General features: G+C 40.1%; 107 protein-coding genes, 2 tRNA genes, 1 pseudogene and 1 riboswitch (2 of these 111 running past the window's edge). Of the genes and pseudogenes, 41 read left to right on the top strand and 69 right to left on the bottom strand.

Annotated features, from left to right (window positions below; genetic code table 11):
- Positions 1-1967: the 5' portion of an aconitate hydratase AcnA gene (gene acnA / locus LV83_RS06810; RefSeq protein ID WP_111610792.1), read on the bottom strand. Its footprint begins 811 nt before the window's first position; the window shows 1967 of its 2778 coding nt (coding positions 1-1967); its start codon is at positions 1965-1967; its stop codon lies beyond the left edge, outside the window.
- 154 nt (positions 1968-2121) lie between these two features.
- Here acnA and LV83_RS06805 point away from each other — a divergent pair, with 154 nt between their 5' ends.
- Positions 2122-3177 carry an endonuclease/exonuclease/phosphatase family protein gene (locus LV83_RS06805; RefSeq protein ID WP_111610791.1) on the top strand — a complete coding sequence of 352 codons (1056 nt, stop codon included), beginning with the start codon at positions 2122-2124 and terminating at the stop codon, positions 3175-3177.
- 20 nt (positions 3178-3197) lie between these two features.
- Here the strand turns inward: LV83_RS06805 and LV83_RS06800 are convergent, their stop codons facing one another.
- From LV83_RS06800 to LV83_RS06785, 4 genes are read right to left on the bottom strand one after another with little or no spacing between them, the layout of a single operon-like run.
- Positions 3198-4175, bottom strand: a complete 978-nt coding sequence (locus LV83_RS06800; RefSeq protein ID WP_111610790.1) for an MlaD family protein — start codon at positions 4173-4175, stop codon at positions 3198-3200.
- Positions 4172-4924: an ABC transporter ATP-binding protein gene (locus tag LV83_RS06795; protein ID WP_111610789.1), complete on the bottom strand. Its 753-nt coding sequence runs from the start codon at positions 4922-4924 to the stop codon at positions 4172-4174. Before LV83_RS06795 ends, LV83_RS06800 begins: the two co-directional genes overlap by 4 nt.
- 3 nt (positions 4925-4927) lie before the next feature.
- Positions 4928-5725: an MlaE family ABC transporter permease gene (locus LV83_RS06790; protein ID WP_111610788.1), complete on the bottom strand. Its 798-nt coding sequence runs from the start codon at positions 5723-5725 to the stop codon at positions 4928-4930.
- A 60-nt stretch (positions 5726-5785) separates the two neighbouring features.
- A complete protein-coding gene (locus tag LV83_RS06785; protein ID WP_111610787.1) occupies positions 5786-6157 on the bottom strand; it encodes a response regulator in 372 nt (123 codons plus the stop codon).
- Between the two features lie 883 nt (positions 6158-7040).
- Here LV83_RS06785 and LV83_RS06780 point away from each other — a divergent pair.
- Positions 7041-7496, top strand: coding sequence for a YciI family protein (locus tag LV83_RS06780; protein WP_111610786.1), 456 nt, complete (start codon positions 7041-7043; stop codon positions 7494-7496).
- Here LV83_RS06780 and LV83_RS06775 read toward each other — a convergent pair.
- Positions 7493-8407, bottom strand: a complete 915-nt coding sequence (locus tag LV83_RS06775) for a glutaminase (protein ID WP_111610785.1) — start codon at positions 8405-8407, stop codon at positions 7493-7495. The two genes, LV83_RS06780 and LV83_RS06775, sit on opposite strands and share 4 nt — an antisense overlap.
- 244 nt (positions 8408-8651) lie before the next feature.
- On the opposite strand from LV83_RS06775, the gene LV83_RS06770 reads away from it, so the two are divergent.
- The 5 genes from LV83_RS06770 to typA all read left to right on the top strand — a co-directional run bounded on the left by LV83_RS06770 (position 8652) and on the right by typA (position 12955).
- Complete coding sequence (locus LV83_RS06770; protein ID WP_111610784.1) at positions 8652-8999, top strand: PadR family transcriptional regulator; 348 nt, start codon at positions 8652-8654, stop codon at positions 8997-8999.
- 13 nt (positions 9000-9012) lie between these two features.
- Entirely contained in the window at positions 9013-9699 is a 687-nt protein-coding gene (locus LV83_RS06765) for a hypothetical protein (protein ID WP_111610783.1), read from the top strand.
- Complete coding sequence (locus LV83_RS06760) at positions 9696-10313, top strand: hypothetical protein (protein WP_111610782.1); 618 nt, start codon at positions 9696-9698, stop codon at positions 10311-10313. Before LV83_RS06765 ends, LV83_RS06760 begins: the two co-directional genes overlap by 4 nt.
- Positions 10310-11008, top strand: a complete 699-nt coding sequence (locus LV83_RS06755; protein WP_111610781.1) for a hypothetical protein — start codon at positions 10310-10312, stop codon at positions 11006-11008. Before LV83_RS06760 ends, LV83_RS06755 begins: the two co-directional genes overlap by 4 nt.
- Positions 11009-11149: 141 nt before the next feature.
- Positions 11150-12955 (top strand): translational GTPase TypA, encoded by a 1806-nt coding sequence (gene typA / locus LV83_RS06750; RefSeq protein ID WP_111610780.1) that lies wholly within the window; start codon positions 11150-11152, stop codon positions 12953-12955.
- Between the two features lie 69 nt (positions 12956-13024).
- On the opposite strand, the gene LV83_RS06745 is transcribed toward typA, so the two are convergent.
- The 3 genes from LV83_RS06745 to LV83_RS06735 are packed head-to-tail and all read right to left on the bottom strand — an operon-like array spanning position 13025 to position 15511.
- A complete protein-coding gene (locus LV83_RS06745) occupies positions 13025-14098 on the bottom strand; it encodes a hypothetical protein (protein ID WP_111610779.1) in 1074 nt (357 codons plus the stop codon).
- On the bottom strand, positions 14043-15212 hold the full coding sequence (locus LV83_RS06740) for a DUF4221 family protein (RefSeq protein WP_111610778.1): 1170 nt from the start codon (positions 15210-15212) through the stop codon (positions 14043-14045). Before LV83_RS06740 ends, LV83_RS06745 begins: the two co-directional genes overlap by 56 nt.
- Before the next feature lie 38 nt (positions 15213-15250).
- Positions 15251-15511: a hypothetical protein gene (locus LV83_RS06735; protein ID WP_111610777.1), complete on the bottom strand. Its 261-nt coding sequence runs from the start codon at positions 15509-15511 to the stop codon at positions 15251-15253.
- Between the two features lie 165 nt (positions 15512-15676).
- On the opposite strand from LV83_RS06735, the pseudogene LV83_RS21780 reads away from it, so the two are divergent.
- Positions 15677-15784, top strand: a pseudogene (locus LV83_RS21780) (hypothetical protein); the annotation flags it as partial.
- A 164-nt stretch (positions 15785-15948) separates the two neighbouring features.
- Here LV83_RS21780 and LV83_RS06730 read toward each other — a convergent pair.
- Entirely contained in the window at positions 15949-16656 is a 708-nt protein-coding gene (locus LV83_RS06730) for an SIMPL domain-containing protein (protein ID WP_158530528.1), read from the bottom strand.
- A gap of 20 nt (positions 16657-16676) precedes the next feature.
- The gene (locus tag LV83_RS06725; protein WP_111610775.1) at positions 16677-17663 is read right to left on the bottom strand and encodes an aldo/keto reductase; all 987 of its coding nucleotides are present in this window, start codon (positions 17661-17663) and stop codon (positions 16677-16679) included.
- 164 nt (positions 17664-17827) lie between these two features.
- On the opposite strand from LV83_RS06725, the gene LV83_RS06720 reads away from it, so the two are divergent.
- A complete protein-coding gene (locus LV83_RS06720; RefSeq protein WP_111610774.1) occupies positions 17828-18220 on the top strand; it encodes a Dabb family protein in 393 nt (130 codons plus the stop codon).
- Between the two features lie 60 nt (positions 18221-18280).
- Positions 18281-19600, top strand: a complete 1320-nt coding sequence (locus LV83_RS06715) for a S41 family peptidase (RefSeq protein WP_111610773.1) — start codon at positions 18281-18283, stop codon at positions 19598-19600.
- 3 nt (positions 19601-19603) lie between these two features.
- Here LV83_RS06715 and hisIE read toward each other — a convergent pair whose 3' ends face one another.
- The 5 genes from hisIE to LV83_RS06690 form a co-directional block, all read right to left on the bottom strand.
- Positions 19604-20203: a bifunctional phosphoribosyl-AMP cyclohydrolase/phosphoribosyl-ATP diphosphatase HisIE gene (gene hisIE, locus LV83_RS06710; RefSeq protein ID WP_111610772.1), complete on the bottom strand. Its 600-nt coding sequence runs from the start codon at positions 20201-20203 to the stop codon at positions 19604-19606.
- 144 nt (positions 20204-20347) lie between these two features.
- Entirely contained in the window at positions 20348-21103 is a 756-nt protein-coding gene (gene hisF, locus LV83_RS06705; protein WP_111610771.1) for an imidazole glycerol phosphate synthase subunit HisF, read from the bottom strand.
- Positions 21104-21298: 195 nt separating this feature from the next.
- On the bottom strand, positions 21299-22015 hold the full coding sequence (gene hisA / locus LV83_RS06700; RefSeq protein WP_111610770.1) for a 1-(5-phosphoribosyl)-5-[(5-phosphoribosylamino)methylideneamino]imidazole-4-carboxamide isomerase: 717 nt from the start codon (positions 22013-22015) through the stop codon (positions 21299-21301).
- 125 nt (positions 22016-22140) lie between these two features.
- The gene (gene hisH, locus LV83_RS06695; RefSeq protein WP_111610769.1) at positions 22141-22737 is read right to left on the bottom strand and encodes an imidazole glycerol phosphate synthase subunit HisH; all 597 of its coding nucleotides are present in this window, start codon (positions 22735-22737) and stop codon (positions 22141-22143) included.
- Between the two features lie 70 nt (positions 22738-22807).
- The gene (locus LV83_RS06690; protein WP_111610927.1) at positions 22808-23587 is read right to left on the bottom strand and encodes a phenylalanine 4-monooxygenase; all 780 of its coding nucleotides are present in this window, start codon (positions 23585-23587) and stop codon (positions 22808-22810) included.
- Positions 23588-24026: 439 nt separating this feature from the next.
- Between LV83_RS06690 and LV83_RS06685 the strand changes: the two genes are divergently transcribed.
- Positions 24027-24755: a lysophospholipid acyltransferase family protein gene (locus LV83_RS06685; RefSeq protein ID WP_317046655.1), complete on the top strand. Its 729-nt coding sequence runs from the start codon at positions 24027-24029 to the stop codon at positions 24753-24755.
- Here the strand turns inward: LV83_RS06685 and LV83_RS06680 are convergent.
- From LV83_RS06680 to LV83_RS06645, 8 genes are all read right to left on the bottom strand, one after another.
- The gene (locus LV83_RS06680; protein ID WP_111610768.1) at positions 24742-25398 is read right to left on the bottom strand and encodes a hypothetical protein; all 657 of its coding nucleotides are present in this window, start codon (positions 25396-25398) and stop codon (positions 24742-24744) included. The genes LV83_RS06685 and LV83_RS06680 overlap by 14 nt on opposite strands.
- Before the next feature lie 191 nt (positions 25399-25589).
- A complete protein-coding gene (locus tag LV83_RS06675) occupies positions 25590-26957 on the bottom strand; it encodes a pyridoxal-phosphate dependent enzyme (RefSeq protein WP_111610767.1) in 1368 nt (455 codons plus the stop codon).
- 161 nt (positions 26958-27118) lie between these two features.
- Complete coding sequence (locus LV83_RS06670; protein ID WP_111610766.1) at positions 27119-28759, bottom strand: putative ABC exporter domain-containing protein; 1641 nt, start codon at positions 28757-28759, stop codon at positions 27119-27121.
- On the bottom strand, positions 28752-29468 hold the full coding sequence (locus LV83_RS06665; RefSeq protein WP_111610765.1) for an ABC transporter ATP-binding protein: 717 nt from the start codon (positions 29466-29468) through the stop codon (positions 28752-28754). Before LV83_RS06665 ends, LV83_RS06670 begins: the two co-directional genes overlap by 8 nt.
- Before the next feature lie 63 nt (positions 29469-29531).
- The gene (locus tag LV83_RS06660; protein WP_111610764.1) at positions 29532-30458 is read right to left on the bottom strand and encodes an aspartate carbamoyltransferase catalytic subunit; all 927 of its coding nucleotides are present in this window, start codon (positions 30456-30458) and stop codon (positions 29532-29534) included.
- A 2-nt stretch (positions 30459-30460) separates the two neighbouring features.
- Positions 30461-31009: a bifunctional pyr operon transcriptional regulator/uracil phosphoribosyltransferase PyrR gene (pyrR, locus tag LV83_RS06655; RefSeq protein WP_111610763.1), complete on the bottom strand. Its 549-nt coding sequence runs from the start codon at positions 31007-31009 to the stop codon at positions 30461-30463.
- 34 nt (positions 31010-31043) lie between these two features.
- Complete coding sequence (locus LV83_RS06650; RefSeq protein WP_111610762.1) at positions 31044-32666, bottom strand: transcriptional regulator; 1623 nt, start codon at positions 32664-32666, stop codon at positions 31044-31046.
- A 98-nt stretch (positions 32667-32764) separates the two neighbouring features.
- Positions 32765-33163 (bottom strand): EVE domain-containing protein, encoded by a 399-nt coding sequence (locus LV83_RS06645; protein WP_111610761.1) that lies wholly within the window; start codon positions 33161-33163, stop codon positions 32765-32767.
- Between the two features lie 227 nt (positions 33164-33390).
- Between LV83_RS06645 and LV83_RS06640 the strand changes: the two genes are divergently transcribed.
- The 3 genes from LV83_RS06640 to LV83_RS06630 all read left to right on the top strand — a co-directional run bounded on the left by LV83_RS06640 (position 33391) and on the right by LV83_RS06630 (position 36071).
- A complete protein-coding gene (locus LV83_RS06640) occupies positions 33391-35103 on the top strand; it encodes a helix-hairpin-helix domain-containing protein (protein WP_317046654.1) in 1713 nt (570 codons plus the stop codon).
- A gap of 151 nt (positions 35104-35254) precedes the next feature.
- The gene (locus LV83_RS06635) at positions 35255-35542 is read left to right on the top strand and encodes a hypothetical protein (protein WP_111610760.1); all 288 of its coding nucleotides are present in this window, start codon (positions 35255-35257) and stop codon (positions 35540-35542) included.
- Between the two features lie 229 nt (positions 35543-35771).
- Positions 35772-36071 (top strand): hypothetical protein, encoded by a 300-nt coding sequence (locus LV83_RS06630; RefSeq protein ID WP_111610759.1) that lies wholly within the window; start codon positions 35772-35774, stop codon positions 36069-36071.
- A 36-nt stretch (positions 36072-36107) separates the two neighbouring features.
- On the opposite strand, the gene LV83_RS06625 is transcribed toward LV83_RS06630, so the two are convergent.
- From LV83_RS06625 to LV83_RS06600, 6 genes are all read right to left on the bottom strand, one after another.
- Positions 36108-36761: a hypothetical protein gene (locus LV83_RS06625; RefSeq protein WP_111610758.1), complete on the bottom strand. Its 654-nt coding sequence runs from the start codon at positions 36759-36761 to the stop codon at positions 36108-36110.
- Between the two features lie 8 nt (positions 36762-36769).
- The gene (locus tag LV83_RS06620) at positions 36770-37261 is read right to left on the bottom strand and encodes an RNA polymerase sigma factor (protein WP_111610757.1); all 492 of its coding nucleotides are present in this window, start codon (positions 37259-37261) and stop codon (positions 36770-36772) included.
- 331 nt (positions 37262-37592) lie between these two features.
- The gene (locus tag LV83_RS06615; protein WP_111610756.1) at positions 37593-40118 is read right to left on the bottom strand and encodes an ATP-dependent Clp protease ATP-binding subunit; all 2526 of its coding nucleotides are present in this window, start codon (positions 40116-40118) and stop codon (positions 37593-37595) included.
- Between the two features lie 81 nt (positions 40119-40199).
- On the bottom strand, positions 40200-40826 hold the full coding sequence (locus LV83_RS06610) for a WbqC family protein (RefSeq protein ID WP_111610755.1): 627 nt from the start codon (positions 40824-40826) through the stop codon (positions 40200-40202).
- Position 40827: 1 nt separating this feature from the next.
- The gene (locus LV83_RS06605; protein ID WP_111610754.1) at positions 40828-41457 is read right to left on the bottom strand and encodes an L-threonylcarbamoyladenylate synthase; all 630 of its coding nucleotides are present in this window, start codon (positions 41455-41457) and stop codon (positions 40828-40830) included.
- A gap of 3 nt (positions 41458-41460) precedes the next feature.
- Positions 41461-41895: a (deoxy)nucleoside triphosphate pyrophosphohydrolase gene (locus LV83_RS06600; RefSeq protein WP_111610753.1), complete on the bottom strand. Its 435-nt coding sequence runs from the start codon at positions 41893-41895 to the stop codon at positions 41461-41463.
- Between the two features lie 86 nt (positions 41896-41981).
- On the opposite strand from LV83_RS06600, the gene mltG reads away from it, so the two are divergent.
- The 4 genes from mltG (at position 41982) to LV83_RS06580 (ending at position 44789) form a co-directional block, all read left to right on the top strand.
- Positions 41982-43025: an endolytic transglycosylase MltG gene (mltG, locus tag LV83_RS06595; RefSeq protein WP_111610752.1), complete on the top strand. Its 1044-nt coding sequence runs from the start codon at positions 41982-41984 to the stop codon at positions 43023-43025.
- Positions 43026-43027: 2 nt separating this feature from the next.
- Positions 43028-43444 (top strand): acyl-CoA thioesterase, encoded by a 417-nt coding sequence (locus tag LV83_RS06590; RefSeq protein WP_111610751.1) that lies wholly within the window; start codon positions 43028-43030, stop codon positions 43442-43444.
- 4 nt (positions 43445-43448) lie between these two features.
- Positions 43449-44432, top strand: coding sequence for a YihY/virulence factor BrkB family protein (locus LV83_RS06585; RefSeq protein ID WP_245947017.1), 984 nt, complete (start codon positions 43449-43451; stop codon positions 44430-44432).
- Positions 44433-44704: 272 nt separating this feature from the next.
- A tRNA-Ser gene (locus LV83_RS06580) sits at positions 44705-44789 on the top strand.
- 412 nt (positions 44790-45201) lie between these two features.
- Here LV83_RS06580 and LV83_RS06575 read toward each other — a convergent pair.
- On the bottom strand, positions 45202-48747 hold the full coding sequence (locus LV83_RS06575; protein WP_111610750.1) for a M1 family aminopeptidase: 3546 nt from the start codon (positions 48745-48747) through the stop codon (positions 45202-45204).
- Positions 48744-49631 (bottom strand): ABC transporter ATP-binding protein, encoded by an 888-nt coding sequence (locus LV83_RS06570; RefSeq protein WP_111610749.1) that lies wholly within the window; start codon positions 49629-49631, stop codon positions 48744-48746. The genes LV83_RS06575 and LV83_RS06570 overlap by 4 nt, the downstream gene beginning before the upstream one ends.
- A 105-nt stretch (positions 49632-49736) precedes the next feature.
- On the opposite strand from LV83_RS06570, the gene LV83_RS06565 reads away from it, so the two are divergent.
- Together LV83_RS06565 and LV83_RS06560 are read left to right on the top strand one after the other, a co-directional pair.
- Positions 49737-50948 carry a sensor histidine kinase gene (locus tag LV83_RS06565; RefSeq protein WP_146613696.1) on the top strand — a complete coding sequence of 404 codons (1212 nt, stop codon included), beginning with the start codon at positions 49737-49739 and terminating at the stop codon, positions 50946-50948.
- Positions 50939-51634, top strand: a complete 696-nt coding sequence (locus LV83_RS06560; protein WP_111610747.1) for a LytR/AlgR family response regulator transcription factor — start codon at positions 50939-50941, stop codon at positions 51632-51634. The genes LV83_RS06565 and LV83_RS06560 overlap by 10 nt, the downstream gene beginning before the upstream one ends.
- 78 nt (positions 51635-51712) lie before the next feature.
- On the opposite strand, the gene LV83_RS06555 is transcribed toward LV83_RS06560, so the two are convergent.
- The 4 genes from LV83_RS06555 to LV83_RS06540 form a co-directional block, all read right to left on the bottom strand.
- A complete protein-coding gene (locus tag LV83_RS06555; RefSeq protein ID WP_111610746.1) occupies positions 51713-52582 on the bottom strand; it encodes an SDR family oxidoreductase in 870 nt (289 codons plus the stop codon).
- A complete protein-coding gene (locus LV83_RS06550; RefSeq protein WP_146613695.1) occupies positions 52567-52857 on the bottom strand; it encodes a hypothetical protein in 291 nt (96 codons plus the stop codon). The genes LV83_RS06555 and LV83_RS06550 overlap by 16 nt, the downstream gene beginning before the upstream one ends.
- 97 nt (positions 52858-52954) lie before the next feature.
- Positions 52955-53515 carry a hypothetical protein gene (locus LV83_RS06545; protein ID WP_111610744.1) on the bottom strand — a complete coding sequence of 187 codons (561 nt, stop codon included), beginning with the start codon at positions 53513-53515 and terminating at the stop codon, positions 52955-52957.
- A gap of 142 nt (positions 53516-53657) precedes the next feature.
- Entirely contained in the window at positions 53658-53873 is a 216-nt protein-coding gene (locus LV83_RS06540; protein ID WP_111610743.1) for a hypothetical protein, read from the bottom strand.
- A 75-nt stretch (positions 53874-53948) separates the two neighbouring features.
- Here LV83_RS06540 and LV83_RS21380 point away from each other — a divergent pair, with 75 nt between their 5' ends.
- Positions 53949-54095 (top strand): hypothetical protein, encoded by a 147-nt coding sequence (locus LV83_RS21380; RefSeq protein WP_158530526.1) that lies wholly within the window; start codon positions 53949-53951, stop codon positions 54093-54095.
- A 19-nt stretch (positions 54096-54114) separates the two neighbouring features.
- Here the strand turns inward: LV83_RS21380 and LV83_RS06535 are convergent, their stop codons facing one another.
- From LV83_RS06535 to LV83_RS21375, 7 genes are all read right to left on the bottom strand, one after another.
- Entirely contained in the window at positions 54115-54735 is a 621-nt protein-coding gene (locus LV83_RS06535) for a CatB-related O-acetyltransferase (RefSeq protein ID WP_111610742.1), read from the bottom strand.
- 281 nt (positions 54736-55016) lie between these two features.
- A complete protein-coding gene (locus LV83_RS06530) occupies positions 55017-56798 on the bottom strand; it encodes a helix-turn-helix domain-containing protein (protein ID WP_111610741.1) in 1782 nt (593 codons plus the stop codon).
- Between the two features lie 220 nt (positions 56799-57018).
- Positions 57019-58242: an alpha/beta hydrolase-fold protein gene (locus LV83_RS06525; RefSeq protein ID WP_111610740.1), complete on the bottom strand. Its 1224-nt coding sequence runs from the start codon at positions 58240-58242 to the stop codon at positions 57019-57021.
- Positions 58243-58279: 37 nt separating this feature from the next.
- Positions 58280-59236: an NAD(P)-dependent alcohol dehydrogenase gene (locus LV83_RS06520; protein ID WP_111610739.1), complete on the bottom strand. Its 957-nt coding sequence runs from the start codon at positions 59234-59236 to the stop codon at positions 58280-58282.
- Entirely contained in the window at positions 59233-59946 is a 714-nt protein-coding gene (locus LV83_RS06515) for a DUF4386 domain-containing protein (protein ID WP_111610738.1), read from the bottom strand. The genes LV83_RS06520 and LV83_RS06515 overlap by 4 nt, the downstream gene beginning before the upstream one ends.
- Positions 59947-60163: 217 nt before the next feature.
- A complete protein-coding gene (locus LV83_RS06510; protein ID WP_111610737.1) occupies positions 60164-61141 on the bottom strand; it encodes a helix-turn-helix domain-containing protein in 978 nt (325 codons plus the stop codon).
- A gap of 604 nt (positions 61142-61745) precedes the next feature.
- Positions 61746-61895 (bottom strand): hypothetical protein, encoded by a 150-nt coding sequence (locus LV83_RS21375; protein ID WP_158530524.1) that lies wholly within the window; start codon positions 61893-61895, stop codon positions 61746-61748.
- A gap of 562 nt (positions 61896-62457) precedes the next feature.
- Here LV83_RS21375 and LV83_RS06505 point away from each other — a divergent pair.
- Positions 62458-66330 (top strand): glycosyl hydrolase, encoded by a 3873-nt coding sequence (locus LV83_RS06505; protein ID WP_111610736.1) that lies wholly within the window; start codon positions 62458-62460, stop codon positions 66328-66330.
- A gap of 476 nt (positions 66331-66806) precedes the next feature.
- Here the strand turns inward: LV83_RS06505 and LV83_RS06500 are convergent, their stop codons facing one another.
- The 6 genes from LV83_RS06500 to LV83_RS06475 all read right to left on the bottom strand — a co-directional run bounded on the left by LV83_RS06500 (position 66807) and on the right by LV83_RS06475 (position 80438).
- The gene (locus LV83_RS06500; RefSeq protein ID WP_111610735.1) at positions 66807-68378 is read right to left on the bottom strand and encodes a sulfatase family protein; all 1572 of its coding nucleotides are present in this window, start codon (positions 68376-68378) and stop codon (positions 66807-66809) included.
- A gap of 64 nt (positions 68379-68442) precedes the next feature.
- Complete coding sequence (locus LV83_RS06495) at positions 68443-70137, bottom strand: right-handed parallel beta-helix repeat-containing protein (protein WP_111610734.1); 1695 nt, start codon at positions 70135-70137, stop codon at positions 68443-68445.
- A gap of 6 nt (positions 70138-70143) precedes the next feature.
- The gene (locus tag LV83_RS06490) at positions 70144-71532 is read right to left on the bottom strand and encodes a sulfatase-like hydrolase/transferase (protein WP_111610733.1); all 1389 of its coding nucleotides are present in this window, start codon (positions 71530-71532) and stop codon (positions 70144-70146) included.
- Positions 71533-71611: 79 nt separating this feature from the next.
- Positions 71612-73147, bottom strand: a complete 1536-nt coding sequence (locus LV83_RS06485; RefSeq protein WP_111610732.1) for a RagB/SusD family nutrient uptake outer membrane protein — start codon at positions 73145-73147, stop codon at positions 71612-71614.
- A 5-nt stretch (positions 73148-73152) separates the two neighbouring features.
- Positions 73153-76230: a SusC/RagA family TonB-linked outer membrane protein gene (locus LV83_RS06480; protein WP_158530522.1), complete on the bottom strand. Its 3078-nt coding sequence runs from the start codon at positions 76228-76230 to the stop codon at positions 73153-73155.
- Between the two features lie 236 nt (positions 76231-76466).
- On the bottom strand, positions 76467-80438 hold the full coding sequence (locus LV83_RS06475; RefSeq protein WP_111610730.1) for a hybrid sensor histidine kinase/response regulator transcription factor: 3972 nt from the start codon (positions 80436-80438) through the stop codon (positions 76467-76469).
- Positions 80439-80881: 443 nt separating this feature from the next.
- On the opposite strand from LV83_RS06475, the gene LV83_RS06470 reads away from it, so the two are divergent.
- The gene (locus LV83_RS06470; protein WP_111610729.1) at positions 80882-81850 is read left to right on the top strand and encodes a hypothetical protein; all 969 of its coding nucleotides are present in this window, start codon (positions 80882-80884) and stop codon (positions 81848-81850) included.
- 120 nt (positions 81851-81970) lie between these two features.
- Here LV83_RS06470 and LV83_RS06465 read toward each other — a convergent pair whose 3' ends face one another.
- The 4 genes from LV83_RS06465 to LV83_RS06450 all read right to left on the bottom strand — a co-directional run bounded on the left by LV83_RS06465 (position 81971) and on the right by LV83_RS06450 (position 85832).
- Entirely contained in the window at positions 81971-82930 is a 960-nt protein-coding gene (locus LV83_RS06465) for a TerC family protein (RefSeq protein ID WP_111610728.1), read from the bottom strand.
- Positions 82931-83047: 117 nt separating this feature from the next.
- Positions 83048-83680 (bottom strand): DedA family protein, encoded by a 633-nt coding sequence (locus LV83_RS06460; RefSeq protein WP_111610727.1) that lies wholly within the window; start codon positions 83678-83680, stop codon positions 83048-83050.
- A gap of 56 nt (positions 83681-83736) precedes the next feature.
- Positions 83737-85167, bottom strand: coding sequence for a dicarboxylate/amino acid:cation symporter (locus LV83_RS06455; RefSeq protein WP_111610726.1), 1431 nt, complete (start codon positions 85165-85167; stop codon positions 83737-83739).
- 296 nt (positions 85168-85463) lie between these two features.
- Positions 85464-85832, bottom strand: a complete 369-nt coding sequence (locus LV83_RS06450; protein WP_111610725.1) for a hypothetical protein — start codon at positions 85830-85832, stop codon at positions 85464-85466.
- Between the two features lie 483 nt (positions 85833-86315).
- On the opposite strand from LV83_RS06450, the gene LV83_RS06445 reads away from it, so the two are divergent.
- The 5 genes from LV83_RS06445 to lepB all read left to right on the top strand — a co-directional run bounded on the left by LV83_RS06445 (position 86316) and on the right by lepB (position 90437).
- The gene (locus tag LV83_RS06445; protein WP_111610724.1) at positions 86316-87098 is read left to right on the top strand and encodes a ParA family protein; all 783 of its coding nucleotides are present in this window, start codon (positions 86316-86318) and stop codon (positions 87096-87098) included.
- A gap of 2 nt (positions 87099-87100) precedes the next feature.
- Positions 87101-88012, top strand: a complete 912-nt coding sequence (locus LV83_RS06440) for a ParB/RepB/Spo0J family partition protein (protein WP_111610723.1) — start codon at positions 87101-87103, stop codon at positions 88010-88012.
- A 107-nt stretch (positions 88013-88119) separates the two neighbouring features.
- Positions 88120-88623, top strand: a complete 504-nt coding sequence (locus LV83_RS06435; protein WP_245947011.1) for a DUF5683 domain-containing protein — start codon at positions 88120-88122, stop codon at positions 88621-88623.
- 2 nt (positions 88624-88625) lie between these two features.
- Entirely contained in the window at positions 88626-89348 is a 723-nt protein-coding gene (gene dapB / locus LV83_RS06430) for a 4-hydroxy-tetrahydrodipicolinate reductase (protein WP_111610721.1), read from the top strand.
- 15 nt (positions 89349-89363) lie between these two features.
- Entirely contained in the window at positions 89364-90437 is a 1074-nt protein-coding gene (gene lepB / locus LV83_RS06425) for a signal peptidase I (RefSeq protein WP_111610720.1), read from the top strand.
- A gap of 35 nt (positions 90438-90472) precedes the next feature.
- Here lepB and ung read toward each other — a convergent pair whose 3' ends face one another.
- On the bottom strand, positions 90473-91135 hold the full coding sequence (gene ung / locus LV83_RS06420; RefSeq protein WP_111610719.1) for a uracil-DNA glycosylase: 663 nt from the start codon (positions 91133-91135) through the stop codon (positions 90473-90475).
- Positions 91136-91197: 62 nt separating this feature from the next.
- Between ung and apaG the strand changes: the two genes are divergently transcribed.
- Positions 91198-91584, top strand: a complete 387-nt coding sequence (gene apaG, locus LV83_RS06415) for a Co2+/Mg2+ efflux protein ApaG (protein ID WP_111610718.1) — start codon at positions 91198-91200, stop codon at positions 91582-91584.
- A gap of 1 nt (position 91585) precedes the next feature.
- Entirely contained in the window at positions 91586-92365 is a 780-nt protein-coding gene (locus tag LV83_RS06410; protein ID WP_111610717.1) for a class I SAM-dependent methyltransferase, read from the top strand.
- Here LV83_RS06410 and LV83_RS06405 read toward each other — a convergent pair.
- Positions 92342-92944: a methyltransferase domain-containing protein gene (locus LV83_RS06405; protein ID WP_111610716.1), complete on the bottom strand. Its 603-nt coding sequence runs from the start codon at positions 92942-92944 to the stop codon at positions 92342-92344. The genes LV83_RS06410 and LV83_RS06405 overlap by 24 nt on opposite strands.
- A gap of 17 nt (positions 92945-92961) precedes the next feature.
- Between LV83_RS06405 and LV83_RS06400 the strand changes: the two genes are divergently transcribed.
- From LV83_RS06400 to rplI, 4 genes are all read left to right on the top strand, one after another.
- Positions 92962-93891 carry a hypothetical protein gene (locus LV83_RS06400; RefSeq protein ID WP_111610715.1) on the top strand — a complete coding sequence of 310 codons (930 nt, stop codon included), beginning with the start codon at positions 92962-92964 and terminating at the stop codon, positions 93889-93891.
- A 128-nt stretch (positions 93892-94019) separates the two neighbouring features.
- Entirely contained in the window at positions 94020-94391 is a 372-nt protein-coding gene (gene rpsF, locus LV83_RS06395) for a 30S ribosomal protein S6 (protein WP_091695017.1), read from the top strand.
- Positions 94388-94639 (top strand): 30S ribosomal protein S18, encoded by a 252-nt coding sequence (rpsR, locus tag LV83_RS06390; protein WP_057937597.1) that lies wholly within the window; start codon positions 94388-94390, stop codon positions 94637-94639. Before rpsF ends, rpsR begins: the two co-directional genes overlap by 4 nt.
- A 27-nt stretch (positions 94640-94666) precedes the next feature.
- Entirely contained in the window at positions 94667-95110 is a 444-nt protein-coding gene (gene rplI / locus LV83_RS06385) for a 50S ribosomal protein L9 (protein ID WP_111610714.1), read from the top strand.
- A gap of 56 nt (positions 95111-95166) precedes the next feature.
- Here rplI and LV83_RS06380 read toward each other — a convergent pair whose 3' ends face one another.
- Positions 95167-95409, bottom strand: coding sequence for a hypothetical protein (locus LV83_RS06380; RefSeq protein ID WP_111610713.1), 243 nt, complete (start codon positions 95407-95409; stop codon positions 95167-95169).
- Positions 95410-95727: 318 nt separating this feature from the next.
- Here LV83_RS06380 and LV83_RS06375 point away from each other — a divergent pair.
- A tRNA-Gln gene (locus LV83_RS06375) sits at positions 95728-95800 on the top strand.
- A gap of 61 nt (positions 95801-95861) precedes the next feature.
- Here LV83_RS06375 and LV83_RS06370 read toward each other — a convergent pair.
- From LV83_RS06370 to LV83_RS06345, 6 genes are all read right to left on the bottom strand, one after another.
- Entirely contained in the window at positions 95862-97019 is a 1158-nt protein-coding gene (locus LV83_RS06370) for an aminotransferase class V-fold PLP-dependent enzyme (RefSeq protein WP_111610712.1), read from the bottom strand.
- 38 nt (positions 97020-97057) lie between these two features.
- On the bottom strand, positions 97058-97774 hold the full coding sequence (locus tag LV83_RS06365) for an EcsC family protein (RefSeq protein WP_111610711.1): 717 nt from the start codon (positions 97772-97774) through the stop codon (positions 97058-97060).
- Positions 97775-97863: 89 nt separating this feature from the next.
- Positions 97864-98889 carry a hypothetical protein gene (locus tag LV83_RS06360; RefSeq protein ID WP_111610710.1) on the bottom strand — a complete coding sequence of 342 codons (1026 nt, stop codon included), beginning with the start codon at positions 98887-98889 and terminating at the stop codon, positions 97864-97866.
- Complete coding sequence (locus LV83_RS06355; protein WP_245947010.1) at positions 98861-99925, bottom strand: DUF4221 family protein; 1065 nt, start codon at positions 99923-99925, stop codon at positions 98861-98863. The genes LV83_RS06360 and LV83_RS06355 overlap by 29 nt, the downstream gene beginning before the upstream one ends.
- 115 nt (positions 99926-100040) lie before the next feature.
- Positions 100041-100301 (bottom strand): hypothetical protein, encoded by a 261-nt coding sequence (locus LV83_RS06350; protein WP_111610708.1) that lies wholly within the window; start codon positions 100299-100301, stop codon positions 100041-100043.
- A 144-nt stretch (positions 100302-100445) separates the two neighbouring features.
- On the bottom strand, positions 100446-103142 hold the full coding sequence (locus LV83_RS06345; RefSeq protein WP_111610707.1) for a M14 family metallopeptidase: 2697 nt from the start codon (positions 103140-103142) through the stop codon (positions 100446-100448).
- A gap of 389 nt (positions 103143-103531) precedes the next feature.
- On the opposite strand from LV83_RS06345, the gene LV83_RS06340 reads away from it, so the two are divergent.
- The 4 genes from LV83_RS06340 to LV83_RS06325 all read left to right on the top strand — a co-directional run bounded on the left by LV83_RS06340 (position 103532) and on the right by LV83_RS06325 (position 107248).
- Entirely contained in the window at positions 103532-104458 is a 927-nt protein-coding gene (locus LV83_RS06340) for a ribose-phosphate pyrophosphokinase (RefSeq protein WP_111610706.1), read from the top strand.
- Positions 104459-104482: 24 nt separating this feature from the next.
- Entirely contained in the window at positions 104483-105061 is a 579-nt protein-coding gene (locus LV83_RS06335; RefSeq protein ID WP_111610705.1) for a 50S ribosomal protein L25/general stress protein Ctc, read from the top strand.
- A gap of 79 nt (positions 105062-105140) precedes the next feature.
- Positions 105141-105701, top strand: a complete 561-nt coding sequence (pth, locus tag LV83_RS06330; RefSeq protein WP_111610704.1) for an aminoacyl-tRNA hydrolase — start codon at positions 105141-105143, stop codon at positions 105699-105701.
- 169 nt (positions 105702-105870) lie between these two features.
- Positions 105871-105973, top strand: a riboswitch (SAM riboswitch).
- Between the two features lie 102 nt (positions 105974-106075).
- Positions 106076-107248 (top strand): trans-sulfuration enzyme family protein, encoded by a 1173-nt coding sequence (locus LV83_RS06325; RefSeq protein ID WP_111610703.1) that lies wholly within the window; start codon positions 106076-106078, stop codon positions 107246-107248.
- 331 nt (positions 107249-107579) lie between these two features.
- Here LV83_RS06325 and LV83_RS06320 read toward each other — a convergent pair whose 3' ends face one another.
- From LV83_RS06320 to LV83_RS06310, 3 genes are all read right to left on the bottom strand, one after another.
- Complete coding sequence (locus LV83_RS06320) at positions 107580-108041, bottom strand: CBS domain-containing protein (protein ID WP_111610702.1); 462 nt, start codon at positions 108039-108041, stop codon at positions 107580-107582.
- A gap of 202 nt (positions 108042-108243) precedes the next feature.
- Complete coding sequence (locus LV83_RS06315) at positions 108244-108987, bottom strand: copper homeostasis protein CutC (protein WP_111610701.1); 744 nt, start codon at positions 108985-108987, stop codon at positions 108244-108246.
- Positions 108984-109973 carry an isoaspartyl peptidase/L-asparaginase family protein gene (locus tag LV83_RS06310; RefSeq protein WP_111610700.1) on the bottom strand — a complete coding sequence of 330 codons (990 nt, stop codon included), beginning with the start codon at positions 109971-109973 and terminating at the stop codon, positions 108984-108986. Before LV83_RS06310 ends, LV83_RS06315 begins: the two co-directional genes overlap by 4 nt.
- An 85-nt stretch (positions 109974-110058) precedes the next feature.
- Here LV83_RS06310 and LV83_RS06305 point away from each other — a divergent pair, with 85 nt between their 5' ends.
- Positions 110059-110820 carry a creatininase family protein gene (locus tag LV83_RS06305; RefSeq protein WP_111610699.1) on the top strand — a complete coding sequence of 254 codons (762 nt, stop codon included), beginning with the start codon at positions 110059-110061 and terminating at the stop codon, positions 110818-110820.
- A 14-nt stretch (positions 110821-110834) separates the two neighbouring features.
- On the opposite strand, the gene LV83_RS06300 is transcribed toward LV83_RS06305, so the two are convergent.
- Entirely contained in the window at positions 110835-112541 is a 1707-nt protein-coding gene (locus tag LV83_RS06300) for a hypothetical protein (protein ID WP_158530520.1), read from the bottom strand.
- A gap of 157 nt (positions 112542-112698) precedes the next feature.
- On the opposite strand from LV83_RS06300, the gene LV83_RS06295 reads away from it, so the two are divergent.
- Positions 112699-112917: a PspC domain-containing protein gene (locus tag LV83_RS06295; protein ID WP_091695064.1), complete on the top strand. Its 219-nt coding sequence runs from the start codon at positions 112699-112701 to the stop codon at positions 112915-112917.
- Here the strand turns inward: LV83_RS06295 and LV83_RS06290 are convergent.
- The 3 genes in view from LV83_RS06290 to hisS are tightly spaced (at most 38 nt apart) and all read right to left on the bottom strand, a layout consistent with a single transcriptional unit that may run on beyond the window.
- The gene (locus LV83_RS06290; protein ID WP_111610697.1) at positions 112914-113921 is read right to left on the bottom strand and encodes a glycosyltransferase family 2 protein; all 1008 of its coding nucleotides are present in this window, start codon (positions 113919-113921) and stop codon (positions 112914-112916) included. The two genes, LV83_RS06295 and LV83_RS06290, sit on opposite strands and share 4 nt — an antisense overlap.
- Entirely contained in the window at positions 113918-114253 is a 336-nt protein-coding gene (locus tag LV83_RS06285; RefSeq protein WP_111610696.1) for a YbaB/EbfC family nucleoid-associated protein, read from the bottom strand. Before LV83_RS06285 ends, LV83_RS06290 begins: the two co-directional genes overlap by 4 nt.
- Before the next feature lie 38 nt (positions 114254-114291).
- Positions 114292-115343, bottom strand: the 3' portion of a protein-coding gene (hisS, locus tag LV83_RS06280; RefSeq protein WP_111610695.1) for a histidine--tRNA ligase. Its footprint extends 313 nt past the window's final position; the window shows 1052 of its 1365 coding nt (coding positions 314-1365); the start codon falls outside the window, past its right edge — the gene reads right to left on this strand; it ends in the stop codon at positions 114292-114294.

The following is a 115343-nucleotide window of genomic DNA, read 5'->3' as shown; positions in this document are numbered from 1 at the left end:
TCCTTCCAGATTTCATTTCCTTCGAAGATCTCTCCGTAGCTTTTCTCATAATCATCCGGAGTAAGGACTTTTCTAGCTACCTCGGCTATTTCCTCATTTGTAGGCCAGATATCCTTCATGTAAACCGGTTCCAAATTTGGATCGTAGCCAATTGGTTCGTTATATAAATCCACGTCCACTCGTCCAGCGATGGCATAGACCACCACCAGCATAGGTGACATGAGGTAATTCATTTTCACTTGCGGGTGTACTCTCGCCTCAAAGTTTCTATTCCCAGAAAGCACAGAAGCTACCACCATGTCATTATCTTCTACTGCTTGCGCAATATGTCTAGGAAGTGGACCTGAATTCCCAATACACGAAGTACAGCCGTAACCTACCGTATGGAATTTCAATGCTTCCAAATCTTCCAGTAGTTCAGCTTTTTCTAAGTAATCTGTCACCACTTTTGAACCTGGAGCCAAGGAGGTTTTCACCCATGGCTTCACGTCCACGCCCAATTCCCTAGCTTTTCTGGCAACCAAACCTGCTCCTAGCATCACAGAAGGATTCGAGGTATTGGTACAGGAAGTAATCGCCGCGATCACGATGGAGCCATCATAAAGTTCGAACTTATCATTGTGAAGCTTTACAGAAACTGATTTCAAGCCGTTCTTGATTTTCGTTTTAATCTCTGTTTCAGCCGGTGCTTTGGCATCTGACTGATCTTCTGTCTGCCCTCCTCCTTCTTCTACGAAACGGGCAACTTCTTCTCTTTTATCAATTGGGATATAGGTTCTACCATGTACGGAATGTAGCAATTCTTCAAATTTTGGCTTGAAGTCCCTTACCAAAATCTTGTCCTGAGGACGTTTTGGACCAGAAACTGTAGACTCCACTGTTCCCAAATCCAACTCTACCACAGAACTATATTGGATCAAATCCTCGTCTTTTCTCCAAAGTAAATTTGACTTGCAATACTCTTCTACCAGTTTGATCTGATCTTTTGAACGGTTGGTTTTTCCCATATAATCCAATGTGCGATCATCAATAGGGAAATACGAAACTGTACAGCCAAACTCAGGAGACATATTGGAGATCGTGGCGCGATCCGGGACCGAAAGGTGATCCAAACCTGGACCAAAGACCTCTACAAATTTGCCCACTACCCCATGTTTTCTCAGCAATTCGGTTATGGTCAGCACCATATCTGTAGCGGTTGTACCTGCTGGTAATTTGCCTGTGAGCTTCAACCCTACCACTTCCGGCATAATAAAATAAATCGGCTGACCAAGGATCGCCGCTTCCGCTTCTATTCCTCCTACTCCCCAACCGACTACGCCAATACCATTCACCATAGGAGTATGAGAATCTGTACCAACTAGCGTATCTGGAAAAACCATCCCATCCCGCTCAATTACTCCCTGAGCCAGATATTCAAGATTGACCTGATGGCAAATCCCCATCCCTGGAGGAACTACTGAAAAATTATTAAAAGTCTTTTGGGCCCATTTCAGGAATTTGTAGCGCTCCGAATTTCGCTCGTACTCCTTTTCTACATTTTTCTGATAACTATAATTTGTACCAAAGTAATCCACCTGCACGGAGTGATCAATCACCAGATCCACTGGAATCAAAGGATTAATTGTGCTAGCGTCCTTGCCTTTTCGCTGCGCCTCAGATCTTAATGAAGCGATATCTACTACAGCAGGTACTCCTGTAAAATCCTGCATCAGCACTCTGGCTGGTTTGTAGGGAATATCCTTATCCGAGGGTTTTGGTGACCAATTGATCAGCGTATCCAGATGCTCCTTTGTAATCGCGAAGTCATCAAAATTCCGTAATGCATTTTCCAAGAGTATTCGAATAGAAAAAGGCAAGTGCTTTACAGGGTGCCCACTTGCTTCAAGTTTCTCCAAACTCCAATAAGTATGTTCACCAGTTGAAGTTTTTAGTGTAGTTTTAATTTGGTACGGGTCTTGGCTCATGGTAAAAAAGGATTTAAGTGAAAAAAGGATCCAATGTAATAACTCAAATTAGCGTGTTTGGATTCCATTGAGGCTAACTTTAAGTCCCAAATTCCTGCCAAAACAACACTTAATTTTACCATATTGAATTTAACTTAAGATAATTAAACTGTTCATGGGGCTATTCATACTTCGATTATTCACCGCATTTTTTATTCTAGCTACATTTTTTCCTTTGGTCAAATTAGACTTTTGGTGGATAAGAGTATTTGATTACCCTAGACTTCAAAAATTTGTTTTCACCTTGATTTTAATTGTTTGTTGGACCTTCACTTTGACCGTAGAATCAACTCCAGAGCCCTTCTATTGGATTTTCGCACTAACGGTTACTTCAGCCTACCTTCTGAGTAAAGTATGGCCATTCACTCCATTGGGCAAGAAAATGATAGAAACCGTCCCTTATTCAGAAGAGGCAGGAATAAATATACTTGTGGGTAATGTCTATCAATACAATAAGGAATATAGCAAAGCTGTAAGTTTGGTTAGTGATGTAAATCCGGATTTGATATTCTTTGTAGAAACAGATAAAGCCTGGGAAAAGGGTCTTTCAGAAATAGAAAAAAACTATCCCGCTCAAGTCAAAATCCCCTTAGACAATACTTATGGGTTACTACTCTATACCCGAATGGAAATCGTACGGCAGGAAATAAATTACCTGATTGATGAAGAAATCCCTTCGTTGGAATTGGATATCAAGCTCCGAAATGGGGAAATAATTACCATATATGCGATTCATCCCACACCTCCCGTACCAGGAGAAAATGAAAAAAGTACCGAGAGAGATGCTGAAATATTGATGGTAGGAAAAAAATCCAAAGAAAACCCGAAGCCTTCTTTAGTCATCGGAGATTTGAATGATGTGGCATGGAGCTATACTACGGAGCTATTTTTGAAAAACTCTGAGATGGCTGATCCTCGCCGAGGAAGAGGCTTATTCAATACCTTTCATGCAAAAGTACCTTTGTTCCGTTGGCCTTTGGACCATATCTTTTTAAGCAAACACTTCGGTTTGGCTAGCTTGAAAGTTCAAAAAGGAATCGGCTCAGACCATTTTCCAATAAGCTTAAAAGCTGTTTTAACTCCGTCAAATGATACAGAAACGATGAAAGCAAATGGATCCGAAAAAGAAGAAGCCCGCGAAAAAATTTCCCGCGGGCTTGAAGAGGATTAACTACAACTTTTCTTTTTCTCTTAGTTGTTCTCTTTTTCTTCAGCTTTTTGCTTACGTTTAAAGCCTTTATTAAATGGCCAGGTATACTCCAGTGCTTCCATTCCACGATTCAGATTGTAAGTGGCAGAATCAGTATTCTCCAGCGTGCTTTTCAAGGTTTCGGCAAATTCTGGATCGTTCAATAACATTCCAAAAGAATTATTAGGATCATTAAACTTATCAGTGATTGCACTCAGTTTCTGAGTCATTTCCTCTGAATTAGCAGCAGTTTGTTTGAAACTTTCCATAGTTTGCTTCAGCTCACTAGCCATGGTCGTATCCGTAACTAGATCGTTGAAAAGATTGCCTTCTTGATTCAATTTTTTAGTGAAGTTCTGAAGCTCAGCAATCATGCGATTACTGTTTATTGAAGCTTGATCAAGGTTTTTGACTATTGCTCTAAAGCTTTCTGCCAATAGAGAGTCTGTCAACGCTGCTCCTACCATTCCTTCTCCTTCAGCCAATTTGCTTGTAAGATTCTTAAGGTTTCCTGTAATTTCTACCAGATTCTCATTATTCACCTGAAGTGTTTCCATCATCTGATCGGTATCCAGCGGCATTACTGACTCCAGTCTGTCTCCGTCTTCTACCGGCGGCGCCATAGTGGTACCCCCATAGATCATAATGATTTTGTTGCCGATCAACCCATCGGAACTGATTGTAGCTTTGGAATCTTTCCTGATAAATTCCACTACCTCTTGCTCCACGTTCATTTCTATTTCTACCTGGGAGTCTCCGTAAAAGTTGATTTTACGCACTGTTCCGATTTTCACTCCAGAAAACCAGATATTATTGCCCGCCTGTAAACCCCCGATGTCATCAAATACAGCTTTAAGCTGTATCGATTTGACAAATTTTTTCTGCTGACCTCCAAGTGTCAGAATTCCTGCCACAAGTATCGCTATGCCTATAAAGACAAAAATCCCTACAATGACTGATCTCTTATTTTCGCCTCTCATGAGTTGATAAAATTATAATCGTAAAATGATTTTATACGTTTGTCCTCTGCGTGAGGAAATACTTCTTCAAATGTCCCGACAGCATCAAATTGTCCATCCAACAATACTGCTTGACGATCCCCAGTCACTTTGGCACAGGTCAAATCGTGCGTAATCACAATGGACGACGTGTTGTACTCTTCACGTACCTGCACGATCAGATTATTGATATCCATGCAAGTGATGGGATCAAGACCAGCGGTAGGTTCATCGTAAAGCATTATTTCCGGTTCCAGAATTAACGTCCGAGCTACACCGATTCTTTTCTTCTGACCGCCGGAAAGTTCGGATGGCATTTGATTGATTGATTGCGGTAAGCCCACACTATCGAGAAGCCCTTCGATTTTCTTATCTTTTTCCTTTCTTGACAGGTTTTTGATATTTCTGACTAAAGGAAACTCCAAGTTTTCCTTCACCGTCATACTGTCGTAGAGTGCTGAATTCTGAAAAGAAAAGCCGATTTTCAATCTTAACTTGTTCAATTCTTTCACTCCTAGGTTTGCCACATCCTTTCCCAGAACTCTCATAGCTCCTGAATCCTGCTTCAAAAGACCTACCATAATTTTAATCAAGACAGATTTACCTGAACCTGATTTTCCCAAAACTACAAGGTTTTCCCCTTTTAACAGATCCAAATCTACTCCCTTCAGTACATCCAGGTCACCGAATGACTTCATCAAATTGCGCGCTTCTATTACTTTCTCTTCCATGGCTTACATCATTCGAATTGCATTCACAATCTGAAGAACCAGTAGCTCTTCAATAAATATCAGGAACATCGCCATGACCACCGCAGCATTTGCTGCACGGCCAACGCCCTCTGTTCCTTTGGAAGAATTATATCCTTTATAACATCCTACTATTCCTATAGTGAAGCCAAAGAGCAATGCCTTCAACACGGATGAAATGATATCCAGAAAACTGATTGCATCAAAAACCTGAATGAAAAAGGTGAGCATACTCACATTTTCGTTAGCATTCACACTTAGAAAAGACCCCATCAAGGCTACAAAATCTGTAAACATTACCAGCACAGGAATCATAAAGGTGGTAGCTAATACGCGAGTTACCACCAAAAACTTGAAAGGGTTGGTAGCCGAAACTTCCATCGCGTCAATCTGCTCGGTTACCTTCATGGAACCGATCTCTGCGCCGATGCTTGAACCGACTTTACCCGCAGCGATTAATGCCGTCACCAATGGACCCATCGCACGAACTACTGCAATTGAAATCAAAGAAGGCAGCCAAGAGGTTGCACCAAATTCTGATAAGGAAGGTCGGGATTGATTTGTAAACACAATACCTACGATGAATCCAGTCAACGCAATCAAAGGCAATGATTCTACACCAATACGATAGCACTGGTGCACCACCTCTTTAAATTCATAAGGAGGTATAAAAACTTCCTTGAAAAACCTTCGCACAAAGTTCCAAGCGTCCGCCAGTCCGGTAAAAAACTTATCTATTTTCTTTGAAAGCAGGGGCTTTCTATCTTCTGCTTTTTCAGTCATACATTCTTTCTGATGGCTCGAAATTAATTAAATTATTGATAAGGATAGTTCTAAAATAGTTCAAAGTCCAAGGATTGCTCTCAAGTCAGATTCGCTTAAGGGCTTTTCGAAAATTTCACTAATTCGTATATCCGAAGTCGCCCGCTGATATTGCTCCGAGTCCACTGAGCCTGATTGTAAAATCACACGCGAATCAGGACTAAATTTAGAAGCCTCTTCCACGAATTCCCATCCACTCATTTCAGGTAAATTCAAATCCGACAAAATTAAATCCACAGATTCAGACTTCAGATATTCTAAGGCTTTATCAGGCATATCAAAATAAACAATTTCAATTCCTGGATTAATTTTGATCAGTCTTTTCTCAAGTAAAATTTTCTGAATCCTATCGTCATCAAGCAAAAGTATTTTATAGATCGCTGTTGATTGCATACAAAATTGAAATGGTTAGGGAGATGGATTAATAAAGCGAAAATTAAAAAAATCTGAATTAAAACTCATTAGTTGACTCAACACGAATAAAACAAATACAGTTCGGAGTAATGCTCACAACAACATTACTAATGGTAATTATTAAAATTAGGTAGTTTTTAATTTCTCCAACACCTCTTAGTTCTGCAAACCATTGATGCGGGATTTTTAGCCTAATCTAATCTTTTTAGCCCAAGCAAATTACGTTAACCCTAAACCACCTTTAATACACATATAATCAATCACTTAAGGCATTTAATACTAAGTAAAGATTACTAAGCAAGTAGACGTTTTTTTGGAACTAGAAAGTTGCTGTAAGAAAACGAGCTTATGCCTGACAGTATAATATTCTGTATTTGGGACATCGCTTTTCTACTTCAAAGTAGGCTTAAATCCTAGCTAGTTGGTTAAGGTTTGAGACCCAGTTATTGTGAAATCTGTGATAATAAAAAGACGAAATACCCTGAGCTTCCCCTTCTAGTTATCTGTCAAATTGCTTCTATTTTCAACTATTCAAAAGTCAAAAAGAAAAGCTTTAGACCTCATTGAAAAACTGAAAATGGGTGAAGAACTCTGTGCCAAACCATTAGCTTTTGCTTGTTAAAGATTTATTTTCCCCTTCTGATTCTAGAGAAAATTAAGCTGAATCAACAGTAAGAACCATACTCAATCCGCCCCTATCTAATCCCAATTTGGGCAAAGTGGAGCGAGAAATATTTACAACTTTGACTTGCCAAACCACTCTACCAGATCCTATTCAATTAGGAATAAATTACTACATTCGATCAAATTCTTGGCTTCACTTTCCTCCAGAAAAGCAACGCATTTAAAAACTTAATTCTCTATGAAAAAGCTTCTATTTATATTAATTATTTCACTTTACGGATCCTCCTATTCACATGCTCAAACCGCCAAATATGACGAAGCTCTTGCTTCCGAAGTTGGTGCCGATGAATACGGAATGAAGAAATATGTCATCGCTTTTCTTTACCGAGGAGATAGAGTTCAGGATTATACCGAAGAGCAAAGAACAGAGATTCAAGCTGGGCACATGGCAAATATCAACCGCTTGGCAAAAGAAGGAAAAATGGTAATGGCTGGTCCTTTCTTTGGAAATGAGGAATTGAGAGGGCTGTTCTTCTTTGCAGTTGAAAGTCTGGAAGAGGCTGAAGAACTTACCGCATCTGACCCTGCCATCAAAGCTGGCGTACTGAAAATGGATCTGAAAGAATGGTATGGTTCTGCTGCTTTGATGATGATGGGTGACTTACACAGCAAGGTCGCGAAGGTAGAAATCTAGAATAAGGAGAAGGCTAATTTATCCGTCAAAAGCTCTAAAGCCCGAATCGATTTGACAGAATTCCCCTTTTCATTTAACTCCGGACTCCACACGGCGATGCTAAACTTATGCGGCATAACGGCCGCTACGCCACCTCCCACCCCACTTTTACCCGGCATCCCTACTCTAAAAGCAAATTCACCTGCTTCATCGTAAAAGCCACAAGTTAGCATCACGGCGTTCACGCGTCTTGCATGGCTCTCTGATAGAATCTGACGGTTGGCAAAAATGGAGTACCCATCATTTGCAAGAAAGGAAAAGGATTTTGCGAGATCTACGCAACTCATCTCCATGGCGCAATGGGAAAAATATACTTCCAGCACTTCATCGATTGGATTGTCAAAGTTCTTGAATGATTTCAGAAAATAAGCCAAAGCTGTGTTTCGCTCCCCGTGCGCCATCTCTGAATTCTTGACATCTGCATTGATTTTAACGCAGCTTTCCCCTGTCAGCTCATTGATGAAGTCTGTGATTTGATCTATTGGGTTTTCGAACTTGCTACACAGTGCATCAGTGATCACCAAAGCTCCTGCGTTGATAAATGGGTTTCTCGGGATTCCCTTCTCATATTCCAGCTGTGCAATGGAATTGAAGGGATCTCCACTTGGCTCCACATTCACCCGAGTCCATAGCTTGGAATTAAAGCGATGAAAAACCATCGTAAGCGTATGAACCTTGCTAATACTCTGAATAGAAAAGGGGACCTGATGATCTCCGACACCATATACATTCCCTTTCAGATCCACCAGCGCTATCCCAAACTGATTTGGATCTACATTGGCGATTTCAGGAATGTAGTCAGCCACTTTACCTTTTAGGTTCTCTGATTGCACCTCTTGGTACACTTCTTCTATTAGCTGCTGGTAGTCCATTCTTGAAAAGTGTGGAAATTTAGGAAAGAAAGAAAGAGTTTGTTTAGATAATTAGTCCGATGTCCGATGTCGGGTGACCGATGATCGCCGCACCAGACATCAAACATCGGGCATCGAACATCAAACGCCCATTAAAATCCTACAAAATTCCTTTCTAACAAATGCCTGTAAAAATGATGCCTCAGATTCTTATGTATATAATTTTTCTATATATTTGAAGAAGCTAGGTAAAAACAGCTATCCCATGTCCAATAACAATCTAATCAAAGGCTCGCTCCAAACCATCATTCTCAAGCTTCTGGAGGAGAATGAACGCATGTATGGCTACGAGATCACACAACGAGTAAAAGAACTGACTGAAGGTGAGATCAAGATCACCGAAGGTGCGCTCTACCCTGCACTACACAAATTGGAGGCTGAAGGGTTGCTGAGTACTGAGATCCAACAGGTGGATAACCGCGTGAGAAAATATTATAGCCTAACCAAAGACGGTCAAAAGGAAGTCACCAGTAAAATGTCTGAATTGCAGGGCTTCGTAGAAAACCTTCAGCGAATTCTGACTCCAGGTCTTAAACCAGGTTTTAACATTTGATTTTTTTTAAACTATGAGACGGCTATCAGAACAGGAACTTGATCAGGTGAAAAGAGCTATTGCAGCCAAAGATTTGACTTCGGCAGAAATTCTAATGGAGATCTATGATCATTATATAAGTCATCTGGAGGGGTTTGAAAGTTCAGATTTCGAAAGGCAACTAACCGAACTCGAAGAGCAATGGATTTCTTCCTATTGCAAAAAACTTCAATATGACCTGGAAAAATCAATCAGTAGCTCCCTTCGCTCAACACAATGGCAGGTAATCAAATCATATTTTACTTGGCCAAGGTTTATCTTCACCATTTCAATTGTGGTTATTCTAAGCCTATTAGTCAATTTGCTAACTTTCAAAGCTCAGATATTGCTTCTTTTCGGATTACCGATTGTCTACTTAGCTGGATTCGCGCTTTTCGTGAATTACCAAAACCGTGAGAGAATGTCTCCAATTAGGAATCTTCTAGATAAACATGTGAAAAAAATCACCTCCATTTTTAATTCAAAACTGACGGTTTCAATTGTCTTCCCACTTCACTTTTATAACCTCTTTCTTAATGTTCCTAGACTATTTGGATGGACAGAAATGATACCTGATTCAATCCTGAACCTATTAAGCATAGTTTTTTGCTTTTTGATGGTTTTACATTCATTGAGCATTTATGAAGCCTGGAAGATCAAATCTAAAACTGCACTGATATGAAACTCTCCCTTTCGCAAATCGCTCAAATACAGTCATCCCTCTCTGGAGGAAATATCTATTATGATGATATCAGAGCAGAATTAGTCGATCATATGGCGTCAAAAGTAGAAGACGCAATGGAAGCAGGAATGTCTTTCGAAAGGTCTTTGTCAGAAGTTAGAAAAGAGATTAAACCCTCGACTTTTCAAAGGATGATTTTGATATCCTCTCACCTAGGCTTTCTTAAAACTATAGCTTCAAATATGCTGAAAGGATCGATTCTATTGAAAAGCATTCCGCTTTTCGCAGTTTCCTTATTTTTCATCTATCTTTTTGATTGGAGCCCTGAAGTAGCGGAAAAGCATATTAAAACAATCTTCATTAGCACTACAGTAGGTTTTGCACTATTGGGGTTTTGGGGCGGGTTATTAAAAAACTCTCAAGTACTATCCGCAGGAAATACACTTTGGCTTATGATCTGTATTTCCCAGTTTGTGCTCAATCTTGATTTCATGGTTTGGCTTGGCTTATCACCTCTTGCTGCAATTTATCTGATCACTTTTATACTTTCACTTCTATTTATCGCTGGACTTTCAGAGGTTGTTTCGCAAACCAAAAAACTTAGGACAACTTGAAACTATCCCCTTCTCAAATCACCACCCTCAAAAAACTGATTTCCTACAAAGGCTATCCTGAGATCGATTTGCAATACGAGATCTTGGATCATGTGGCTTGCAAAGTGGAAGTGCTTTTGGAGAAAAATCCCGAGATGGCACTGGACGATGCTTTTCGAAAAGTGCATGGGGAGTTTGGAATTTTTGGGTTTTCTGATCTGGCTGAGTCTTATACCAAAAGCATCGAGAGGCGTTATCGAAGATTTTTCTGGGAGGAATTTGTACAGTTTTTTACGAGCTTCAGAATTATCTACCCAGCTGCTGTAGGATTTATTTTGTATTGGTTGAGTGTGAACACGAGACCATTTGGTTATGAATTGAGTTTGCCGGTTTTGGGAATGGTTTTCTTTTTAGCCGGTCTTGTGGGGATGTTTATTCACTATAGAAAAATCAGTAAAAAGCTGAAGAATTATGTCGCCTTTAAAAGCTCATTGAATGCATTTGTAATTCTAAATACACTGCTCCAATTCAATATCTATGGAATGGGTTTTCTTGAGAATCCCAATTATTCTCTTGAGTTTACTTTCCAAAGTATCAGCACCTACCTCACGCTCATAGTTGTCTTTCTGAGTTTTATCTCAGTCTTTTTAATACCTAAAGTTCTCAACAGATCCATCGCCGAAACCAGAAAGCTTCAGGCTATTTATGAGGGATAAACTAATTCTCTCATTACATTTTACAAGACTCGAATCACTTTTCAATTCACGGTATTTCAGACTTTTAACCTTAGATTTTACAATTCTATAACCTTACTCCAAAATATTATTCGTACTTTTGCGCCTTCAATCAGGCAAACCATGCAGAATATTCGGAATATCGCGATCATCGCACACGTTGACCACGGCAAAACTACACTCGTGGATAAAATCATCCACGCTTCCAAGATCTTTAGAGAGAATCAGCAATTCGACGACTTGATTCTAGACAACAATGATCTAGAGCGAGAAAGAGGAATTACCATCCTATCCAAAAACGTATCTGTACGCTACAGAGACACTAAAATCAACATTATTGACACTCCTGGTCACGCCGATTTCGGTGGTGAAGTAGAGCGGGTATTGAAGATGGCTGATGGGGTGATCCTTTTGGTGGATGCATTCGAAGGACCTATGCCACAGACCCGATTTGTATTGGGTAAGGCGCTAGACCTAGGCTTGACTCCTATCGTAGTGGTAAACAAAGTAGACAAGGAAAACTGTCGCCCTGACGAGGTTCATGAGTCAGTATGGGAATTGATGTTCAACCTAGACGCTACTGAAGAGCAATTGGAGTTCCAGACGCTTTATGGTTCGGCTAAGCAAAATTGGATGGGTCCTGATTGGAAAAACCCAACCGATTCTATTATTCCTTTGTTGGATGCAATCGTTGATCACATTCCTGCTCCAAAAATTGAAGAAGGTACTCTTCAGATGCAGATCACTTCCTTGGATTACTCCAGCTTCGTAGGTCGTATTGCGATCGGTCGAATCAAAAGAGGAACAATCAAAATAAATCAGCAAATCGCTTTGATGAAAGCTGATGGCTCAGTGAAGAAAATGAAAGTGAAAGAACTTCACACATTTGAAGGCTTGGGCAAAAATAGTGTAGAAGAAGCATTTGCAGGTGATATTTGTGCGGTGACAGGAATCGATGATTTCGAAATCGGTGATACTATCTCTGATGTGGAAAATCAAGAAGCTCTTCCTAGAATCTCTATCGATGAGCCTACGATGAATATGCTTTTCACGATCAACAACTCTCCTTTCTTCGGTAAAGAAGGAAAATTCGTGACTTCCCGTCACTTGAGAGATCGTTTGATGAAAGAAACTGAGAAAAACTTGGCACTTCGTGTAGAGCCTACCGATTCTGAGGATAAATTCCTGGTTTACGGACGTGGTATTCTTCACTTGTCAGTTTTGATCGAAACGATGAGAAGAGAAGGTTACGAGCTACAAGTAGGACAGCCTCAGGTGATCTTCAAAGAAATCGATGGTGTGAAATGCGAGCCTATCGAGACTTTGGTAGTAGATGTACCTCAGGAGACTGCAGGTAAGGTGATTGAATTGGCAACTCAGCGTAAAGGTGAATTGCTGATCATGGAGCCAAAAGGCGATCTTCAGCACTTGGAATTCAACATTCCTTCCAGAGGTTTGATCGGATTGAGAAACAACATGCTTACTGCTACGCAGGGTGAAGCAATCATGAACCACAGATTCACTGCTTATGAGCCTTTCAAAGGAACTATGCCAGGCAGAACTAACGGATCATTGATCTCTATGGAAGGCGGACAGTGTACTGCTTATGCGATCGACAAACTTCAGGACAGAGGTACTTTCTTCGTAGATCCAGGAGATGAGCTTTACACAGGTCAGGTGATCGGAGAAAATTCCCGTGACAATGACATCGTGGTAAACGTGCAGAAAGGCAAGAAATTGACCAACATGCGTGCTTCTGGTTCTGATGACAACGTGAGAATCGTACCAGCTAAGAAGTTTTCTCTGGAAGAATCTATGGAATATATCCAAAAAGATGAGTACCTAGAGATCACTCCTAAGTCTATCCGGATGAGAAAAATCTATTTGGACGAAGGAGAAAGAACTAGAATGGCAAAGAAAGACGCTTAATAGATTTTAGAACCAAGATTCTAGAGTCAAGATATCCAAATCCCTCAGGCGAAAGTTTGAGGGATTTTTTTATTGCCAACCGACGAGATCTAAAACTGGCGTTGTAATTATATAAGTAAGATCATTCACCTCTTTGAGAAAATGGACATTGCCGTTCTGATCTAAATTGAGAACACCAGCAGGAACAATTTTTTCAACAATCTTTCCATTTTTATAGACAATCAATAAATTCTTTTCAAACTCATTACTTCCGCTATCTCTATAAATTTTCAGGATTTGTATAATGAATCCATCAATGAATTGAAAGTCAATGTTGCTATCACCAACATATTTTATTCTATCCCGCATCGAAAGCGAAAAATAATCTCTAGGTTTTTCTTCCTTTAGTGAGAAATCTCTAACCCTCTGTCCCTCTATTTTAAATGTATCTAAAGAATTATTATCTAAACTCAGCCTATAAAATTCGGGTAAATTTTTAGGAAGCAAATACATATCCTGACCATTCATGTCAAAATGAGTAATATCACTCATATCCATTACAATGAGTGGCTCAAGCTTTTTATCCTCTAATGATAACTTACAGACGCACCATTCATCGGTTGATGAGTTTCTAGAAATGGAATAAAATGAGTTTTCATCTTGCTGGAAAACTTTACTATGAGATGAAAATCCATTGTTTTGGAAAAATACACTTTCAGACTTCACATCCTCCCAGGATAATTTCACAAACTCGTTTGGACTTCGCAGGTAATACAATCCTGCATTAGTAAAGTCAGGACGTGAGTAGAAATTTCTCCTGATTACAGAACCTCCCAAAGTGTCTGGCTTCATCATTGACAATATGTCAAAGTTGCCTTTCCCCTTGCTGAAGATCAATTCTCCCCTACCCAGAATATGAAAAAAGTCAACATCTTGAACAGACTGGTAATTCACCCATTCAGAAAAATCATCAGCAAAATAAAATACTGAATCTATAATTTGGTCAACTACCAATGAATCTGATTTAGCAAGAATTTGCTTTTCTTCTACACCTATCTTCTGCTGATTCTGGCAAGAAAGACAAAGTAGAAAAGCAAAAACCCAACTTCTACTTTTCAAAAAGGAATACATCAAATTTGACTTGGTCTTCATTAATTCCTTCATAATAAAAATTAGTTCTAGGTAAATACAACCCTTTTTTAGAAACAAATGCCATGTATTGATTATATACTTCAGCAGGAAATTTTTGCTCTCCAATCTTATTAAAATCACGATCGTAAATCATTACCGAAAATTCATTTTTCAGAACCGAATTTGAACCTACTAACATTTCTGGGTTATAATCTCCCCCTATATTTACAAATCTATAGTATACATTTCTCCATGAATCAAAGAATAGTAAGGGGTAATGTGAATTTGTCAAAACAGCACGAGATACGTCTTCTTGAGATAAAGCAACCGTCGAATTGAACGTATTATTCTTGTAGGCACTTTTACTGAGAACACTTTTCTTCAAGTTTAAATCAGCATCATATACAAAAAGGGAATCTATTGCTGGCCAAGACACCACAACCTCCCCCTCATCATTCACTGCCTTGGAGTGAAAAACAAAAGACTCTGGCCAAGTATGGGAAAAATACTCTGAAGGATAATTAATTTGTTTGGTAAATCTCAAAGAATCAGAATCCAAATCGATTTCAAAATTGGGATAAACTTCCTCAAAATATGCCGAGGGACTTCTAGGGCTTCTCATAGACAAATTATTAAATAAGAGGCTATTACCAAGCTTAAGCGTGGGCATTGAATTGGTAGACGCATGGTTTAGTATCTGATCAAAAATAGACTCCTCTATGATTTTAGGCTTAAAAACCTTGACCATTTCTCCAGACTCGCTTACTATCCCCGAGTTAGACAACATCATGTATGAAAAGACGAAAATACTGTCCACTGAATGAAAGGAAATCCCTTGATTTTTACTTAAAGCAATAGGTCCCTCTCTAGGCAAATCAATTCGTTTGGCGAGCTTTCCCTCAGCAAGGTTATAGACATCCAAAGAAAAATACCGATCATTCAAGATGATCAGCCCTTCACCAAAATCGAAATTTCCTATGTCAAAAAAGCGGTAATCGTAAGAGGATAAGCTATCTAGCTTTAAAACCAAACTATCAATTTTAACAAAAGCCGAATCATCAACTTCCTCCTGTACCTTAGATTCGTTGGTACAAGAAATAGATGCTAATAGGATAATAGCAATAATTAATTCTTTAGGAATTTTCATAGAAAAAAACCTTGTCCTTAAGGACAAGGGATTTAAGTTTAAATTACACTTCCACAGTCATCCGCAGGACCAGCACATGCTCCGCTAGGATCAGGGTTTGAGGAGCAGACATAAAAAGTAAATGTTCCATTTCTACCCTCACAAGCTACAGCTGTAGCTTGGCTTCCTTCCGCAGGAGCCAATGTTTGGCAATTAGGCGTAGTCGGGGGATTACACCCATCTGAAGCTCTTAATTCTGACGTCAATCCAAAGCTCATAAACAGCAGAATAAAACTGATACCTGAAATTAATTTTTTCATAATCATAAAATTTATAGAGTTGATAATAACTTTAACTCCTCCTATATATATATATATATATCAGTAAAAACAAATTAGTTTGAAGATATCAAAAACATATTCTTTGGAAAAATAGATAGTTTGTGAAGAGATTAAGATCAAAAAGCTAGACCCTGATTGTTTTTCTACCTCCAAAAGGATGAGTACCTAGAGATCACTCCTAAGTCTATCCGGATGAGAAAAATCTATTTGGACGAAGGAGAAAGAACTAGAATGGCGAAGAAAGACGCTTAAACAGATTTTAGAATCAAGATTCTAAAGTCAAGATATAGAAATCCCTCAGATGAAAGTTTGAGGGATTTTTTTGTAGGTTTTTAACGCAGAGACGAATTAGAATCACGAAGTACAAACCCTGCTGAACACCAATTTTCATAGTAACCTGAAAGAGCCGCTAACGCTTACTTCACCTTCCACTTGATCAGGATAGTATCTGTTAGATCAATACTCTTGATTTCAAAGCCTGCTGATTGCCCTTGGCTCGAACCATAACCTACAGAGTTCCCTCTTAGCATTATCCCTGGCAAACGATCAGCCTTAGAGTAAGTGATCTCTTCTATTTCTCCGAGAATTTTCCCTGTGTTTTGGGCAATTAGCTCAGCTTTAGACGTCGCATCCTGAATAGCTTCTTTAATTAGTTCTTTTTTAAGTTGCTTCAATTTCTCATCCGAGATACCAAAGCTAAAATTAAACTGCATACTTGTTCCTCCATCGGCAAAGCGATTGATTATGGCACCTAATTGTTCTTTGGAAAAAAGAAATTCAGCTTCAATCCGTTGAACACCAATAAACCCATCCTTGAAACGTGCATTGTCTGAAAACACAAAATTTTCCCGAACATTGAAGTCTGAGGTTTTGATTTTTTCTTTTTCAAACCCCAACTCTGAAAGTATAGCATACAAACTGTCGGTCTTCGTATTGAGCTGGGTGATGGCACCTCCAAACTTCGGATCTTTCGTCTCCACAGTAATATTCAAAAATCCTACATCCGGTTTTTCACTGATTTCACCGGTACCTTCTACTGAAATTGTAGTGTTTTGCGCGCTGACAACTGAAGTACTGATGAATAATACTATCAAAAAGAGGCGTGCTTTTTTTATCCCAGTCATATAGTGTAGTTTGTTTTGGTTTACCATTGCCCATGAACCTCCTCACGGATGTATTTATCATAGATAGTCTTCACCGCCACCATTTGTTCATTGGTAAAAGGAGGCAGTTGACCAGCCGCTACATTTGATTCCAATTGAGCCGACTTGGAAGCTCCGGGAATCACCACACTCACTTCATTGTACATTAGAATCCAGCGCAATGCTATTGCCGCTACGGCTTCCTCTCCTTTGAAAAGCTCTTTTAGCTCCTCTAAAGCTGGAAATGCTTTTTCTAAAGGAACTCCCGAAAATGTCTCCCCTTTGTCAAAAGCTTTTCCTTCTCGGTTAAAATGCCGATGATCATCTTTGGAGAAAGTTGTTTCAGGGGTGATTTTTCCCGAGAGCAGTCCACTGGCCAACGGAACCCGAACAATCAATCCTATATTTTTGGCAGAAGCAAGCGCAAAAAGCTCTTCAGCCGGTTTCTGCCGAAACATATTGAATATTACCTGAACTGTTGATACAATATCATATTCCATGGCAATTTTAGCTTCCTCCACTTTCTCCACACTGACGCCCATTGCAGCTATTTTTCCCTCAGCTCGCAATTTCTCAAATAGGCCAAAAACCTCATCTCGCTTGTATACCGAAGTGGGTGGGCAATGCAGCTGAATTAAATCCAGACGATTCAAGCCAGTATTCCTCAGACTATCCTCCACATGACGACGTAGTTTTTCGACAGAATACGTTTCATTGATATGAGGCTGAATCCGTCTTCCACATTTGGTAGCCACATAGACCTTCTCTGATCTTTGCCTCACAGCCTCTCCTACCGCTGCCTCGCTGAGTCCCGCATCATACACATCCGCCGTATCGATAAAATTAATCCCCTTATCAAATGCAGCATGTAGAATATCTTCGGCAATCTTTGGATTAAAAGGGCTTCCCCAGCCACCACCTACTTGCCATGTTCCCAGGCCGATTTCTGATACTTGCCATCCGGTATTTCCTAAGATTCTATAATTCATAGTAAGTGTTTTATTGAAAAAAGGGAGTTAAAATTCAAAAGGAAGGCAAAAAATCGCCTGATTATCTAAAAGTAATTTAAATTTTTATCTTTAGAATCACGGTTAATCCTGATTTTTGTCCGTTAGAAAAACCTGCAATTCCTTCAAACCATAAACCTTTGCAAATGAAAACAAGAAGACAATTTATAAAAACCGTAGGCGTAGCAAGTGCTACCGCTATCTTACCTATTACTACAATCGCTAAAGAAATGGCAAAACAAAAAATGATTCATCAAGTTTATTTTTGGCTTCACGACACTGCCAATACACAAGAATTTCTTACTGAAGCTGTACCTATGCTTGGTCGCTGCAAAACTGTTGGCAAATTCATCGCAGGCACACCTGCAGCCACAGAGGATAGAGGCGTAGTTGACCATAGCTTTCAAGTCGCTTGCACTGCTTATTTTGACAGTTTGGAAGATCAGTTAGTGTACCAAACAGATCCTACACATTTGGAGTTTATAGAGAAGTATTCACACATGTGGAAAAAAGTCCAAGTTTACGATATCGCTATCTAATCTAAATCTAAAAGCACCTCTCACTCGTAGTTAATAAAGTTAACAGCTAAGCTTGACCTTATGAAAAACTCAAAATGGATTTTCGGACTATTAATCATTCTCTTTTGGTCATGCCGTGATAAAGAGGAGATCGTTCCAGACCCTCAATCCGATTTAGTGAGAGGTGCTATTTTTGAAGCTATGCAAGAATGGTATTTCTGGAATCAGGAACTTCCAGCTGTAGTCAACACAGCTGATTATGCTTCCAATGAGGAATTACTGAATGCAATTATTTTCAAGCCACTAGATAGATTCTCCTATCTCACTACACAGGAAGCGTTTAATAATGCCTTTGTAGGAAGAAATGCAGGCCATGGCTTTGGCTTTGCTTTCGATGCCACGGAGAGATTATATTTAACTTTTGTATATGATCAAGCTCCCGCAGGCCTTGATGGCTGGCAGCGTGGCTGGGAAATTTTAGAAATTAATGGAAAGCCCCTATCAGCCTACAAAACAGCCTCGGGAGGGTATGATTTTCAGCTAGGGCCTACCGATCCAGGGATTACCAATTCCTTCACCTTCAAATTACCGGATGGTTCTACTACCACTAGATCAAATGTAAAGGCAGAGTACCAATCCAACTCGGTATTGCATCAAGAAGTCATAGATGTCAAGGGTAAAAAAGTTGGTTACTGGGTGTACCAAAGTTTTAAAGCTACAGCAGGTCAGTCTCCTACCAAAAGTCTAGAGGTAGATGAATCAATGGCATTTTTCACAGATGCAGGAATTGATGAGTTGATCATTGACTTGAGATACAATGGCGGAGGTTCGGTGGCAGTCGCAGAGCAAATCAATAATTACCTGATTCAGGCTTCCAATTCGAATAAATTAATGTACACGAATAAGCTGAATTCCTTGAAAACTAATCTTGAGAAATCTGTGAATTTCAAGAAAATCGGAAGTTTGAATTTGGACAACTTGATCTTCATTACTTCTAGAGGCTCTGCCTCAGCGTCCGAATTGGTCATTAATTCATTGAACCCGTACGTTGATATCACCTTAGTCGGAGATAACACTTTTGGTAAGCCGGTGGGTTCTTTCCCACTTTCGAGCTACTACAATACGCTCAAGGACAACAATGTAGAGCTAGTCCCTATTACATTTGCTACTGCAAATGCTGAGGGCAAAGCTGATTATTTTGATGGATTTCCTGCTGATTTTTTGGTGGGCGATTCTCCTCAATTCAACTGGGGAGATCAAAGTGATCTTCGCTTAGCTGCTGCACTGAATGTTATTGAAAATGGTGCCGTTGGAGGAAGACTTCTGAATACTTATTACAGACCAAAATGGGAAATGATTGATCAGTTTAAGGGGTTGAGGCAGGAATTCCCAGCTTATTGATCGCTATTTCTTCTGATGCCGATCAATGAGGACATCCATCACTTCGTCTAATTCATAGCCTTTCGCTTCCAGCAAAACCAGGTAATGGTAAAGCAAATCCGCCGCCTCTCCCATAAATAATTCCTTGTTGTCATCCTTGGCTTCGATCACGATCTCTACAGCTTCCTCTCCTACTTTCTGAGCGACTTTATTGATGCCTTTGGCAAAAAGGGAAGCGGTATATGAAGTATCAGTAGGATTGTTTTTTCGGTCTTTGATGATAGCTCTTAGCTGATCGATAAAACCAGTTTTGGAGGAATTCACCTCATCAAAACAAGTATCTGCTCCAGTGTGACAAACCGGTCCTCGGGGATTGGCTTTCAGCAAAATTGAGTCACCATCACAATCCACAGCAATAGAAACCAACTCCATGAAATTCCCGGAAGTTTCTCCCTTTGTCCATAGGCGATTTTTACTGCGGCTGAAAAAAGTAACCATCCCAGATTCTTGGGTTTTCTCAACAGCCTCCTCATTCATGTAGCCTTGCATCAGCACTTTCCCGCTGATCGCATCCTGAACTATGGCCGGGATTAGGCCATCCATTTTCTTAAAATCTATATTCATATCCTTTCTAACCTTTGAGGTTTTCAAAACCAAGAAGGTTTTGTTTTTATCGTTTATAAATCGACTTCGACTTCGCTCAGTCTGACGCTACCAGCAACCTACTACTAATATCTTGATACTAGCGTCTTAATACTTATGTCTCTTTTACTTCCTTATACTGATATCAGAATCGGAGAGAAAACCCTTCAACTTCGGAATCCCGATTTCTTTAAAGTGAAAAATACTTGCTGCCAAAGCCGCGTCTGCTTTGCCAAAGGTAAACACATCCTTGAAATGTGCCATGGTTCCAGCGCCTCCAGACGCAATCACTGGAATGGAAAGCGCTGATGATATCTCTGCAAGCAGTTCATTGGAAAAGCCTGCCTTCGTGCCGTCATGATCCATGGAGGTCAACAAAATCTCACCTGCGCCTCGATCACAAACTTCCTGCGCCCATTCTTGAGTCTTTAGCAAAGTTGCTTGTCTGCCACCATGCGTATGTACAAAGTCAATCCCATCCACATTTCTAGTGTCGATTGCCACCACGATGCATTGGGAACCGAACTCAGCCGCCATTTCATTGATAATTTGTGGATTGTGAACTGCTGCCGAATTGATGGAAATCTTATCTGCTCCAGCATTCAATAGGAACTTAACGTCTTCGACAGTAGAAATCCCTCCTCCCACTGTAAAAGGAATATTGATGGCTTTGGCCACCTTTGTTACCAGTTCGGCTAGTGTCTTTCGCTTATCCACCGTCGCCGTAATATCCAAAAACACCAGTTCATCAGCGCCCTCGTCAGAGTAGATTTTCGCCAACTCCACCGGATCTCCCGCATCACGAAGTTCGACAAAGTTCACTCCTTTGACTGTGCGCCCTTCTTTGATGTCTAGGCAAGGGATTATTCTCTTTGTTAACATTTTATAGTATTCAACTTTATATACTTCATTATTCGATATTGGGCATTTGAAATTTACGAGTTACGATATTGGATTTACGACGTTGAGTTGAACCTCAATCGAGATTCTTCATTTTTTACCTTTTTGATGATTAAGGTTGAAAAATGAGCAGAACACTGGCGAAGATCTCGTAAATCGTAATTCTTAATTCGTAAATCATACAAACGCCGCCAATTCCTCCAACGTCACTCTCCCCTCATAATACGCTTTCCCAACTATCGTCCCATACACGCCGATTTTTTCCAGGTCTTCGAGGTCTATCACGGAAGAAACTCCCCCACTAGCAATCAATTTTATGTGAGGGATTTCCTGCAGAATCTCTTTGTATAAATCCGTAGAAGGACCTTGAAGTAAGCCGTCTTTGGCTACGTCGGTACAGATCACATAGCTGATCCCCTTTGCTACATAGTCCTTGATAAAAGGAATCAAATCCACCGAAGTAGTCTCCTCCCAACCTCCAACTGCTATTTTCTTGTTCTTGGCATCTGCTCCGAGGATGATTTTCTCCGAACCGTACTTCGATATCCATGCTTCAAACAATTCAGCATTTTTCACTGCAATACTTCCACCGGTCACTTGCTTGGCCCCTAATTCAAAAGCTTTTTCTATTTCCGCATCAGCTTGGATACCTCCACCAAAGTCAACCTGCAAACTCGTACCCGAGCTGATTCGCTGAAGTATATCTGCATTTACAATTTTCTTCGCCTTCGCGCCATCCAAATCTACCAGATGCAGCCTCTGAATTCCAACCCCCTCAAATCGCTTAGCCATTTCCAAGGGATCGTCATGGTATTCTTTTTTGCTGCTGTAGTCGCCTTGGCTGAGACGGACACACTTACCGCCAATAAGGTCGATTGCTGGGATGATTTGCATTAGGATTGGAAGATTTGAAAATTGAAAGATTTGAAAATTATCTTTTTAAGAAGGGCTTCGACTTCGCTCAGCCTGACAAATCCGCATGTCACACTGAGCGAAGTCGAAGTGTAATTACTATACTTTTAAAGAGAAAGGAAATTCTCCAACAATTTCTCTCCCACCAAACCACTTTTCTCCGGGTGGGCCTGAATAGCGTAGTAATTATCACGATGGAGAATGCCTGAGAAATCATGGATGTAATGTGTTTGAGCAATGGTAAACTCACTCAACTCAGCATAAAAGCTATGCACGTAATACACGAATGGATTAGCAGGTAAGTCCTTCAGCAGAGGATTGATAACCAGATTCTCCAGTTCATTCCAGCCCACATGTGGCACCTTGAATTCCTGTGAATTTTCTGGAACAAAGCGTTTCACTTTCACCGGAAAAATCCCCAAACATTCGGTGTCATTTTCCTCAGAATGCTCGCAAAGCAACTGCAATCCCAGACAAACCCCCAAAAACGGCTGTTTCAACTCTTTGATCAATGTATCAAGTTTCCGCTCTTTCAGGTATCTCATCGCAGTACTTGCTTCCCCTTGTCCTGGAAAAATCACTTTGTCTGCCGCTCGGATTACTTCCGGGTCATCCGTTAACTCAGCATTTGCGCCTAGCCTTTCCAAAGCGTAAAGTACAGACTGCACATTGCCGGAATTGTATTTGATTACTGCTATTTTCATATTATTGTCGGGTGTTTGATGCCCGATGTCCGATGCAAACACCCGGCATCGGACATCCGTCATCCCACATTTATTTCATTGCCAACATCTCCTCCAGCACTTCTTCGATTTCCGGAAGCGACTCGTAAAGCTGCTCGTAACTCTCGATCACAAAGTATTTATCCTGAAAGTGATCTTTCCAGTATTCTTGATTCATAATCTTCCGCACATCATATTCCAGATGCGCTGGTTCACTTGAAAGGCTGAATTTAGTCTCTCCAGCCGAACTTAGGATACCTGCGCCGTATATTTTTAACTCACCATCCTCACGAATCAACCCAAACTCTATCGTAAACCAATAAATCCTGCTTAGCAATTGGATCGCCCAAGGATTGTCGATATGCTTTAAAGCAATGCCTGATAGCTTCTCTAGGAAGTCCACATAAGGCTGATTTGTAAGCAAGGGCATGTGGGCAAAGGCATCGTGGAACATATCTGGCTCTTCCAAATAATCAAGTTGCTCCATCGTACGAAGCCATGTCGAGGAAGGGAATCGTCTATTGTTGAGCAAGCCAAAAAACAAATCATCATCTATCAAACCAGGAACTACCTGAACAGCCCAGCCAGTAGTTTTAGCCAACACCTCATTCAGCTCCTGAAAATTGGTAATTCTTTCTGACGAAAAATTAACCAGTTCTACCCCTTCCAGATAAGCTCTGGACGCAGCCTTTGGCAGATTCGGCATTTGTCTCTCGAAAAGAATTTTCCATACTTTAAAGTCCTCAGGCGTGTAGGCTTCGTATTCCTGCTTAAGGTTTTGAAGTCTAGGATCACTGAAGACCCAGTTTTTTTGTTTCGTGTTTGTGTTCATGGTATTTGGGTATATTCTGTATTTATTTATTCGGTTGTCTTGCTTCTCCAGAAGCAGGACGATAATCATATATTCAGATGCGGCTTCTGGAGAAGCAGCATAACGACGATCTGATAACAAAAAAGGCCCATTCCACTAGGAATAGGCCTCTATTTATTTTCACCAAAAATCCATAGTCATCCTATTCCTTCATTGAAGATGGTAGTGAGAATGATGAATGAAAGTTCTTGGGGTTGGATTCACTTGAAATTATGGTAATGAAATACTTCTTTAAATTTCACACTGCTAAGATAGGCAATGTATGATCAAAAACAATTTCCTGTAAAATCTATCTATCTTTTGCGAAGCTTCTAAAAAAACAGAGCCCCCGAACGCTCGGAGGCTCCTGCAAGCAAAGAGTGACGATTAAATTTATACCCAAAATTACCAATTCTGACGAATGATGAAAGTCATCCAAGTAATATTTACCATTTACTCCATCCTGCTGTTCTTCACGCTGCTGCTGATTCTAGGGCTTTTTATTGTAATCCCCCTCAGCATCAGCCCAGCCGGAGGACAAATCTCTTTTCTGTTTATTCGTATATGGGCGAGAATTTGGTCGTTCGGTTCTGGAATTCGCTTCGAGTTTCACGACAGGGACCTGATAGATCGCAATCGCCCTTACATCTATATTTTCAACCATACTTCCTTTTTAGATGCTGCCATCATTCCTCTGGCTATACCACAGCAAGTTCGGGCTTTGGGTAAAAAAGAATTATCCAAAATTCCATTTTTCGGATGGGTAGTGGGCAAAGTAGCCATTTGGGTAGATAGAACAGATTCTGAATCAAGAAGAAAGAGTGTTGATCAGTTGGTGACTTTTCTTAAGCGAGGAATTTCCGCGGTGGTTGCTCCTGAGGGAACAAGAAACGCCAGTGATGCCGTACTTTTGCCTTTCAAATCGGGGGCTTTTCGGCTTTCAGAAGAAACTGGGATTCCTATCCTGCCCATTGCGGTAATCGGAGCAAATAAGGTCATGAAAAAGGGATCACTTTTAATCAGCCCCGGCAAAGTGAAAATCTACTTTTCTAAGCCAATTTATCCGATGGAGATTTCTGAAACTTCAGTAAACGAGCTTTCGGAAAAGTGCCGCGCCAGGTTAGAAGCAATGATTCTCACAAATGAATAATCGGGTCCTTCGGCTCCTCCTCAATAGCATCAATAGTCAATTCTTCGAAAAGAATATAAACTGACAAATAGCTCATAGGAATGGTAACAAATAGCCCAACGATAAAAAAAAGAAATCCAGCAATATTGAGGGCCAGAAGAACTAAAAGGAAAAGGAAAAATTTAAGCCAATTTGTTTGAATCAGTTTACGACTGAGCTCCATTGAGGTCCAAAAATCAAAACCGCCGAAAATCACAAACAAGAGACAGAATAAATAACCTACGAGAAGGTAAACCCCTGGAACTATAAGGAGTATTATACCCCCAACGATTAAAATAGAACTGATCAAATTGGTAATAACCAGATCCCACCAATACTTAAACCCATCGAAAAAATTCTGGAAATCAATATATTCCTTTTGGCTTTGTCGATTAGCAACCAAGTAAAAGCCACAGACTAGCGGCGGAGCCAAGAAGATGCTGTAGAGGAAGGTATAATCTTTTAGGTATAACGCAAATCCAGCCTGAATAGCACCTACCAAAAACATAAAGCCAATATGGAATAAAGCCCGGTATTTGAACATCTCCCAGGCCTTTTCAATTATGTCTCCAATATTAAAATCTACTCCCGAATCTATGATCCGCTGAATTTTAGCTTGATTCATTTTTTAATTTTATAATATTCCTCAAAGATACCATTCAACTTTTCCTCTTGGATTTAGCGGCTGAAAGACAGAAGACGGGAAACCGAAGTAGCTTCAATGCTAGAGTTAAAGCCTCTTCGGACTCCCGTCTTCCCGCCAATAAAGCAAGGAATTTAAGGCAACGGGCATCTGGGCAAATAACTACGGAAAGACTACTTCGTGAACGCCTCTAAGATATCGTGCTTGGTAATGATGTGAATCTGATTTTGATTATCCCTTACCAACACTGCCTTTTCTTTCTCCACCATGGACGATAATACATCTAGGGTACTATCTAGCGCCACAAATTTCATGGAATCTTCCATTACATCTGCAACGTTAGCATCTTTCAAGGCAGGATTATCGATGATTCTTGCAAGCAATTTATTATCTGTCAAGCTCCCAACTACTTCGTTATTTTCCATCACTGGAATCTGCGAAACACTGGTTTTATTCATCAGGCCTATCGCACTTTTCACTGAATCAGTTTTTAGCGTAGAAACCAACGAATAGGCTCCATTTCGCTGGGAAATAATATCCCGGGCAGTTGAGAACGTCTTATCTTCCAAAAAGCCATGGTTTCTCATCCATTCGTCATTATAGACTTTTCCTAGATAGCGAGTTCCGTGATCTGGCAAAATAATCACCATCTGATCACCTTCTTTCAAGTTATCTTTTGCCCACTCCAATGCTCCATGAACAGCCGAACCACAGGACCAACCTACAAATAACCCTTCTTCTCTAGCTAATCGGCGCGTCATCACTGCGGAATCTTTATCCGTTACTTTGATGAAGTGGTCGATCATATCGAAGTTCACATTCTTTGGAAGTATGTCTTCACCAATTCCTTCAGTCAGGTAAGGATAAACTTCCTTCTCGTCAAATATGCCTGTCTCCTTGTACTTTTTGAAAACTGAACCGTACGTATCAATTCCAACAGTCACCACATTTGGGTTTTGCTCTTTTAGATATTGAGCTGTCCCGCACATAGAACCGCCAGTTCCAACTCCAGCAGCATAATGAGTGATTTTTCCGTCAGTGTCATTCCAGATTTCAGGTCCAGTAGTCTCATAGTGAGCTGCTGTATTGGATAGGTTGTCGTATTGATTTGGGTAAAAGGAATTCGGAATATCTTGATTCAATTTCCTAGCGATAGAGTAATAGGATCGCGGATCTTCTGGGGAAACGTTAGTAGGACAAACGATCACTTCTGCGCCAACGGCTTTAAGAATATCGATTTTCTCCTTTGACTGTTTATCTGCCATGGTGAAAATACATTTGTAGCCTTTAGCGACAGCGGCCAGTGCCAATCCCATTCCTGTGTTTCCAGAAGTACCTTCGATAATAGTCCCTCCAGGCTTCAGCAAACCGGCTTTTTCGGCATCTTCCACCATTTTGATCGCCATACGATCCTTCATGGAGTTGCCTGGATTGAAGTATTCTACCTTTACGAGGACTTCTCCTCTGATGTGTTGAGCAAGCTTGTTTAAACGGATCATCGGAGTATTTCCGATGGTATCAATGATTGAGTTGTAGATCATAGTCGGTTACATTTGGTCCTATTCTGTAACCAAAAATAAAGGAATTTTCTGGGGGATGCGATTATAGGAAAATTAAAACAGAATAAAATTCTGCCATGTCAAACCAGTTATGAAAAAGGGGATTAATTTTCTGCAACTGAAAACTGAATAGTGAGACTTTTTTATACCTCCTTAAACTCCAATCGCTTCATCACATCCAGCGTCACATGCATCAAAATAGCTGCTACGAAAAACATCCCGAACGTCCCTCCGAAAAGTGCCCAGACGAATTGCTTGGAAACAATAAATGCTACTATACTGAATGCTAGAGCCGGAATTAATCCGAATACCAAAATGCCTCCGATCATAAAGGGTTTGATCAACTTCCGATCCCAGCCTTCATCCAAAGCGATCTGGGGAATGATATTGATCCCAAACCCAACCAGATAAAGCTCCAGGGTAGCAATTAAAAACAAAGGAATAATAAACCAATTTAATCCGGCTATCAGGACGGAAGGGATAATCAATGCCAAACAAAACAAAGTGATCTGCAGAATATCCAGCTTGATCATATTCCAAAACTTTGAAGTCCAACTTGCTGGAATCAGGATGAAGAAAGGCTTTTTCAGGTCTCCTACATTTGCCCGGCCTATGCCAGCAAAGAAGTAGATAAACAGCAAAATAAGGAGATAGCCATAGAATACGTAGTGTGAAAACCATTCAAAAAGAGACAAAACAGCCAGTACTAATCCTATTCCTACCATGATCAGGGAATACAATCCAAAAAGCGGATGGAAATCCTGTCTGGAACTGTGTACGTAATTTCTCCAATAAAATGCTTTTGCGCCGGATCCAAAGTCCGGCAACGCAAGCTTTTTCTTGGTGTTCAAGCTGTATGTACTTTCTCCAACTTCCTTCTTTCCTTTTACTTTCTCCAGCTTCTCCTCATTGGATTTGGTAGCCTCCAAGACATCTTCGTAGTAATATCCCGAAAACCTAATCACCAATTTTAAAATCACGAAATAGGAAATCCCATAAAGCAGGATAAAGCCAATGGAGATAATTGCATTTCCATGCGCCAAGTAACTTGCAATGCCTCTACTCCATCCGACTATGGGAAAGAAATCAAACCATGGAGAGGTGACCCAGGCAAACATTCCCTGCCAGAATTTCTCTGCCATCAAGCCGGGAATTACAATCATGCTGGACAATAAAACTGCTAAAACTATTACACCTGTACGGATGTATTCCATCACATCGTACTTGGAGTTTAGGGTATAGACCAGAAATTTGATGGGAGAAACGATGAAGAAAAATAAACCAGCAGCTAAAACCAGAAAGGTAAAATTCGCTACTGTCATCTCAAACGTGTCAATAGCTTGGCTCGAAGCATACCCCACAAAAATGACGGCGCCACCTAAAGAGGGCAAAATAGACCTTGCCATGTAATAAATCAGGATATTCTCTGGCTTGACCGGCGCAGTAAAAAGCAAGTTTACATCAGCCATTTTGAAGAAGCTGACATTATTTTTTGTGGCTCTGAATAGCTGATAAATCAAAATAACCAAAGCAACTATCGTCACGCCGCCAATGATATTCTGCAGTGCGAAATTTACCTCCGGGATGCCATTGAGATCTAATTCAGGCATTTCTTGGGAGGAGGCATCATCATCCCTATTTTTTAGACGCAGCCAATACATAAAAAATATGTAGCCTGCGATAGCCGCATACGGTAACAACCGGAGCGGATTTTTAAGGATAAGTTTGATATTATTGATCAGAATGAGGATATCCTTTCTGAACAACAGCCGGATTTCATTCATCTTTGGTCATTTCTAAAAACAGATCTTCCAGCGTAGTGCCTTCGCCTTGCATAGATTGTATCTTCAAATTGGCAACGGTATCATTTCCGACGATATTACCATCTTTCAGTATCATCACCCGATCCGCAATAGCCTCAACACTATCTATTAGGTGCGTACTTACCAGAATAGTCTTACCAGCTTCCTTCAATTCTCTAAAAACTTTCTTGGTATTTTTGATCGCCTTAGGATCTAATCCAATCATAGGCTCATCGAAGAACAGCACTTGAGGGTCCGGAAGTAGTGCACAGCAAATGGAAACTTTTTGCCGCATTCCTTTAGATAAATCGCGTCCGAGTTTATCTTTTTTATCCGCCAACTCAAAAAGCTCCAAGTATTCATCCGCTTTTCCTCGCCACTCTTTCACGCCATAGGCCTGCGCTACAAACTGCATATGTTCTTGGACGGTGAGCAAATCATAGACATAAGGAGTCTCCGGGATGTAGCTAAAAAGACGCTTGGCCTCCACGCTTAAATGATCATATCCACCAAGTGTGATTTCTCCGGATGTTTTGCGTAGCAAGCCAACAATGCACTTCATAGTCGTACTTTTTCCCGCTCCATTGGGTCCGAGTAAACCGACTACTTCTCCTCCTTTGAGTTCAAATGAGATATCATTAACAGCATTTTGCTTGACATAGGTTTTCACCAGATTGGTTACACTTAGCATAAAAGTAATTTTGAGATTTAACGCAAAGCAATTTGAAATCTCAAATTTGAAATTTCAAATTGATCAGCCTTTTGTTCCTGCCAATAAATACAAAACTGCCATTCTAACGGCAACTCCGTTCTGAACTTGCTCCAGAATAATCGAATGCTCAGAGTCTGCTACATCTGAACTTAGCTCCACTCCACGGTTTATAGGGCCAGGATGCATGATCACGATCTCCTTGTCCAGTTGGCTCAACAATTTTTTATTGATGCCATAGTAAAGGGAATATTCACGCAAACTTGGAAAATACTTGATTTGTTGTCTTTCGAGCTGGATTCTAAGCACATTGGCCACATCGCACCACTGAAGCGCTTTTTTCACGTCCAATTCTACTTTCACGCCTAGGCTGGCAATGTATTTTGGAAGCAAGGTAATCGGCCCACATACCATCACTTCTGCACCAAGTTTTTGCAGACAAAAGATATTGGAAAGTGCTACTCTGGAGTGTAGGATATCTCCGATGATCGCCACTTTTTTTCCTGCCACATCTCCAAGTTTTTCTTTGATGGAAAAAGAATCAAGCAAGGCCTGCGTCGGATGCTCATGCGTTCCGTCTCCGGCGTTAATGATGTTTGCATTGACGTTTCTAGAAAGAAAATGTGGAGCGCCAGGACTGGAATGCCTCATAACCACCATATCCACTTTCATAGAAAGTATATTATTGACAGTATCGACTAGTGTCTCCCCTTTTTTCACCGAGCTATTAGCTGAAGAAAAATTCACCACATCGGCAGAAAGCCTTTTTTCGGCTAGCTCAAAGGAAAGTCGGGTTCGTGTAGAATTCTCAAAAAACACATTCGCAATGGTGATATCACGGAGAGAAGGCACTTTTTTGATCGGGCGGTTGATCACTTCTTTGAAGTTAGCGGCCGTGTCCAGAATAAGCTGGAGATCATCCTCAGTGAGGTTTTTAATTCCAAGTAAGTGTTTGGTACTGAGTTGCGACATGGTTAGGGGTTAACTTTCTCTGTGATCCAAATTGCGTCTTTTTCGCACCCATTTTGCTGCCATTCCACTAGCACATATTGGCTTTCTAAGGTATGTACTCTTACACCATAATAATCTGGCATGATGGGATAATCTCGGGTGAGTTTACGGTCTACTAGCACCATGAGCTCGACTTTCTGCGGTCTACCAAATGCGATCATTGCATCCATCGCTGCCCGCACAGATCGGCCTTTGTAGAGCACATCATCTACCAATATTACTTTTTTACCTTCAACAAGAAAGTTGATTTTGGTTTCGTTGGCTTTGAGTGGATAATCTCTCCTGCGAAAATCATCTCTATGAAAAGTAGCATCAAGATACCCTGAAGGAACTTTCATACCGGAGATTTCTTCCAGAAGTTTTACGATTTTGTCCAACAATATTGGACCTCTAGGCTGCAAGCCCAAAAGTACGGTATTGTCAAAATCATTGTGATTTTCTATCAGTTGGTGACAGAATCGCCTGAGTATGATCTCAATCTGTCCTTCGTCTAAGACAAGCCTTTTTTGCATGGGGTAGATTTGAGGGTAAATATAAAAATAAAATCTAGTCTGGGAGTTCTTCTGGAGTATACAAATCCCCATCCACCACGATTTTGGTAAGAAAGTAAACTTCCCTGATCTCATCTGCTCCAGCATCATTCAAGAATCGAATACGTTGCGTACCTGAAAGTAAAAAATATCTATCGTACCAATGAATCAATCTCAAGCTCGCCAGATTTGTATCACGAATACGTTCCTCCTCATTGACCAAGCCTAATTCAAACTCTTGATTTTCAAAGATTTTTTCACCGTTTCTGAAAAAACTCAACTTAATAATATGGTCTTCCACATACATGTGGTAAAAATCTTCTCCCACTACCGCAACTTCTCCAAATGCTTCCGGATAAGTAGTCACGAATTCATTATAAGAAGTGGCATTGTCCCAAATAACTTGACCTGTCTTAGCGACTTTCGCAAAGTGTGCAGACACATATCGGTACTCGGGCACAGTCTGATAGCTACTAGACATTGGGAAGCGATTAGCCAAATAGGGGTCTGAAAAGGTAGTAGCACCCATTCTGCTCCATCTATCATATCTGTAGCCGCCCGTAGGAGAATACATTCCATTTTGAAATCCAGACCTGCTATTAGAGACTGAGTATTGGTCAAAATAAACGTAATAAGCATCTGGGGTTTGCTGAACGTTTCGTATAGAATAGATGCTGTTTATACTGGGTATCCGTTCTTTGTCAAGTTCTTTTAGTATTTCGGCATCCCGCTTTCCCTTTGTCTTTTCGTTGAGGTAATTGTAAAAATTCGGAAAATCTGCTAAGGTGTAAAGCTTAAAATCAAACTCACCAAATTCATTGATATCCATGATGTACATTCCTTGATAGGAATTCCTTCGCTCCAATCCGAAAGCACCTATCATTGCCTCTTGGTAATTGCCAGTGGAAAGCAAAATGCCGTCTATAATTTCTTGACCTGGATCTGCAAACTGATCTACTTTCACTTCTTGGACAACATTTCCGGCCATATCATAGGTATTGATAATGATATCACGGTTTCTATAGGCTCCTTTTCTACTCAAAACTACTTCCAGTGATCTGACCTCAGGATTTTTTTTGATTTGGAGAATCTGCGTATCATTCCCATAAATTCCCTGAAGCGTATGAACACTTTTGGTTACTAAATCATGGATCTGTAAAACTGGTCTATTATCAGAACTACCCATGAAAATGGCCTTTTGATCCTGTACAAGAAACTCCACCAACTCCATAGCAAGCACATTATCTATCACAAACTCGAGGCCCCGCTTTGTCTCTAAATCCACTTGGAGCAAATACTTATCGGCATTCAGAGCATATCCTTCGGAGAAAAGGATAAAAAGCTGGTTTTGATCTATATCATACCCCAACATATCGTACCCTGATTTAACAGGAAATTCAATTACACCTTCTTTCGAACCCAAAGATTTGTCAGCAATAAAGTATTGAAAAACACGCCTCATGTTCAATCCATTATCCGGGAGTGTTCTAAAGCAAACTAATCCAGCTTTTGACTCAATCATTTCAAATAGAGGTGCATCCAACTCAGACTCTACTTCAAAGCGTTCGATGAATCTGACCTGAGCAAATAGCCCATGACCAAGAACAGATAGAAACAGAACTAGAAATATTTTTTTCATAGAATTAATAGTTGACTATCAAAGGCCATTAGAATCTCTAATGATTATCCCGAAAGGCGTTGCGACACCTCTAGGCGCAATTTTCGGCATCCTCGATTTCATGAACCCATTTTTAGTAGTAAATCAAAGGCCTCTTTTCCTACCGGCAATACTGATAATCGGGACTGTTTCAGCATTGGCAACTCAGAAAGTCTTTCCTCGGCTTTTATAGCTGCTAAAGGAATTGCATTTTTCAAGTCGCTTTTTACCTTAAGTTTGACTGCTGTCCAAGCTTCATCCTTTGGATCAGGAAATTCCTCTTCACTCACCTCTGCAATACCCACAATTGCTTTTTCTTTTCCGCTGTGATAAAAAAACACCAAGTCTCCCAACTGCATTTCTCTCAGATAGTTCCGGGCTTGAAAATTCCTCACACCATCCCATATATCTTCATTTTTTGCTACGAAATCACTCCAAGAATATGAACCTGGCTCTGATTTTACCATCCAATACTTCATTCTTATTTTTGGTTGAAAGTTAAAAAGTCGTTGACTTGAATAACGTAAATACACTCTTTCTGTTCAATATGACTAGAAATAAGAATCATTCTTACTCCTTTTCTAGGCTTTGCAAAGCTGAGGGTAATAGAATATCAGATTTCAATTTTAAGTTAAGCCATAGCCCCTTAAATTGAAACTTTATTTCAAGACATTTGTCTTACTATTTTAATTCAACCCGAGAAATTTTGGATCACAAGACGCTACTGAAAAAAATCAAACTCAGCATTCAGCTGATGGAACTCCACGACGAAAATCCATTCAAAATCCGTAGCTATCAAAGTGCGCTGATTTCCTTGGAACGTGGCGATCAGGATATTATGGGCGTAAGTGAAAAAGAACTCGCTGCCATTCAGGGTGTTGGTAAAAGCCTAGTGGATGCAATCCAGCAACTTAAGGAAACCGATACATTTCCATTCCTTGAAGAATTACTTGCTAAAACACCAGAGGGAATTCTCGAAGTACTTCAGATCAAAGGCTTGGGACCAAAGAAGGTAAAAACACTTTGGGAAGAACTTGGGATTACCTCCACCCATGAGTTGATGGAAGCCTGTCAATCTGGAAAAGTCGCCAAAATCAAAGGTTTTGGAGAAAAGACTCAGAATACAATCATAGAAAATCTGGAATTCAAAGCATCCAATGCAGGCAAATGGCTCTATGCAGATATAGAAGAAGTGATTGGTCAATTGGAAGAAACTTTGCGAGTAATGGCTCCCCAAGCTGATATGACAGTTGTAGGTGATTTCGCTAGAAAGATGGAAATCATCACTGAAGCTGAGTTTCTCTTTGCTTCCGATGAATTAGCTTCAGTAAAATCCAAAATCAAATCAATGGACTCCATTGAGTGGGTTTTGCTAGAATCCGGTCCAAGAACACTGAGAGGAAAACTGAAGGAAATCGAGTTGAGGGTGGTCGTTCACTTCTGTGCCAAGGAAGATTTTCTTTGGAAAAAACTCTCGCTAATAGCCGCTCCACTCCACTTGGAGTCATTAGTTGATGAAAAAGAAACTGTCGCTCAAAGGCTCCAGAAAAAGGATTATTCCACAGAAGAAGAGTTTTTTAGCATTAATAATCTCCAATTTATTCCAGCTGAGATGAGGGAAGGATATGGAGAAGTAGACCTAGCCAAAGAGAATAAAATCCCTGAATTATTAACAGAAAAAGACCTCAAGGGAATTCTTCACAATCACTCCACCTACAGCGATGGAAAGCATAGCTTGAGACAAATGGCAGCGTATTGCCGAGAGCTTGGGTTTGAATACTTGGGAATCTCAGACCATAGCAAAACCGCTTTTTATGCAGGAGGACTGACAGAGGATCAAATCGTCAAGCAACATCAGGAAATCGATGCTTTGAATAAGGAAATGGCACCTTTCCGCATTTTCAAAGGAATAGAAAGCGATATACTTTCTGACGGAAAGCTGGATTATGCAGATGAAGTATTGGCAAGTTTTGACTTTATCGTAGCGTCCGTACACTCCATTCTAAACATGGACATAAAGAGAGCTACCATGCGATTGATTTCAGCGATAGAAAACCCTTATACTACGATTTTGGGCCATCCGACTGGACGACTTCTTCTACGCCGTCAAGGCTATCCGATTGACCACAAAGCTATTATTGATGCTTGTGCTGAAAATAATGTAGTCATCGAGATCAATGCCAATCCATGGAGACTGGATCTGGATTGGAGATGGGTTCGCTATGCGATGGATCAGGGTGTAATGCTTTCTATCAACCCTGATGCCCATGCGATGGAAGGTTACGCCGATATGAAATATGGAGTTTTGATTGGTAGAAAAGGCGGACTGACTAAAGAAATGACGATGAATGCATTGACTGGGGAAGAAATAGCCAACTATTTTGATTCTAGGCTGAAAAAGGTCAAAGTCAACTCTTAAAAGCATGACCGAAGGCTGTAAGTCTTGTATCTTGCGCCCTAATTCTAGAACCAGAAAAAATGAAATCGAGCATGAAGCGAAGTTCATACATTGAGAAAATTATCAGGTATGCGAGATTCCATGTGGCAAATAAAAAACAAATTATAAACCCATGAAATGGACTAACCACCCACCCAAAACCTTACTCCAGCGCTCATTTTTATTTGGGATCACTGGAATAGCACTCTGCCTTCTTGCGCTATTGAATTCATATTTCAAGGTATTGGAGGCTCCAATGGGCCCTTTAAACGGCGTAGGTTTAGCTTTGCAGTTGGTTGGATTAAGTTTGGCTGTCTTGGTGATCCGTCAGCGAAAACTCACCCCAGAAATCAAAGAAAAGGCGCAAAAGATGATTTTGGTACTAGCCGTGGGATTACTTTTTTTTATTTTGACGCTATAAGATCAAAAACTAAGCTGTTATTTTTTTCGTAAGCTCTCAAGCAATTAAACTTCAGAGACCAATGAAATCGCAGCTTTCTTATTTCGCAATTCTATTTTTCATAACTACTTAAACCTATGCTCAAGACGCTGATAATTCGGCTAAGCCTGAATTCAAAATAGTTACTATTGTAGAATCAATTAGCTTTAGGGGGAATGGTGAGTCTAGGATAATTGATTCACAAACAGAAGTGGATGATTCTGAGTATGCAGCGTTTAAAACAGACGGATCTAAAGCTAAAAACAAGGAACTTGAAGGAAGGTATACCAAAGTCGAGAAGTTAGAAGAAATAAAACTGCACAATATATTCGATGGATTTGAGGTTGCACCTAAAAACGTAGCATTTAATGACGCAATGATTTCTTCTAAAATCAACAGCATGGTGAAAGAGGGGTGGAACCTAGTTTACGTCACCTCAGCAGTAGAAAACGATGCTGGAGATGTAAATCTAAATGGCATATTAATCACACGACTATTTTTTTCTAAGTAATTAAGAACTCAGATGTTTGTTAGCACAAAAGGACAATCAGCTGTTGGTTTCTTTATATTCTTCAATCTGAACGAGCATTTCTCTGGCTTTCATAATAGGATCCCACTCATAGTTGCCAAATAAGAATTTAAACCAACGCTTGTCACGGTTTTCATAGCGAATATTGATATAAAGCCAGATAGCAAGTCCTGCAAATGCTATTGTAACAAGCAATTGAATTACCCAAAACAGAAGGTTTCCAGTTCCTATCTCAGAAGAACTTAGAAAGAATATAGTCCAAAATGGGAGTTGCAACATCAGAATTCTCGTTACCCAAAGTGTAGATGTTACTAGTCCCGCTATCTTTTTTTGTGTACCAATTATTGGTGAATTGATGTTTACAGCAGAAATCAAAATCAACTGATAGAGATAAATTCCAACAGCAATCTTGTTTACCAAAGAGATAAAACCTGCGGAAACGAGGAAAAATAAATTCGCTGCTGAAAACAGATTAATAAATATAACATCTAAAAAAAGTACCCAAAGTATCCCCAGCAAAACTGTAAATATTTTAATAGGCCTCATGCCCGTCAATTCACTTTTCACCTTCATTTTAGTAATCTCGAACGCATTTTTTCGATTGAAAACCAATTGCTCCTGAAGCCTTTGATCGTAAGATTTCCATATTTGCTGTAGTTCTATATCTTCCATGATTTCCCTTATTGAGCGGTAAATTTTCTTTTTAATTGTTGCTTGATGCGAGAGAGTTTTGTGGCCACGTTGGTTTCTGAAATACCAAGCACCTGCCCAATCTCTGGATATAAATAGCCCTCCAGATAAAGTAGAATTAGCGCCCGATCCACCTCCTTTAGGTCCCGGATCAGTGCTTGTAACAAATCACGGTTTTCATTTGGCTCGCTTATATTCTCATCTAAATAAATGGCCGTTTCAGAAAGGGGCTGATGAATCCGACTTCGCTTACTTGCCTTCCGGTATGCTGAAATCGCGACATTCAAAGCAATTCTATACATCCAAGTGCTAAGCTTGTACTCCGAATTAAAGCTTGGGAAAGTCTTCCACAGCTGAAGAATGATTTCTTGGATTAAGTCCTCCCTATCATCGGTATCCTTGCAATAGGAATTTGCCACTTTGTAGATGATACCTTTGTTGGATTCTATACTGGTGAGGAAATATTCTTTTTCTCTGGACAAGGATTTATAAGTTGGTGTCAAAACTCATTCAAACTATTATTCGCAGAACATCCAAAAAAATCACAGAAATGAAAAAAATTTATATGTATATCCGCTTTTCTGCCAGTAAATAGATAAAAGCAACAAAGGAAGTGATTAAAGCTAGCATAGTGGCTACTTCGGTCATCGGTCATCGGTCTTCTGTCCCTCAAACCAAAGAAAAAAAGGCTACTGGCATCATTGCGGATAATCACAAAAATTTAAATATCAAACACTTTAAACTTATTGGCTAGAAACTAAAAAAGCCCCAAATTCATAATTCGGGGCTTTCATTCTTTTTCAAAACAACTGATTAATCAGCTTTCTCTTTTTTCTTTACAACGATAGTCAATTCTGTTCCTTCTCCAGAATAATCAGCCGTGATGATATCTCCTTCCGAAAGATCTCCCTTGAGAATCTCTTCGGCAATAGCATCTTCCAAGTATTTCTGGATCGCTCTGTTTAGAGGTCTTGCACCATATTGCTGATCGTACCCCTTCTCAGCTAAGAACTCTTTAGCTTTCTCGGTCAATTCGATCTTGTAACCCAGGTCAGTAATTCTGGAGAACAACTTTCCAAGACTGATATCTATAATCTTAAAGATATGTTCTCTGGTTAAAGAATTAAAGACAACCACATCATCCAATCTATTCAAGAATTCAGGACTAAATGCCTTTTTCAATGCCGATTGAATTGTTGACTTCATCACTTCGTCCATATTATCAGATCTGGCCTGACTGGCAAAGCCAATTCCTGCTCCAAAATCTTTCAAATCACGAACTCCTATGTTCGAAGTCATGATGATGATCGTATTTCTGAAATCGACTTTTCTACCCAAACCATCTGTAAGGACACCATCATCCAGCACCTGCAACAAAATATTGAAGACATCTGGGTGAGCTTTTTCGATCTCATCAAGCAATACTACTGAGTAAGGTTTTCTTCTCACTTTTTCAGTCAGCTGGCCACCTTCTTCGTACCCGACGTAGCCTGGAGGAGCTCCCACCAATCTTGACACGGAGAATTTCTCCATATACTCAGACATATCAATTCTAATTAACGAATCGTCTTTATCGAAAAGATAAGTAGCTAGCATTTTAGCCAACTCAGTCTTACCAACGCCAGTAGGTCCTAAGAAAATAAATGAACCAATTGGTTTTTTAGGATCTTTCAACCCGACTCTAGTTCTCTGAATTGCTTTTGTCAGCTTCTTGATCGCTTCATCCTGACCGATTACTTTTCCAGACAAATCACCGTTCATATTCAAAAGCTTAGCTCCTTCTTTTTGGGCAATTCTTTTGGCAGGAATTCCAGTCATCATGGCAATCACCTCTGCTACATTATCTTCTTCTACAGTAAATCGTTTAGACTTACTTTCTTCTTCCCACTTGTTTTTAGCTGTTTCCAATTGCTCGAGCAATTTCTTCTCTTTGTCTCGCAACTGAGCTGCTTCTTCATATTTCTGAGATTTTACCACACGGTTTTTCTCAGTTTTGATATCTTCTACCTCAGCCTCCAATTTCAAAATATCTTCCGGCACATGGATATTATTGATATGGACTCTGGCTCCTGCCTCATCCAAAATATCAATCGCTTTATCTGGCAAGAATCTATCGGAAATATATCTATCGGAAAGCTTTACGCAAGCGACTATAGCCTCGTCGGTATAATTCACATTATGGTGATCTTCGTACTTATCCTTGATGTTATTCAGGATTTGCACAGTTTCCTCTGGCGTAGTAGCATCTACCATCACCATTTGGAATCTACGGGCTAATGCTCCGTCCTTTTCGATGTATTGACGGTACTCATCTAGTGTAGTAGCTCCGATACATTGGATCTCTCCTCGTGCCAAAGCAGGTTTAAACATGTTGGATGCGTCTAGAGATCCTGAAGCTCCACCCGCTCCTACAATTGTGTGAAGTTCATCGATGAATAGAATGACATTTGGAGATTTTTCCAGCTCATTCATCACGGCTTTCATTCTCTCCTCAAACTGTCCTCTATATTTAGTACCAGCTACCAAAGAAGCTAGATCCAAGGTCACCACTCGCTTATTAAAAAGAACACGGGACACTTTTTTCTGAATTATTCTCAAGGCCAATCCTTCGGCAATGGCAGTTTTACCTACACCTGGCTCACCAATTAGTATCGGGTTATTTTTCTTTCTACGGGAAAGAATCTGCGCTACGCGCTCAATTTCTTTCTCACGACCGATGATTGGATCAAGCTTGTCATCTTCGGCCATTTTGGTCAAATCCCTTCCGAAATTATCCAAAACCGGCGTTCTTGACTTTTCAGCTCCAGGCTTAGATGCACCAGAACCACTGCCAGTAGAACCGAAAAGCTTGGAACCATCGTCATCTCCATCTTCTGCCTCAGTTTTGGAGCGAGGCGCAGAATCCGATGACATTTCCAGCATCTCTTTTACCGAATCGTAATTGATTTCAAATTTGTTAAGTATTTGCGTGGCGATGTTGTCCTCATCTCTTAAGATGGAAAGAAGCAAATGCTCCGTTCCAATCAATTGACTTTTAAAGATCTTGGCCTCCAAATAAGTTATCTTCAATACCTTCTCTGACTGTCTAGTCAAAGGGATATTTGCCATATTTTTGACGTTGTGATTTGCGGTACCTTTTACAGCGCGTTCAATTGCATTCCGCAACTCATCCATTGGCACTCCCAATTTCTTAAGAATGGAAACAGCAACACCTTCTCCTTCGCGAATCATCCCCAGCAAGAGGTGCTCTGTGCCAATGTAATCATGTCCAAGGCGAAGAGCTTCTTCGCGGCTAAGAGAGATCACCTCTTTGACTCTGTTCGAAAATTTTGCTTCCATTTAATTCCTATCTGATTGTTTAATAATCCTGTACGTATGTTACCGAATTTGTTTTAAAAACACAATCCTTTTGCAGATTGTTCAATGTTTTTTTACAGACTTTAAGACTATGCTTTTAGATGCAGGCCCTTCGCAGAACAACAAATCCAGAATGCTGAGGTTGGGATCAAAGTCTAAGCCAAAAAGTTGGAAATACGGTTCCGGCTGGTAGTAGTCACGCTCCGAAAAAGGCACTGATGGCATGAGAAGCCCTCTTATGTCTTTTCCCCAGGTTGGATCTTGGTCCTTTTCATGCACACGCATCTTGACAGGCATACCTAGTAACTTGAGACAGATTGTCAGCATTTGCAAGTTTAAGTCCCAAAGGTTTTCTGTTTTTTGCTCGAAAACCTTTTGAAAATACGGGAAATAATATTCGAAGAAGGGGGCTTTACCGTAAGCGCTTTGAATACCTCTTAAATGAATATTGACCCAGTTTTGATCATTACTTACCTTAATTTTATGTAGGGGAATTCTTGGTCTTCGCCCTTGAATCGGCACACTGAGTGTCCCAACATTGTTTGCTAAACGGATTTGAGTTCTATTAAAATAGGATTGTCTTTGATACCTATCTTCTGGAAAAAAGATCAATTCATCAGCGCCAGCAATAGCAGCGAAAAACTCAAGATTTGGGAAATAATGCAGGTCAGCTGCAATAATCTTAGTCATTCTATTCTAACTCTTCAACTTTGCCTAAACCTTCCCTAAGCACTTCCACTTCATACCCAGTGCAGTCCAACACCGTTGAGGCTACATTTTGCCCATACCCCCCATCAATCACTATATCTACGAGATGTTGATATTTCTCGAAAATCAATTCTGGATCAGTACTGTATTCTATCACTTCATCATCGTCATTTATCGAAGTTGTAAGGATGGGATGTCCCAGTTCCTCAACAAGCATTCGAGGTACATTATGATCAGGAACCCTAATTCCTATAGTCTTCTTTTTACTATGCAAAATCTTAGGCACTTGGTTACTCGCCTCTAAAATAAATGTAAAAGGACCTGGTAAGCCCTTTTTCATCATCTTAAAGACCGGTTTTGTGATCACCTTAGTGAACTGAGAAATATTACTCAAATCAGCACAGATAATCGAGAAGTTGTGCTTTTTAGGGTTGATTCCCTTGATTTTGCAAATGCGTTCCACCGCTCGCAAATTCATGATATCACAGCCCAAACCGTAAACAGTATCTGTAGGGTAAATCACCACACCACCATCACGGAGTTTGGATGCAATTTCTCTGATCTTATCAGGATCAGGATTTTCCTCATATAATCGTATTAATTCAGCGGACATATCCTATAGTTCTGTGTTTTTATCAACTAGTTGTTTTTGAATTATGTTCCAATTCTCAAATAGGTCTTCAACAATTGGAATATCAGCTGGTGCCCATTCAAGTGATTTTAAATTTTCTTTAGCCACCCATTCTACACTTTGGTGTTCAAGCAAATTAATCTCTCCGTCTTGCCAAATACAAACAAAAGGCATCAACCGAATCACCTTGCCTATGGAGTATGAATGATCATTAGGCTTTAAAGGACAAATAACTTGAATAGAAATTGATAATTCCTCCTTGATCTCTCTAACCAAACACTCTTGAGGGGTTTCATCTTTTTCGATCTTTCCGCCTGGAAATTCCCATAATCCTGGGAGCTGCATTGAGTCAGATCGCTGAGCGCAAAGCACTTTTCCATCCAAAAATATCAGGGCACAGGTGACTAAAACCACTTCCATGAAACATAATTTTACTTAGAAAGATATCATTACCTTATCTCAGGCACAAACTCCACCTTAGATTTTTCCCTATTTTTGGCATCAGTATGCTAAGCGAAAAAAGAAAAAACATCTACCTCGTCCTAGTCATTGCTTTTTCAGTGATGGCTATCTCCTTGAGTTTCTATTTCTATCAGATTTTTTTCAGCCCAAATGTGCTGATTGAATCTGACCAGAATTACATGTTGAAAATTGGGAGTAATGACACGTTCAAAACAGTTTCTAATAAGCTCTATGACAATCATGTCGTCAATGACTTAGTGAGTTTTGGCTTTTTAGCCAAAGTCATGGACTATCAGGAAAACGTGAAACCAGGACTTTACACCATCGAACCAAAGATGACTAATCTGGAATTGGTTAGACTCCTACGTTCTGGAAAACAAACTCCAATCCGGGTAACGTTCAACAATGTGCGAACTAAGGAGGATTTGGCAGAAAAAATAACTGCTAACATGGAGATTTCTGAGGATCAATTTTTAGACCTGATTCAAGACTCAGTGTATATCCGAAAGTTTGATTTTGATGAAGAAACGATCATGTCGATGTTTATTCCAAATACTTATGAGGTCTGGTGGAACACAAGTGCAGAAGCACTATTTGACAGAATGCACCGGGAATATGAAAGCTTTTGGACAGATGAGCGAAAGCAAAAAGCCAGTTTGCTTGGACTAACTCCAAAAGAAGTCAGTACGCTGGCAAGTATTGTTCAGGCTGAAAGTCAAAAATCGGATGAACGCCCGAAAATCGCCGGAGTTTACCTAAACCGATTACGTTTAAACATGCCTCTTCAGGCAGACCCCACATTAGTTTTTGCACTGGGAGATTTTGAATTAAAACGCGTGTTAAACGTCCATAAAGAAACCGACAGTCCATACAATACTTACATGTATGCTGGCCTTCCTCCCGGCCCTATAAACCTACCAGACATTAACTCATTGAATGCTGTCCTGAATGCGGAAGATCATAAGTTTTTATACTTCTGCGCCAAGGAGGATTTCTCAGGATATCATTCTTTTGCTACCAATTTGGCGCAGCATAATGCCAATGCCAGAAGGTATCAAGCGGCACTGAATGCTGCCAAGATTTACTAATTATGTATCAATCAGAAACTCAAATTCGTGTAAGATATGCTGAGACTGATCAGATGAGTTATGTCTACTATGGCAATTACGCGATGTACTTCGAAGTGGCCAGAGTGGAAGCCATGCGGAGTATTGGGTTTTCATATAAAGAAATGGAGGACGAGGGAGTAATGATGCCCGTACTAGAAAGTCATTTCCGATACCTGAAGCCAGGCAAATATGACGAACTGCTTTCTATCAAAACCACCATTCCAACCTTGCCTGGGGTTCGAATTAGGTTTGAATATCAGGTCTTTAATTCACAGGAAGAACTGATCACTGAAGGCTGGACCATTCTGACTTTCCTCAAAAAAGACAGTCATCGTCCAACCAGACCTCCACATAATTTGTTAGCTTTATTGGAACCGTATTTTCAAGAAGTAGGATAAAGTGATCAAAACAAAAATCCTTAGGTTAGAAGTCAAATTGCTTTGGCAAGCACGCAAGCTTAAGAAAATTCATTTCGGAGACCCCGATAAAAACCTCTTTGATGTAGGGAGAATTTTTTTGGTTCAGATGCAGAAAGATGACATCATCGAGCGTGCAGGATCAATGGCATTTAGCTTCACTATCGCCCTATTCCCCTTAATTCTTTTCCTACTAAACTTGATTCCTTACCTGCAGGACATTTTTCCGTATATCACTACGCAGAATATTCTGACCTTTATCCAAGAAATCTTACCTGCAGAAGTATATACCCAATCGGAAAATACCATCATGGATATTGTATCCAAGCCTAGGCAGAGCATGCTATCCTTGGGTTTTTTCTTTGCCTTATTTGCTTCTACGCAGGGAGTAATGTCCATGATGAACTCCTTTAATTCAGTTTATCAAACCAAGGATAACCGAGGATTTCTCCAAAGTCGCGGGATTGCTGTGAGTATAGTGATGGTCTTGGCATTTACAGTGATCACTGCTAGCATAGTCATGATTTTGGGAGGCGTATTGATCAGAAGACTGGATGAGCTTCAGGTATTCAATTCAGGGTTTATGATTTTCTTATTTTCAAGTCTTAAATTCCTGATTTTACTGTTGATGTTCTATATCACTACTGCTTTCATCTTCCGATTTGCACCAGCAGTGCATGACAAATGGAATTTCTTTTCCACTGGGGCCAAATTAGCAGGCCTACTAATCACTCTGGGTTTTTACGGCTTCTCGTTTTACTTAAATAATTTCGCAAGCTACAATAAGCTTTATGGCTCTATCGGGACTTTGATAGCTCTCATGCTCTGGCTGCTGATCACTTCGATTATCGTGATTGTTTGCTTTGAAGTCAATGTGAGTTTGGATTTGGTAGAGGAAAATAAAAAGCGAAAGAAAAGTACAGATTCGGAAAACTCAACTTTGGAGATAAAAAGTATAATCACGGAATAAGGATAGTCTTCCAATTTTAGGACTTCTCGCCTCCGGCCCCCTTCACGTACATTGAACCCTCTGCCTCACTTTATTTTATCATCACTTATGCAAAAAAGCAACTGTAGAATAGTCCAAGATTTTATTTAGGGACGGTTTCAAATGCTGTGTTTCAAAAAATAATCCTAAAACAATCAGCGGGTTAGAATAAAAAGACAATATGAGCTTTGCAAAAGTTAGCTTTTAATTTACCTTTGCAGACCAAATCAGGGAAATATCTCTGAGGACGACCCAGAGGAATGGCAGAGCGGTCGAATGCGGCGGTCTTGAAAACCGTTGTACCGAGAGGTACCGGGGGTTCGAATCCCTCTTCCTCTGCAAGAATAAACCCTAACTACCTGAAATATTGATAGTTAGGGTTTTGTTTTTAGAGTCAGTAGCGAAATCAGTAGCGAATTGGATTAGATTTTGGAAAATCGACTCCCACTTTCTTCTTCGGCTAATTTTTAAATATCCGCTCTTTTCAAAGATTCGTATTTTCGTACGGTACGAGGGGTACGTGGAGTACGAAGTGTACGAATTCTGTATTACTTTTTCCTTTTGCTGTTTGAACAACTTTCACAGAATAAAAGCACACTTCTGTTGTCTTAAACTCTTTAATTCATCGTGTACACTGTTCCTCCTTAAATCCCATCTTTAGTCCTGAAAGGAGCAATTCTTAAATTTTAACACCAAGCCCTAATTATCGCATGACGACTAAAATTTTTAACCTTATTCATAAAAATAAAATCTAGTTCTTTATCTCTTTGAAATTATCCTCCCGGTTTTGATCTGGGCGTGTACCCCAAGGGTCCAATACAATCCACGAGGGTATTTGATCTAGCATCATTTTAATTTGTCCTTTGCCTGATTGAATTTTTACCTTTTGAGAAAAGAGGACTTGTTGGTCAGTGTCCAGATTTTTGGGGTGTACAGTAAATGCGGCCAATTCGATTTCCTCTTCCATAGCCACTTCCCGCTCCGAACCGTCAGTTTGCCTTTCCATTTTGGAAGCTTCATAGTCCAGAGTTAGTTGAATTTGACCATCTTGGGTTTTCTCGATTTCTATATCTAAAATTCGAATGTCATAAGTGATGATTCTTTGGAACCAATCTTCTATCAGTTTTTGGCCTTCGAGAGAGGTTTTTTTCTTCATTTTCTCAAGTAAAAGCTGAGTATCAACCAACGGCTTGGCATGACTTCGAGAAGTGTCCACCAGCTCCCGAATTATGCTGTTGAGCTCTTTTTCTCCCAATAATTCTCTTGCTGCAAGAAATGCAGACAAACTCTTTCCATAAGCTAAATAGCTTTGATTTTCCTGTTCAGAAAGGCTGTTTTCCGGCATTGAAGCTATGGCCCGTCCACTGAAATAGGTTCGGTTGGCTTGATCAGTCAGGTACCAAGTCGCCGCTTTGCCAAGTTTTTTCTCTAGGAATAAAACTTCTGCATATTTAGCCAAGCCTTCCACAACTAATGTGGCTCCCGGCAAATTCCGTGGAGCCAATAGGTGACCAAACCACTGGTGTGCCACTTCATGAACTGCTCGCTTGGTCTGAAGATCAAATTGAGCCGAACCTTCCTTGACCAGGAAATACTTGTCCTCAGTCATGCTGATTACTCCGGGATGTGCATAACCCCCAAAGCCCCAAAATCCTGGGATTTCCACCAATTTCAAGTGATCGAAAGGGTAAGACCCGAAGTTTTCGCTACAATACGCTAGGGTTTCTTGTATGACTCGAAGTGTTTTGGAGTTTACCCGAGCATGGCTTTCAAGGCTATAAACTTCCAATTGCTCGTTGTAATTTTTCAGACTGTCCTTCCGATAAACGCCGGAAAAGAAGGCTACGGCAGGGAGGATGGGTTCGGAAGAGCGGTAATGAAATATTCTTTGATTCCCCTCAATTTTTTCTTCTACCAGCTTGCCTGAAGTTATGGCTGTCTGATTTTTTTCTGTTTTCAGAATAGCTTCAAAATTTATTTTGAAAAGTTTTTTTTCATCGGCTCCACTGTGGGAATTGTCCTGATTATCTGAAAGCTTTGGAGCTAAGCCTCTCTTTTTGCGGTCAGCATAATCTCTGATTTCCAAGGATTCTGAATAACCAAAGAAAGGCGCGAAATCCCTGAAATTGAGGTAAGAACCGTTGGGTACAATTGCTTTTTGGGTCCCGAGTATTGTTTTTTTCGGGTTGACTTTGAAAGAAAACTCCAAACTATCACCGGGCTGAATAGCTTTCGAAAAGCGGATCCGGTACAAGTCTAATTCTTCTACATATCCATAGTCTTTCACCTTTTCCAGCTGAAAATCTATCAGTTTTTCCTTTTCATGTATCAGTAGATCGTCAATAGGTTTGAGGGTTGGATTGAATAGTTTTCCTTTAACTTCAGCATGGTAAGTTCCTTTTGAAACTTGCATTTCCAGTTCAAAATGAAGGTCAGCAAAAGCTAAAACAGGTGCTCCATTAAATTCCTTAAACTCTTTTTCATAGCGAGCTTTTAGATCCAAGATTTCAGAATTCGTGGGAAAACTTCCTTCTTTCTCAGTTTTTAAAAAAACACTAATCCAAAAGCCTAGAAAAATGGTGAAACATAGGATGGCCAATCGGGAAGATGGAGTTTTGAAGGCTTTATGATGCTGAAATAAAAAAGTATGATCCCAGGAGGAATAAAGCCATGTTGCAAGTGCCAGGGCAAGGATTCCCCAGAGTAGGCTAAGAATTGAGAACGGACTGAACTGTAATGCAAAGCCTGCTAATTCACTATAGGTGAGGAAGGGAGTGCTTCCAATAAGAAACAAAGGATGATTCAAGCCTATTGTCGAACTTAATGGCCCAGCAAAGATCCCAAAGCTTATCGCCGAAAGCCCTATACCCAGATATTTGTGAGGAGTAATCCGCTGAATCCATAAAAACAGAATACTGAAAAATAAAAGACTCCATCCCGGGCTAAGAAAAAGTAAAAATAAAGTCCAGGTATCTTTGCTCCAAGGCTGTTCGGCCAACTGGAATATAAAACAAATCAGCACTGTTATGCTAATCATGGTGAGCATCACAAGCACTAAGGTGGTCAAGATAGAGAGGAATAGCAGTCCTTTCGGGGCAGGGGTAGCATTTACCAAACTGCCCATTCGGCTATCTTTTTCTCTCCAAGTCAGAGAGCCACTGAAAAATAATAGGATGATGATTCCAAATAGGAATAGCGGCTGTTGAACTCTTTCTAACAAGATTTGAGTGGCTGGATAGTAGCTTTCCTCATAGGAGCCTCCGGAGAAAAGCTTAAAATAAATCTCCGTAGAAGCGATGATCATCCAAGCCCCCAAAATCACCCAGAATGGGATACTGGTAAAGATAAACCGAAGGGATAGATTCAAATGAGAGCCAAAGACTGCGCTGTAGTTCCCGGTGCGGGGTGAAATTTTATCGATCTGAACTGAGTTGGGAGATTCAGATAACTTCTCCTTTTTTTGTTTTTTGCTTTCATTTGACTTTCTAAATGAGAAAATCCTATAGGCAACTGTCAAAAGAGCGGTCGAAAATAGCAACCATATTAACCTGTTCCATGCAAAGAGTCCTGAAATTTGGATTCCCAAATGATTCTTTTCATAGCTCGTCCATAGGTTCGTTTGATGGAAAAAGGCGGAAAGTCCAAATGGATCGGCCAATCCCGCCCAAACCAAATTCTCGCTTGCAATGGGAGCGGCATTGGCCATTAAAGGAGAGTTAAGAAAAATCGAGCAAATAAAATAAGCCGCATAAATGCCCACAGCCATCGCATAGGTGGCAAGTGGATTCCTGGATAAAAGCCCAACCGTGAAAAGAAAAGCGGTCAGCGTGGTGATGGTTGGAATGAGTAGTTTGAAAGCCACAGAAAGACTGGAACTGAACTGAAAAACGCCTATTCTGCTGGGATCCAGGTCAGAAAAAGCGACTCCCAAATGAAATCCAATGATGGCTGGCAAAATAATCAGCAAGGAAGTCAACCAAGAACCCAAGAAACGAGTCAAGAAAAACTGTTTTTTTGAAATTGGAGTCACATACACCAGTGCTTCCATTTGCGATTGGGCATCTCTTTGAGTGGCTTTGACCGCAAAAAACATAATGGAAAATACTGCTCCGAGGCTTAGGAGTCCCATTTTGAAAAAGAGCTCAAACTCTGAATTATAAAGTGTTTCAGAAGAAGCAGTTCCCTGTCCTCCCATAAGGAAGGCAAAACCAAAATAGGCTAGCACAAATACCGGAGCTGTCCAAGTCTTGAATTGAATCAGCAATTCGAAGCGTAGAAGTTGGAAAAACTGGTTCATGGCTGTGAATTTTGCGTCTGTAAAGTGCTGAAATAAAAATCTTCCAAACTGGGGGATATTGGTTCAAATTCGGTACCCGGGGAAGTTTCTGATTCTATGTGAATCTTGGTTTTTCCGGCAATCAATTTGGAAGAGATTACCTTGAATTCGGATTGATATCGGGCTAATTCAGTTTTTTCAATTTTCCTGGCCCATATTTTTCCTTGAAGGCTGCCGGTTAAGGTTTGTGGATTCCCCTGAGCCAGGATCTTTCCCTGATTTAGGATGGCCATTTGTGTACAAAGTTCCTGTACATCATCCACCAAGTGGGTGGACAGAATCACAATGACATGCTCCCCGATTTCAGAAAGCAGGTTGAGAAAGCGGTTGCGCTCTTCAGGGTCCAAGCCTGCGGTTGGCTCATCTACGATGATTAATTTTGGATTTCCGAGCAGAGCTTGGGCAATGCCAAAGCGTTGGCGCATTCCTCCGGAAAAGGAGGAAACAGCTTTTTTTCTGTGTTGGAAAAGATTGGTTTGGTGAAGGAGCTGATCAATTTGTTTGGTTCTGTCAGATCGATTTCCGATACCTTTGAGCACCGCCATGTGATGCATCAGTTCCCATGCTGATATGCCGGAATAGACTCCGAATTCCTGAGGCAAATAGCCCAAGACCGATCGGATTTCCTCTGGTCTTTGAAGAACCTCCAAATCATTGAAGAGAATCCTTCCAGACTCTGCTGCTTGGAGCATGGCTATTGTTCTCATCAAACTTGATTTCCCGGCGCCATTTGGCCCCAATAGACCAAACATTCCATTTTCTATGGTGATGGAAATGTCATTAAGCGCTTTCACGCCATTTGAATAGGTTTTACTGAGATTTCGTATTTCAAGTGAGTTATTCATGGCTCATTATTTTGACTTGACGAATTTTAGGAATTCACTTGGGTCCATCTAATTAAGATGTCGAACCACCTTGAAATGAGGATGAATTGATCCAATCGGGTATTGTTGAATGAAAAAGGGAGTTTGGTGGTGTTTGTCATCAAAATTGGCCTATTCGTCATTTTTGTTTTTTGGAAAACAGGCTTTGGCTACTTTAGAAGGATGTTTCCAAAAGCTTCAATTTTAAAGGCATTAGGTTGGGGATTAGGGGTAACTCTCTTAATCACCGTTCTACTTCAGCAATTGGGGTTCATTCGTATTGACCCTGAGGAATATCTGGAAAATATTTTAATCCTTGGGTCTTGGTGGATTCTTGTAAGCCTGGTGTTTTATTATGGTAAAAAAGTCCGTTTTCGAAGTAAAAGCTTACTTCATATCCTTTATTTAGCTCTATTCTTTACGGTGATTCTGCTTTTGGATCAATGGATGGCCTTCCCTGATAATCCAGTTTCCATAGGTTTACTGATCCTGTTTTGGATAGGTGTTGCATGGTTTGTTGCTCCTGCATTTTTTAAAAAGTATCAAAAGCTGATTTTTATAGTATATGCATTGATTTGGTTGCTGTTTGTTTACATGAGGTACACTGAAAGTTATTTTCAAGAACACCGAGAACTGGTGATTTTCATGTTGCTACTTCCTATCCCCTTCTTTCTCTTACTTTGGATTTTTGAGCAGTGGAAAAAGATCAAAGATTTAGAAAATCAAAAAAATCAGGCCGAATTGGCCATGCTGAAAAATCAGATTAATCCTCATTTCCTCTTCAATACATTAAACAATCTCTATGGGTTATGTGTGGAAAAATCAGATGCTGCGCCAGAAGTTGTTTTGAGGCTTTCGGATATGATGCGGTACACAATTTATGAGGGAAGTGAACGAACAGTATTGCTTGGTAAGGAAGTGGGGTATTTGGAAAACTTTCTAGGATTACAGAAATTAAGACATAGATATGCACCGGAAATTGACTTTCAGGTTACAATACAGGAGGATCAGATGATTTCACCGTTGATGTTAATTGTACCGGTAGAAAATGCGTTTAAGCATGGCGTGGAGAAGTTGACAGAGCAGGCATTCGTCAGGATTTTGGTCGATTCAAATCAGGAAAGATTAAGATTTACAGTGGAAAATAACTTCGATCCCAACACGCAAAGCCATAATCCAGGCATAGGACTGGAAAACTTGAAAAGAAGGTTGGAATTGGCTTATCCTGATTCTCATTTTTTGCAAATCACAAAAAATAAGGATGTCCATCAAGTGATCTTGGAAATTTTATGGAGTTGATCAACTACGTGATTTTGGACGATGAGCCGATAGCTCACCGAATCATTGAAAACTATTGTGAGAATTTTTCCTTTTTGACTAAGGTTGGAAATTTCTACAATGGATTTGAGGCACTGGAATTTTTTAGAAAAGAAAAAGCTGATTTAATCTTTTTGGATATCAATATGCCCAAGTTGACTGGGTTTGAAATGCTCAAGTCAATTTCAGATCCGCCTAAAGTAATTGTTACCTCAGCCCATCAGGAATTTGCCTTGGAGGGGTATGAGTTGGATATCACGGATTATTTATTGAAACCCTTTGGATTGGATCGGTTTATCAAGGCAATCAATAAATTGAGAATTAGCCAAGAACAGACAAATGAGCATTCTGCAGTAGATTATCCTGGCAAAATCTTTCTCAAATCAGACAAAAAGTATGTTCAACTTGAATTGAAGGATATTTTTTATGTAGAAGCTTTGGGGAATTACACTAAGGTTTTTCATTCCGGCGGGATGCTGATTTGTCCGGATAAGATTTCAGATTTGGAGGCGAAGTTACCTTCTCCCGGCTTTATCCGAGTTCATAAATCCTATTTGATCAATCGCGATCGAATTGAGTTTGTAGAAGGAAACCAAATCAGGATTTCAGGAGTGATGATTCCTATCGGCCAGACTTATAAAGCAAGCCTTCAAAGGTATTTAACTTGAATTTTTATTGTCAATTTTTTACGTTAAAAACCAATTTGTTTAAGAATAAACCACTTTATCAATAAGGATTGGAAGAGGTTATTCTGACTCTCTTAACCGATCACTTTCCTCCCGAAAAAAGGTTTCCAAGCGATGCACTCCATGCCGTGGGGCAATATTATTCCGGGCCATCATGGTAAGAAAGAACTCTATCGGTCCATAGGTCTGTGGATTGGTGAAAGTCCTCATCATTCCAAGAACTCCCCTTCGCATCCAATCCGGCAAATGAACGATTTTGACTTCTTTCCCTATGGATTTAAGAGCCAGTCTTCCGATTTCATTTTGAGTCAAAATATCAGGTCCTCCCACTTCTACCTCCGGCTGGGGAGAAGTGACACTATCAATGACTACCTGAGCCAGATCCATGCCGTGAATAGGGTTAAGTTTGTATTCTCCGTCTCCAAAAAGGTAGACGCGGCCTGATTTGGCCATGGACAAAAAGTCTTTCATGTCAGAGAAAAAACCATTGGGCCGAATAATGCTATAGGCTAATCCGGATTCTTTTAAGGCATCCACAAAACGCTCTTTGGCAGCGGTGATTTTCAAGTGCCGCATTTGGGATCCGTTCAGTACAGATACATAGATAAATTTTCTGACCCGATGCCTCATGGCAAATTCCAGGAGATTTAGATTGGCTTGATAATCCACGTCCATGTAGCTTAGTCCGTCTTTTTGCCGGGTGATGCCAACTGTGGAAATGATCGTATCGATTGGTTCCTCGATTTTTGGAAATGACGCCAACTTCGTCACATCGACCAATTGCCATTGATTTTTATTCAGACCAAGGCTTCTAAGTTTTTCTTCGCTTCTTCCAAAGGCAAGAAAATCACGTCTCTGTCGCTTGAGTTCTTTGGCAATAAAGCCTCCCAAATAACCGGTGGCTCCTGCCAGCATTATTTTTCCTTGCATTCTGATTGAGTTTGATTAGTTGACAATTGGCTTATATATGCCTCTGATTGATTTAGGGTATCATTGTTATTTCTAATTCCCTCAATTATCCAAGCTTTTTTTAAGTTAAAAACCTTTATTTCGAAAGAAATTATATTCTCATCCATTGCTTCTAATCTTTCAGTTTTCTTCCATACTTCTTCCAGTTCTTGTTTTAATAATGGAATAGCTTCAGAAGCTAGCAAGTGAAAGAAAAACAAGATCAAAATGACGTGGTATCCTGTTTTTGTTTTCATTTTTATGGGATTGAATAAGTGAAGAAATCCAGCAAGGCAAGCCAGTGAATTCATCATGACTTTTCCTTACTGGTTTCTATTGAAATGGTCTTCTGAATTAAAAGAGTGTAATTCCCACTCCGATGGAGAAATTGGTGGCGTCTAGGTTACCTCCTTCATTTCGAGTAACTCGGCCCATGTACAATCGGCTTTGGATGTCTAAAGCCCATTTTTCACGCTGAAGAACTTCGTAGCCAGTGGAAATCAAAACTCCTTTACCCCAATCGTTTTTTCGGGAATCAGCCTTGGATTCATAGAGCGCTCTGATGTCTAGGGATGCACCGTATCCTCCGCTGACCCACCATTTGTCAGTAGCCCAGTATTGAATGGAAGGGATGATGCCTTCAAAGCTCCGGTCTACGCCCTCGGACTCATAGATTTGTCCGACAGTATTGACATAGATGGCTGTGCGGGGAGATACAAACCAACCCATTTTCAGATTGGGAAGGGAGATGCCACCTCGAGTGGCTTTTTCACTCATTCCATCAGTGAAGTGCAATACGCCCGCTCCAATAGAGGCCCCGGCGGTAAAGCCTTTGCGGAAAGGTTTTTCAGTTTGGGCCTGAATATTCAAGGTAGTGATCAGACCGATGATGCAGATAAAGATTAGCTTTTTCATTTTTTTGTGTTGTTTAAGTTTGACTTGTTTTTATTTCAAATTGATGGGACAAAATTGGGCGGTATTGCCAGGCCAGTCGTCTTGAATTATGAATTGGGACGTTTTGGTGAAATCCCGGACTTTTTACCTAAATGGGGTGGAATTAGTCTTCCTTGGCCGATTTGAGCATGAAATTAACCAGGCTGATTCCTCCGCCTACGGCCATTCCGGTGCTGACCCAGAAAGTGATTTGATTGTCAAAGTCCACTCCCAATAATCCGAGTGCAATGATTCCGATGGCAGTACCAATGGCGACTCCGATGAGTGTCCCGATGGCTACCCCAATGGCTGTTCCTAGTGTGATTGCTTTATTTTTCATCTTTGTATGTATTAGGTTTTTGATTAATGACTGGGACAAAATTGGGGCGTAAAGGCAGGCCAGTCGTCTTGAATTATGAATCGGGACCTTTCGGTGAAATCCCGGACTTTTGGCTGGGTAGAAAAAAAAATGGAGCTTGTCCAGCTGGAGTTAAAACTCTCTGACGATAAAAAAGAAATGCCAAAAGGAAAGTTGATTCCTTTTGGCAATTGGAGTAGCTAGGGAATACGGACTAATTCACTCAAACAATAGCCTCTAATTGATCCCCGGCTAGATTTTGAACATTTTGGCTGATTCGCTCGATAGGCCAGTTCCACCATTTCAGCTTCAGTAGCTGCTCGATTTTTTCATCAGAAAAGCGTTTTCTGATTTCTTGGGCAGGGTTTCCACCCACGATGGTGTACGGCTCTACATTTTTGGTGACCACTGACTTGCTCGCAATGACGGCTCCATCACCGATCTGGACTCCCGGCATGATGGTCGCTCCGTAGCCGATCCACACATCATTTCCGATGATGGTATCTCCTTTATTGGGATAGCTTTTCCCTTCCATGGCTTTTCCCCAACCTTTACCAAATATGGCAAAAGGGTAAGCTGAAAGGGATTTGGATAAGTGATTGGCTCCGTTCATGATGAAGGTGACATCCGAGGCGATCATACAAAACTTCCCGATAATCAATCGATCCCCCACAAAATCGAAGAGATATTTGACATTTTTCTCAAAGTTGTGAACGTCCTCAAAATCATCGTAATAGGTATAGTCGCCTACTTGGATCTGAGGGTTTTTGATTACATTTTTTAGAAAGCAAAGTCGGTCATAGCCTGCTAATGGAAAGGCTTGGTTTTTATCTGGTCCTGTCATGATTCTATTTTTTGATTGAATAAATCAAAGATGAAGGAAAATGCATCGGCATTCGTCCGACTTTATGATTTCGGACTTTTTCTGATCACTGAATCTTTTCTGTCATTCCGACTCCGATTATGGATAGTGCTCAATCTGGTTTTTTACAAAAATTATCCGAACCGCTGATAAAAGCATCAAGAATCCAATCAACCACCCTATTTAGGGATATTGAAGTAGTGTTCTGTTCCAAAATTACGAGTCTTTGAAAAGTGCTATCCCCACTTTATCAGACATTAAAATCAGTTTCGATGAGATTTTACCCAAGCCTTGGGAGTGAGCCCGGTAGATTTTTTGAAGAAATCATTGAACACGGATTTGGATGTAAATCCGCTTTCATAAGCCAAGCCCAAAAGTGTAATATGACTATTTGCTTTATCAGTTGCCTTTCGCTGGAATATTCCCAAGCGATGGGAATTGATATAGTCATTGAAGTTTTGGCCCAGTTTCATATTAATCAGCCAGGAAAGCTTGTTGGGATGGAGGTCGATTTGCTCCGCCAGAGAGCGTAAAGTTAAATTGGTGTCCGTGACCACTCCTTCCAGAGCCATTTTTTCACGCAGGATTTGCAGGAACTGCTCGCTATCCTCCTCGGCTAGTTGGCTGGATTGAGCGATGATTAGTTGTTGATTAGAAGGATGGTGCCGATGTGCTTTGTGATCTTGGAAATTCATTTGTTCATAGATTTCCTGAAACCCCTCATGCTCACGAATATTGTCCCAAACCCACCAATATTTCAGGCTGACCATCATGCTGGACTTTTCCTCCAGTCCTTTTTGGAGGAAATGGACGGCCTCATTCGGCCTGTTCATCAGGCTGTACAATGCTGCCGGGTCACAGGGATCGATGTAGTGACTATTTTCCAGCTCTTCGAGTACACCCTCCGTGTCTCCACTGAGCACTTTAACCGTCATGAGATCCAGCTTGACCAAGCCCTCTCCATTGGTTAGTTCGACAGCTCTATCAAGCGTCTGGAATGCCTCGTCAAATCTTCCCAAATAGCCTAGAACCAAACCTTTCCAACGAAGAGCCTCGCTGAAATTAGGCTTGACACAAAGACATTCTTCAAAGGCAAAAAGGGCATCTTCAAATCGCCCTGAGAGGTAATAACACAGCCCAAGCCACCAGTAGCTGATGATGTGCAGCGGATCGCGAGATTGATTTTCCTTGGCAATAGCTATGGCCAGGTCGTAGTCCTTTTGGATGAAAATATAGTAGTTGGTGATAAAGTCGATCTCATTATTCAATCCAGCTGCTACGGCCTGATTGTAGGAAGCGATGGCTGCCTCCCAGTTCCAGTCATGGAATAGATGTACGTAAGCCATGACTTTGTGGGCACGCATGTCCTTGGGATTGATCGCCAAAGCTTTTTGAGCAAATTCTCTGGATTTCTGAAAACCTTCTTTGGCAGAAATCAGGTTGAAGCCTGCATGGTGAAGGTAGGTTTCACCGATGTAAGCAAAAGCTTCGGTAAAACCAGGATCCAGTTCGGTGGCTTTGGTATATAAAACCAAAGCTTCTTTGACATCGGCTAAGTCCTTTCGCTTGAAATGATGGCTGGCTTTCAGAAACAGGTCATAGGCTTCCGGATTGTTCGTCTTGGTGGAAACCAAGCTATCTTCGATTTCCATATGTCCAAAATTCTCCCGGATTCGGTCGGCGACCAAAAGGCTGATTTCATCCTGCAGCTCAAAAATATCCTGAAGTGTGCGGTCAAAGGTTTCGGACCAAATATGAAAGCCATTGTCGGTACGAATCAGTTGGACTGCAATCCGAACCCGATTGCCCGCTTTTCGGATACTGCCCTCAATGACTGAGGAAACGCCCAGCTTGTTTCCGATGATCCGTACATCCAGTTTTTGACCTTTGAAAGCAAAAGAAGAAGTACGTGCGATGACTTTCAGCCTCTGTATTTTGCTGAGGGCATTGATGATTTCCTCAGCCATGCCGTCTGAAAAATATTCGTTTTCCGGGTCTGAACTGAGGTTGTCAAAGGGTAGAACAGCGATGGAGTGTTGATTCATCCAAAGTCAAAAAACACCAAAAACGTGTTTTGGAGCTTAGATTTATGTTTGAAGATATTTTCAAGATAAAGCTTCCCAAGTTTTTTGGCTAAAAAATGTAAGAAAAATGATCTGAGTTTCTCTAATAAAAGCGGTCTATTTTAAACTTTCTTGTGAATGGGAGCTGCATGCACTTAAAAACAAGCATCCAATCCCTACGATTATTAATTCTTTTTTCATTTCAGTTTCGTTGATGGTTCAAACGGTCAATCTGTTGGGAAAAATCATTTTCTAAACCCAGTTTATACTGCTGGGATAGTTCAATACCCTTTCTGTAGGTCTCAATTGCAAGATAGACTTGTCCCACACTTTCGTAGGTTTTGGCGAGAAAAGTCAGTATTCCAAGGTAGTTAGGGTAAGCCTGAGTCGCTCTTTTTAAGACTGTGATGGCTCCTTCTTCATTTTTCCTTTCGATTTCCTGCATAGCCATATTCACGTATTCATTGGCCGTTCGCTTGGCTTTGGATCCATATTTCCTTTTTAACTGCTCCTCGCCTACCAGAAATCCTTCTTCAGAAAAGTTGGTTTGAAGGCTATCCGGGAGACGCATATCCGAGAATAAAAATTTCAGACCATGATAATTGAGTAAGAGACGGGAAGCCATATGATCTTCATCGCCCACTTCTTCATGAAACCAACGGAACCCTTCTGGTTGATTCTTTTTGATCTCATCCACATACCTGATCAATTCCTGCTTCATTCCCCAGCCTTCTCCACCACCTACTCCAAAGTAGACAGTCTTCTTCAGGGTTTGATTTTCTGCGAAAAAGGTGGAAGCTTTTAGAGTCATCTCCTCTCCATTCCACCAGAGTGCAGGGGCCTCAATGATAAAAGCATCGAAAAGATCTGGCTGCTCCATCAGGGTATAAACACCGAATAAGCCACCCAAAGAATGTCCTTCCAGAATTCGATAAGGATGTGTACGGAAATGATTTTCAACAAAGGGAAAAACTTCCTGGCTAATAAACTTCAAAAATTTCCCAGCTCCGCCACTTTGAGCAATTCCGTCATTTCCGGTACCTCCATAGACATTTTGTCCAGCTTGAGAGGGTGTCAAGTCTCTGTTCCTATCCAAACTCTGAATCCCAACCAGAATCATAGGAGGTATGAGCCCCGATTCGATTAATATTTCAATAGTTCCTACGGTGTGTTTAATATTTTCCAGCCCATCCAACACATACATGACCGGATAGGAGGTCTCGCTGTTTTCATAATCATGAGGTAGTGAAACAAGGATTGGACGCTGTTCTTGTAATAGTCCGGACTGAATCAAATACTGCTTTCCAAGCCCTAAAAGCTGACTATCAGGCGTTAATTCTACTTTTTGGGCCAGTTGCGCTTGTGCACTGAGTTGAAATAGAGCAAAAATCAAGACCCCTACTATTCTTTTTATATTCTTCTTCATATTCCTTTTTGGTTTTCATCTAGAGATATTCGTCTCCTTAAATGGTAATGACCAACTTCCCGGATATTTTTCCCTTTTTCATCAGGCTCAAAGCTTCAGGTACTTCATCTAGCGTGAAGTTTTGCTGGATAGGAGGATAAATCTTTCCCTCATCTGCAAGGGTTGCCAGCAGCACTAAATCGTCTTTTTTCACCTTGGCCATCAGCGTGGCGAATTTCTTCCCTGTACGGTAGGACTTCCAAGAGCCCAGCATGAGTGCCTCCATGGAAAATCCAAAGGCTACATAGCGACCGCCACCTTTCAAAACCGGTTCAATCTGATTGAGAGAATGGTTGACAGGTCCATCTAAAATCAAATCGAATTTCCTGTCTTCTTGGGTGAAATTTCGAACTGCATAATCTATCACTTCATCGGCTCCCAGCGTTTTGGCTAGATCTGCATTTCTTCTGCTGCACACTGCGGTGACTTTTGCCCCCAAAGCCTTGGCGATTTGAATGGCAAAACTACCGACGCCTCCAGAAGCCCCGTTGATAAGGATCTCATCCCCTTTTTTGATTTTTCCCAGGTCTCTCAATCCCTGCAATGCAGTCACTGAGGCCATGGGCATTGCTGCAGCTTCCTCAAACGTTAGATTTTTAGGTTTTTTAGCCAATACACCTTCCTTCGCTACCGCATATTCAGCAAAGCCACCAAATCCACTGCCCGAAAGGTCTCCGAATATTTGGTCACCTACCTGAAACTGCGTAACGTCTTTCCCAACCCGTTCAATTACCCCGGAAATATCCGCCCCGAGAATTTGGTGTTTAGGTCTGAATAATCCAGAGGAAAATCGGACCGGAAAGGGAGTTCCGCTCAAAAGATGCCCATCAGCTTGATTGACTGAAGCAGCCAACACTTTAACTAGGACCTCATCTGCCTTGGGTTCGGGGCGATTTACTTCTTTTAGTTTAAGGTTTTCCGGCGAACCGTACGTTTCATAGATGATTGCTTTCATAAGTTTGTGGATTTGATTTTTGAGCCTTTGATTAGAAAATAAAATGCAAGTGTAACTTCACCCAAGGCAGCAGATATACCGACGATCCAGGCAAGCAGAGACTCATTTCCCGGAAAAGCAAAGTCGCCAAAGGTTTCAATCAAGTAGCCCAAGCCTGCAAACCCCATCAAGATTCCAAGAATCTTGGGGAAAGCTCCGCTTTGAAACAGCTGAAGTCCAAGCAAAAGACAATGAATCCCGAAAAAGGCTCCTGCGATCAGGTAGCCATAGCGGTGGGCATCCAGGAAGAGATGACTCATAGCCTCGATCTGGCCCTGATCAAAGGAGAGGCTTAGTGGCTCACTTTTCAGCACATGTAGGGCCAAGTAGTGATTCAGCAGATTGAATGCTCCAATCGCTGGATGGGCTAAAAGCCGTAAGGAAGAGGAAATTAGGGCTAGGGTTTTTCCATAAGGCTTTAATAGCAAATAAAACATCACCGAAATGACTGCATCCAACATAAAAGCCAAAAGGTCTGTGATCAAACCAAACCGGAATAGCTCCTCATTTTCGAGAATATTCGCAGCAGAGTTCAACGCATTTCCTTCTACAAAAATCCCTTCTCTCACATATCCTTGACTGAAACCTGCGAGGATGATGACAAGCACATAGAGTAACCCGATCATCCGTATTGATATGGCACTTTGGTTTAGATTAGCTTGATTTTTCATGGTAAAACAGTTAGCAAACGATTCTCTTATTAATTGGAAAGAATTATTCCAGTCTTGAAGGCTCAGCCCCTATTTTTCAATTCGGTGATAGGAAAGACATGAAGTTTTCCCTTGTTCAAGACAGGATTAATAGATGGAGGTAAAGGTAGGGCAGCGCGAAAAAGTAAAGTTGACACTTTGGGCCAATTCCTTGACCATGTAGGCCAAATGTCTTTTGCTACTTCGATTTTCTGTACTCCATTGGAGAAAGTTGGGTCCACCTTTTAAAAGCCCTGTTGAATGCGCTTTGCTCTGAAAACCCAGTCTGAAAGGCGATTTCTGCAATGCTCAAGTGAGAATTCAGCAATAAATCTTGTGCAGTTTCTTTCTGTATCAATTGAATTTGATCCCGAAAGGTTAGCTCTTTCTCTGCCAATCTACGCTTGAGCGTCCGGGCACTCATATTGAGGTGATCTGCTAATTGGATAATACTTGGGATGCCACTCGGGAGACTTTCTGTAATCAATTGTCTGATGTCATATAGCATCTGATCTGACTGCGAAAAAACCCCTTGTTTCTCTTCTTCCAGGCGATCCACAATAAATTGATGGATGCTCTTATCTGCTTTGATTGTCCGAATTTGAAGGGATTCTGTTCGGAATTGTAGCATATTAAGGGAAGCACCAAATGAAATCGGACATTGGAAAAATTCTTTTAATGATTGGGCAGAGGAGGTATGCGAATGCTGAAAAGCGACCTGGACTGGCAGAATTTTTTGAGAAGTCACCTCCTCCAAGATTCCCGTGAGCATCACGAAAGACACCTCATTGGCTATCTCGATACCCTTTCGATTAGGTGGACGGTGAAGGAAAAGTTGGGATTGTCCATGATCTTCCCTCATCTTAATACTACCTTGGTCTGTGACCAAGACCATATAACGCTGCAATCGATCCAATATATCTCGTGCCTGCCAGCTGGTTTTCCAGGATAGACCTAGCGTACCGTAATCATCGGAATTCAGTTGCATTCCCTGACGCACACTGAATCCCGGGGAAAGATTTTCAATGGCCCATTCGTACATATCATACAGGAAATCGATGGGTAAATAGGGAGAATCAAGGGGCGAATGTTTTTCTCTGAATTGTAGCGGTGGCAATCCTTCTTTGATAGCCAAGGATTTGGCTTTATGATAAATGCTCGAGCTTACAAAATCCATATCATTCTCTCTTGGAAGTAATTGCAACCAAAAACCCGGATTCCTTTATTTAAAGGAGGCTTCAATATAGAATATTCTAGATTTCTTTAAAGGAAGCTGCAAAACGCATCAAATTACTTCTTCTCAGCACTCATTTCCAAAAAGTCCAAAAACACATCCAAAGGTCCGCAGATACATTTTTGGAACGACTGACTTCTTTCTTTAAACCAAATTTGACTCATCATTTTGAAACAGTAACAAGTCCTACTTACACACAAAACAACGAAAAATCTCTTCATTTTTAATCTGACGATGGCCTCACTAAGTTCTTTTAGCCAAGGCAAGGTGCATCAAAAAAAATGCGGTTGACTACAAATGCAGAGTGAGTCTTCCCGGAATGATAGTGCCCCAGTTTTTTACCAATGCTTGGGATGACCAAACCATCACCCAACCCATTGAGCTTCATAAGAAGCGTATCCAGGACAATAAGAACATCATATGGCTAAAATGGCCACTTGGCGCCACTTTCAGCCCATGGGGATTCTTTAGTGGGATTGACTTTTGGATAAGGTAGAGCCTCAAACGGAGTTCTATCCCAGGCATGTGAAGGAAACAGTAATAGGAATCAGGCATCAGCGGATGCTCTGGAAAGGTTTTTTTGCAACTGTCTTGAACTGTCAACCTTCGGTCTTTGACTGGCTTTTACCTTTGCACTGTAGCTCAGCTTGATCTCAGCAACTTCATACAAATCAATTGTTCTTTCCTGCGTATCCATAATTTTATGTGTCAAGTATTGCTATGCAAAGGCCACATAGAATCTCGCTTAGAAGGTAGGTTCGCTAGGCAAATACATCCCATTTTGCTCGATTTCTTTTGGTTTTAGTGAACAATGAATTAGAACCGCTTCACTGGCCTTGGGAGTGATAAGACCAGGAGTCAACCAAATAAACAGCACAGCGAAGCAAGCGGCTTTAGGCAGGAAGCTTATGGGCGCATCAAAACCAAGGACTAACTTTGGGAGAATTCAGAGGTAAAAAAAACATATAAGGCATCTTTAGGGCACCTCATTTTTTTAACGAGAGATTTTTACGATTGAAATGAAAGGGTAAATGTCATTATTTCCACCTTTTTTAATCTCCATTTATCAATTGGAAATCACAAGAAATAGTAAACTGTAAAAGGCAGGCATTCCTTTTTTTCCTTAAATAACAACTCTTCCATTACTTCAAAAGCAATTTGACCTATTTCCCCTATCAGCTGACATAAATACCCTCAGCTTTGACAAGTTGGATATAGAAATTGGGTGAACAATAAAACAATCAGTAAACCCAAGAATCATGAAAAAAATCTACCTACTAGTATTAAGTCTATTTCTGTTGAATTGCCCTTCTTGGGCTCAGGGGAATTCAGAATCCTGTGGACAATTATCCAAGTATCTTTTTTGGACTGGAGAACAAAATGATGATTTTTTCAATGAAGCCAATTGGCGAATTGTAAATCAACGACCGGAAGCCCCCACCCCTCCAGGTCTGAATGAAGATAGTTTGCAAGGAAGTGTAAAGCCTTTTTGCCTTCCCGGATCAAACAAACTTCCAAACCAAATTTGTCCATCTGAAATAGATCTAGGTAAAGATAAAATTCCAGCAGCAGGAACCATAGAACCCGGAATACCAATCGCTTACAATCTTTGGATAGAAGACGCTATAATTGAAATTCCACAGAATATAAGTTTTGTGTGTTCGGAAATCGGCTTTACAATTATCAATTCAGAAATTGATGTTATGGCAACACTTGACAACGGTGTGATTTCTTTGGATAAAAAATCAACATTAACAGTTCAGCAAAATGGTGCTTTAGAATCAGCAGTACATATTAATTTTAATGATTTGGATTCTTGGGTGATTTTGAAAAGCACCAATCCAGATCAGTTTCTTCTCACTATGCAGGATCAGGTATTGGTTCAGAACAACACAGCTACAATGGATGTGGATTTCAGAATTAATCAATTTTATCAATCAGGCACATTAATCAGGCCATACTCCAGTACCTATGAAGCTTTAGAAATCTACAGCGGAACAGGCTTAGAAGGTAGTAAAGCTGTCATCTACGAGGGGGACATTTATTCTGGGTCCAGCATACCTAACGGAATGAATGACATGACCTCTTCTTTTAAATTGAAAAGGGGGTTTATGGCCACCTTTTCAGTTGCTGAAAATGGAACGAGCAAAAGTAAAGTTTACATAGCTTCTACAGAGGATTTAATCATAGAGTCTCTTCCGGTTGCTCTTCAAGGTAATGTGAGTTTTATCCGGGTTTTACCTTGGAATTGGGTGATCAAAAAAGGAACCGGTGGATTTACAGAAGGAGTTGATGCAGGCTGGTATTATAACTGGGGAAATGGAACGGATAGCCAGCCAAACTATGAATATGTCCCAATGGCTTGGGGCGCAGGGGCTACAGCTCCACCAGTTCTTAAAAGAATCATTGAAAAAGATAAAGTCAATCATTTGCTTGGCTTTAACGAGTCTGATAACTGCGATGACCAATCTGGACAATTCAATAACCTCTGCAAGATAGAAGTTGCTGTTGGGTACTATGAAAACCTAATGAAAACCGGAATGCGTCTGGGTACTCCAGCTCCTAGGGAAAATGGTCCAACTGGTTGGCTACTTGAATTTGCGGAATTGGCAAAAGCGAGAGATGTAAGATTCGATTTTGTGGCAGTTCACTGGTATGATTGGGGAAGCAATCCTGCAAACAGTCCCAATGCTGATCCTCAAGAGATTTTTAACCGTTTTAAGAATTACTTGGAAAATGTCCATAGAATTTATGGCCTACCCATTTGGATCACTGAATTCAACGCAAACCCAAACAGGGGAAATGCCATTCAGGCAGCTTTCCTAGAGTTAGCCTTACCTTATTTAGAATCATTGGAGTATGTAGAGCGCTATGCCTATTTCGAACCAATGAGTGCTAATTCATCTAATCCTGTAGAATCCGCGGATTTAACAGATGAGAACGGTAATCTGACCAATATTGGTGAACTATATAAAAACCATTTTTCCACCCCATCCATTCCTGAAGCCACTTTTGAATCCGATGGAAATCTTTTGGGATTGAATGAGCCCTTTGCGCCTGAAACTCCAGAAATCCTAAGTTTTGAAGCTGAATGCGCTCTTTACCTAGGGAATAAGTGGAAAGTTATAGAAGATGAAGAAAGCTCTAATGGAAAATATGTAAGAGGCAATAACACTTTGGAAGGAGCATCAGCTTTAGCCTCACAACTTCATTACGAAGTGGATTTAAGCGAGGCCAAAATCTTTAAAATCTGGCTTCGGGTAAAGACTATTGGCGGAACTGGAATAAAAGTAAAAGTTGATGATGGGGAATTTGAAACCATTGGTGGACTAAACACCTCCGAATTTAGCTGGCTTCAATTACCTCGTTTTTATACCCTTCAGGAAGGTACGCATAGAATTAGTTTTGAGTATACTAACAGTTCCTTATTATTAGACCAGTTGGCTTTTATTACCACTAGTGATGAGGTAAACCTGGAACCCGCACCTTTAAATTCCTGTACAGAATCTCCTGAAAAATGGGGTCTGACAAATACAGACATCATTTATTGGCTCGAAGCAGAAGCAGGTAATTATGGAAATCTATGGGAAGTCAAAACCTCAACATCAGCCATCGGAGAGCAATTTATTGAAGCAGTTCCTTCCGGAAGTTCTTTAAACACACCTCCAGGTACGGATGGACAGGTTTCTTTCAATTTTGAAGTGGAAGAAAAAGATCAGTATAGAATCTGTGCAAAAATTCAATCGTTGAGTACAGAGGATAATTCACTCTGGATCAAAGTTGATGACGCCCCATTTAGAAAGTGGGATAACCTGGAAAATGATGCCTTTGAGTGGTATTGGAAAAGTTTCCATTTCTCACAAGGCGGTGAAGATAGCGCATTACCATTTTTCCTAAGTGGCGGAATTCACACCCTAACCCTTGCCTACTCAACACAGGATTTCAAAATAGATAGACTTGCAGTAGCGTCAGAAGGAAAACTTCCTTCAGAAATTGACCCTGATGTGGTCAGAGTATTTGGTCCAATGGACTATGAGGCTGAAAATGCTGAGTTACTAGGGAATGCCATCGCTGTAAATTGCGGAACATCTTCTAATGGGCAGCAAGTAAATTTACGAACAGGATTTTCTTCTGGCGTTAGATTCAATCAAGTAATAGCAGCTGAAGCTGGAGCTTATAGCTTGTCAATTCAATACATGAGCAAAGTTCAAAGGAACTTTAGACTAATTGTCAATGGAGAGGCTTTAGGCTACCAACTCGTAACCCCATCCGGTAACTGGTGCTTTGAAGGCGGAAATACAGCAATTTATGAGATTACTGTAAATCTGAATCAGGGGGTAAACGTAATTGAAATTCTACGAACAGAAACTGATGCACCGTTTTTGGACAAAATCAGTCTGAAAAAGAAAAATATATCTTTAGAAGCAGAAGAGGCCACTTTAGAAGGTTCTTCGGCCATTGTTAATTGCCCGGTTGCGTCAAATGGAGCATTAGTGAATATGGGTTTCTCCTATGCAAATGCTATTATTTTCGAGAATGTCAATGTAGCTAAAGCGGGGAACTATCAGCTAGCCATCACCTATTTATCTGCTGTTGATAGAACAGCCAGAGTCATTATTAACGGAACTACAAAACAAGTCTCCTTCATGGATTCAGGGGAATGGTGTGGTAATGGCGGAACAACTGCTACCAAAACAATAGAAGTAGAACTGCAGGCTGGAGCTAACCAAATCGAAATACGACCTGCAACCAATGAAGCCCCATTGGTCGATAAAATAGAGCTGATCGAAATTCCCAAAGAGCTAGAAGATGTGTCTTCAGCTAGAATTGTTTCCACAGAATCAGTTGCCTCCCTCTCTTCTGATATACTGCTTACAATGGAGGACTTTACTGTTTATCCGAACCCAGTCAAAAGTTTTAATCGGATAAATATCACCCTTCCAAATCTTCAGGAAAGCACAACGATAAACTTGAGTATTTCTGATATGTATGGGAGAATTTGGATATCAGAGAACCACGTAGAGGCAAATGGGCAGAGAATTGAACTACAGAACAATTTAAAACCTGGTCTATATCTGATCCTTATTCAACATGGCAATCAGCTGATCCAGCATAAATTAGTGGTGGAATAACAAGCCATAGGGTTTATAAGAATAGAATGCGGGCTCTTTGAACCCGCATTCTTTTTTTATTTAATTCAATTAAGTAGAGGATCTGATGAGCAGATGTTTGAAATCAATTAGAGTAATCAATCATAGTATTGCGAAATGCTATTGGAATCTCGTTTGCGAGACCGCTTATCGAACGATAGAAGTAGATGATCCACTTAAATGGGCCATCTTAACAGGTTTTACTTTAGACTGACTTCAACTTTATTAAACAGCTCAAACTCTGAGAAAAAAAAATTATACTAAATGTCTTATGGAAAAAATTAAAACTATGCCTATCAAAGTATTGAATTCTAATTAGCAGTTATCATTTAAACCCTTGAAATTTCTTGGCATAGGGGCAGACAAAAACTCCCAAACCAATGCATTCTGATAAAATCACAACACATCAATTTGGGAGTTTGATAGCTAAACCTGAACATTCGTACAACAATTAGGATTTACTTCAACTCCAATTGCTGTATTTCTCTATTGCCCTGACCTCTTATTGCCTCATAGCCTTGGATCATTTCAGCCAACTTTTCAGGATTAGATTCAGCTAGATTGTTTTCTTGGGAGGGATCTTCTTTTAAATTATACAATTGGTATTCCATTAGATTCCCTAATTCAATATTTACATTTTTCTCTAGCTTAGGACCTTTATAAGGTGGAATCATAGCCCAATCTCCTTTTTTATAAGCAGTTCGACTGGTAGCTTCCAAAACGAAATCTTCTCTTCCCTGCTGACTTTTCCCCATCAAAACATCCAATAGATTCTCACCGTCATCAGTTTGCACATCACTTCCTACTAAAGCTGCCAATGATTCCATCAAGTCTAGTTGAGTTATCATCGCATCTGAAACTGCAGGTTGAATTTTACCCTTCCAATAGGCAATAAAAGGAAGTCTTGTTCCAGCCTCAAACAAACTATATTTCCCGCCCCGAAATGGGCCTGCAGGAGTATGATTGCCGATCTTCTCTACTGCATCATCGTAGTAACCATCATTCAAAACCGGTCCGTTATCACTCGAAAATATGATTAAGGTGTTTTCCAAAATTCCCAGCGTTTCCAATTCCTTTAAAAATTCGCCCACAATCCAGTCTGCTTCAAGGATGGCATCTCCTCTTGGCCCCATTCCTGAAGTACCTTCAAACCTTGGATGAGGTGTTCTTGGCACATGAGGCTGCTGCATCGCATAGTATAAAAAGAAAGGAGCATCCATAGTTGCTTCTTCTTTCACATATGATTTTGCTTTCTCCAAAAAGTGATCTGCCATATCAATGTCTGACCATTTAGCAGCCTCACCACCCTTCATAAACCCAATTCTTGGCACACCATTGACAATGCTGTTATTATGACCATGGTGCCATTTCATAGTGAGCATTTCAGGATGGGTAATTGCTGTGGGTTCTCCTTCAAAATTCTCATCATAACTTACAAGAATTGGATCATTTGGATCGAGTCCTACTACATTTCCATTTTTGATATATACAGTTGGAACACGATCTTGAGTTGCTGCCATGATATAAGAATAATCAAAGCCGACTTGGTTTGGTCCTGGAGAGATCTCGTAGTTCCAATCTACATTTCCACTCCCCAAACCTAGATGCCATTTTCCTACCACTCCTGTATTATATCCAACCTGCTTTAGCATTTTTGGAACCGTCATTTGGGCAGTATCAATTAAAAGTGGAGCAGTACCCGGAAGAATCTTGGCATTTTCATTTCTCCATGGGTATGTACCTGTTAAGATTGCGTATCTGCTTGGCGTACACGTTGCAGAAGATGCATATGCATTGGTAAATCTTATCCCACCATTGGCTAGTTTATCAAAATTAGGCGTCACAAGAGTGCCTGCATCGTATGCGCTTACATCTCCATAGCCTAGATCGTCCATGTAGATAAATATGATATTGGGATTTTGGTGTTTTCCACTGGTTGATTCTGAATCATTTGATTTACACGCCACCAAATACGATGAGCAAAGAATCACCAGATAAAGGCAACCAAGGTATATTTTGTTAGTCTTCATTTATAGGTCAATTGTTTCCGAAGAATTCAGATATAATTTTATTGTGAAAAGGTAATTTTAACGTCTATTGATTTGCTTTTACTTGAATGGCTCCAATTGAAGGAGTTCCTGAAATTTGATTTCCGAGAATATCCTTCTTGAGATTCAACCCTTCCATCAATCCAAAATCATCATATGGAATAAATGGAATGGTGATACCCAGTTGAACAAGTTCTATATTTAGAGGGATGTAGTCTTCTAATGCTAATCCGCCGGGATTACTAAAGGATGCATTCCCTACCAGAGATTTATTTTCAAGAATAGCCGCGGAACTAGGCCACATAGCTTCTTTCAAGAATAGATTATTCTCAAAAATCACATCAATCACTTGTCTACTTTCGCTATCATCGGGCATGTACTGATCACCTTCTACCAATGAAGCTCCTCCCATCAAATGAAAAATATTATTTGCTATCAACACGCCTCTTGAGCGATTATCTATAGCAATTTTGGAGACATGTTCTTCATTGACAAAAATGGTGTTGTTATAAAAATATGAATTAACAGGACCCTTTCTTGCTTTTTGATTTCCTTGATACCCACTCAACCAAAATACTTTTCCTTCTTGAAAAGCACCACTTACCCCCTTCTCTCGAAAGCCATCGTTGATGCTGATATTGTAGCGATAGGCACAATTGTAATTATTACCTAAAATCTCGCAAAAACCTCCTGCATTATGAGCACTAAGATTATACTGTAAGACTATGTTATCGCAGTTAAAATCAATATGTGCACCGGCAGAATCACCTGGACCATTGGCATACATAAACTTGTTTTTTTCTATCAAGACCATGGAGGATCCCCAAGTCCATAACCCGCTGCCTCTACCCCATTTCCTGCTATCGTCGTTGCTTCCAGAATAGGTCACTTCATTTTCGGAAACATAAACGAATTTCACTCCGGACATTTGGATTCCAGGACCTCCAGTTTTGGAGACAGTATTACGGGAAATGGTGATATTTCTTATGCCTTGATTACTACCACCAGTCAATTTTATTCCGGTATGACTAAGATTGGAGATACTACAATCGAGAATTTTTACTTCCTCTATCATACCTGATTCGGTTGCATTGATTAATCGAATTCCCCACCCATATTTCTGGGTTCCATTTGCAGATCTCACCTCCTCTTGTCCTCTCTGAAATCCTTTGTTTTCGTAAAACACATCTTCTATTTCAAGTTTTTCAAGTGTGATCCCGCGAGTATTTAAATCTTTGGTAACCGTTATTAAAACCCCGATTCTCATTGTTCCTATAGGAGAAGAATCGCCAAATCCGGCGGCAGCTATTTTTAAGTTTTTGACAGAAATGTAGTTTGAGTTTTTGATAAGTATTCCATTTTCAAGGCCTTTGGCATCGATTTGACTTTTCGTAACTTCTCCGGATAGTTGCTCATCATATGAATCAATAAAAATTGGATTCTCTACACTTCCATTTTTCCCAGTTAGATCCAAAGTCTCATAAAAGGTCTCACCACCAGCCAACAGAAGCTTATCGCCACCTTTCAAATCAAGTGAAGCAACTTTCTTCAAACTTTTAAAAGCTTGATCTTTAGATTTACCAGTATTTTGATCGTTTCCGAACCTCGGATGAAAATAATATTCAGTAGCTAGACACTGAAAATTCACCATGAAAGTCATAGATAGCAAAACAGTCAACTTTATTAATCCAGAGTTTACAGAGCGGGAACCCTTCTTATTCTTTTTTTCAGAATTTGTCATTTGACTTTATTTGTTGAATCTGTCTGGATGTAATTTTGAATATTCTTTATCCTCCAGTAAGCCCATGAAAACAGGATCCATGATAGATTTTTTCCATTTTTCAACTAGATGATTTAACCGAGAAACTCTTTCAGTCTGGGTACTGTAGAGATTTACGCTTTCTGAAATATCTTTCTGTATATCAAATAGATAAATATTTTCACTGTCAGAAATTTGCTTGCTGTCTGCTATTCGAATTGCAAAGCGATTTGCAGCATAGTTTCTCCAGTATAATTCCTGATGTGGCAAGCCTGAGTTTTCACCAGTTAGAAATGGGATTAGGTTCACTCCATCCAACTCGTTTTTAGGTGCTACTTCAGCCAGGGCAACAGCTGTGGAAAATATATCCAGCGAAATCACTGGATGATCATAGGATTTTCCGGACGGCACAACACCTTTCCACTGCATGGCAAATGGAACCCTAATACCACCTTCAAAAAAATCACCTTTAAATCCTCTTAATGGGGAATTATCCGATGCATTTGCGCTGGTGGGTCCTCCGTTATCCGATAAGAAGAATACCAATGTATTATCATCAATTCCCAATTCCTCCAGTTTATTCAAGAGTGCATCCACTCCATCATCCACTGCACTTACCATTGCGGCATATGTCTTCCTCTTGTTGTCTTTTATATTCGGGAAGCGGCTAAGGTATTTCTCAGTGGCCTGCATAGGGGCATGAGGAGCATTATAGGCTAAATACATAAAGAAAGGGGCTTTATGATTTCGCTGAACAAAATCAATTGCTTCTCTGGAGAATGCATCGGTCAGGTATTCTGTCTCCTCTACCCTCTCAGTATTTCTAAGTAGTTTGGTTTTATACCCATCATATTGGGTCTTTGCTTGGTCAATATCCTCCAAGACCAGATTTTCTGGAAAATAATCATGACCACCTGAGAGAAAGCCATAAAACTCATCAAAGCCTCTTTCATTTGGTCTTAGAGTCGGATGTGCGCCCATATGCCACTTGCCAATCACAGCAGTAGTATATCCGGCCTTTTTCATCACGTCTCCCATGGTCTCCTCACTGAGCGGAAGTCCCATCAAGGGATCTTTTGGTGCCAATAGAGGATTCTTGGAGAAGCCGAATTTATCCTGATACCTTCCGGTCAACAAACCAGCTCTACTTGGTCCGCAAACAGCATAAGACACATATCCTGAGGTGAAAACAACTCCATTTTTTGCAATTCTATCAATACCTGGTGTAGGTATTTCAGTACTACCATTGAACCCGACATCGGCATATCCCTGGTCATCAGTTAGAATGATGATCACGTTGGGTTTATCGAATGCGGATCTATTTTGAGCAAAAGCACTGCTTGCTAAGAAAACAAATAATAAGGCTAAGTTTTTCATATATATTGGAATTAAGACATCACTCCCACCACCAACTAGTGATGAGAGTGATGAATCCCGGTTAATCTATGTCACTATTTTAATCCCAAACTGGATTTTGCACCAGATTCGGGTTAGCATCTATTTCTGATTGAGGGATTGCAAAGACTTCTGATTGTCTTCCCCTGTACTCAGGATTGTAAGGTCCAACAGGATCAGCACTGGCTCTAGCGTAAGCTTCCTCTACCTCTCCCCATCTCTTTACATCAAAGAATCTTAATCCTTCAAATGCCAATTCAATTCTTCGCTCCAGTTTAACCATTTCCATTAATTCAGTTGGGCTAAGATCTGTACCATTTACTTCTGTTACAGTTGGCATGCCAGCTCTGGTTCTGATTTGATCAAGCAGTGTATAAACTTCTGCTAACTGGCCTGTTTCTACTAATGCCTCTGCCCTCATTAATAGAATTTCTGCATATCGAATCACATAAAAATCCTGACCTCCTGGAGCTGCCGGTCCGATTCCATCGGCAGATTGATCATCTCTGACATATTTCTTCAAACCATATTTTGTTGCCGTATTACCTCTAAATGGTCGATCTAAGTACTTAATAAAAATATCTCCTTCGAAATACACAGATGCCACTAATCTTGGGTCTCTGTTTTCCTGCTTATTTGTAGGATCATACAGAGGAGATTCGGTGATGGGTAATCCATCAATCGCGAGGTACGCATCTACCATATTTGGCATAGGTTGCACATTCACTTTAGGTATACCTAAAAAGGTTGCAGAGAAAGTCTCCCCGTTGTTTGATTGGTCCTGAATAAAACGAACTGAAAAAACTACCTCTTTTGAAAGTTCTGATGCCGAAGAAAAAAGCTCTGCATAATTAGGATACAATTCATATCCCAAACTCATAATTTCAGTAGTCAATCTTACCACTTCAGGGAAGTTTTGATTATACAATTCAAATCTTGCCAGCAAAGCCAAAGCAGCTCCTTTTGTAGCATAACCAAATTGAGAAGCAGGATATGTCACAGGGAGATCATCTATCGCCATATTTAAATCAGAAATTATAAATGACCTCACTTCATCATAGGTGTTTTTAGGCACGTATGAGTCTTCCAGAATCTGAAAATCCTGAATCAATGGCACATCTTCGAAATATATTGCCAAATTGATGTAGAATAAAGCTCTTAGAAACCTTGCTTGACCAACTAATTGGTTCCTGATTTCAGGGTCAATGTTTGTATCAGGAATTCTACTGATATTATCAATTGCAATATTAGCGCGAGCTATCCCCCTGTAATTGGAAGACCAGAATGCATTGAAAAATCCAAAGGAAGGATCTGCTCTACCTTCTACAAAATTCCCTGGACCTTCAAACTTATAATTATTAAAAGTATTGTCTGCAAAACTATCGTGCTGTGGCAACCCTGCTGTACCGTTTAGATTACCGCTATAAAGAACTCTGTCCTGTAGGTTCTCATAGATTCCGTTGATTCCTAATAAGGCATCTTTTTCATTTTGCCAGAAATTACCTTCTGCGAGTTGTGTCAATGAACCTCGCTCTAAATAATCTTCAGAACAAGAAATCAAACAAAATGCACTTAGTATATAGATTAGCTTTTTCATGATGATTAAAATTTAATGTTGATACCTGCAGAAATCACTTTGTACAATGGCGTGGTTTGATCTGTATTACCACCTCTCTGTCGCTCAGGATCAAAGTTTTCCACTTTTGTAAATGTTAGCAGGTTTTGTCCACTGACGAATATTCTGGCTTTTTGAAGCAAAACTTTCTTAGAAATAGTATTTGGTATCGTATATCCCAATTCTATATTTCTCAATCGCAGATAGGACATATCTTGAATGTAAAAAGTCGAGGTAACAGTATTATTTACACCTCCTAATCTAGGTAGGACTTCAGATGGATTTTCAGGAGTCCATCGATCAATCCAATAGGATAGTGCATTATTCCTTTCATCAGGCATTGGCAACTGACCATTACTGTTCAACAGGCGATCTATATTCCCAACACCTTGAAATACGATATTCAAGTCAAAGCCACTAAGCTGCATATTGGCATTTATACCATAGATCCATCTTGGAAATGGATTACCGATAACAGTTCTATCCATTGCATCCACAACTCCATCAGGTACGCCTTCGGGCCCTGAAATATCAGCATACTGAAAATCCCCAGGAGCAGTTAAATTACTTCCAAACTGCTTAGGTGCATTGTCAATTTCTTCTTGGGTTTGGAAAATTCGTTCAACTTGATAGCCAAAGTAAGAGTTGAATGGAACGCCAATTCTGATAATCGTATTTCCACCGATTGTCTCTTCTCCGCCCGGGCCTAAATCCGTTACTTTATTATCCGCCATACGAGTCACATTGGCAGAAACATTGAATTTCGCCTTGCCAATATTTTCTCTGTACCCTAGTGATAATTCAAATCCTTTGTTTTCCATTCCAGCAGCATTTTGTGCTGCAAGGTTGGTCACACCTATCGTGTTAGGAATTGGGAAATTGGTATAAAGAATATCTGAACTAGTTCTATTAAAGTAATCTGCAGTCAGGTTTAACTTATTGGAGAAAAACGACGCGTCCACTCCGATATCAAATTGCTCTATGGTCTCCCAAGTGATCAAAGGATTGGATAAAGATGTTAAAGCAACGGCAGGAACAATTACATCCTGGCCTAATTGGTAATCAAGACCTGAATTATAGCTCTGTTCGAAGATGTAGTTACCAATTCTATCATTCCCACTGATTCCCCAACTTGCACGAATTTTCAATTCCGTTAAAGTTTTTGAAGTATTCAAGAACTCTTCTCTGGCGATATTCCAACCAGCACTCAAAGAAGGGAAGGTTCCATAGCGATTAGTTGGACCAAATTTGGAAGATCCATCTCTTCTTACATTAGCTTCAAATAAGTATTTCTCCTGGAAGTTATAGTTTACTCTGGCAAAAAAGGATTGCCAAGCTTCTTCGTTGGCACCGCCACTTACTGATGGATTCAAAACCCCTCCTCCGTCAAATTCTTGAATAGCATCCGAAGGGAATCCCTGTAGTGAGCCAGCAAAGCCATCCACCTTATCATAGATCACAGAGTGACCAAGCATAAAGCCAAGATTATGAGACTTATCAATTGTGAAATTGTACCGTAGAATATTCTCATTTAATAACCGATAGTTGAAATTCAGGTTATTGTTCAAATCATTCAAATCATTCTGACCTACAATGTTTCCTTCCCAATCACGAGTAATAAGCGTTGGTCTAAAATTGGAAATATTTGCAAAGTTGATGATAGCACTTCCACTGGTTTCGAATACGAGTCCTTTGGCGATCTGAGCACTTAAACCAATCCTTTCACTGATATTTATGTTGTCGTTAGAGTAGTCGCCAAAAGTGCCAGTCAATAACACATTATTGATGGGATATGAAAAATTCACGTTCTGATAGGCTCCATCCACAACTGCCAACTCTCCATTAGAATAGTATACCGGGACAACCGGGGAGGACCTTTGGAATTGATTAATAATGCCTGTTTCGCCTGTAATGGCAGATGCACCTCCACTTGGCCCTACAAATTTTGACCAATAGGCGTTAGTAACATTTGAGATTGTCAACCATTCATTTGGCTTAATGCTTAAATTAATTCCAAGATTGTATCTATCTGATTTAAACTTGCCATTGACCACAGCCTCCTGGTTCAAATAACCCAATGAAAGTCTGAATGTAGTTCTATCAGTTCCTCCAGAAAAAGACAAGTAATGGTTTTCTATAGGGGCATTCCTCAATGCGATAGTTGACCATTTTGTATTGGAAAATTGGTCTGGGTTTGTGCCATTTCTAATAGCCTCGATATCAGCTTCCGAAAATCTTAGAGCTGCATTTGGTCCATTGACATTTAAGTCCCGCTCATTTCTAAGCGTAGCATAATTGACAGCATCCAAATATTCGGGAATCACGGTTACTTGCTGAACCCCAAAATAATTATTGTAATCCACCGAGAATTTACCCTTCGTTCCTTTTTTCGTAGTGACTACCAAGACTCCATTTGCACCTCTAGCTCCATAAATCGCAGAGGCTGAAGCATCCTTGAGCACAGAAATACTCTCAATATCAGAAGGAGCTAAATTATTGAATTCAGCCAGTCCTTCATACTGAATATTATCGATTACGACGAGTGGATTCGTCCCTCCAAAAGTACCGATACCTCTAATTATAATAGAGGAACCATCAGCCCCAGGTAATCCGGTAGCCTGTGTCAATTGCACACCGGAAAATTTTCCATACATCAATTGGGCTGAGTTAGTAACTGGTTGATTGACGGCATCATCAAACTTGATGGTTTCCACTGATCCAGTAAGGTTCAGCTTCTTTTGCTCACCATAACCTACTACCACCACTTCATCTAAAAGTGACTCGGACTCCGCCAAAATCACATTTATCTGACTTTGATTGCCTACGGTAATTTCCTGCGATTCAAATCCTATCAAGCTAAAAACCAATACAGATTCTGTTCCTGGTACTTGAATGGAATATTTACCATCAATATCAGTAACTGAGCCTTGCGTAGTTCCTTTTACAAGAACCACTACTCCCGGAATAGGCAATCCATCAAAATCGGAAGTAACCACGCCGGTCACCTGATTTGATGATTGAAATGCATTTACAAAAGACACTTGGAATGTCAATAGTAAAAGCATTAACAAGGGAAGCTTTAATTTAATCCTGATCGACCATCCCCTCTTTAATAATTCATGCTTTGTAAATGAGTGTTTCATTTGAGTTTATTTTGGGTTGTTGACTTAACTATTGAATCAAATTTTGCTTAATAATACGTCTAGCCGTGGGGGTAGACAGATCAATCAAGTGGTGAAATGGTTCAAAATGAAAAAAGACATCTTGTGGATGTCTCTCTTACCTAGCATAATACGCTTTATTAGGCCTTTTGAAGGATTTTTTGCCGGTACTCAGAAGGAAGGCATTCAAACTGCTGCTGAAAACACTTCGTGAAATACTTGTAGTCATTGAAACCAACTTCAAAAGCAACTTGACTCAGTTTAATGTCAGATTGCAGAATCATTTTTGCAGCATGCTTCAACTTCACAGATCTGATGAAACCAGTAAGCGAAAGTCCAGTTAAAGCTTTGATCTTTCGGAAAAGTGTAGACTGACTCATATTGAGTTCATCCACCATTACCTCAATTCCAAAACCTTCATTCTGTAAATTATCATTGACTAAGGTGATTGCTTTCTCAATAAATAGACTGTCAAGGTTATTATCTGAAACAGTAGTTGATTCAGGTTCGAATCGAACTTTATTCAGAAAATGTTCTCTAAGTATTTTTCTATTCGCCAGAATATTCTGAATCCTAGTTTTCACGATTCCTGGATTAAATGGCTTAGTGATGTAATCATCAGCTCCTTCCTGCAGGCCGTCCATTTCATAAGTCAATGAAGCCCTGGCAGTCAAAAGGATTACAGGAATATGAGAGGTGTTGATTTGATTTTTGATCTCATGGCATAGCCTAATCCCGTCCATATTTGGCATCATCACATCACTAATCACAAGATCTGGAAGCTCCTTCTGCACCAATTCCAAGGCTTTTTGCCCATCTACAGCCTCCATCACATCGTATTCCTCACAAAGTAGAGATTTGAGATACGTCCTGATATCCTCACTATCATCAGCAATCACAATAGAAAATTCCTTTTTAGTAGAGGTGATTTTGAGCAGTTGTTTGTCCTCCAAATCCAATTCACCAGAAAGCTGCCCCCCCAGCTCTTCCACTAACTCATTTCTTGATGGTTTCTGAATAGTTTGGATCACTGGCAATACAATACGAATGCAAGTGCCATTCCCCTCTTCACTTTCTACGGAAATCTCTCCCTGATGCAAATCCACAATGTTTTTTGAAAATGCTAAACCTATTCCGCTGCCTACTAAGTTGGAAGTCTCAGAATTCTGAACTTGGTAGAATCGGTCGAAAATTTTCTCAGACTCTATTTTAGACATTCCAATTCCTGAATCTTCCACCGTCATGATCAAATCTTTCTCTTTTAGGTTTATTCTCACGTGGATTTTACCTTCCTCCTTTGTGTATTTGAAGGCATTAGACAAAAGATTCATCAATACTATCTCCATTTGATTCCTATCAAAATCAAAATAGAGCTCTTCCAATTCAGTTTCGAAAGTGAATTCAATATTTTTCCTGATTGCAAGGCTCTTAAAACTCAGGTAAACTTCCCGGGATAAATCAATAAAGTTAGAACGGGTGACTTTTAGCAGTAATAGCCCATGTTCTGACTTCCGGAAATCCAAAAGTTGATTGATTAATTTCAGCATTCGCTTGGCATTCGACTCTACCAACAGCAATTTTTCCTTGATTATCTCTTTCAGGTCATTTCGCTCAATTAGTTCAGTAACCGGACTTAAGATTAAGGTAAGTGGAGTTCTAAATTCATGTGAAATATTGGTAAAGAAAGTAATCTTAGCTTCATTCAGCTCATGCTCTTTCTCTTTCTCAATTTGGATAATCCTCAACTCCGCCTTAAGTCTAGCCTGTCTGACAGAGATATATCGGATAATTAGAATAATCCCAATCACCAAAATGAAATATAAAATGAAAGCCATCCCGGTTAACCAAGGTGGAGTTGCAATATGTATCTTCAGTGATTTGACAGGACTCCAGTCAATGTTGTTTCTGCTGGCCCTGAGCAAAATCTCATACTCCCCGTGTTGAAGACCCGTGAAACTCAATTGATTCACTGTACCGAGATTCATCCAGGAATCATTCATTCCTTTTACCTGATAGCTATAAAAGATATTTTCCGGGCCAAAAAAATCATTTACAGTGAATGTCAATGAAAGGTGATTTTGGGAATAACCCAAATCAATTTCTTCAGTATTATGAATTGAATTCTCCAGAATTACTTTTCCATCCACTTGATCTCCCACATTTAATGACTTATTATTTACAGTAAGTCTTGTCAGGATAACTTCAGGAACAGTAAAATCATCTGAAATCAATTGTGGATCAAAAGATATTAAGCCATTTGATCCTCCGAAGTAAATTTTACCCTCATCATCAACAAATGAAGCCCCACTGTGGAAGGAGTCTATCATCACTCCATCTTCCCGATCAAAATTGACAAAGGTCTTATCTTCAGGTTTGAATCTAGTGATAGAAGTCATAGTACTCAACCATAAATTACCTTTAGAATCCTGCTCAACGGCACAAATAAAATCATTGGATAAGCCTGAGCTTCGATTAAAAGAATCGATTATTTCCAATTTATCTTTTGAATTTTTCAATGAAATCAAGCCTGTTGGAGTTGCCAAATAACAAGTGTCACCTTGAAAAAAAAGATCATTGATAATAATGGCCGATAAGTCTTTCACATGCAATTCATTTTGAGAAATGAAATTCTGCCTTTTTTCATCAAATAGATTAATTCCCGAGTAAGTCCCTAACCAGATTTTCCCATATTTATCTTCTTTGATCTGGCTAATTCGATTATTTGTTAAGGTATGGTTGATTTCAGTTTCTGAAAAAATCGTCCAACCCTTGAGTTCGGGATCTGATTCTAAATCGGTCATTTTCAAACCATATTGTTGGGTTCCCAACCAAAGTCTATTCTTACTATCCTGTAAAATAGCGGTGATTTTTTGCTGCCTGAATAAGTGTTTTGGGTTTTCAAAATCCCGGTTTTTAATCACATAAAGCCCTTTGCCAGTCCCAATAAATAGGTGATTCCCTTTTTCAAAAACACAGTTTATCCTGGTTTTTTCTATGCTTTTTACCCAGGAGTAGGAGGCTGATTTATTATCAGAGTATAGCCCTTCCATCAATGTTCCTTTATAGGAAACTCCATCACTATCCTTAAAAAAAGTAGTGATATTACGGTCAGAAATCTGCTGATCTGAGGCATTCCTTGCTATTTCAAAGCCTTTATTGGGGTACAGAATTAAAACTCCTCCCTGAGAAGTTCCCAGCCATGCAATCCCATTATCATCAATATCAATACTCATAATTATAGAGTAATTGATATTATTCACTTCAGCACCTTGAGGGTTAGTATTGACGCGCTTAAAATTCTTGACCTCTGAATCACTGATAAACAGTCCATCTCCCCAACTCCCAAACCACAACCTATTTTTAGCGTCTAAGGCAATGCTTTTTACAAACCTCGCTTCAATCGATATAGGAACTTCTTTTAGCTTTTGATCTTCATAATCAAAATTGGACAATGCTACTTTGCTATCCTGATTTCCGATCAACCAAATCTTATTCCGATGAACGTCTTCCACCATGTTATAAAAGGTATTGGAAGTTGGAAATCTCAGCATACGGGATTCTGAGGGATCAAATTTAAATAACTGTCGACCATTCAAATACCAAACATTTTTATATTGATCTACCAGAATATTATAAATGGGTGAATTGGACTTGTAATGATGAATTAGCTCCTCCTTCAAGGGGTCAATAACATATAACCCACTGTTCCAGGTGCCTACCCAGATCATTCCTTCGCCATCCTGATTAATAGAAATGACTCTTAGCTTTTTGTTGAGATTGGTTGAAAAAATATGGTTCATGTTCTGGATTCTATTCTTTCTGGAATCCAGAGCAGATAGTCCCCCACCTTTTGTTCCTATCCAGATTAAGTTATCCCGATCTCTAAAAAGCGTTTCTATATTTTCATTTTCCAAACCCTGCCCACCTTCTCCCGGTCTGAAATCCGTGAAATTATACCCGTCGTATTTCGATATCCCCCCTTCGGTTGCAAAAAATTTTAAGTTATTTTCATCAGAAACTACCTTAGTTACAAAATTACTTAGCAGCCCTTTACGCACATTGATCACATCAATTGAAAATTCCTCTTGGGAAAGGGTTTCCTGATTGGCCATTAAAGAACAATTCAAAGAAAATACCAGAAAGAAAACAAGAAATAATCTCAAAGCAATTTGGGTCTAACGTCTTGATAGTGTTTGTAAATAAGCGAAAATAAGCCGAAGTGCACTATAGCAACTAACTTGGTTAAAGGTATTAATGCTTAATAAAATTACGCGAATTCCAGGACTAGAAACTTGTTTAATCATTCAACCTGTAGGCCATATCATTCAAATCACAACCCTTCAAAACCATTTGTGTTTAACTACGACTGAATATATGCGCTACAAAATAAAATTTTAACAAGAGATACGTTCTAAATCAACACTTTCAGGCGTAAAAATCTCCTCCCGTTTTGTAGAAAAACTCCTTTAGCAGACATGCTATTTTCTTGTCAGAATTATACCTAATCTTGCGGAAAATTAGGCGGAAAAACCTCCGATATCTTAAAGAAAAAGCAATGCAGTTGCACCAAATTATACCTTTGGTTGCCTTTATTTTGGCAACCTATTCTGTTATCGGAAACGATGTCATACAGACATTAGGGACATTTCTCACATCCAATCATAAAAAGAAGTGGTGGATCCTGTGGCTATATGCTGCAGGTATTTTGACTTTAGTGATTGTATATGGATGGATCGTGAATCAAGGGGATGTATCTTATGGTCGATTGGACATGATCCCACTGCCGGAAAAGATGGCTTTCTGGTATATAATTCCTCCTTTGGTTCTGATTATTCTTACTAGGTTTGGACTACCTGTAAGTACCACATTCATGATCTTAAGTGTCTTTTCATCTCAGGCAGTGATTGAAAAGATGATCCTAAAGTCGATTTTGGGATACGCAGTGGCTTTTGTTTTTGCATTTGGGATTTACCTTTTGATTGCAAAGAAGTTTGAATCAAAAGAAAGTATTTCGAGGGCAGAAAAGGAAAAATCCAAAAAGGGCTGGCTAGTAGCACAATGGTTATCTACTGGTCTTTTATGGTCCCAATGGCTAGTTCAGGATTTTGCCAATTTGTATGTTTATCTACCGCGCCAGTTGACTCTGACAGAATTGCTCATTTCCTTATTCATCATTTTGGTGTTAATGGCACTTCTTTTTAAATCACGAGGCGGCAAAATCCAGGAAATTGTCCACTCTAAGGCCAACACTCAACATATTCGTTCGGCCACTTTTATAGACCTTACTTACGCCATCGTTTTATTTCTCTTTACTGAGCTGAGCAATGTCCCTATGAGTACTACTTGGGTATTTATTGGAATTTTGGCAGGACGTGAGATCGCAATCAGTTACCGACTCAATAAGAACGAAATCGGTAAATCAAGAAAGCAAATTTTCAGGGATCTGTATAAAGTCAATATAGGATTGATTGTAAGTATCCTGTTGGCCTATGCAGTTGGAATGTTAAACCTTATGGAAGTATAACAGGCATATTCTAGATCTCAGTACAGGAGGGAAGTTCCTGATATCCATTAGGAACTTCCCCACTGGGTCATGAATTATACATTTTCACTTAGGTCAAAATAGGTACGTGGAGAGCAAATATTACACTGATTTATCATTTTCGACCACCTCAGCCGGGATTAACAAGGAGGCCAAAATTCCCCCTGCCAGAGCAAGTGATATCACCGCCAAAGACAACCATTCGGGAGTTTCTATATGATGGGAAAATATCATTTTTAATCCGACAAAGGCCAGAATACCCACCAAGCTATAATTGATAAACCGGAATTTATTGAGCATGCGCGAAATCAGGAAGTACATGGATCTTAATCCCATGATAGCCAGGATATTCGAACTGAAAACAATGAATGGGTCAGCCGTAATGGCAAGTATGGCAGGAATACTGTCCAGTGCAAAAAGGATATCTGTAAGCTCTATGATAATCAATGCCATAAAAAGCGGGGTCGCCACACGGATTCCCCTTTTTACTATAAAGAAGTGTTCCCCGTCAATAAACCTGGTAAATGGAAGTACTCTTCTCATTTTTTTGAAAATAAAGGAGTTTTTGGGGTTAAACTCAGAGGCATCCGATTTCAGCATTTTGTAAGCTGTGTACAAGAGAAATGCTCCAAATAAATAGACTATCCAATCAAATTGGTTGATCAGTGCCACTCCAAAAACTATCATAATGGCTCTAAATAGGATCGCTCCTAAGATTCCCCAGAACAGTACCCTGTGTTGATAAATAGCTGGAATTGCGAAAGACCTGAAAATAACTGCAATCACAAAGACATTGTCTATGCTCAGGGAAAATTCAATTAGATAACCTGTAACATATTTAAGTACAGCATCTTTAGGCTCTAATCCTGTTGGATTCGGAACCATACCTTCCGAGAAAATCCACCAGATGACCCATGAAAACATTAATGCAATGAAAACCCAGACACCTGTCCAAATTGCTGCCTCTTTGGTCTGTATGACATGGGCTTTTTTATTAAATACTCCCAGATCCAGCGAAAGAAAAAGCAAGATGCAGGCGATGAAAATTATCCAAATACTCATACTAAGGTTGATTGATTTAAGTGTTGATATGAAAAGATTAACATGGGATTAGAATACATACTATTCATTAAACATTACATGATGACATAATGCTATCTCTTGCTTTGTTACTAAGGCTTAAGAACCCTGACCTTTCTTGATTTTATAAAATTGCTTGAGAACTGGTATGCATGTAACAACCATAATTAGTAAGATTATCCATTCGAGATAATGAATTAGGTCTGGAAAGATCAGTTTCAGGAAGTATCCTGCCAGCACCAAGCTGGATGTCCAGATTAAAGATCCGATGAGGTTATAAATCATGAAAATCTTAAAATCTGATTTTATAAGCCCAAGGCAGAGAGGGAGGAAAGTTCGGATTACCGGGATAAACCTTCCGATAATGATAGCCCCTTGAGACCTCTTTTCAAAATAAGATGCGGCCATATTGAGATATTTCGCTTTGAAGAAGAGTGAATCTGGCCGGGATAGTAACCAATTACCCAACTTTAATCCAACAACATAGGATAGTAAATATCCTAAGAATGCTGCCAGTACTATCCAGCTTATCAACAATAGAATGCTGACATCCAATATGGGTAATCCACAAAGCATACCAGCAAGAAACAACAGGGAATCTCCAGGCAAAAAGAATCCGAAGAACAGACCGTTTTCTGTAAATATAATCGCAAGCAGTAGGATGAGACCGCCCTTATTGATGATCAATTCAGGACTTATTAGCCCTAAAGTAGATTGAATAAACTCAATCATAGTTGGATAGAATTAACTGTGGACAGATGTGAATGGATGCACTATAGTTGCTCATCTCAATTGCTCAATACCTCCTGCATTTCCTTATTCAATACAGGTTCATGCGAACTAAAATCTAGATTCTCAATGGGAGGCAGCCCAAATTCACCTTCCCATTTTGCTATCACGCAAGTGGCCAGACAGTTGCCAATTACATTGACTGATGTTCTAGCCATATCCATCAATTCATCAATTGCCAGGATCAAAAAGATAGGGGCCATAGGCAGATTGAAACTAGCCGCGGTTCCCATCAAAATTATCAAGGAAGCTCTTGGAATTCCTGCAACTCCTTTGCTGGTGAGCATTAAAGTAAGGACCATCAGTAGCTGTTCTTCTATCCCCATTTTTATTCCTGCCACCTGGGCAACAAAGATTGCTGCCAACGAAAGGTAGAGAGTCGTGCCGTCCAGGTTGAAGCTATAGCCTGTTGGCATTACAAATGCGACGATTTTGCGAGGTACTCCAAACTTTTCCATCGCTTCCATGGCTTTTGGAAGTGCCGCCTCAGAACTGGTGGTTGCAAAGGCAATAGAAACGGGTTCCGAGATTGCCTTTAAAAATTTGATTACAGGAATCTTCAGCAGAAGCGCAACTGGGAGCAAAACCAGTAATAAGAATGCCAGCAATGCAACATAGAGTGTGGCCAACAAATGAAAAAGATTGACCAAAATCCCCAATCCCATCTCTCCTACAGTGTATGCTATCGCAGCCCCCACACCAAAAGGAGCGAAATACATGATAATTCGTGTGAAATTGAACATAACTTCTGAGAGACTTTCGGTGAAGGAAAGCATGGTTTGCTTGTGTTTACCATCTTTCACCATCGCTAACCCTATCCCAAACAGAATACTGAAAATTACTATTTGAAGAATTTCTCCTTCAAAAATAGACTTGGCAATATTTTCAGGAAAAACATGCAAAATCACCTCCTGCCAAGTTCTAGCAGAACCTTGAATCGGAACCTCACCAGCAGGCAGCTCAATACCGACTCCAGCTTGAGAAATATTGATCGCTACTAATCCGATCAACAAGGCAAACGTGGTGACTACTTCAAAATATAGCAGGGATTTCCAACCCATTCGGCCGACTTGCTTCAGGTTGGAATGCCCGGCAATACCCACCACCAGAGTAGCAAAAAGAAGAGGGGCAATCACCGTTTTGATCATTTTAAGAAAAACCTGACTGACCACCTTCAGATTCATGGCAAGCTCAGGAAAATCCAAGCCTATGACAATGCCGATAAGCATACTGCCGAATATCCAAGTAGTTAGTGAGGCTCTCTTCAGGCAGTAGCCTACGATTGCGATCAAGCCTAACCATCTGCTTGCAATTAGAGTGGACTCGGAAACCAGTCCAGGCCAAATCATATGAATGACGATAAATATTGCTGCCTGCGTTGCCAAGGCGGCTAGGATTAGCACGATAGAGGTGTTTTTTTTGAATGTCATGATATAGTGTGAAGCCTAATTAGCTTGTATAAATAAGATTGATAATTGGGCATTGGGGAAACCCAAAAGCAAGTGATGGATATTTTTTGCTTTGGAATTACTTGAATCAAAGCAATGCGGAACATGAAGTTTTTCCAGCGTTTTTTCCATACAAGGAACCTAACTTAGTTTATGGCTAAGTATGTATTGATCGAAATACCGCTTGAGTTGGCAACTGAGCCTATCCATGGAAAAGAATAGGATAGAATTCTGGTGTTTAGCCAAGTTCCTTTAAAAGCCTTTAGCTAGGTTTTTGACTAAGTAAAATAATGATGGGGAAAAACGATTAAAAAAGCAGGTAAGTTTGTGTCTAGGGTAAACGCAGCTTTATTATAATTCAGCTCACTTGCTTGACAGATTGCCGATAAACCAGAAAAATTATTGGCTATAGTTTGAGATTTGAAAAAATTATGGACGGTGCGAACTACCGGTCTTTCTGGAGCTGTCCTATTTGTAAGTGCATCACCTATCTCCAGGATTGAACTTTGCTGAATAGCTAATTCAGGAAACGCTATTTCGCTGTTTGATTGAATTGAGTAATCAACAATCAATGAGGTATTAACCGCCCAAAAGGTTACCGATGCAACTAGATTAAGAAATAAGATTAGAATTCCTGAAATCTTCATATGAGCTAACTGAGATCAAAGCTAGTTGAAAAAAAATCTGATTATATATAGGTGAAAAAAATATTTATTCAGAAAGTTTGCAATTAGAAAAGCCTCCACGTTCTCGTCCAACTCCCTTCTAGATTTTTCCAGCTTCCCTCTGTGCTATAGGGGATGAAATTTGCAAAAAGCTCCTCTGCGTACCATCCCAAACTATGCAACCATTTAAATTTCGATCTCGGTAGGATAATCACATTTTTTTGTGAAATACAGATTCATAAGTGGGCATCTATAAATAATCAACAGGATGTCAGTGTAGAATAGACATTAACAGAACAAATCAAGGCACTTATAATCAATATTTTACCTACCAAAAATATCTCGAGAAAATCTAAACTGATCGACCAGAGCTCCTTTTGTACTCGCTAAAAAAAGCAGCCCGATCAGCCATAAAAGAATTCATTTTGCTTAATATTGAGATTAAATTACTCTTTAAATAACACCATGGGAAAAATCATTGCCATAGCCAACCAGAAAGGCGGAGTAGGCAAAACTACCACAGCGATGAACTTGGCGGCTAGTTTGGCTGTCCTGGAATTTAAAACCCTGGTGATTGACGCTGACCCACAGGCTAATACTACCTCTGGTTTAGGTCATGATCCCAAATCCATCAACACCAGCATTTATGAGTGCATGGTAGATGGAATTGACGTTAAAGAAATCATACATAAGACAGAAATTGAAAATTTAGAATTGGTACCATCTCACATTGACTTAGTGGGTGCAGAGGTGGAGATGATTAACCTGGATAATCGAGAGGAAAAGATGAAGGAGGTCATTCACGATCTTAAGGATTTGTATGATTTCATCATCATCGACTGTTCTCCGTCATTAGGATTAATCACAATCAATGCGCTTACGGCTGCCAATTCAGTGATTATCCCAGTTCAATGTGAATACTTCGCCTTAGAAGGTTTGGGGAAATTATTAAATACCATAAAAATCATTCAAACAAGACTGAATCAAGATCTTGAGATCGAAGGGATTTTGCTCACCATGTATGATATGAGACTTCGACTATCTAACCAAGTCGTCGAAGAAGTTAGATTGCATTTTAAAAACATGGTTTTTGAAACAATCATCCCTCGTAATGTAAGGCTTAGCGAAGCACCGAGCTTTGGTTTGCCAGCTATTTCCTTTGATGCAGATGGTAAAGGTGCCGTAGCGTATCTGAATCTGGCGGGTGAAATAGTACAGAAAAATGATGTACAAAAAGTGACCAAATAACTATGTCAGATAATAAGCCTAACCGAAAAAAAAGTGTCTTGGGAAGAGGTCTTGGAGCCCTGCTTGAAGATAGTCCTGCCAAACACAAATCTGAGGAGATTTTACCTGAGGTAGTTAAAACTGGCATTTTTGGAATACCCCTTGATCAAATACAAGTCAATCCTTTTCAACCACGTGTTCATTTTGATAAAGATGCTCTGGCAGAACTTGCCGAATCGATAAAGGTTCAAGGTATCATTCAGCCGATTACAGTAAGGAGGTTGGACACAGATGAGTATCAACTGATTTCAGGAGAGCGTAGATTTCAAGCTTCAAAAATCGCTGGATTAACACAAATCCCAGCTTACGTCCGAACCGCCAATGACCAGCAAATGCTGGAAATGGCACTTATTGAAAACATACAGCGTGAAAACCTAAACGCGTTGGAAATTGCCCAATCGTACCAGCGACTTCTGGCAGAATGTGATTTGAAACAGGAAGAACTGGGAGATAGAGTTGGTAAAAACAGGACAACTGTAAATAACTACCTCCGCCTTCTAAAACTTCCTCCCACCATTCAGGCAGCGATCCGCGATCAGCAATTATCTATGGGACATGCTCGTGCTTTAATCAATATTGAAGATGTAGATAAGCAACTAGCTATTTTCAAAAAAGCAGTTGAAGAAGAGTTAAGTGTGAGAAAAGTTGAGGCTTTAGTGAAAGCTTTAAATGAAGGAAAACCAGAAAAGCCTGCTAATAAGGAGCTAGATCCGGTCCGTAAATATGAGATCAATAAACTTCAGCAGCGACTGGCCTCTCATTTTGGGACTAAGGTAGCATTGAAGTCAAACCCAAAAAATAAGGGTGAAATCAAAATCCCATTTAACTCAGCCTCTGATCTCAACCGAATTCTGGAAATCCTAGAAATCATCTAACATTGCAACTATCATATTCTCATAGATTAGTTTTAAAGAAGTCCCCACTCATCACAGTGGGATTTTTGCTTTTCTGTTTCTTCCTTAGCATACCATCCTTCGCGCAGGTGACAGAGGAAGTAGAGGTAGAAAGACCAGAGGTGACGAAGGTAGAACCAGATTATTCTTTACTTCCAAAAAACCCTAAAAAAGCAACCATACTTTCTGCTATTTTGCCTGGCGCAGGACAAGTTTATAATGAAAAAGCATGGAAGGTTCCTTTGATATATGCCGGCCTAATCACTGATATTTACTTCATTAACTTCAATAATAGAAGGTACCAAATCTTTAAACAAGCTCTTTCCGATTTTGACGATGATCTTCCAACAGATTTCCCAAGTTTAAATCGGGATGGCTTGGTTCGAAATGTTAATTATTGGCGAAAAAACCGTGATCTTTGCTACCTGTTATTAGTAGGTATCTATGCACTGAACTTGATTGACGCAAATGTAGATGCGCATCTATCAGGTTTTGATGTATCGGACGATATCGCATTAAAATTTGAGCCTCACTACGAAAGGTTTTCTTCAAACAACACATCGGTGGGGCTTTCAGTAAAACTCAACTTTTAACTATGAATATTTTACTTCTCGGGTACGGGAAAATGGGCCAGCTGATAGGTCAGCTAGCCGAATCACGTGGCCATAGCATAGCGGGGAAAATCAATATTGACAACCTTGAAGAATTAAATACACTAGACCCGTCTACTATAGATGTCGCGATTGAGTTTAGTCAGCCAGAAGCGGCCGTAGAAAACATTAAATGGGCAATCGAGCGAGGTATTCCTATAGTCTCGGGCACCACTGGATGGCTAGACCAAAAACCAGAAATAGAGCAATTAACATTGTTTAAAAACGGAGCGTTTTTCTACGCCTCTAATTACAGCATTGGAGTGAATATCTTTTTCAAAGTCAATGAATTCCTAGCCAAGCTTATGAATGAAACTACTGGCTACAAAAGCTCCGTAGAAGAGATACACCATACTGCCAAAAAAGATGCTCCATCTGGAACTGCTATCACTTTAGCCGAAGGCATCATCAAAAACACAGAAGGGCTACACACTTGGAACCTGTCCGAAGGAGCGAACGAAATCGAACAGTCGCTGCCTATCACATCCAAGCGCATAGATCCGGCTCCCGGAACACATATTATCCGCTACTCGTCAGAAATCGACCATATCGAAATCACACATACAGCTCATAGCCGTCAAGGATTCGCCCTTGGCGCAATTTTAGTATCTGAGTGGATTCAAGGAAAGAAAGGTGTGCTTTCCATGGATGATTTTCTATCTTTCTGAACCTAAAAACTAATCATGAGTAAGTCAACTAAGAAAAAATCAGCAGCCAGAGAATGGGGTGATGCTTTGATTTTTGCCGTAGTAGCAGCCAGTTTAATCCGATGGCTATTACTAGAACCCTTTACAATTCCCACAGCTTCGATGGAAAAATCATTGTTGGTTGGGGATTTTCTATTTGTTAGTAAGATGCATTATGGGACTAGATTCCCAATGACTCCACTTCAGGTACCATTAACGCATCAAAAAATATGGGGAACAGAAATCCCTTCATATTCCGATGCTATCCAGCTTCCATATTATAGACTTCCTGGTTTCTCCGATGTAGAAAGAAATGATGTGGTAGTTTTTAACTATCCTACTGAATTCCAATACCCTACTGATCTAAAGACCAACTACATCAAAAGAGCAGTCGGGATTTCAGGTGATGTGGTTCAGGTAAAGAGCGGCGATCTATTTGTCAATGACCAAGCAGCTGAGAAACCTTCGGAAATGCAGTATTCTTATGATGTGATCACGAATAGACCACTGACAACGGATTTCTTCAAAGATTATGAGATCAACCCTGATAGCTATATACCATTTAGTGATGGGTCAGGCTACTTGGTGTTCGGTACAGAACAAATGATTAACAGATTAGAATCTTCTCCTGTGGTTAGCTCTGCGACTAAGCGTATTGAGAAAGCAAAAGGAGATTCACTTATTTTCCCTGATGGACTCGCACTGGGTTGGAACCGGGACAACTTCGGTCCACTTCAGGTTCCCGCGAAGGATTGGACGATCCCAATGACTGCAGATAATGTGATGCGGTACGCTTCCACTATCGTGAATTATGAAGGCCTAGAAAATGTGGAAGCAAAAGACGGTCAACTTTTCATCGATGGTCAGAAAGTAGACAGCTATACCTTCAAGCAGAATTATTACTTCATGATGGGTGACAACCGCCACGATTCACTGGATTCACGGTATTGGGGATTTGTCCCTGAGGACCACATAGTAGGCAAGGCATGGTTCCTATGGCTATCTCTGGACAAGCATGAATCAATGTTCAGCAAGATTCGCTGGAGCAGAATATTTAATGGAATAAACTAATGATAAAGCCCTGAAAAACTACAGGGCTTTATCATTTACCACTCTATTGGCTTTTTCCCATTTGCAATCAGGTATTCATTGGTTTTGGAAAAGTGCTTACATCCAAAAAAACCTCTATAAGAAGATAGTGGACTTGGATGTGGAGCTTTCAGAACCAAGTGTTTTTTTGAATCTATTAGCACTGATTTTTTTTGAGCGTAAGCTCCCCATAGTAAAAAAACGACGTTTTCACGGTCGTTACTTATTGTCCGAATTACCTCATCCGTAAATTCCTCCCATCCTTTTTTCTGGTGAGAACCTGCTTCATGAGCTTTTACCGTCAAGGTCGCATTTAATAGGAAAACCCCTTGATCTGCCCAGCGTGTAAGATCACCGTTTGAAGGTAAAGATTTGCCTAAGTCAGTTTCTATCTCCTTAAATATATTCAGAAGGCTAGGAGGAAATGGCACGCCGGCTTTTACAGAAAACGATAAACCATGTGCTTGCCCAGGACCATGGTAGGGATCTTGCCCAAGTACAACTACCTTGACCGTAGTTAGAGGACAGTGATCAAATGCATTGAATATTTCTTTACCCGGGGGAAAAACCTTTCCGCTCGCATACTCGTCTTTGACAAAAGTAATTAAGTCTGTAAAAAATTTTTGCTCAAATGTTTTACGCAAAGCCTTGTACCAGCTTGGTTCTATTTTGACTATCATCTGTATTTATTGATATTATTACTATAAATCATATCTTTACAAACTTTTAAATTATTCTTTACATGGTAATAGCAGTTACATCTGGAATCCAGGTGAGTGTTGAAGTCACTTACCAGTCAGAATTCTCAAGTCCACATCAGCACCATTTCGTATTTACATACAAAGTAACTATTGAAAACAAAAGCAGCCAAACTGTTCAGTTATTACGCAGAAGATGGGAAATTTTTGATGCTGCAGAAACAAAAAAAATTATTGAAGGTGAAGGTGTAGTTGGCCAGCAACCAATTTTGGAACCAGGAGAATCCCACAGCTATGTTTCAGGTTGCAATTTGAAGTCAGGTTTGGGCAAGATGACTGGAGTTTACAGCATGGAAAAACTTTTTGATGGAACTAAGTTCGATGTGACTATTCCAGAATTTCAAATGATCGCGAGTTACTTCCAAAATTAATTTGCTGAATCAGGTTTACCCACTTCTCTCCTATCTTAATTATTGGCTAAAGAAGGAAGATAAATATTCTCTTCAGTCTCCTTTATTATTCAATACCTATCAAGGTCTGAATCATTTTATTCATTCCAGGAAAGAAGAAGACCTAGAAATTGAAGCTTTTAGAAAAAGTCTGCTAACTACAGATGATATTATCGAAGTATCAGATTATGGGGCAGGCTCGAAGCGTGTAAATACCACTTTGAGAAAAGTCGCAGATATCACAAAATTCAGCACAAGTAGTCGGAAATTCGCCCAACTCTACCAGTACTTCTGCACACTTACCCCTGCAGACACCGTCTTAGAACTAGGAACATGCATGGGAATTACAAGCAGATACCTATCGAAAGTCACTAAAGGAAATTTGTACTCATTTGAGGGCTCAGAGGAGATAGCAAGAGTAGCAACTCCCAGTCAAGGATATGATAATTTGAGCCTCCAAATTGGTGTGCTTAAGGATACACTTCCCTACACTTTGAGTAATCTTACCCAAGTCGATTTTGCGCTGGTAGATGCTACGCATACCTATGAAGGCACCCTACATTACTTTGAACAAATTTTAGCAAAAACCCATCCTAAATCAATTATCGCCATAGGCGATATTCATTGGTCGGCAGAGATGGAAAAGGCGTGGGAAGAAATTAAACGCAAACGGGAAGTTCGGCTTACTTTGGACTTCTTTGAATGTGGAATTGTGTTCTTAAATTACCCAGGAGAAAAATCAGAATACATCCTGGATTTTTGAATTCCCCAAAATCATAAACACCTCCGAACTCGCTCTCTCTGGAATAGAATTGTAACAGGGAGAACAAATGATCACATCAAAATATTGTTCAAAAAGGCTTCGATATTCAGCTGACTTTCCTCCAAACGGAGGTCCATCAAAGTCAAACTCGCGATCAAACCAAACTCCGACCAGTTTTCCGTTTGGTTTAAGTAGCTCCTTCATTTTTAAAGCATAATTGGTTCTCAGTGAAGGATCAAGTGCACAAAAGAACGTTTGCTCCAAAATCAGATCGTAGGAACCTTGATGTTCGAAAAAATCTTGATGATGAATTTGGCTAGCTGGAAACCCTGGATCAATGGCATTAAACCTGACCAAAGCTTCTTCAGAGAAATCTAAAATATGGAGATTTTTAAAGCCCAATTTTCTGGCATAAGCTACCTCATACCCCGAGCCAGCTCCCGGAACCAAAACTTGCAAGGTCTTATTTTCAATTTGGTCTAAATATTGTATTAAAGGAGGAGAGGCAAAACCAATATCCCAGCCAGTCTTGCCTGTAGCGTACCTTTCAGTCCAATAATCTTTGTCTAAAAAAGCCATTCTAAAGTCCTATTCTAATGAATACTGAATTTGAAAAAAATACACCTGAAAAGAAAGATCAGGGTAAAAACATTATCATAATAGTATTGATACTCTTAGTAATAATAAGTGGCATCAAACTATATACGGATTACATCGATAGAACTAAAAAGACAGAAGAAATCCTGTTGCTTTCTACAGAAAATAATGACCTGAACAAGCGACTCGATTCTGTTACTTATCAGTTGGATCTTAGAATTCAAGAAATTGAAAAACTTGGAGGTGATGTAGAAGCACTTGAGGAGGTTCGTGATCAATTGATCGCGGAAAGAAATACATCAAGACAAAGAAGTTCTTCAGAGATAACAGCTTTAAATGAAAAAATAAAAAGCTACAATTCTATGATCGTTGAGAAAGATCAGGAAATTTTAGAATTACGTGCCTTGAATCAACAACTGTTTACTGAAAATCAAGATTTAAAAACTACCCAAGCTGAAATTGAAGAAGAAGTTGCGCAGCTTAACCTTCAAAAAGAGGATCTACAGGCCAAGGTCAATGTAGCATCTATGCTGAAAGCTGAAAACATTGAAATTGCAGCCGTAAATTCCCGAGGGAAAGAGCGAGTAGAAACTACCAAAGACTTCAGAAATCGTCAAATCGAACGGATCAAAGTGAGCTTCAACCTAGCTGACAACAAAGTAGCTGAAAAAGGCCCAAGAAACATTTATGTTCAGGTTTTAGCGCCAAACGAGCAGCCAATTTTTGATGTTGCCAAAGGCTCTGGTACATTCATGATGAATGGAGCAGAGAAGTTCTATACTGTAAAGCAAGATGTGATATTTGATAACACAGAGCAGGAATTGACATTTTTTTATGAAAAAGGCTCTGATTATGTTTCAGGAACTCATCAGGTTAAAATATTTGTAGATAATTACGAAGTCGGCTCAAAGACTTTCACCGTGAAATAATCAAGGCCTCCTTCGGGAGGCTTTTTTTTGATCTTCTCCTACTTTTGTGTTGGCTATTTGTTTGGAATACAGCAGGATTTCCTTACTTTTGCATCCTGTTTATTAAATTCCTTAAACACATTAAAAAAATGTTCCAAAGAAATTACGAGACGGTATTCATTTTAACTCCCGTTTTATCTGATGTTCAGATGAAGGATACTGTCGACAAGTTTGTGAACTTGTTAAAAGAACTGGGGGCAGACGTTATTAATGTGGAAAATTGGGGTCTTAAGAAAATGGCTTATACCATTGAGAAAAAGACTACTGGTTTCTACGTTATGGTTGAATTCAAGGCCGATCCTACGCTTATCCGCAAATTCGAAGTAGAATTTAGAAGAGATGAGAAAGTGATGAGATTCTTGACTACTGTTTTGGATAAGCATTCAATTGTTTATGCCGAAAGAAGAAGAAAAGGAGAGTTTAACAAAAAAGTTGAAGCTAAGGAGGAAGCCACCAAATGACATTAGTTAACGAGCCAATCAATAGAGGCGAAATCAGAAAAAAGTATTGCCGATTCAAGAAGCACGGCATCAAGTACATCGACTACAAGGATCCAAATTTCTTGTTGAAGTTTGTCAATGAGCAAGGTAAAATTCTTCCAAGAAGACTTACTGGTAACTCTGCGAAATTCCAGAGAAAAGTAGCTCAGGCTATTAAGAAAGCAAGACATTTGGCGTTGTTGCCATTCGTAACCGATGGGTTGAAATAATCGTCCAATCACAAAAGATCATTACAAATGGAAATCATACTAAAAACAGACATCAAAGGTCTTGGCTATAAGAATGACTTGGTAGCTGTAAAGCCAGGGTACGGAAGAAATTACTTGATCCCTCAAGGTTTCGCAGTACTTGCCACTGGATCTAACAAGAAAATTCTTGCTGAGAATATCAAGCAAGCTGCTCACAAAGCAGAAAAGATTAAAACTGAAGCTCAGAATATCGCTGAGAAACTTGAGGCTCTTACTTTAGAGATCAAAGCGAAAATCGGTGAGTCAGGTAAAATCTTCGGTAAAGTAACTACGCTACAGATTGCTGATGCATTAGCAGCTCAGGGTATAGACATCGACAGAAAGAAAATCTCTATCAATACACCAGTTGATGGTGCTGGAGAATTCGAAGCGGAAGTTGATCTTCATAGAGAAGTGAAAACTAACGTTAAATTCAACGTTTCAGGAGAATAATTACTCCTAACATTTGATAAAAATAAAAACCCCGAAAATTCGGGGTTTTTTTATGCCTAATTCAATGCTTTTTCAAAGCTTTCGACAAGTTTCTTTGAAACCGCCTTGCTATTCTTTTCTCTAGCTTCTTTGAATAACTCAAGAGCAGCCTGACCTTTTTCGATCACTCCTACTGGGTTTTTATCATTCTGGAAACTTACCCAGCACCAAGACAGCTCAGCTGCCAAAGTTTCTGATTTCAACTTTGTTAACTTCTGTACCACTTCAGGTACTGTTTTTTCTAATTTCTCAACTTGCATAGTGAATAGAGGTTTAGTCGTTATTTTCAATATTTCGACAAAAATGAATAAACATTTCTAAATAAGCAATATAACTTGCTCATTATTAACAATTTCACAATCTAAAAGAGTATTCTTTCTAATTAAGGAAATAGCGACCCCCTGCTTTCAAATCAAAAAAAAGAGTCTCATGAAATTAAAACACCTTTATTTTCAGCAGATTAAAGACTAATAGGTAGAATACCTGAAAAATGTTTTGGGGCTAGCTTGGAAAAAAAGAACCAAGACTTTACCTTTGTGACACTTTAAGAGAGACCCAAAAGGAATCTCATCCAAAACTGGTCTATGGTGTAACTGGCAACACGTCTGATTTTGGTTCAGAAGAGTCCAGGTTCGAGCCCTGGTAGACCAACAGAAACTAAAAAACCGCTGAAATCCAGCGGTTTTTTTTATGCCTATAATTTGTTCAAGGATTAAGTTCCTACCCAACTAGCCTCCAAACTCTGAATTAGCTTTTCAATATCAGCAGGGGTATTAAATACATTCACCGACACTCTCAGATTCCCTCCACGATTGGAAACAGAGATTTTGTTTGCTTGCAGGTTGCTTTTCAAAAGCTCGGAGTCGAATTCCTCTGGAAGTTTTAACCCAAAAAGGTGATGAGAAGTATATTGCTCCTCCTCAAGAACCACATTTCTACTTTTGAGATAATTATAAAGCGGTGCAGTGAGCTCATGGCAGTATTTCTCTATTTCTGCCACTGTCCATTCATTGATCTGCTTCAGCGAAGCATTTAGCATAGGCAAAAGAATGAAATTACTCATCTCTCCTACATTGTATCTACCTGAATCCTCTGTGTATTCATGATCGTATTTGGTGAGGTTCCCAAAATCCTGCGAATTGGTACGATTCAGCCAAGATTCCTCCAATGGCTTTCCTCCATCAAATGCATGTCCGAAATAGGAAATCCCCATTCCATAAGGCCCAAAAAGCCATTTGTAACTAGCGCAGATCAATGCATCGATCTTAAATCGCTTGACATCCATTTCAGCCGCTCCAGTCGATTGTGTGCCATCCACAATGAAAATCGCCCCTACAGTTTTACATTTCTGGCCTATGCTCTCCAGATCAAACTTCAGCCCATTCATCCAATGGACTGATGACATGAGCACCACCGCAGTCTCAGAAGTGATGCTAGCCAGTAAGTTCTTATTCCAACTTTCACCTGGAGTTGGAGCATCTGCATCTGGCCCGACTACTTTAAGTAACGCCTGATTTCTGTCGCACCAGGTTTTAAGGGAAAAATACCCGCTTGGAAACTCATCTTCAAGTACGATCGCATGCTGACCATGTTCACAGGAAATATTCCCAAGTGCAGTAGCAAACCCGTAGGAAGTAGAAGGAATCAATGCTACTTGAAAAGGATCGCAATTGACTAGCTCCGCAAAGCTTGACTTAACTTCCCTTGCCCCGGAGAAAAAATCCTGCGGGCTAATGTTTGTCGGGTTTCGTTCCCGAATAAGCGCTTGAATAGCGGCTTGCTCAGCAGACTTCATGAGCGGACCTTTATACCCGCAATTGAGGTAATGAATATCAGGATCAAGACTAAATAGGTGTTTCTGAGAATCCATAGGTTTATAAGTTCCAAGTTGTAAAATACAGCTTCACTTCACTCTAACACACGTAATCTATAAGCGTTCATTGCATATCGCCCTAAGTGCTCAGTCAGACGATAATTTGCGATAGCTCCCACTCCTGCTCCCACGACAGGAATCAACTGAGCCAGTTTCGCAAGATCAATGTAATCTCTATAATCCAATTGGAAAGTCTTCCAGTCGAACTCTTTGAAGTCCTTTGGAAGCGTCTCTCGATACTCTTCCCAGTTCTCTATCAAGCCAATCAAATCATTTCTTCTTTGCTGACTGGAAAAGCTTAACTGAAAAACGTAGAGTAAAAACAAGCGCTCATGGAAATCTTTGGTATCAAACCCATAGAGTGCTGCGATATCAAAAAGCATTTTCATTTTGATGGTCAAAAAAGCTGGAAAATCAGCAAATCCCATCAGAATCCCACCTGCTCCAGTAACTGCTCCTTCCACAGAAGCTGTGTTTCTATACCATTTGATTCTACTTCGAACTTTGAATTCCCGCTGCTTCAAAGTCAGACTCGCTTCCGGCCTCGGCACAATCCAGCTCGAACCGGTAATCACTGCTTTCACCATATTCTCAATAGCCATAGTGATCGCTTTATGCACCTTATCGGGAATCCAGCTATTGATTTTATTCTGCACTCCATGCGTTAACCTTCCTCCCAAACCTGGCTTTTTCTTGAGTTGATGCTGCCAAAGCGCGAGTTCGGCATGGGCGTAATGTAAGTAGGAGTCCATTGAGTCAAATATTAAGACGGTACACTCTATTTACATAAACTTAAAGAAATGCGTTTAAACTTCTAAAAAGTGAATTGAATATTCAGAAATCAAAAAAATTGGCTTATGGGCTTTTTCATTAGATACTCACCTGAATCTGTCTCACTGAAAAAATACACGTCTCCAGTTAAACTGAAATTCAAAGGTTTTATATCAAGAACTTTCTCTTTCAGCTTTCCATCAGAAAAAATCGTAAGAATATATTTCTCTTTGAGTGATTGATTTTCGGCAAAATAAGTTTGATACAAAACAAAAGTGGTATCTCCTTGCTGATACATATCAACATAATTATCTTCCAAGAAAGCTACTTTATCTTCAGGTGTCATCTGTAAATAGCCGGGAGGTCTCACCAGTTTTTGATACTTCAAATAGTTAGACTTTGGCATTTCCATAATCTGCAGCTTCGTTCCTTCAAAATCATAGATACTGATTAATGGACGATATTTTTCCAGAACGTAAATTTTTTCATCTGATATCGTTAAATCTGCCATTCTTTCAATTTTATCGGCTGGGATTATCTTTTTTGTAGAGTTACTGGATAAGTCTGTGAAATAAACACCTCCAGTGGAGGACGATTCTTTTGTAGAAATACCCCACCAATAAGAAATCAACCTATTATCCAAAAGATGAAGGATTTTAAAAGGATTAGTAAGATTGTCTCCAACGATCTTATAAGTATCCTCAAGCTTAGCAAAATCACTTAAATGAATGAGTTTGCTGTTATTTTTTAGATAGTCAAATCCATGGGCATTAGGTATCACAAAACTTACAGGATCTCTCCTGTAAACCATTCCACCAATGGTATCAGGAGGATTAGGATATGCTTTTAAAACATCTCCACCCATTGCATCTAACAGAAAAATATCTTTGCTGCCGGAAATCTGAAAAACAAGTGACCTTTCAGATTCAAAAACCTTGATTGGTCCACCCCACATTGGGTGCCGGGTACTTTTCATCATATCCTCATAAAACCCTGAAATGTTAACAGGAAATTCTAAAGTCACTTCTTCATCTATAGAAGAGTTACATGAACTCAAAATCAAAACACTACAAGCTACTAAAATCAAAAATTTCATACTTAACTTCATCTTCACTTAGATTGACATAAAATATATTTGCCATCGGCAAATACAGTCCACTTTCCGCAACGAATGCATGATATAAATTATAGACACTTCCTGGAAAAACCACCTCTTCCAGCTTAATGAAGTCCTCATCTAGGACGATAATTGAAAATGGGTTTTTTTGGGTAGATTTGTAGTCAATCAGTTCATTTGGATCATACGGGCGTCCTATATAAGCAAATCTATAGTAAAGCCTGCGATATGGATCATAGATCAACCTAGGATAGTGAGTCTGTGAAATAGTCAGCCGATCAGCTTCCTCCTGACTCAAAGGATAGGTTGTTTTCTCAAAACCTTTGGAAAGGCCACTTTTACCTAGGTGTTTAGACTTCAGATTGAAATCCATATCAAATACATAAAGAGAATCAGTAGCAAACCAAGAAACCACAAATTCATTCGCATCATTCATTGCTTTAGAATGAAAAGAAAATGACAGTGGCATAGTACTCCCTTTGTAATCAGCAGGCATTTTCAAATGATGTACTTGAGCAATTGAATCCTTTTCGAGGTAATAAATAAACTCAGGGTTGTGACTTTCAGAAAACTTCGGATTACCTGCGGGATTGCCCAATGTCAATTGCGAAAAAAACAATTTGCCATTTGAATAAACCGTTGGCAGTGTTGGGCTCGAGGCTTGATTGATAACTTTATCTCGAAGATTATCTGTTTCAATAATTGGTCGGTGCAATGATCTTATTTCTCCATTTTTATCAAACAATCCGAATCTTGAAAGTAAAAAGGATGTGAAAACGAAAATCGAATCTTGATTATAAAAGAGCATTCCCTGAGTATTTCTAACTGGAGTAGGTCCATCTTGAGGCACATCGAATCTATCTTCAATATTCCCATCTTGGAGACTATAAAAGTCAACAGAAGAGTTAATCTGATTTAGTACAACCAGTTTCTCTATTCCATCTATTCTACCAATGTCAAAATAATTAAAATCATAGCTGGATTTATCATCAATCTTAAGGATTAGACTATCCATAAGATAGCTCTGACTATCGATTGAGTCCATAGTCCCATTTCTATTTTCAGAGCAAGCAGATAAATAAAGTGCAAAAAAAATCGGCAGACAAATGTATCTGCCGAGTAGTGATATTCTACCACACATATGTTCCAGAACAAGTAGTAGGAGGACCTGCGCAAGCTCCCATCGATGCTGGAGAGGAGCAAATCACAAATAATGCCCCATCATCCCCTTCGCAAACATAAACATCGGCTCCACCTTCCTCTCCAGCAAAAAGCTGGCATGTAGGATCCACATAAACTATTCCGCAATCTCCTGCATACGAAAATGAGAATGATATTAAGCTGAATAAAATCAAAAAGCAGCTTATTTTAATGATTTTTTGAATTGCCATAGTTTTTATAATTTAAATTTTTGAATAATTGAACCTTCAAAATATCTACAAATACAAATACAAATACTAAACAACTTTTTATTCAGAAAACGAACTCTTTATTTTGTAATGAGCACGTTTTCTGAAATAAACCAATCCTTAAATTTATTTATACAATCCATTAAACAACATCTTAAATGTGCCATGTGATTGAGCTCTAAATGTGATTTCTGGACCAAAAGCATAGAACTTACCTTTTCCGATCTCAGCTTCAAAAGCAGTTACGCCATTTTTCAGGTAAGACTGTCCAAACGCCCACCCGCTTCGAAGTGGCTCTTCCTCTCCAAACCAGGCTATCGGCTTAACTCCTTGGTTCCCTGCATTTGGAGCAAGATTGAATACTGGACTTCTATTGAACATGATATAGGCAGTTTCGCCCATACCATAGTTGATAGGCACAGAATTGTCTACATGCATTTCCAGAACTGAGCCTGGAACGTAGTACTTTTCTCCACTGAGCGATCTAGCCTCTCCATCGGCTCCGATTTCAACCAATGCATCTTCCACAGGCAGACCAAGATGAAAAGCCAAATCAGTTGCGGATCCGACAGTAATAACCTCTCCACCTTCCTCGATGAATTTCTTAATCTGAGGAACTGATTCCTCCACTGTAAAACTTCCAAGCATATGACGGTACTTCTCATCGATTTCTTCAGGCTTAGGCTGCGATCTGCCATATCCTCGGGAGCCAACTGAAGGAATCCCCGAGCTAATGAATAGCATCACATCATACTTGTCTTTCAAGTCGCCGGCATTGATTTCCGCTGGAAAAACCAGTTGATATTCGAAGTGGAATTGCTCCATCATCCATCGTACCCAACCTGAAGGCATAGACCCCCCATAATAATCATACAAGGCAATTCGTGCAGGCTGAATCTGCGTAGCGCCTTTTGGCATGGAAGCAGGCACAGGATATACTCCATATTCTTTGGCGGCGACCTCCAATTCCTTTTTTCCGCCACTGACATAGAATGAACCCGCTGGTAATCCATCAGCCATAGAAGTGGTTCTATACACTTTCACCTTTGCCTTCAGCAGATCATTCACCGCCATATAACTGTTATTGTTTCTGGCATCTAGCAAAAAGCCGGATCCACTCGCAAGTGCTTTTGCTGGAGGAGATTGTATTTCCCCGTATGGAATTCTTTCAAAAGGCCCATCAAAACCTTCGTATAACTTATCTACTTCCACTCCCATTTGCAAAGCCAGAGTCCAGCCAGCTGCATCATACGGGCGGATCGGAGGTCCACCAGGATAAAGGAAATCATTTGGGTGATCTTGTGGCTCAAACATATCAATCACGTGTGGTCGAAACGCTTGAGCTGTTTTTACAATAAAGGAATTTGCCGGATAGCTTTTCCCATTTACTGTAAAGTCCGCTGTAGCTTTTTCTACCAAAATACCTGACTTGATCAACGCATTCATGAACTTCACCGCAGTAGGAAAATCTGGCTGATCTGCAGAAAGGATATAACCTCTAGGGTCTCTATTTGCAGGGTCTGTATAAACTGAGTCGTAAAACTGTGCTGGGAATCTTGATCTATTACTATTTCCATCTCCATTACTTTTCTGTGCCTTATTGAATGCATCTTCCACAGCTTGCGCATATTTTGGATACATAGTCCAATTATCCTCACTACCCTTTTCTATAGACTTTCTTCCCATCAAGTAAATATTCAAAAGCAACTCATCTCCATGACGGACGGCGTGATTAAAAATTGCGTAATTCAATGAAACCGAGTAATCAATCGACTGTCTGAAATGCCATTCCTGTGGAGTTACTGGGTATGGTGTTCCGTTATTTGGAATCAGACGCTCTGGAACCAAAGGTATCTCCATAGGAGTGGGATTCCCGATGATTTCAGTCAGGATCCCAATGATGTTATGATAATAGGGAGTAGTTCTTAATCCACCATTCCACCACGTAGAAAATACGGAGCCATCTAGTCTGGTGTAGCCAGGCCGATCTTCCTGATGCATTCTATTGATCATCGCAGCACCAACAGCATCCAGACTGGTGATAATCAACGGATCAAACACATGATTGAATGGGTCTCGGTAAGGAGGGCCAGCCACGACTGTACCTGCTGGACCAGTCTGATGGTGATTATAGATCACCTGTGGAATCCACTCTACGTATTGCTGTAGTGACATATTAGCCGCTTCGCTCATGTTGTTCATGTAGAAATCACGATTATTATCGTGTCCCACATACTTCTGATAGAGAATCGGAATATTTTGATCACGCTCTTTTGGATCATCTTCTCTCATGTACCAATCAGACATGATTTCCATCCCATCAGGATTTGCATGCACCAGCAAAATGATCACCTCATCTAGGATTTTCAGCGTCTCTGCATCATCCCTAGAAGCTAGTTGATAGAGTGTCTCAATCAACTGATGTGGGCCAACCACCTCATTGGCATGTAAACCACCATCAATCCAGATGACAGGCTTTCCTTCCACGGAAAGTTTTTCTGCTTCTTCTCTGGATATTTCAGCATGAGCAAGTGTCTGGGATATTTCTTTGTATCTGTCCAGTTTCTCGAAATTGGCTGGAGCCGTCACGATCATCATAGGCTGAGATCTTCCGTATTCGGTCTTGCCTATTTCTAGCAGTTTTACCCTATCACTTGCTTCGGCCACCTTCTTGAAATAAGCTTCTGTTTGTGAGAAAGTGGCAAGCTTATAATCATCCCCTATATCAAATCCAAAGTGGGATTTCGGGGTAGGGACAGTCTGCGCAAACAATCCCAAGGACAAGGATAAGAGCAGAATTACTAGGGTAGTTTTTAATCTCATAAGTATGTGGGTTGATAAATTACTGGATTAGCTTTCTAAAATAATACGAAAAAAAAGGCCATCATTGAATGTAGGCCTCTTTTATCAGAATTTTACAGGACTGGAAAATTGCCTCAATAAGTAGGACTAGAATCAGATGTGATGTAACATCAAGAAATTGTGAGGAATATTAATTCAACTGTGTTTAGAGAGCATGTTCACGCTGGCTAAAATATGTTACGCTTACTACTCATTGTTACACCATAACTTAATTCTAGGATAATCCTTAATAGTTTCAGAAATCAACATAATATTCTGAATCAACAACAAGTATCATAGCCTTCCATTCAAAAATTATTACTTTTGATCTTAATTCCATTCCACATCTTTCCCGAAAAAAACAACTAACCATGTCCGAGGTTAAAATCTTTTCAGGCACCAACAGCCAATCACTTGCACTAAAAGTCGCTAAAAACTATGGCAAAAAGCTAGGCGATCTTACACTTTCTAAATTCAGTGATGGTGAGCTATCACCAAGCTTTGATGAATCCATAAGAGGTTGTACAGTCTTTTTGGTACAAAGTACCACACCTCCAAGTGACAACTTGTTGGAGCTTTGTCTGATGATAGATGCTGCCAAAAGAGCCAGTGCTTACAAAGTATGCGCGGTAATTCCATATTTCGGATACGCCAGGCAAGACAGGAAGGACAGGCCTCGTGTGAGTATTGCAGCTAAGGCAATTGCCAATATGATCACTTCAGCAGGAGCAGATCGAATCATGACCTGTGACCTCCATGCCGGACAAATTCAAGGTTTTTTCGATATACCTTTGGATCATTTGAATGGATCAGCTATTTTTGTGCCCTATTTGAATTCGCTACGGTTACCGGACATGATTTTTGCATCACCAGATGTAGGAGGAGTAGCTAGAGCCAGGGCTTATGCCAAGCATTTTGAAGTAGAAATGGTGGTCTGTGACAAGCACAGAAAAAGAGCCAACGAGATTGCTTCTATGCAGGTAATCGGGGATGTAGAGGGTAAGGATGTTATTCTTGTGGATGATTTGGTAGATACAGCAGGCACGCTCTGCAAAGCTGCCGAAATGGTCATGGAGAAAGGAGCTAATTCAGTGAGAGCTATTGCAACACATGGCGTACTTTCTGGAAAAGCCTACGAAAACATCGAAAATTCAGTATTGGAAGAATTGGTCATCACGGACACCATTTTCCCAAAACAACAATCATCCAAAATCAGAGTATTGACAGTAGCAGATCTATTCGCAAAGGCAATTCACGCCGTGACTGGAAATACTTCTATCAGTTCTTTGTTCATTTAAGAACCAATTTAATACAAATACATAATGAAAAATCTAGAGATTATAGGGTTTAAAAGAGCAAATCTCGACAGCGCCAGTCTTTCTGAATTGAGAGAATCAGGTAATGTTCCCTGCGTGGTTTACGGACCTGGTATCAAAGAGCAGATTCACTTCTACTCTCCGATCATCCTTTTCAGAGAATTGATTTACACTCCTGAAGTTCACATGGTAGCATTGAACATCGAAGGAACCATCATCAAAGCCGTACTGAAAGACGCACAGTTTCACCCAGTAAGTGAGGCACTTCTTCACGCTGACTTCGTAGCTTATGCAGAAGACAAGCCGATTAAGTTTGAGATCCCTGTAAAAGTATCAGGGAGCTCCCCAGGACTTGCTAAAGGTGGTAAATTAGAATTGAAAACTAGAGTATTGAAGGTGAAAGGTCTTGCAAAAGATTTTCCTGACACTATCCCAGTTGATATTTCTAACCTTGATTTAGGTAAATCATTCAAAGTTGAAGACCTAAGTGTAGAAGGCTTTGAAATCCTGACAAGCCCTAACGTTTCTATCGTGACTATTGGTATTCCAAGAGCACTTAGAGGCAAGAAAGGCGGAGAGGAATAATTCCTTTTTCGTAATCATTCAAAATCCTGCCCATAACTGGGCAGGATTTTTTATTTTCAAGCCGACTAGCTAGAGGAAAATGAAATACCTAATTATTGGTCTAGGGAACATAGGCCAAGAATACGAACTCACCAGACATAACATTGGTTTTTTGACAGTGGACAGACTGGCTGACGCAAAAGAATGCACTTGGCAAAGTGATAGACTCGCTTTCAAAACCGAATTCAAACACAAGGGCCGAACCATCCATCTCATCAAACCAACCACGTACATGAACTTAAGTGGCAAGGCGATGAATTATTGGATGAAAGAACTACAAATCCCGAAAGAAAACACGCTAGTAATTGTAGATGATGTCGCCATTCCTTTTGCGAAACTTCGCATGAAACCAAAAGGAAGTGCGGCAGGTCATAATGGCCTGAAAAACATCGAGGAACTTACTGGTGGTCAAAATTATCCAAGATTAAGGATGGGCATTGGGGACGACTTCCCAAAGGGCAGACAAATCGATTTTGTCTTGGGAAAATTTACGCAAGATGAATTTGCTGAACTACCCACTGTGATGGACAAAGCAATAGATATGACTCTCAGTTTTTGTGCAATAGGAATAGAGCGCACCATGAACCAATTTAACGATTGATGAAATCGAGCCTGCCCTAGATAGATAGGTATGATGCAACTTTCATACAATGAACTCATTATTTAGAATGCGAGATTCCATCTGACCATTAAAAACAATTATTAAACAGATGAAATAAGATTTGGAATTCCCCGAATCCCGTTCTTTCTTTGCATCACTTCAGGCAACTGATTTATAAAGAAGAGGCGAGAGATTAGGCTCAAAGACCCTCTGGCAACCATCCCGAAACGGAGAACGGTGCCAAATCCTACCCTTCGCGGGAACTATAGATTGGCTTACTTCACAAATAATCCCTTTTAGTTCTTTAACCGCCTCCGGGTTTGATTTTCTCAAATCTGCTTGATTAGTCATGTCAAAATATAAACTGATCAATAATGAGTAAGCACTTCGAAACTAATTCTGTACGGATCTCCCCTTCCAAATCCAGCCAGAGAGAGCACTCTGCTCCTATTTACCTTACTTCAAGCTTTACATTTGATTCTGCTGAAGAAGCCAGAGCAACTTTCGCAGATGAAATTGAAGGTAATATCTATTCCCGATACGCCAACCCGAACGCCAGTGACTTAATAGAAAAAGTCTGTGCAGCAGAAGGAACGGAGGATGGTTTTGCGACAGCTTCTGGCATGGCAGCGATGTTTGGAAGTATCGCTGCACTGCTTCAGCAAGGAGATCATGTGCTAGCTGCCCGATCACTTTTTGGATCAACACACCAACTGTTGACACGAGTATTTCCTAAATGGGGAATTACTTCGACTTACGGTGATATTTCTGATTATTTGAATTGGGAAAAGTTAGTGCTGCCAAACACCAAAATGCTGTTCATAGAGACTCCCTCCAATCCGGGACTGGAAATTATTGACCTTGAATGGGCTGGAAAATTTGCGGCAGCGCATAATTTGATTTTGGTGGTGGACAACTGCTTTGCTTCTCCCTACCTTCAACAGCCAGCAAAATGGGGAGCTCATATCGTGACTCACAGCGCTACCAAATACATTGATGGTCAGGGAAGAGTTCTAGGAGGGCTGATCTTAGGAAAAGCCGATCTGATGAAAGAAGTGCACTTTTTCGCTAGACATACTGGCCCTTCCATATCTCCATTCAATGCTTGGATTCTTGCAAAAAGCATGGAAACTCTTGGTCTAAGAATGGATAGACATTGCAGCAATGCTTTGAAAGTAGCGGAATACTTTGAAGGAAATTCTGAATTACTTGGAGTAAAATACCCTTTCCTGAAATCTCACCCTCAGTACGAAATCGCCAAGAAACAAATGAGTCAAGGCGGCGGCGTAATCACATTGGATTTAAAAGGAGGCGTTCAACGTGCACAACGCTTTATTGATAAGCTTCAGATGATTTCTATCACTGCAAATCTGGGAGATAGTCGTAGCATCATTACGCATCCTGCATCGACTACGCACAGCAAATTATCAGTAGAAGAAAGAGCTCAGGTAGGGATATCAGACGGATTGGTGAGACTTTCGGTAGGTTTAGAGCATTATGAAGACATTATTCAGGATATGGAAAGAGCTATTGAGGGTTCGAAATGAGTATGAATTGAAGAGTGTCCAGTTTTTCAGTCGCAGAGATCAGTAATCAGCATTTTCATCCTGAGCTGCTTGACCGTCCTGGTGGAAAATCGAAAGGGTTGTACTTGTATATTGAAAACCAAAGCAATTTTGAATCAAATCTGAAAATCTCTTGACTAACAAATAAGCTCCAAATGAGGATTAGACTTCGCTCAGGCAGACAATTATCATAACTTTTAAAGCTGCGTTCTCTGTGTTAACCTTTGCGAACTCTGCGGTTAACAAACCAAAAAAATGCCCCCTCAAGTTTTGAGACTTTTGGGGGCATTTACACTTTAACCAATATACTATTTTACCAGGTAGTCTGTTTCAGGGTAGGAAAGGTACGGATCACATCGCTGAGACTGATTTGTCCCAATAGCTGGCCATCTTTCATAACTGGAAAACGTCGATACCCATGTTCCAAAAATTTCGAAGCAGCATCAAAAATCGATAAGTCTGGCGAAAGCGTCATCACATCTACAGACATATGCTCACTTACTTTTGCAGGGAATTTTGGCGTGTTCGTGTATTTCCCTTTTATGATCTCTTTGAGACAATCTACCTCCGAAATGATTCCTACTAGAGCCCCAGATGCATCAATAACCGGCGCTCCAGATATTTTTCGCTTGGTGAGCACCTCCATCACCTGATCAATAGTATCATCAGGTTTGAAAGTAATCAACTTAGTACTCATGCACTCTTTGACAAGAATTTGCGGAATTGGGGCTTTTTTAGGCTCAGCCATTCTAACCCCCTGAAAACTTTTTACCATAGCTTAAAAATTAAGGATGAAAGAATAAATTACCGATAATACACTACAAGTAAAAATTATAATTCAAAAAATATAATAAATCAGTACTTTATTTCTAAATAAAAAGACTTTTCAAAATTAACACTTCTACCCTAAATGAGAATAGAGTCACTAAATCATAGCAACTCTATTCCCCATTAATTAAAAAGCTAAACAATTACTCTTATTCTGCTAGTACATTCAAAAACTCATTCACTACTTCTTGATCGATTCTAAGATGGTGAGTAAATGATTTTGGATCATCAGAAAATAACACATTCGGGTTGACAAACTGATTCGATGAAGCTTTCCAGGTTTTGCATGACGCATGGATTTCTCGCAAAAACCCAGTTTTTTTCAGTTCTATAACATGCTGAGGTTTGGTTCCTCCGCCCGGCATGATGCTAATTCTATCTTGTGCTTTTACCAACAACTGCTTGAGTGTTTCTAAACCCTCGGTTACAGAGCTTTGCCCACCTGAAGTTAAAATACGGTTAAATCCACATGAAATGATTTTCTCCAAAGAATCAAAGTAATCCGCTGAAGCATCAAACGCACGATGAAAAGTGCAGGGTTTTCCAGAAGCTGCCCTTAAAAGTGATTGGCAAGAATCCGAATCCACAAACCCCTGCTTATCTAGTACTCCAAACACAAAACCATCCGCTCCTTGCTCACCTAGCAACTCGATATCCCGCTTCATCACCATCAACTCCTTCTGAGAATAATGAAAATCACCTCCTCTTGGCCTGATCATCACAAAAACCGGAATATCGATCTCAGTCTTCAGGAACTTGAGCATTCCAGCACTTGGCGTCTCTCCTCCCTCTGGAAAATTGGCACAAAGCTCCAATCTATCCACGCCAAATTGAACTGCATCTAAAGCAGCCTCTACATTGAAAACTGGGGATTCTAAGGTTATTTTACTCATCCTTTTTTGAAATGAGAGCCTGAGTCAATCATTACATTATTTTGTAGCGTCGCTTGCGCAAAGTTGAAACCTGGGTGAACGGCATAAGCACCGACTTCTCCATCTTTGTTCATAGCAAGAAAACCTGCCTGAATATCTTTAATGTCTTTGCTGTTTTTGGCTATCAAACGCTTAACTGCTTCTTCACAAGCTTCCTGAGGAGTTCTACCCTGACGCATTAATTCTACGATTAGGAAACTCCCGCAAATTCGAATGATTGATTCACCAAGTCCTGTTGCCGTGGCTGCGCCGACTTCATTGTCCACAAATAAACCAGCGCCAATAATTGGACTGTCGCCCACTCTACCATGCATTTTGTAGGAAAGTCCACTGGTCGTACAGCTTCCAGCCATATTTCCTTTCGCATCCATACCGATCATTCCGATCGTATCGTGATTTTCTATATTAATCACTGGTTTGTATTGGCTAGTTTCTTTCCATTTCAAATATGCTTTTTTTGCACCTGGGCTCAGCTCCTCTTTTTCTATGGGAAATCCTTCAGCTATTGCCAATTGCCTGGCTCCTTCACCTACAATCATCACATGAGGAGTTTTTTCCATCACTACTCTAGCCAAAGAAATGGGATGCTTCACCTGCCTTACAAAAGCCACTGCTCCACAAGCCCCATCTCCTGACATGATAGAAGCATCTAGCGTAGTAATTCCCTCCCGATCTGGTAGCCCTTGTAGACCTACTGAAAGATTACTCAGATCCAATTCTGTATCCTTTACACCAGTCTCCACAGCATCGATGATACTTCCCCCAGACTTTAGCTTTTCCACCGCTGCAGCATTCGCAGGTAGGCCATGATTCCAGGTGGATAGGATCAGCGGTTTTTCCCCCTTGAAAAGTGCAGGTGATTTTGCTTCTGCGATGGTAGATACACCTGGTATAAATAAGGCAGAGCCCAGTAGGGATTGCTTGATAAATTTTCTTCTTTGTGACATTCGAGTTAATTTAGAATCAGGCCTCAAATTATTAAAATTGAAGCTAAATAGGTTAACCATCCTTAATTTCATTTGAAATCAATCTATGAACTCATACCTACTTGCAGAATCCAACTGGAAAACGCTGAAAGATCATCGCTTTGAACTAGCTGTATTGCCATGGGGAGCGACAGAAGCGCACAACTATCACCTGCCTTACGGCACCGATGTCTATGAGGCGGATGCAGTGGCTAGAGAATCAGGCAGAAAAGCTTGGGAAAAAGGAGCTAATGTGACAATAATGCCAACAATTCCTTTTGGTGTGAATACAGGACAGTCAGATATTTATTTGGATATCAATCTGAATCCCAGTACCCAATTATTGATTCTGAAAGACATCATTACAGGTTTGGATAGGCAAGGAACGAAGAAACTTTTGATCGTAAATAGTCATGGAGGAAATGACTTTAAAACGATGCTACGTGAGCTTGGGCTACAGTTTCCCGAGATGATGCTATTCACTTGCAACTGGTTTCAGGCGCTGGACAAAACAATGTATTTTGAAGAAGCTGGGGATCACGCGGATGAAATGGAAACATCCATCATTATGCATCTACATCCCGAGTTGGTTTTGCCACTGGAACAAGCTGGAGATGGAGCTGAGAAAAAATCCACTATTAAAGGTCTTCAGGAAAAATGGGCGTGGGCTGAGCGAAAATGGTCTGAGGTGACTGAAGATACAGGAATCGGCAATCCCAAAAAATCATCTCCTGAAAAGGGCAAGAAGTATTTTGAAGACGTGACCGATAAAGTAGCCCAGTTAATGCTGGATATTTGCGAAGCGAAAGCAGGGAGTTTATACAAATAATATTCTCGAAGAAGTCAATCCTCCTTCTCACTTGTAGCAGGCCTGAAAATCTGGAAAAACTCCTCAGAGGATCGTAATTCCTCAAAAATCGGATCAACCAATGCTTTTTGATAAAGCAATTCACTTGCATGAATAGCTCTATCCAATTGCAATAAAGCGACTTCTGCCTGACCACTTTGTGCTGCGATCAATGCCAATCCATAAAAGCCATAACCATAATTACGACCTGCCATAACGGACTCTTCGAAAGACAAACTTGCGTTGCTAAAATCCTTGGACAAGTAATAGGCTAAGCCTTTATTGAAAAATTCCTTTGGCTCAGTGTAATCGTAATCAAAACGTAGCGTCGCCAACTTATAATCACCTCTCAAAATATCTAATGCACCCCTCAAACTTTCATTATACTTGAGGAAATCCTCATTCCGTGTAAGAACAGAAGCATCAGAAAGTTTCTTGTATGCCTCCCATGTCTTGCCTTGCAGCACCATGATCTGTCCTTGATTATGCAGCACATATGGATTCGTATCAATTTTAGCAGCTTGATAAAGCAGGTCATTCGCTTCTTTCCAAAGTAAATCCTTCGTCTCCTGGTCAAGTGTACGCTGCGCTAAACGCATCTTGACTACAGCTAAATTATTATAAGGTATCACAGAGCGAAACAGCTCAGTCATCTTACTGTAGATTTTAGCTTTATCCTCTAACCTAGGTGTGGTTTCTCCAGCGATCGCCCAATCAGCCATATCAAGCTCTGAGCTCGCAGTACTTTGTTCCAAAGCTTTTTGAAGTACCAAAGATTGAGCTTGGTTAAGTCCTGGAAGAGGTTTTGCAACTACTTCAATTTTTGCTGCCCTAAGACTTGGAAATAAATCACCTGCCACTTGGTTGAAACCTGTGATCTTTCTTAATCCTTGAGCTTGAGTTTGATAATCTGCTTCATCCAACAATACCGCATAAAATTGATCCTTGCGCTGAGTGGAAATCTTTTCATATTCCCTCAATAACAACCTGAAATCAAACCAATCATTCCATCTAGAAGTCACTTCTATTAGGCTATCTCTTATTGTAATATTAGATTCTTTGAGCAGCTTATTTACTGCCTCTGCCCTATCCATTCCAAGCTTGCTGCTACTCCCTTCTGCATTTTCAGGAGACTGTACACCAGTAATTTTAAAAGATAAGACTGAAGAGTTTTCCGTTAAAAAATTTTTCAAATCTGCAATAACTTGAGCATTTGCACTGTTCATTTTGATACTGGAAGACCCAGCATCAAACTTGATTAAAAATTCCTTCGAACGTGAAAGATCCGTATCCATAACTCCAGTGGAAATAAAAAGTCCTACTTGCGGAATTGGTTCATCAAAATTCACCTTCCCTACTTTCGCCAGCAATGGCGTGGTAATCACTCCGCGAGCTAAAACCTTCTTCTGATAGGGTTCCTCCTGAGCCTTTTTCCCCTGAAAAAATTGAACTTCCAAAAAAGCTCCTTCCATCCAAGGCTCATAGGCGAGGACGAACTCTTTACTGTAGGAATAGTAAGAGACATTTTTGGTCAACTCAAGCTCTTCAAAAAGCAAAGAATTTTCAGAGGATTTAAAGAGGATATTAACTTTTGGGTTTTTGGGACTAAGTACAGATTCAATAGGAATGGTACCGGTAACCTCAAATCTTACTGAATCTCTGATGAATTCCAGCTTACCTGGAATCACTTGAGAATCTTCCAAAAAGTCGGTTTCGGGCATCATTATTGACCCGCAAAGAAGAGGGAACAAAATAAATAGTAATAAAACAGGCTTTTTCTTAAACAATTGGTCTAGCATTCTTATTTATTATTTCACCGAACTTTTTTCTAAATTTACCCTAACGAAACCACCTATTACCATGGAAAAGTTGAAAATATTTTTCGAAGAAAGAGCCTTTGGGGTTTGTTCACGCTTAGGCGAAAAACTCAATTTTCCTATCGACAGCATTCGTTTATTCTTTATTTATGCCTCATTTGTTACGATGGGCTCACCGGTTATACTTTACGTGAGCATGGCGATGACAATGAAAATCAGAAAGTTCTTCAGGAAAAAGAACAACCCAGTTCTTTTCGATTAAAGTTGATCAAACGTCTTTTTCCCTAACACTTTCCAGTTCCAAAAGATCAAATTCACCTTTCCCTTTCTAGCCACTTCTTTTCTTCCATCCATTATGGGTTGGAATTTCTTCATTTCAATCTTTCTTTCTCCAAAGTCTTTGTAAGCAATTAGAACAGCTTTTGAAAATTCTTTTTTGCCTTGGCTTAGGTAACTTATTGCAGCAAGATGTTCTAACAAAGACTTGACCACAAAAATCTTGAAAAATCTTGATGAACTTTCATTCTTATAAATCATACTTAGACTGTTTCTTATGTTCAAGTATAATTTTTTGGGACTTGCTCTATCTAGCGTAGCACCACCCAAATGAAAGACTTCTACCGACCCATAATAACCAACCTTCCAGCCTGACCTGCGCATTCTCCAACAAAGATCTATTTCCTCCATGTGCGCAAAAAAACTTGAATCAAATCCCGACAATTCGTGGAATACTGATGCATTCACTACCATGCATGCACCAGAAGCCCAATCCACTTCACTTACGTCATCATATTTCCCGGAGTCTTTTTCTATAGTTTCCCAAATTCTACCCCGGCAGTAAGGGTACCCATAGGCATCCAAAAATCCGCCTCCTGCACCAGCATAATCAAATACGTTTTTGTCTTTCCACGACAAAATTTTCGGCTGAAGAGCAGCATAATCTAAGTGAGCTTGCATCCAAGTGATCAGGTCTAAATCCCAATCAGCGGTAACCTCCACGTCTGAGTTTAATAGAATGTAATATTCATATTGACCATTGATTTCAGCCAACCCAGCATTATATCCTCCAGCGTAACCAAAATTCTCCTCAAGTTTGATTTGCAGAACCTGAGGATAGTTTTTATCTAAAAAATTAATTGAACCATCAGCACTTGCATTGTCTATCACCCAAACGTCATAAATACTATGCATACAAACAGAAGGAAGAAATGTCTTCAGCATTTCTTCCCCATTATAATTCAGTATGACGATGGCACAGGGTTTCATCCAAACATGTTGCCTAGATCCATTCCTGGGATATTTGGCATCATACCTTCTGTGGCAGCTTTCATCTCAGCTTTGATTTTCACGTCGATAGACGTCATTGCGATATTTGTAGCAGCTACAATTAGGTCACTCAACATTTCCTTGTCCTTTGGAGAGATCAATGAATCATCAAAGTCTATACTTACTACTTTCCGATCACCGTTCACGGTGACTTTCACCATACCAGCACCAGATTCACCAGTGGAAGTGAGGTGCACAAGCTTAGCTTGAGTTTCTTTGATTTTTGCTTGGGCTTCTTTCACTTTGCCCATCATGCCCATGATATCAAACATATTATTCTATTTAAGACCTTTATGATCGTGAATTCACTTTATTTCAGTCGCGCGATTGCTTCTTCTAAACTTACAGATTCCTGAGTTCCAGTTTCAAGATTTTTCAACGCTATTACATTACTTTTAATTTCCACATCTCCACAAATCCCTACAAATGGAATTGCTTTTTTATCTGCAAAATCAAGTTGTTTCTTCATTTTGGTAACATCGGGGTAGAGCTCTGCTTTGATTCCCGCAGCTCTGAATTTCTGCAGGAGACCTAAAGCATACACATAAGCCTTTTGGTCAAAGTGTGTCAATAGAATCTTCGTGCTCTGCAAACTATCTTCTGGAAACAAATCCAGCTCTTCCAGAACATCGTACAAGCGATCTACACCAAAGCTAAACCCAACCCCAGACATTTTCTCCTTAAGACCAAAGTTTTCAGTGAGATTATCATATCGACCTCCACCACTCACGGATCCTATCGATACATGGTTCACTTTTACTTCGAAAATAGCTCCGGTATAATACGAAAGACCACGAGCCAGCATAATGTCCAATTCCACAAAGTCCAGATTTTCGCCCATGTCCGTTAAAATCTGAAACACTTCTTCCAGTTCTTGTACTCCTTGAAGCCCAATCTCGCTGCTGGCTAAGAATTTCTTTAGAAAATCTAACTTTCCAGCTTGATCAGAATCTAACTTAACCAGCGGTGCCAATTTCTCCACAGAATCTGCTGCAAAACCTCGCTCACTCAGCTCCTCTTTTACTTTCTCCCAGCCTATTTTATCCAGTTTATCTATCGCTACGCAAAGCGGTGCTTCTTTTCCAGCTTCTCCGATTGCCTCAGAAATTCCGGTCAGAATTTTTCGATTATTCAGTTTGATGCTGTAATCATTCAGCTTCAATTTCTCAAAAACTGATCGAATCATCAGAATGATCTCAGCTTCGCAAAGCAAACTATCCGTTCCCACCACATCCGCGTCACATTGATAAAACTCACGGTATCTCCCTTTCTGAGGTCGATCTGCCCTCCAAACTGGTTGAATCTGAAAGCGCTTGAAAGGAAAAGTCAACTCATTTCTATTCATTACCACAAAGCGGGCAA

The organism is Algoriphagus yeomjeoni (assembly GCF_003259505.1).
Lineage (GTDB): Bacteria > Bacteroidota > Bacteroidia > Cytophagales > Cyclobacteriaceae > Algoriphagus > Algoriphagus yeomjeoni.
The sequence above is the reverse complement of the archived record's forward strand: the minus strand, read 5'-3'. Positions and strand labels throughout refer to the sequence as shown.

Excerpts from the sequence above, each read along its gene's own strand:
- LV83_RS06805 (WP_111610791.1), top strand. The coding sequence starts at position 2,122 with ATGGGGCTATTCATACTTCGATTATTCACCGCATTTTTTATTCTAGCT.
- LV83_RS06800 (WP_111610790.1), bottom strand. The coding sequence starts at position 4,175 with ATGAGAGGCGAAAATAAGAGATCAGTCATTGTAGGGATTTTTGTCTTT.
- LV83_RS06795 (WP_111610789.1), bottom strand. The coding sequence starts at position 4,924 with ATGGAAGAGAAAGTAATAGAAGCGCGCAATTTGATGAAGTCATTCGGT.
- LV83_RS06790 (WP_111610788.1), bottom strand. The coding sequence starts at position 5,725 with ATGACTGAAAAAGCAGAAGATAGAAAGCCCCTGCTTTCAAAGAAAATA.
- LV83_RS06785 (WP_111610787.1), bottom strand. The coding sequence starts at position 6,157 with ATGCAATCAACAGCGATCTATAAAATACTTTTGCTTGATGACGATAGG.
- LV83_RS06780 (WP_111610786.1), top strand. The coding sequence starts at position 7,041 with ATGAAAAAGCTTCTATTTATATTAATTATTTCACTTTACGGATCCTCC.
- LV83_RS06775 (WP_111610785.1), bottom strand. The coding sequence starts at position 8,407 with ATGGACTACCAGCAGCTAATAGAAGAAGTGTACCAAGAGGTGCAATCA.
- LV83_RS06770 (WP_111610784.1), top strand. The coding sequence starts at position 8,652 with ATGTCCAATAACAATCTAATCAAAGGCTCGCTCCAAACCATCATTCTC.
- LV83_RS06765 (WP_111610783.1), top strand. The coding sequence starts at position 9,013 with ATGAGACGGCTATCAGAACAGGAACTTGATCAGGTGAAAAGAGCTATT.
- LV83_RS06760 (WP_111610782.1), top strand. The coding sequence starts at position 9,696 with ATGAAACTCTCCCTTTCGCAAATCGCTCAAATACAGTCATCCCTCTCT.
- typA (WP_111610780.1), top strand. The coding sequence starts at position 11,150 with ATGCAGAATATTCGGAATATCGCGATCATCGCACACGTTGACCACGGC.
- LV83_RS06745 (WP_111610779.1), bottom strand. The coding sequence starts at position 14,098 with ATGAAGGAATTAATGAAGACCAAGTCAAATTTGATGTATTCCTTTTTG.
- LV83_RS06740 (WP_111610778.1), bottom strand. The coding sequence starts at position 15,212 with ATGAAAATTCCTAAAGAATTAATTATTGCTATTATCCTATTAGCATCT.
- LV83_RS06735 (WP_111610777.1), bottom strand. The coding sequence starts at position 15,511 with ATGAAAAAATTAATTTCAGGTATCAGTTTTATTCTGCTGTTTATGAGC.
- LV83_RS06730 (WP_158530528.1), bottom strand. The coding sequence starts at position 16,656 with ATGACTGGGATAAAAAAAGCACGCCTCTTTTTGATAGTATTATTCATC.
- LV83_RS06725 (WP_111610775.1), bottom strand. The coding sequence starts at position 17,663 with ATGAATTATAGAATCTTAGGAAATACCGGATGGCAAGTATCAGAAATC.
- LV83_RS06720 (WP_111610774.1), top strand. The coding sequence starts at position 17,828 with ATGAAAACAAGAAGACAATTTATAAAAACCGTAGGCGTAGCAAGTGCT.
- LV83_RS06715 (WP_111610773.1), top strand. The coding sequence starts at position 18,281 with ATGAAAAACTCAAAATGGATTTTCGGACTATTAATCATTCTCTTTTGG.
- hisIE (WP_111610772.1), bottom strand. The coding sequence starts at position 20,203 with ATGAATATAGATTTTAAGAAAATGGATGGCCTAATCCCGGCCATAGTT.
- hisF (WP_111610771.1), bottom strand. The coding sequence starts at position 21,103 with ATGTTAACAAAGAGAATAATCCCTTGCCTAGACATCAAAGAAGGGCGC.
- hisA (WP_111610770.1), bottom strand. The coding sequence starts at position 22,015 with ATGCAAATCATCCCAGCAATCGACCTTATTGGCGGTAAGTGTGTCCGT.
- hisH (WP_111610769.1), bottom strand. The coding sequence starts at position 22,737 with ATGAAAATAGCAGTAATCAAATACAATTCCGGCAATGTGCAGTCTGTA.
- LV83_RS06690 (WP_111610927.1), bottom strand. The coding sequence starts at position 23,587 with ATGAACACAAACACGAAACAAAAAAACTGGGTCTTCAGTGATCCTAGA.
- LV83_RS06685 (WP_317046655.1), top strand. The coding sequence starts at position 24,027 with ATGATGAAAGTCATCCAAGTAATATTTACCATTTACTCCATCCTGCTG.
- LV83_RS06680 (WP_111610768.1), bottom strand. The coding sequence starts at position 25,398 with ATGAATCAAGCTAAAATTCAGCGGATCATAGATTCGGGAGTAGATTTT.
- LV83_RS06675 (WP_111610767.1), bottom strand. The coding sequence starts at position 26,957 with ATGATCTACAACTCAATCATTGATACCATCGGAAATACTCCGATGATC.
- LV83_RS06670 (WP_111610766.1), bottom strand. The coding sequence starts at position 28,759 with ATGAATGAAATCCGGCTGTTGTTCAGAAAGGATATCCTCATTCTGATC.
- LV83_RS06665 (WP_111610765.1), bottom strand. The coding sequence starts at position 29,468 with ATGCTAAGTGTAACCAATCTGGTGAAAACCTATGTCAAGCAAAATGCT.
- LV83_RS06660 (WP_111610764.1), bottom strand. The coding sequence starts at position 30,458 with ATGTCGCAACTCAGTACCAAACACTTACTTGGAATTAAAAACCTCACT.
- pyrR (WP_111610763.1), bottom strand. The coding sequence starts at position 31,009 with ATGCAAAAAAGGCTTGTCTTAGACGAAGGACAGATTGAGATCATACTC.
- LV83_RS06650 (WP_111610762.1), bottom strand. The coding sequence starts at position 32,666 with ATGAAAAAAATATTTCTAGTTCTGTTTCTATCTGTTCTTGGTCATGGG.
- LV83_RS06645 (WP_111610761.1), bottom strand. The coding sequence starts at position 33,163 with ATGAAGTATTGGATGGTAAAATCAGAGCCAGGTTCATATTCTTGGAGT.
- LV83_RS06635 (WP_111610760.1), top strand. The coding sequence starts at position 35,255 with ATGAAATGGACTAACCACCCACCCAAAACCTTACTCCAGCGCTCATTT.
- LV83_RS06625 (WP_111610758.1), bottom strand. The coding sequence starts at position 36,761 with ATGGAAGATATAGAACTACAGCAAATATGGAAATCTTACGATCAAAGG.
- LV83_RS06615 (WP_111610756.1), bottom strand. The coding sequence starts at position 40,118 with ATGGAAGCAAAATTTTCGAACAGAGTCAAAGAGGTGATCTCTCTTAGC.
- LV83_RS06610 (WP_111610755.1), bottom strand. The coding sequence starts at position 40,826 with ATGACTAAGATTATTGCAGCTGACCTGCATTATTTCCCAAATCTTGAG.
- LV83_RS06605 (WP_111610754.1), bottom strand. The coding sequence starts at position 41,457 with ATGTCCGCTGAATTAATACGATTATATGAGGAAAATCCTGATCCTGAT.
- LV83_RS06600 (WP_111610753.1), bottom strand. The coding sequence starts at position 41,895 with ATGGAAGTGGTTTTAGTCACCTGTGCCCTGATATTTTTGGATGGAAAA.
- mltG (WP_111610752.1), top strand. The coding sequence starts at position 41,982 with ATGCTAAGCGAAAAAAGAAAAAACATCTACCTCGTCCTAGTCATTGCT.
- LV83_RS06590 (WP_111610751.1), top strand. The coding sequence starts at position 43,028 with ATGTATCAATCAGAAACTCAAATTCGTGTAAGATATGCTGAGACTGAT.
- LV83_RS06575 (WP_111610750.1), bottom strand. The coding sequence starts at position 48,747 with ATGAACCAGTTTTTCCAACTTCTACGCTTCGAATTGCTGATTCAATTC.
- LV83_RS06570 (WP_111610749.1), bottom strand. The coding sequence starts at position 49,631 with ATGAATAACTCACTTGAAATACGAAATCTCAGTAAAACCTATTCAAAT.
- LV83_RS06560 (WP_111610747.1), top strand. The coding sequence starts at position 50,939 with ATGGAGTTGATCAACTACGTGATTTTGGACGATGAGCCGATAGCTCAC.
- LV83_RS06555 (WP_111610746.1), bottom strand. The coding sequence starts at position 52,582 with ATGCAAGGAAAAATAATGCTGGCAGGAGCCACCGGTTATTTGGGAGGC.
- LV83_RS06550 (WP_146613695.1), bottom strand. The coding sequence starts at position 52,857 with ATGAAAACAAAAACAGGATACCACGTCATTTTGATCTTGTTTTTCTTT.
- LV83_RS06545 (WP_111610744.1), bottom strand. The coding sequence starts at position 53,515 with ATGAAAAAGCTAATCTTTATCTGCATCATCGGTCTGATCACTACCTTG.
- LV83_RS06540 (WP_111610743.1), bottom strand. The coding sequence starts at position 53,873 with ATGAAAAATAAAGCAATCACACTAGGAACAGCCATTGGGGTAGCCATC.
- LV83_RS21380 (WP_158530526.1), top strand. The coding sequence starts at position 53,949 with ATGAATCGGGACCTTTCGGTGAAATCCCGGACTTTTGGCTGGGTAGAA.
- LV83_RS06535 (WP_111610742.1), bottom strand. The coding sequence starts at position 54,735 with ATGACAGGACCAGATAAAAACCAAGCCTTTCCATTAGCAGGCTATGAC.
- LV83_RS06530 (WP_111610741.1), bottom strand. The coding sequence starts at position 56,798 with ATGAATCAACACTCCATCGCTGTTCTACCCTTTGACAACCTCAGTTCA.
- LV83_RS06525 (WP_111610740.1), bottom strand. The coding sequence starts at position 58,242 with ATGAAGAAGAATATAAAAAGAATAGTAGGGGTCTTGATTTTTGCTCTA.
- LV83_RS06520 (WP_111610739.1), bottom strand. The coding sequence starts at position 59,236 with ATGAAAGCAATCATCTATGAAACGTACGGTTCGCCGGAAAACCTTAAA.
- LV83_RS06515 (WP_111610738.1), bottom strand. The coding sequence starts at position 59,946 with ATGAAAAATCAAGCTAATCTAAACCAAAGTGCCATATCAATACGGATG.
- LV83_RS06510 (WP_111610737.1), bottom strand. The coding sequence starts at position 61,141 with ATGGATTTTGTAAGCTCGAGCATTTATCATAAAGCCAAATCCTTGGCT.
- LV83_RS21375 (WP_158530524.1), bottom strand. The coding sequence starts at position 61,895 with ATGGATACGCAGGAAAGAACAATTGATTTGTATGAAGTTGCTGAGATC.
- LV83_RS06505 (WP_111610736.1), top strand. The coding sequence starts at position 62,458 with ATGAAAAAAATCTACCTACTAGTATTAAGTCTATTTCTGTTGAATTGC.
- LV83_RS06500 (WP_111610735.1), bottom strand. The coding sequence starts at position 68,378 with ATGAAGACTAACAAAATATACCTTGGTTGCCTTTATCTGGTGATTCTT.
- LV83_RS06495 (WP_111610734.1), bottom strand. The coding sequence starts at position 70,137 with ATGACAAATTCTGAAAAAAAGAATAAGAAGGGTTCCCGCTCTGTAAAC.
- LV83_RS06490 (WP_111610733.1), bottom strand. The coding sequence starts at position 71,532 with ATGAAAAACTTAGCCTTATTATTTGTTTTCTTAGCAAGCAGTGCTTTT.
- LV83_RS06485 (WP_111610732.1), bottom strand. The coding sequence starts at position 73,147 with ATGAAAAAGCTAATCTATATACTAAGTGCATTTTGTTTGATTTCTTGT.
- LV83_RS06480 (WP_158530522.1), bottom strand. The coding sequence starts at position 76,230 with ATGCTTTTACTATTGACATTCCAAGTGTCTTTTGTAAATGCATTTCAA.
- LV83_RS06475 (WP_111610730.1), bottom strand. The coding sequence starts at position 80,438 with ATGGCCAATCAGGAAACCCTTTCCCAAGAGGAATTTTCAATTGATGTG.
- LV83_RS06470 (WP_111610729.1), top strand. The coding sequence starts at position 80,882 with ATGCAGTTGCACCAAATTATACCTTTGGTTGCCTTTATTTTGGCAACC.
- LV83_RS06465 (WP_111610728.1), bottom strand. The coding sequence starts at position 82,930 with ATGAGTATTTGGATAATTTTCATCGCCTGCATCTTGCTTTTTCTTTCG.
- LV83_RS06460 (WP_111610727.1), bottom strand. The coding sequence starts at position 83,680 with ATGATTGAGTTTATTCAATCTACTTTAGGGCTAATAAGTCCTGAATTG.
- LV83_RS06455 (WP_111610726.1), bottom strand. The coding sequence starts at position 85,167 with ATGACATTCAAAAAAAACACCTCTATCGTGCTAATCCTAGCCGCCTTG.
- LV83_RS06450 (WP_111610725.1), bottom strand. The coding sequence starts at position 85,832 with ATGAAGATTTCAGGAATTCTAATCTTATTTCTTAATCTAGTTGCATCG.
- LV83_RS06445 (WP_111610724.1), top strand. The coding sequence starts at position 86,316 with ATGGGAAAAATCATTGCCATAGCCAACCAGAAAGGCGGAGTAGGCAAA.
- LV83_RS06440 (WP_111610723.1), top strand. The coding sequence starts at position 87,101 with ATGTCAGATAATAAGCCTAACCGAAAAAAAAGTGTCTTGGGAAGAGGT.
- dapB (WP_111610721.1), top strand. The coding sequence starts at position 88,626 with ATGAATATTTTACTTCTCGGGTACGGGAAAATGGGCCAGCTGATAGGT.
- lepB (WP_111610720.1), top strand. The coding sequence starts at position 89,364 with ATGAGTAAGTCAACTAAGAAAAAATCAGCAGCCAGAGAATGGGGTGAT.
- ung (WP_111610719.1), bottom strand. The coding sequence starts at position 91,135 with ATGATAGTCAAAATAGAACCAAGCTGGTACAAGGCTTTGCGTAAAACA.
- apaG (WP_111610718.1), top strand. The coding sequence starts at position 91,198 with ATGGTAATAGCAGTTACATCTGGAATCCAGGTGAGTGTTGAAGTCACT.
- LV83_RS06405 (WP_111610716.1), bottom strand. The coding sequence starts at position 92,944 with ATGGCTTTTTTAGACAAAGATTATTGGACTGAAAGGTACGCTACAGGC.
- LV83_RS06400 (WP_111610715.1), top strand. The coding sequence starts at position 92,962 with ATGAATACTGAATTTGAAAAAAATACACCTGAAAAGAAAGATCAGGGT.
- rpsF (WP_091695017.1), top strand. The coding sequence starts at position 94,020 with ATGTTCCAAAGAAATTACGAGACGGTATTCATTTTAACTCCCGTTTTA.
- rpsR (WP_057937597.1), top strand. The coding sequence starts at position 94,388 with ATGACATTAGTTAACGAGCCAATCAATAGAGGCGAAATCAGAAAAAAG.
- rplI (WP_111610714.1), top strand. The coding sequence starts at position 94,667 with ATGGAAATCATACTAAAAACAGACATCAAAGGTCTTGGCTATAAGAAT.
- LV83_RS06380 (WP_111610713.1), bottom strand. The coding sequence starts at position 95,409 with ATGCAAGTTGAGAAATTAGAAAAAACAGTACCTGAAGTGGTACAGAAG.
- LV83_RS06370 (WP_111610712.1), bottom strand. The coding sequence starts at position 97,019 with ATGGATTCTCAGAAACACCTATTTAGTCTTGATCCTGATATTCATTAC.
- LV83_RS06365 (WP_111610711.1), bottom strand. The coding sequence starts at position 97,774 with ATGGACTCCTACTTACATTACGCCCATGCCGAACTCGCGCTTTGGCAG.
- LV83_RS06360 (WP_111610710.1), bottom strand. The coding sequence starts at position 98,889 with ATGAAATTTTTGATTTTAGTAGCTTGTAGTGTTTTGATTTTGAGTTCA.
- LV83_RS06355 (WP_245947010.1), bottom strand. The coding sequence starts at position 99,925 with ATGGATAGTCTAATCCTTAAGATTGATGATAAATCCAGCTATGATTTT.
- LV83_RS06350 (WP_111610708.1), bottom strand. The coding sequence starts at position 100,301 with ATGGCAATTCAAAAAATCATTAAAATAAGCTGCTTTTTGATTTTATTC.
- LV83_RS06345 (WP_111610707.1), bottom strand. The coding sequence starts at position 103,142 with ATGAGATTAAAAACTACCCTAGTAATTCTGCTCTTATCCTTGTCCTTG.
- LV83_RS06340 (WP_111610706.1), top strand. The coding sequence starts at position 103,532 with ATGTCCGAGGTTAAAATCTTTTCAGGCACCAACAGCCAATCACTTGCA.
- LV83_RS06335 (WP_111610705.1), top strand. The coding sequence starts at position 104,483 with ATGAAAAATCTAGAGATTATAGGGTTTAAAAGAGCAAATCTCGACAGC.
- pth (WP_111610704.1), top strand. The coding sequence starts at position 105,141 with ATGAAATACCTAATTATTGGTCTAGGGAACATAGGCCAAGAATACGAA.
- LV83_RS06325 (WP_111610703.1), top strand. The coding sequence starts at position 106,076 with ATGAGTAAGCACTTCGAAACTAATTCTGTACGGATCTCCCCTTCCAAA.
- LV83_RS06320 (WP_111610702.1), bottom strand. The coding sequence starts at position 108,041 with ATGGTAAAAAGTTTTCAGGGGGTTAGAATGGCTGAGCCTAAAAAAGCC.
- LV83_RS06315 (WP_111610701.1), bottom strand. The coding sequence starts at position 108,987 with ATGAGTAAAATAACCTTAGAATCCCCAGTTTTCAATGTAGAGGCTGCT.
- LV83_RS06310 (WP_111610700.1), bottom strand. The coding sequence starts at position 109,973 with ATGTCACAAAGAAGAAAATTTATCAAGCAATCCCTACTGGGCTCTGCC.
- LV83_RS06305 (WP_111610699.1), top strand. The coding sequence starts at position 110,059 with ATGAACTCATACCTACTTGCAGAATCCAACTGGAAAACGCTGAAAGAT.
- LV83_RS06295 (WP_091695064.1), top strand. The coding sequence starts at position 112,699 with ATGGAAAAGTTGAAAATATTTTTCGAAGAAAGAGCCTTTGGGGTTTGT.
- LV83_RS06290 (WP_111610697.1), bottom strand. The coding sequence starts at position 113,921 with ATGAAACCCTGTGCCATCGTCATACTGAATTATAATGGGGAAGAAATG.
- LV83_RS06285 (WP_111610696.1), bottom strand. The coding sequence starts at position 114,253 with ATGTTTGATATCATGGGCATGATGGGCAAAGTGAAAGAAGCCCAAGCA.